This window comes from Clostridium fallax, assembly GCF_900129365.1.
Lineage (GTDB): Bacteria > Bacillota > Clostridia > Clostridiales > Clostridiaceae > Clostridium_AH > Clostridium_AH fallax.
In genome coordinates, this window is record NZ_FQVM01000003.1 from 57,672 (window position 1) to 173,014 (window position 115,343).

Consider the following 115,343-nt stretch of genomic DNA (forward strand, 5'->3'; position numbering starts at 1 on the left):
AGACAAGGAACTCAATCAGCTAAGACTAGATCAGAGGTTTCAGGTGGTGGAATAAAGCCATGGAGACAAAAAGGAACTGGTAGAGCTAGACAAGGTTCAATAAGAGCTCCACAATGGATACATGGAGGAGTTGTTTTTGCACCAAAGCCAAGAGAGTATAGAATGTCAATACCAAAGACAATGAGAAGAGTAGCTATGCTTTCAGCTTTAACAAGCAAAGTTGCTGACAATAACATGATCGTTTTAGAAAACTTAGAATTAGAAGCACCTAAGACTAAGGAAATAGTTAAAATGTTAAATGCTTTCGAAGCAAAGAAAACATTAATAATAACTGCTGAATCAAACGAAAATGTATTTAAATCAGCTAGAAATATAGAGGGAGTAACAGTACTTCCAGTAAACAACATCAACGTTTATGACTTATTAAAGTATGAGAAGCTAATCATCACTAAAGATGCAGTAGCTAAAGTTGAGGAGGTGTACGCATAATGAATCTAACTAGCCATGATATAATTAGAAAGCCTGTTGTAACTGAGAAAAGTATGGCAGCAATGGCAGAGAAGAAATACACCTTCATAGTTCATAATACAGCTAACAAAGTTCAAATAAAGAAAGCTGTTGAAGAAATTTTCGACGTTAAAGTTGAAGATGTTAAAACTATGAGAGTTGAAGGAAAAACTAAAAGAGTAGGCGTTCACGTAGGAAAAAGAGCAAGCTATAAGAAAGCTATTGTTAAATTAGCTGCTGATAGCAAGAATATAGAATTTTTCGAAGGAATGCAATAATATAGCAGGTATAGGCTGAGGCCTGATAAGCGTAAAGAAGGAGGGAATTTTAGATGGCAGTTAAAAAGTTTAGACCTACTACCCCATCAAGAAGACACATGACTGTTGCTTCATTTGAGGAAATAACTACAAATGAACCAGAAAGATCACTTCTTGTTTCTTTAAACAAAACTGGCGGTAGAAATGCTCAAGGTAAAATAACTGTTAGACATCACGGTGGTGGTGCTAAAAGAAAATATAGAATTATAGATTTCAAGAGAAATAAGGACGGAGTTCCAGCAAAAGTTGCTACTATAGAATATGATCCAAACAGATCAGCATACATTGCATTAGTTGTATATGCTGATGGTGAAAAGAGATACATAATCGCTCCAGTTGGATTAAAAGTTGGAGATGTTATAGTATCAGGAGCAGAGGCTGATATCAAGCCAGGTAATGCTCTTCAATTAAAGAATATACCAGTTGGTACTTTTGTACACAATATAGAATTACAAGCTGGTAAAGGTGGCCAAATGGTTAGATCAGCAGGTACTGCTGCTCAATTAATGGCTAAAGAAGGAAATTATGCTACTTTAAGATTACCTTCAGGTGAAATGAGATACGTTAGAATCGAATGTAGAGCTACAATCGGAACTGTTTCAAACTTAACTCATGAAATCATAAAAGTTGGTAAAGCTGGTAGAAAGAGACATATGGGATGGAGACCTACAGTTAGAGGTTCTGTTATGAACCCTTGCGATCACCCACACGGTGGTGGAGAAGGTAGATCACCAATCGGAAGACCTTCACCAGTTACTCCATGGGGTAAACCAGCTCTTGGATATAAAACTAGAAAGCATAAGAAGTATTCAGATAGATTTATTATTAAGAGAAGAAACGATAAGTAGTATGAAGAGAATGAAATTTCTCTTCATCGCTTAGACCATAAAGGTTTATGAAGGGAGGCAATTCTAGTGAGTAGATCAATTAAAAAAGGACCTTTTGTGCATGCAGGTCTTATGAAGAAAATAGAAGAAATGAACGCAGCTGGAGACAAGAAAGTTGTTAAGACTTGGTCAAGATCATCAACAATTTTCCCAGAAATGATAGGTCATACAATAGCTGTTCATGATGGAAGAAAACACGTTCCTGTATATATAAGCGAAGATATGGTTGGACACAAACTTGGAGAATTCGCTTTAACTAGAACATATAGAGGACACGTAGATACAGAAAAAACATCAAAGAGAAAGTAATCAGTCTGGAAAGGAGGAACATAATATGGAGGCTAAAGCTATAGCTAAATATGTAAGAATGTCTCCTATCAAAGTAGGAGTAGTTCTTGATTTAATAAGAGGAAAAAATGTAAATGAAGCTTTCGCTATATTACAATACACTCCAAAGGATGCAGCTGTTGTTATAAACAAAGTATTAAAATCAGCTGTTGCCAATGCGGAAAATAATAATAACTTAGATGCTAATGCATTATTTGTTGCTGAAGCTCATGTAGGTCAAGGACCAACATTAAAGAGATTCAGACCACATGCTCAAGGTAGAGCATTCAGAATAAACAAGAAAACAAGCCACATCACACTTGTAGTTAGAGAAAGAGCTTAATTAGAAGGAGGGAAATAGAGTGGGCCAAAAAGTAAATCCTCATGGATTAAGAGTCGGTGTTATCAAAGATTGGAACGCAAAGTGGTATGCTGATAAGAAAAACTTTGCAGATAATCTTGTAGAAGATGTAAAGATCAGAGAATTCGTTAAAAAAGAACTTTACTCAGCAGGAATCTCAAAGATAGAAATCGAAAGAGCTGCTAAAAGAGTAAAATTAAATATATATACTGCTAAGCCAGGTGTCGTAATAGGCAAAGGTGGATCAGGAATAGAAGCTTTAAAGAAGAAGTTAGCTAAAATAATAGCTCAAAAGAATGTAATGATAAATATAGTTGAGGTTAAAAATGCTGAAGCTGATGCTCAATTAATGGCTGAAAACATAGCTTCTCAATTAGAAAAGAGAATATCATTCAGAAGAGCAATGAAGCAAACAATTCAAAGAGCTATGAGATCTGGCGTTAAAGGTGTTAAAACTGCATGTGCCGGAAGATTAGGTGGAGCAGAAATCGCTAGAACTGAATTTTATCATGAAGGAACTATTCCACTACAAACTTTAAGAGCAGACATAAATTATGGTTTTGCTGAAGCTGATACTACTTATGGTAAGATCGGTGTTAAGGTTTGGGTATACAATGGAGAAGTACTTCCAACAAAGAAAGTCGAAAAAGTAGAAAAAGAAGAAGCTAACGCGTAGGAAAGGAGGAGTTAACCATGTTAATGCCTAAAAGAGTAAAACATCGTAAGGTTCAACGTGGTAGAATGAAAGGTAAGGCTACAAGAGGGAATTTCTTAGCTTACGGAGATTTTGGAATTCAAGCTACAACATGTGGATGGGTAACAAGCAACCAAATAGAATCTGCGAGAATAGCAATTAATAGATATATAAGAAGAGGCGGAAAACTTTGGATAAAGATATTCCCAGATAAGCCAGTTACTGAAAAACCAGCTGAAACAAGAATGGGTTCTGGTAAAGGATCACCAGAATACTGGGTAGCAGTAGTTAAACCAGGTAGAGTATTATTTGAATTATCAGGTGTTCAAGAGGAAGTAGCTAGAGAGGCTATGAGACTTGCATCACACAAACTACCTGTAAAAACTAAATTCGTTACAAGAAAAGATTTTGAGGAAATGGGTGGTGAAGAATAATGAAAGCTAGAGAGTTAAAAGAATTAAGAACAAGCAATCCTCAAGATTTAAAAGGCAAGCTAAATGATCTTAAGGCTGAATTATTCAACCTAAGATTCCAATTAGCTACTGGACAATTAGAAAACCCAATGAGAATCAGAGAAGTAAAGAAGTCAATCGCTCAAATAAAGACTATAATCAGAGAAGATGAATTAAAAGCTTTTGAGCAGTAATGCTGAAAGGAGGTAAGTCCTGTGGAAAGAGGATTAAGAAAAAAGAAAATAGGTAAAGTAGTTTCAGATAAGATGGATAAAACAATAGTTGTTGCTATAGAAACTAAGGTTAGACATCCACTATATGGAAAGACTGTTAACAGAACAACTAAATTCAAAGCTCATGATGAAAAGAATGAAGCAAGAATTGGCGATAGAGTATTAATAATGGAAACTAGACCATTATCAAAAGATAAAAGATGGAGACTAGTTGAGATAGTTGAAAAGGCTAAATAGTTAGCTTGGAAACTGAAAGGAGGTTAATTCTATGATACAACAACAATCCATACTAAAAGTTGCAGATAATTCTGGTGCTAAGGAAATAATGTGTATCAGAGTGTTAGGTGGATCAAAGAGAAAGTTCGGTAATATCGGCGATATAATAGTTGCTAGCGTTAAAAGTGCAACACCAGGCGGAGTTGTTAAAAAAGGTGACGTTATAAAAGCTGTTATAGTTAGATCAGTAAAAGGATTAAGAAGAGCAGATGGTTCATACATTAAGTTTGATGAAAATGCTGCAGTTATAATTAAAGATGATAAGCAACCAAGAGGAACTCGTATCTTCGGACCAGTTGCTAGGGAGCTAAGAGATAAAGAATTTAACAAAATCTTATCATTAGCACCAGAAGTTCTTTAGAATAGGAGGTGGCTAAGGTGAAGGTACATGTAAGAAAGAACGACACTGTAGTTGTCATATCAGGAAAAGACCAAGGAAAAATCGGTGAAGTTTTAGCTGTAATGCCAAAGAACGGTAAAGTACTTGTAAAGGGAGTTAACATAGTTAGCAGACATCAAAAACCAAGCAGAGCGAACATGCAAGGTGGTATAGTTAAGAGTGAAGCTCCAATTTACAGCTCAAAAGTAATGTTATACTGCACTAAGTGTAAAAAAGCAACAAGAATAAGCCATAAATTATTAGAAGATGGAACAAAAGTAAGAGTGTGCAAACATTGCAAGGAAACATTCTAATATTTGAAAGGAGGTAATTCATATGATGCCAAGACTACAAGAAAAGTTTGAAAAAGAAGTAGTTCAAGCAATGATGGATAAGTTTGGATATAAGAACGTGATGGAAGTTCCAAAGCTTGAAAAAATCGTAATAAATATGGGTGTAGGAGAAGCTAAAGAAAACCAAAAGGTTTTAGAATCAGCTGTAGCCGACCTAACTTTAATAACAGGACAAAAGCCGGTGTTAACTAGAGCGAAAAAGTCAGTTGCTAACTTTAAGATAAGAGAAAACATGCCATTAGGATGTAAAGTTACTTTAAGAAAGCAAATGATGTATGAATTCGCAGATAAGCTAGTATCAATAGCTTTACCAAGAGTTAGAGACTTCAGAGGAGTTTCAGATAAGTCATTTGATGGAAGAGGAAACTACTCACTAGGAATTAAAGAACAATTAATATTCCCAGAAATTGAATATGATAAAGTTGATAAAGTAAGAGGAATGGATATAATCTTCGTAACAACTGCTAAAACAGACGAAGAAGCAAGAGAATTATTAAGATTCTTAGGTATGCCATTTGCTCAATAATAAGGAGGGGATATCGTGGCACGTAAGGCAATGATCGAAAAATGGAAAAAGACACCTAAGTACAGCACAAGAGCCTATACAAGATGTAGATTATGTGGAAGACCACATTCAGTTTTAAAGAAATTCGGAATCTGCCGTATTTGCTTCAGAGAACTTGCTTACAAAGGAGAAATTCCTGGTTGTAAGAAGGCAAGCTGGTAATTTATTGATGTAATGAAAGGAGGCACAATATAATGGTTATGACAGATCCAATAGCAGATTTGCTAACACGTATAAGAAATGCAAATGCTGTTAAACACGAAGTAACAGAAATACCTTCTTCAAACGTAAAGAAGGCTATTGCAAATATATTATTACAAGAGGGTTATATTAAGAACATAGAAGAGTATAACGATGGTGTTGTACCAATGCTAAGATTAACTCTTAAGTACGGAGCAAACAAAGAGAGAGTAATAACTGGTCTTAAGAGAATATCAAAACCAGGTTTAAGAGTATATTGTAAGAGTGATGAAATTCCTAAGGTATTAAATGGATTAGGAATAGCTATAATATCAACTTCAAAAGGAATCGTTGTTGATAGAGAAGCTAGAAAATTAGGATTAGGTGGAGAAGTTATCTGCTACGTTTGGTAGTATGAAATTTTACCAAGATTGAAAATTAGCTAGATTGTAGATTGAAATAAATATTAACTATCGTAAGCCAAAAAACAGGAGGTGCAATTATGTCAAGAGTTGGTAGATTACCAATAGCTATCCCTGCTGGCGTAACTGTTACTGTAACACCAGACAACGTTGTTACAGTAAAGGGTGCTAAGGGTGAGCTAGTGAAAGCTATGCACAAAGACATAAATATAGCTGTGGAAGACAACCAAGTGGTTGTAACAAGACCAAGCGATGATAAGCAACACAGAGCTTTACATGGATTAACTAGAGCGTTAATAAACAACATGGTTATCGGTGTAAGTGCTGGTTATCAAAAAACATTAGAATTAATTGGAGTTGGTTACAGAGCTCAACTTCAAGGTAAAAAATTAGTTATGAACCTTGGATACTCACATCCAGTTGAAATAGAAGCAACTGAAGGCGTAACTTTTGAAGTTCCAGCTGCAACTAAAGTTGTAGTTAAAGGTATCGACAAAGAAAAAGTTGGTGCTGTAGCAGCTGACATCAGATCATGGAGAGAACCTGAACCATACAAGGGTAAAGGAATCAAATATGAAAATGAAGTTATAAGAAGAAAAGAAGGTAAAACTGGTAAGAAATAATAAGTGAGAATTCAGAAAGGAGTGAAAACTTATGTTCAAGAAGGTAGACAAAAAAGAGTCAAGACAAAGACGTCACCTTAGAGTTCGTAAGAAAATATTCGGTACTACTGAGAGACCAAGACTTTCAGTGTACAGAAGTGAAAAGAATATATACGCTCAAATAATAGATGACATTAATGCTGTTACTTTAGTAGCTGCTTCAAGCTTAGATAAAGATTTCAGCAATAAGGTTGGTAGCAACAAGGAAGCTGCAAGATTAGTTGGAGAACTAGTTGCTAAAAGAGCTTTAGATAAAGGAATAAGCGAAGTAGTATTCGACAGAGGTGGATACGTATATCACGGAAGAGTTCAAGAATTAGCTGAGGGTGCAAGAGAAGCAGGCCTTAAATTCTAATAAGGAGGGAAATAAATGAGAATCGATCCTAGCACACTAGACCTTAAAGAAAAGGTTGTTTATATAAACAGAGTAACTAAGGTTGTTAAGGGTGGTAGAAACTTCAGATTCAGTGCTCTAGTAGTTGTTGGAGATGAGAACGGACACGTTGGAGTAGGAATCGGTAAGTCTATCGAAGTTCCAGAAGCAATCAGAAAAGGAATTGAAGACGCTAAAAAGAACTTAATTGAAGTTTCAACTGTTGGAACAACAGTTCCTCACCAAGTAGAAGGTATATTTGGTAGAGGAAGAGTTCTTATAATGCCAGCAACAGAAGGTACAGGAGTTATAGCTGGAGGTCCAGCTAGATCAGTACTTGAATTAGCAGGTATTAAAGACGTTAGAGCTAAGTCTCTAGGTTCAAATAATCCAAGAAACATGGTTAATGCAACAATCAACGGATTAGCTAGCTTAAGAACAGCAGAAGATATAGCTAGATTAAGAGGCAAATCAGTTGAAGAGATTCTAGGTTAGGAGGGATAAGCGATGGCAAAGTTAAAAGTAACTTTAGTAAAAAGCTTAATCGGCAGAAAGAAAGACCATATCGCTACTGCTAATGCCCTTGGACTAAGAAAGATCGGTAAAACAGTAGAGCAAAACGATACTCCTCAAGTTAGAGGTATGATAAATAAAATAGACTACTTATTAAAAGTAGAAGAAATTTAATAACGAGGAGGTGTAAGGGAATGAAACTTCATGAGTTAAAACCAGCAGCAGGTAGCAAGAAGGCTCCAAAGAGAGTTGGTAGAGGTACAGGTTCAGGTTTAGGAAGAAACGCTGGTAAAGGAGAAAAAGGTCAAAACGCTAGATCAGGTGGCGGAGTAAGACCAGGATTCGAAGGCGGTCAAATGCCTTTATTCAGAAGACTTCCTAAAAGAGGATTCACTAATCCATTCACTAAGAACTTCGTAACAATAAACGTAGACAGATTAAACATATTTGAAAACGGAACAGAAGTTACTCCAGAATTATTACTTGAAAGAAGAGTAGTAAGTAAGCTAATGGATGGAGTTAAGATTCTTGGAAATGGTAACATAGAAAAGAACTTAACAGTTAGAGGATGCAAGTTCTCAAAGACTGCAATAGAAAAAATAGAAGCAGCTGGAGGAAAAGTTGAGGTGATCTAATAATGCTATCAACCCTACGTAATGCCTGGAAGGTTCCGGATCTAAGGAAGAAAATATTATGGACGTTTTTCCTAGTTGCAATTTTCAGGATGGGAAGTCATATTCCTGTTCCTGGAATTAATACTGGATATTTGAAAGAAATAACTCAACAAGTTGGTTTAGTCGGATTTTACGACTTAATTTCTGGAGGAGCCTTTAGTAGATTTAGTATATTCGCATTAGGTGTAGTGCCTTATATTAATGCATCCATTATAATGCAGCTTTTAACTATATCTATACCTTCGTTAGAACAGCTTTCTAAAGAAGGAGAAGAAGGAAGAAAGAAAATACAAAAGATTACAAGGTATGCTTCTATTGCATTAGGATTTATTACAGCTTATGGTACTTATATTATTATATATAACCAAGGTGCTATAAAGGATGTATCTTTTGGAATGACATTCTTAATTTTAATCACATTAGTTGTTGGTTCAACTTTCTGTATGTGGTTAGGTGATCAGATAACAGTTAAAGGAATTGGTAACGGAATATCATTATTAATTTTTGTTAATATAGTTTCAAGAATACCAATGACATTCTACTCAATAATGGGCTTAAAGAAAGCTGAAGAAATTAACATTGTTGATATATTCCTATTCATAGTATTTGCTCTAGCATTATTAGTAATTGTAATATTCCTTTCTTTAGCAGAAAGAAGAATAACTGTACAATATGCAGGTAAAGCAGTAGGAAGTAAAGTTTATAGAGGGCAATCAACTCATATTCCTCTAAGCATAATTGGATCAACTGTTATAGCAATAATCTTTGCTATGTCAGTAATGCAATTTCCAGAGGTAATAGCCCAGTTCTTCAAGAATAAATCTTGGGCACAGGCTATGCTTCAAAATCCATATAGTCCTTTTAACCATAATAGTTGGGTTTATATGGTAGTATATGCCTTATTGACAATTTTCTTTACATGGTTTTATACACAAATAACATTTAAACCAGATGAAATGGCAGAGAATATGCATAAATCAGCAGGTTTTATTCCAGGAATAAGACCGGGCCAACCAACAGCAAAGTATTTAGAACGAGTTTTAGATAGATTATCAGTATTTGGAGGATTATTTGCAGCAATCATAGCAGTAACTCCATTGATGATAGCTAATTATACTAAGTTTAAAGATATATCCTTTGGTGGAACATCATTATTAATACTTGTTAGTGTATCACTAGAAGTTATGAGACAATTAGAATCTCAATTAGTAATGCGACATTATCAAGGATTTCTTAAATAAGACTAAACAATGGAGATGATGCCCGTGAAAATAGTATTATTAGGTCCTCCTGGTGCAGGAAAAGGAACACAGGCAAAATCAATTAGTAATAGATACTCCATTCCACATATATCAACTGGTGATATTTTCAGAAAGAATATTTCTGAAAATACTCCTTTAGGTATTGAGGCTAAAAAGTATATTGATAACGGTCAGTTAGTTCCAGATGAAGTTACTATTAACATGGTTAAGGATAGACTTCAGCAGGAAGATTGCAAGAACGGATATCTATTAGATGGTTTTCCTAGAACTGTGCATCAAGCAGAGGCTTTACAGTCTTTCCTAACAGAAAGAAATGAGAATCTTGACACAGCACTTCTTATAGAAGTTCCAAAAGATTTTATCTTAGAAAGAATGACTGGAAGAAGAGTTTGTCCTTCTTGTGGAGCTAGCTACCATATCAAATTTAATCCACCTCAAGTAGATGGAAAATGTGATCTATGTGGTAGTGATGTGATTCAAAGAAAAGATGATACAGAAGTTACTGTAAAAGAAAGACTAGAAGTTTACGAGAAACAAACACAACCATTGATTGATTTCTATAAGAAGAAAGAGTTACTATCTATAGTAGATGGAACTCAAGCTATCAACGAGGTCTTTGAAAGTATCTGCAAGTTATTAGGGAGTAAAAATTAATGATTTTTCTTAAAAAGAATTCTGAAGTCGATCTAATGAGAAAGGCTGGAAGAATTGTTGGAGAAACATTACTTTTAATAGAAGAAAACATAAGACCTGGTGTAACTACAGCAGAATTAGATAAAATAGCAGAACAATTTATAACTAAGCATGGGGCCATACCTTCATTTAAAGGCTTATATGGATTCCCAGCTTCATTATGTATATCTGTTAATGAGCAGGTTGTTCATGGAATACCTAGTAAGCGTAAGCTTAACGAGGGAGACATTGTAAGTGTTGATTGCGGAGCATTGATAGATGGATTTCATGGTGATGCTGCTAGAACATTTTGCGTAGGAACAGTGTCTGAAGAAGCTAAAAAACTTGTAGAAGTTACTAAAGAATGTTTTTTTAAAGGTATTAAAAAAGCGGAAGTAGGTAACAGATTAACAGATATTTCTCATGAAATTCAACAATATGTTGAAGCAGCAGGGTTTTCTGTTGTTAGAGATTATGTTGGTCATGGAATAGGAAGGAGTCTTCATGAAGATCCTGAAGTTCCTAATTTCGGTAAACCAGGTAGAGGTCCAAAACTTCAAGAAGGTATGGTTTTAGCTATTGAACCAATGGTTAATGCTGGCACATTTCGTGTTAAAACTTTAGGAGATAAATGGACTGTTATTACTGAAGACAGTAAGCTTTCAGCTCATTATGAAAATACTGTTGCAATTTTACCGGATGGCCCTGAAATTTTAACACTTATCAAATAAGTTAGTGTTGCTTAGTTATAAATTACAAAGGCCTTAGCCTATGTAAATTTATGATTAAGGTAATCATTGAGGTGAAAACTTTGCAAAAAGAAGACTTAATTGGCAGAATGGTGATTTCTAAAGCTGGTAGAGATACTAATGATTTATATGTAGTTATAGATTTATTAGATGATAGATATGCTTTATTAGCTAATGGAAATTCTAAGAAAGTTCAAATGCCTAAAAAGAAAAAACTAAAGCATTTAGTTATCACTGATGTAATAGATCAAGAATTGAAAAATGCAATTCTTTTAAAGGATAAAAATGTTGATTTTAAAATAAAAAGATTTTTAAAATTTAAAGGTATTGGCAAGGAGGTTTGATTACCTTATGTCTAAAGATGATGTAATAGAAATGCAAGGTACAGTGCTAGAAGCACTACCAAATGCAATGTTCCAAGTTGAACTTGAAAGTGGTCATGTAATAATGGCACATATTTCAGGAAAATTAAGAATGAACTTCATAAGAATTCTACCAGGAGATAAAGTAACAGTGGAGCTTTCTCCATATGACTTAACAAGAGGTAGAATAACATGGAGAGCAAAATAAGAAACGGATATTCGTTTCTCTAAGGATAACAAGGAGGGTTAGCGATGAAAGTAAGACCATCAGTTAAGCCTATTTGCGAAAAGTGCAAAGTTATAAAAAGAAAAGGAAGAGTAATGGTAATCTGTGAAAATCCAAAGCACAAGCAAAAGCAAGGTTAATAGGCTGAAATAATTAGAATTATTGGAACCTAAAATTTATTGACTTTTTTGTAAAAGTCAAATATTATTATATAGGCATTTCATTAACGAAAATAAATTTTAGGAGCGGCTGACTGAGGAGAGATAACTCTTTAGGCCTAAGATTTTAATATAAACTTCTTACTATAAAGAAGATATAACTATAGAAAATATACATTTCAAATACCAGGAGGTGTAACATTTAATGGCAAGAATAGCAGGTATTGACCTACCAAGAGAAAAAAGAGTTGAAATAGGTCTAACTTATATATTTGGAATTGGACTTTCAACTTCAAAAGAAATTCTTTCAGCTACAGGTGTAAATCCTGATGTAAGAGTTAAAGATTTAAGTGAAGAAGAAGTTAACGCAATAAGAGATTACATCAACAAGAACATAGTTGTTGAAGGTGATTTAAGAAGAGATACTGCTCTTAACATCAAAAGATTAATAGAAATCGGATGCTACAGAGGAATTAGACATAGAAGAGGTCTTCCAGTAAGAGGACAAAAAACTAAGACTAATGCTAGAACTAGAAAAGGTCCTAAGAAGACTATAGCTAATAAGAAGAAATAGTGAGGAGGGAAGACAATGGCAGCTCAAAAAGTTAAGAAGACTAGAAGAAGAAAAGAAAGAAAAAATATTGAGCATGGTGCTGCACACATCAAGTCAACTTTCAATAACTCAATAGTTACATTAACTGATGTTACAGGTAATGCATTATCATGGTCAAGTGCAGGTGCTCTAGGATTTAGAGGATCAAGAAAGAGCACTCCATTTGCAGCTCAAATGGCAGCAGAAACTGCAGCAAAAGTAGCAATGGAACACGGATTAAAGAGTGTTGAAGTATATGTTAAGGGACCAGGAGCAGGTAGAGAAGCAGCTATAAGATCTTTACAAGCAGCTGGATTAGAGGTTACTTTAATAAAAGACGTTACTCCAATCCCACATAACGGATGTAGACCACCAAAAAGAAGAAGAGTATAGTTACAGGAGGTGTAATGAATGGCAAGATATACTGGAGCAACATGCAGATTATGCAGAAGAGAAGGTATGAAATTATTCCTTAAAGGGGATAGATGCTTTACAGATAAATGTGCGTTTGTTAGAAGAAGTTATGCACCAGGACAACATGGAGCAAGCAAAAAGAAACTTTCTAACTACGGAGTTCAATTAAGAGAAAAACAAAAAGCGAAGAGAATATACGGAGTTCTTGAAGGCCAATTCAGAAATTACTATGAAAAGGCTGAAAAAATGAGAGGAATTGCCGGTGAAAACTTATTAAAATTACTAGAAATGAGATTAGATAACGTAATTTACAGAGTAGGTTACGGTGCTTCAAGAACAGAAGCAAGACAATTAGTAACACATGGACACTTCTTAGTTAATGGTAAGAAGGTTGATATTCCATCATACAAAGTATCAATTAATGATGTTATAACTGTATGTGAAAAGAGCAGAGGAACTGAAAAGTTCAAAACTTTTGCTGAAAACCCAAAACCATTACCAAAATGGTTAACTACTAACCCAGAAAACTTTGAAGGTAAGGTTGTAGCTGAGCCAGCTAGAGAGGACATTGACGTTCCAGTTAACGAAACTCTTATCGTTGAGTTATACAGCAAGTAATAGGTGATATTTGTAAAAGGAAAATAATATTTTTCCTTTACAAATATAGGATCAGTTGCCCTCAAAATAAGTTGCCATTATAAAAATAAGGAGGGTTTATGTATGTTAGAAATCGAAAAGCCAGTAATAGAATGTGTAGAATCTAATGAAGATGGTACTTACGGCAAATTTGTTGTAGAACCGCTTGAAAGAGGATACGGAATAACTCTTGGAAATGCATTAAGAAGAATATTATTATCTTCTTTACCAGGAGTTGCGGCTACATCAATTAAGATTGATGGTGTTTTACATGAGTTTTCAACTGTAACAGGAGTAAAGGAAGATGTCACTGAATTAGTTCTAAATATAAAGTCTTTAGCTCTTAAGATGAATGGCGAAGGTCCAAAGACTATATATATAGATGCTAAAGGTCCAGGAGTTGTTACTGGAGCTGATATAAAAACAGATGGTGATGTTGAAGTTGTAAATAAGGATTTACACATAGCTACATTAGATGATAATGGTAGACTATATATGGAGATAACTGTTAACAGAGGAAGAGGATATGTTACTCAAAATAAAAATAAGAGTGAAAATCTTCCAATATCAGCTATCGCTGTAGATTCAATTTACACTCCAGTTAAAAGAGTTAACTTTACTGTAGAAAATACAAGAGTAGGCCAAATAACTGACTACGATAAATTGACTTTAGAAGTGTGGACTAATGGAACAATAAAGATTGAAGAGGCTATAAGCTTATCAGCTAAAATCCTTATAGAACACTTTAAATTATTCTTAACATTAACAGATAACGCTAATGACGTTGAAATAATGGTTGAGAAAGAAGAAGACAAAAAAGAAAAAGCATTAGAGATGACTATCGAAGAATTAGATTTATCAGTTAGATCATATAACTGCTTAAAGAGAGCCGGAATTAATACAGTTCAAGAACTTGCACAAAGATCTATGGATGATATGATGAAGGTTAGAAACCTTGGTAAGAAATCTCTAGAAGAAGTAGAAAAGAAATTAAAGGATTTGAACTTAAGTTTAAGACTAAACGATGAGTAGTTAAGGAGGTAAAGCCATGGCAGGATATCGTAAGTTAGGTCGTCCAACAGACCAAAGAAGAGCTATGCTAAGAAACCTTGTTACAAGTTTATTAAAGCATGGTAAGATAGAAACAACTGATACAAGAGCTAAGGAAACAAGAAGCATTGCAGAAAAAATGATCACTCTAGCTAAGAGAGGCGACTTACATGCAAGAAGACAAGTTTTAGCTTACGTAACAGAAGAAGAAGTTGTTAAAAATTTATTTGAGAACATAGCTCCAAAATATACTGAGAGAAACGGTGGATACACTAGAATGATCAAAGTAGGTCCAAGAAGAGGAGACGGAGCAGAAACAGTTATACTTGAATTAGTATAATACAGCGGGGATTAAGTATTACTTAGTCCCCATTTTACTATATTTTTTAATGTAAATATAGTAAATAAAAAAATAGTGAGGTATAATAAAAAATGTGTATAATTTAACATATTGTAAAGGTTATTTACATAATTACATAAGAAGTATTTTTTACAATGTGATAAATTATCAATGGAGGAATACCTATGAATAAAGATATGGTCAAATGTAATGAATTAGTACATAAGTATATAAATGCAGAAGGTGAAGAAAAGTTTGCAATAAATGGCATAGATTTAGAGGTTAAAAAGGGAGAATTTTTAGTAGTATTAGGTCATAATGGTTCTGGAAAATCTACCTTAGCTAAACACATAAATGCATTATTATTACCTTCAGGTGGAAAAGTTTATGTTGATGGATTAGATACAGAAGATGAAAAAAATTTATGGGAAATAAGAAGAAGAGCTGGTATGGTATTTCAAAATCCAGATAATCAATTAGTTGCGACTATTGTAGAGGAAGATGTAGCCTTTGGACCAGAAAATTTAGGAGTAGCTCCAGATGAAATAAGACAAAGAGTTGATGAAAGTTTAAAAAAGGTTGGAATGTATGAATATAGAAAGCATGCACCACATCTTTTATCAGGGGGACAAAAACAAAGAATAGCAATAGCTGGGGTATTAGCAATGAGACCTCAATGTATAGTTTTAGATGAACCTACTGCTATGCTTGATCCATCAGGAAGAAAAGAAGTAATGAATACTATAAAAGATATAAATAAAAATTATGGTATAACAATAATATTAATAACTCATTATATGGATGAAGCTGCAGAGGGAGATAGAATAGTTGTTATAGATGAAGGAAAATTACTTTTACAAGGAACACCTAAAAAAGTTTTTTCACAAGTTGAAACAATGAAAAAAATAGGTCTTGATGTTCCACAGGTAACTGAATTAGCTTATGAGTTAAAAAAATCAGGTATTAATATAAGCACTGAAATTTTAAATATAGATGAGATGGTGAATGCATTATGTCAATTAAGATAAACAATTTAACACACATATATATGCCAAAATCACCTTTTGAAAAGGTTGCTCTTGATGATGTATCATTAGAGATATCAGATGGAGAATTTGTAGCTTTAATAGGACATACAGGTTCAGGAAAGTCTACATTAATTCAGCATTTAAATGGTCTTTTAAAACCTTCATCAGGAAGTATAGTTGTAGATGAAGTAGATATAACAAGTAAAAAAGTTAATCTTTCCGATGTTAGAAAAAAGGTAGGATTAGTTTTTCAATATCCAGAATACCAATTATTTGAGGAGACCATAGAGAAGGATATAGAGTTTGGACCTAAAAATCTAGGATTAAGTGATGAGGAAATTAAAAGTAGAGTAAAAAAATCTATGAAAATGGTTGGACTTGAATATGAAGAATATAAAGATAAATCTCCATTTGAAATAAGTGGTGGTCAAAAAAGAAGAGTAGCTATTGCAGGAGTAGTAGCTATGGAACCTAAGGTTTTAATATTAGATGAACCAACAGCAGGGCTTGATCCTAAGGGTAGAGATGAGATATTAGGACAAATAAAAAAACTTCATGATGAGTATGGTATGACTATTATATTAGTAAGTCATAGTATGGAAGATGTAGCAAAAATAGCGAATAGAGTAATAGTTATGAATAAAGGCAAAGTAATTTTAGATGGAACGCCAGCTAATGTTTTTAAAGAGGTTGAGACTCTTGAAAAAGTAGGATTGGCAGTTCCACAAGTAACATATTTAATAAGAGCCTTAAGAGAAAAAGGATTCCAAATATCACAGGAAGTTTTTACTGTAGAGCAAGCTAGAAAAGCTTTATTAAAAGTTTTTAAAGACAATATTTAGGAAGGAAGAACAACAAAATGATTAAAGATATTACCATTGGACAATATATACCAGGAGATTCTTTAATTCATAGACTAGATCCAAGAACAAAAATATTAATATCAATATTATTTATAGTATCTTTATTTGTTATTAATAAGTTTGTAGGTTATATATTTATTGTTCTTTTTTTAGGAATGTCTGTGTATTTAGCAAAAATCCACCCAAGATTTTTGTATAAAGGATTAAAGCCTGTATTTGTTCTTATAATTATAACAGCAGCACTTAATTTGTTTATGATAAAGGGAACAGCTGATACATTATTATTTCATTGGAAGTTTATTAAAATATATAAAGAGGGTATTAGTGTAGCTGGATTTATGACTCTTAGATTAATATTTTTAATATTAGGAACTTCACTTTTAACACTAACAACATCACCAATAGAATTAACTGATGGTATAGAGAATCTATTAAATCCTTTTAAAAGGATAGGTGTACCGGCTCACGAATTAGCTATGATGATGACAATAGCATTAAGATTCATCCCAACATTAATAGATGAAACTGATAAAATAATGAAGGCTCAAAAAGCAAGAGGTGCTGATTTTGAGAGTGGAAATATAATTGAAAAAGCTAAAAGTTTAATACCACTTTTAGTTCCCCTATTTATTAGTTCTTTTAGAAGAGCTGATGAATTAGCTATGGCAATGGAAGCTAGATGCTATAGAGGGGGAGAAGGAAGAACTAGAATGAAAAAATTAAAATATAAAGGAATAGATTTTGGGGCATATTTTAGTATTTTTATATTACTAGTGATAAGTTTTTACATTAGATTTGGAATGAGGTAGTATAACTTTATGAAAAATATAAAGCTATTAATAGAATATGATGGGAAAAATTATCATGGATGGCAAAGGCAAAAGAATCAGATTACAATTCAAGAAAAAATAGAAGAAGCTATATATAAAGTTACTGGTGAAGAAATTGACTTATTAGGAAGTTCAAGAACAGACTCAGGAGTACATGCAAAAGGATTTGTTGCAAACTTTCATACTAATTCTTCAATACCACCAGAGAAATTCAGAGAAGCTATAAATTCTAAGCTTCCAGGAGATATAGTTATATTAAACTCAGAAGAGGTAAATAAAGATTTTCATGCTAGATATTCAAGTAAAGGTAAAACATATTGCTATACTTTACTAAACAGAGATGTTCCATCTGCTTTAAATAGACATTATGTACATCATATAAAAGTTAAATTAGATATAAATAAAATGAAAGAGGCATGTAAATATTTTATAGGAAAACATGACTTTACAGCCTTTAAAACCAATGGAAGTTCTGTTAAAACATCTATTAGGACTATAACTGATTTGCATATAGAAATAATAGATGATTATATAAAAATTTATATAACAGCAGATGGTTTTTTATATAATATGGTTAGAATAATAGTAGGTACATTAATTAATGTAGGTACAAATAAAATAGAACCTAAAGAAATTGAAAATATAATTAACGCGAAAGATAGACAAAAAGCTGGAAAGTGTGTATCAGCAGAAGGATTATCCTTAGAAAAAGTTTTTTATTAAAAAATCATAAAATACATTGACACGCCCGTAAGCGTGTATTATAATAAGTGAGTATGCGAGAGTAATGTGTAAAAGATCCACTAGCCCCGGATCTTGACATAGATGCTAAGAAATGAACGTTAAGTTAAGAATTTTCAGGGAGGGAAAAAGATGAAATCATACATTGCAAAACCACAAGAAGTTGAAAGAAAATGGTATGTTGTTGATGCTGCTGGTAAGCCACTAGGAAGAGTTGCTAGCCAAGTTGCTTCAATCTTAAGAGGTAAGAATAAGCCAACATTTACTCCAAATGTTGACTGTGGAGATTTCGTTATCGTTATAAACGCTGAGAAGGTTGTTTTAACTGGTAAGAAATTAGACCAAAAATTAATGAGAAAGCATAGCTTATATCCAGGCGGATTAAAGGAAACTCCATATAGAGTTGTTTTAGATAAGAAACCTGAATTTGCTTTCGAAGAAGCAGTTAGAAGAATGCTTCCAAAGGGAGTTTTAGGAAGAAAAATGCTAAAGAAATTAAATGTATATAGAGGTGCAGAGCACAAAAACGCAGCTCAAAATCCAGAAGTACTTGAGTTAAAGTACTAATTTGAGACTCGGGAGGAGGAATAGAAATGGCAAAAGTTCAATATATGGCAACTGGAAGAAGAAAGCAATCAGTAGCAAGAGTTAGACTTGTAGCTGGTGAAGGAAGAGTTGTTATCAATAAAAGAGAAATAGAAAACTACTTTGGTTTAGAAACTTTAAGAACAATAGTAAACCAACCATTAGTTTTAACTGCAACTAAAGAAAAATTCGACGTTTTAGTTAATGTACATGGTGGTGGACTATCAGGTCAAGCAGGAGCTATAAGACACGGAATAACAAGAGCTTTAGTTAAAGCTGACGAAACATTAAAGCCTGAATTAAAGAAGGCAGGATTCTTAACAAGAGATCCAAGAATGAAAGAAAGAAAGAAATACGGTCTTAAAAAAGCAAGAAGATCACCACAATTCTCAAAGAGATAATATTTGGGAAAGAGAAAATTCCACAAACTTTTGTTTGTGGAATTTTTTTATTTAAAATAGTAAGATGAATTAAGTAGTTAATTAAGTTATAACTTATAATAATGTAATAAATATTTATATGATTTATTTTTAAAATTAATAGAATTATGAGAAATTACTTTTTTTGTTTAAATTTTCATTATATAGTAATATTATTATAGAAGATTAATTTTAGGGGGAAATAATAATGAAGCAATTTAAAAAAGTAATTTGTATTGTGATGGTTTTAACATTAAGTTTGGGAATATGTGGATGTGGAGGCAAAACCCCGTCAGACACAGTAACAGATTATTTAGAGGAAATAAAGAAAGGTGAAAATGGTGATTTTTCTATAATGCTAAATGAGACTTTAGATAAAACTCAAAATAAACAGCAAATAGAAAAGGAAGATATAGAAAATGCTGAATCTACAAAGAAAATAATAAATTCTATGAAGAAACTAACTTATACTATAAATTCAGAAAATATAAATGGAGATTCTGCAACTGTTACTGTTAAAGTTAATGGACCAGATTTAGCTACTGTTATGGTAGAATTTATTACAAACGCCTTTGTAAATGTGTTTTCTCAAGCTTTTTCAGAAAATAAGATGACAGATGAAGAAACAAATAAAATGTATGATGATATGCTATCAAAATGTTTAGATAATGTTAAGTTAACAGAAAGAACAGGAGATATTTCTTTAACTAAAGTTGATGGAGTTTGGAAAATAGATAATAGTGATACTTTAAGTAAGCTTTTAATAAATATAGATCCTGCCAATTTTAACTTAGGAGAGGAAAAAGAAAATTAGAAATTACTTATGTAAAATAATTTTTTATGTAAGATTAAAAATAAATTATAAAAATAAATATAATTACTATTTCTATAATCTTTAAATAAATTATACTTAAAAATAAAAATAAACAAAAAGCAAAATTTATTTTCTTTTTTATAAATTTAGATTAAATATTCATTAGATTTAATGAATATTTTTTTACATTAAGTAAAAATTAATAGGAAATAATTAATAGATAGATAATTATAAAAGTTAGTGGATACAAATATTGGTTGCAATATTAAGTTTGGGTTAAGTTTTCTCAAAGAATATTAACAAAGATAATAAAGTGGTGTAAACTTTTATTATATGATTTTATTATAAAGAAAATATATGGAGGAGAATAACTTTGGACGCTACAAAGATAATTATTCAACTTATTGGTGGATTAGGTTTATTTTTATATGGAATGAAGCTTATGGGAGATGGATTGGAAAATTCAGCAGGTGATAAGCTAAAAGGAATCTTAGAAAAGGTCACAACAAATCCATTTTCAGCAGTAGCAGTTGGAGCTATTGTAACAGCTATAATCCAAAGTAGTAGTGCTACTACTGTAATGGTTGTAGGCTTTGTTAATGCAGGTCTTATGAATTTATTTCAAGCTGCTGGAATTATTATGGGAGCAAATATTGGAACAACAATTACTGCTCAATTAGTAGCTTTTAAATTAGATGATATAGCACCTATATTTGTTGGAGTAGGAACACTAATCGTTTTATTTGCAAAAGGAAAGAAAAGAAAAGATATAGGAAATATTGTTCTTGGATTTGGTATATTATTTATGGGAATGGGAGTTATGAGTGGTGCTATGAAGCCTATATCTCAAACTCCGCAGTTTAATAATTTAATATTAGCAGTTCAAGGGAATTGGATTTTAGGAATATTAACAGGGTTACTTTTAACTGCAGTATTTCAAAGTTCATCAGCAACTACAGCTATACTTATAGCATTAGCTTCTACAGGTCAAATTACATTAGATGTTGCAGTACCAATTTTATTTGGATGTAATATAGGTACATGTATAACAGCGTTAATAGCTAGTGTAGGAACTAATAAAACAGCTCATAAAGCAGCAGTAATTCACTTAATATTTAATACCTTTGGTACAATAATTTTTATTCCGTTCATACCAATATTATCAAGAATTGCTATAGACATTAGTCCTGGAGATGTTCAAAGGCAAGTAGCTAACGTGCATACAATATTTAATATAGCTAATACTTTAATTATGTTACCATTAATAAAATACTTAATAGCTCTTGTAAATAAATTAATACCAGGACAAGATGAAATAGAAAAAATGGGTCCTAAATATATTGATGATAGATTATTAGAAACGCCTGTAATAGCAGCAGGACAAGTTATAAAAGAGACTATAAGAATGGCTAATAAAGCTAAATCTAATTTGGAATTAGCAGTAAAATCTTTTAAAGAGAATGATGAGAAAATAGTAAATAAAGTATATGAAAATGAAAAATTAATAAATACTTTAGAAGAATGTATAACTAACTATTTAGTCAAGTTATCTAAATGTGAATTATCAGATAAAGAGCAGAGTATAGTAGCTTCTACATTTTATATAGTAAATGATATAGAACGTATAGGTGATCATGTAGAAAATATTGCAGATTTAACTACCCAAAAATTAGCTAAGAAGGTAGAATATACTGAAGATGCTATGGAAGAATTGAATAATATATATAACTACACATTAAAAGCTCTTGAGATTGCAATAGATAGCTATGAAAAAAGAGATGTAGAAGAGGCGCAAAGTATAAATTCAGTAGAGAAAAAAATTGATGAAGCTCAAAAAGAATATAGAGAAAATCATATTAAGAGATTGAATCAAGATAAATGTAGTGCATATGCAGGTGCTATATTTATGGATTTATTAAGTAACTTCGAAAGAATAGGAGATCATTCAACTAACATAGCCGAAAGTGTTGTTGGAAAACCTCACGCTTTCTAATATAAGAAAAAATTTACAAACATAAAAAGAGGACTATTAATTTGAATTATCAAATTAATAGTCCTCTTTTATAAAATAAATTAAATACATAGAAAGTTTCATATAATTAAGGATAAAGTATAATTTACATTAAATATTAAAGAACTATATTATTTTTAAAGGAGTAAAAATAATATGAAATAAGTATCACTAATGGATAAAATCAAATAACATAAAAATTTACTATTAGAGAATAATATCTTATATGGAAATATAGGAGGAAGATTATGAAGAAAACTAATATCTTAAAGTTTATTTTTTTATTTATGTTTATAATTAGTAGTTCCTTTATAAAGGTTTATGGAATTGAAGAAAATAACGATAGTAAAATCATATTAATAGATCCTGGTCATGGTGGATTTGATGGTGGAGCTGTTTCTAAAAGAGGTACTATAGAAAAAGATATAAATTTATCTATAAGCAAGAAAATAAATGATAGATTAAAAGAAAATGGATATAAAGTTTATATGACTAGAGAAGAAGATATATCTTTACATGAAAAGGGTAAATCTTTAAAGGAAAAAAAGGTTGAAGATTTAAAAAAAAGATGCAGCTTAAAAATTGAAACTAATTGTGATTTATTTATAAGTATTCACCAAAATATGTTTACTGATTCTAGATTTTTTGGAGCGCAAGTATGGTATTCTGATTATAAAGATAGCGAAGTATTTGCAAATATAATGCAGAAACATTTAAAAGATGAAGTCGATAATAATAATAAAAGATTGCCTAAAGCTGCTAAAGATAGTTATAGAATATTAAGAGATAAATATGAAAAACCTTGTATAATATTAGAATGTGGATTTTTATCAAATCCTAAAGAAGAAGAAAAATTAAAAGATGAAGAATATCAAAACAAAATAGCAGAAGCTGTAGTAAATTCAATAAATGAATATTTTAATAGGAACTAATTAAAAATAATTATATTTCCTAGGGAATTATAGAAAAATTAAAAGATAATAAGTTATAAAAATGAGTTTTTTATAGATGTTATAGTAATTATAAAAAGGGAGATGGTTAAATTTTATTAACCATACTCCTTTTATATTTATTAAGTTCTTTAAAATTATTTATATGAAATTAGGGTCTTCTTAATTAATCATATAAAAGTATTATTATTTAGAATAAATTATTTTATTTATTGGAGATATAAATGTCCATAAAGTTTTACCTTTTACTAAAGGTACTTGCTTAAGGGTCTTTTCACAAATTAAAGTATTATTCTTAAACAGTACATTCTTAACTTTACCATTTGTAAATATAAAACCTTCCCCTTCTAAGAAACCTTTGTTTTCAGGTAGAGATTTATAATTTTTATTAGATAATTTAATTACAACTATATTCATAAATGATATAGAATTATGAGTATTATCTATATAATCGATATCTTCTTTAGAATCAGTTTTGTGATAATAGAAGCCATTATTATAAGTTAATTTAGATGATAAGTTGTTTTTAAAGTTTATTGTAATATTATTAGCATCATTATCAAAATTAATATCTTCATCTTCTATAGAATCTATAAATTTAGTAGAAGGTACATCAGAAATATCTATATTTAGAATTCTATTTATTGAGTTATGGTGATTTATATCTTTATTGTAAAAAATACCGGAATACTTTAAGCTGTCTTCAATAGAATCATACCATTGATAAACTATATCGGCTTCAGTTATTTTACTTAATTTGAATATAAAGTCTTCATTATAATATACTTCTAAGATAGAATGAACTTCATTTTTATCAAATGATACTACATTGGCGCTGTTATTTTTGTAGGTTTTGTTTTTAAAAATATTATAAAAGTTTATTATTATTAGAATAAATAATGTAGCAATTAAAATATATATTAATATATTACTGAGGAGTTGATTTTTATATTTCATTGTATCTCCTAAAAAATTGATATATCAATAAATTATAATAATAAATATTTGATTTTATGCAATGTATAACAAGTTAATGTTTTAAAATAATAATTTATAGAAAATTTAAAATATTCCGTTGTTATAAGATAAAAATGGGAGTATTATTATAATTGAAGAAAGTTAAGATACATTAAAAGTAAAAATAATTAAATAATGGTGAAAAAAGTTTTAGGTTATATAAACTATAACTAACAAAAAAATATATATTCATATGCAAGTTTTCTGTCAGTACATGAATATTAGACGTTATTAGTGTGTTTTAAAAGAGAATTACTATATTGAATTTTGCAATCGTTATCAATGATTATAATATTTATTTAATATATAAAGGTATTATAAATTAAAAAATATAAATTTTGTGAATATGTTAAGGAGGAGAGTTGGATATGGAAAAAAAGACACTTGTATTAGGTGTAATAGGATCTGATTGTCACGCAGTAGGTAATAAAATATTAGATTATGCATTATCAGAAGCAGGATTTAACGTAGTAAATATTGGAGTATTATCCCCTCAAGAAGATTTTATCAATGCAGCAGTAGAAACTAAAGCAGATGCTATAATAGTATCTTCTTTATATGGACATGGTGAAATGGATTGTAGAGGTATGAGAGAGAAATGCGATGAGGCAGGTCTTGAAGGAATACTTTTGTATGTAGGAGGTAATATAGTTGTAGGTAAGCAAGATTGGGCAGATGTTTATAAGAGATTTAAGGAAATGGGATTTAATAGAGTTTATCCACCTGCAACAAGTGTAGATACAACAATTGCAGATTTAAAATATGACTTAGGAATTGATGATAATGAATAAATATAGTTAATAATTTAGTATAAATGGCTATTTTAATTTTTATAAATGGCTAGTAAAGGAGGAGCAAATGGATGCTTATCTTTTAATAGACTTTGGAAGTACCTATACTAAATTAACAGCAGTAGACATTGAAAATGAAGAAATTTTAGGAACAGCAAAGGATATAACTACAGTTGAAGAAGATATTATGATAGGGTTTAACAAAGCCTATGAAAAATTAATGAAAGAAATTAAAGTAAAAGATATTAATTTTGTAAAAAAATTAGCTTGTTCTTCAGCAGCTGGTGGATTAAAAATGATAGCTGTTGGTCTTGTACCTGAACTTACAGCAGAGGCTGCAAAAAGAGCTGCTTTGGGAGCTGGTGCTAGAGTTATAAAGGTTTATTCCTATGAACTTACAGAAGATGAGATAGAAGAGATAAAAAGATCTAATATAGATATGATACTTTTAGCTGGTGGAACAGACGGGGGAAATAATAAATGTATAATACATAATGGAAAGATGCTAGCAGAAAGTGGCATAAAAGTGCCTATTGTAATAGCTGGAAATAAAACTGCTAACACTACTTTAAGAAATGTATTTGATGATAAAGGAATTTATTATTCTATAACAGAAAATGTTATGCCTAAATTAAATGAATTAAATGTTGAACCAGCAAGAGAAGAAATTAGAAATATTTTTATGAATAGAATAGTTGAAGCAAAAGGATTAAATAATGCAGAAAGCTATATAAATGGAATATTAATGCCAACACCAGCAGCAGTATTAAAAGCAGCAAGATTCTTAGGTGAAGGAAGTGACCTAGAAGAAGGAATAGGTGAAATTATAGTAATTGATATAGGAGGAGCTACAACAGATGTTCATTCTATAGCAAAAGGAGATCCTACAAAACCTGGAGTTACTTTAAGAGGGCTTGAAGAACCTTTTGCAAAAAGAACGGTAGAAGGAGATTTAGGTATGAGATATTCAGCTCTTTCACTATGGGAAGCTGCTGGATCAAGAAGAATTAAAAAGTATTTAAAAGATAAAGAAATTAATATTGAAGAAAATTGTAGGTATAGAAGTGAGCATATAAAAATGATTCCTAAAGATGAAGGAGAAAAAGACTTTGATAGTGCAATGGCAAAATCAGCAGTAGAACTTTCAATGGATAGACATTGCGGGTATGTGGAGCCTTTATATTCACCAATGGGAGTAGTATTTAGCCAATATGGTAAGGATTTAATGGAAGCTAAATATTTAATAGGAACTGGTGGAGTTTTAGTTCATAGTGAAAATCCTAGAGAAATTTTAGAAGCTGGAGTTTTTAGTGTAGAAAATATAAATTCACTTAAACCAAGACATCCAAAATTCCTTATGGATAAGAGTTATATCTTATCAGCTATGGGACTATTAAGTGAAGAATTGCCAGATATGGCAGTTAGAATAATGAAAAAATATATTATTCAAATTTAGATATTTTAAAGGAGAGAATACTTATGACAGAACTTAGAAATATCAAAATGAGTGAAGAGGATTTTTTTAAACAAAGAGAAGAGGTACTATCCCAATGGAGAACAGGAAAAAGTGTTGATTTAAAAGAAGCTGTTGATTATTTAAAGAAAGTACCAGATCATAAAAACTTTGCAAAAAAAATGAGATGGGCTAGAGAGAATGGAATAACCTTAGCTCAACCAAGGGCAGGAGTTGCCCTAATTAATGAACATATAGAACTATTAACATATTTACAAGATAAAGGTGGAGCGGATTTATTGCCAAGCACAATAGATAGCTATACAAGACAAAATAGATATGATGAATGTGAGCGAGGAATAATAGAAAGTAGATCTGCTGGAAGATCTTTATTGAATGGATTTCCAGCAGTAAATCATGGTATTGAAGGTTGTAGAAAAGTATTTGAAGCAGTAAATTTACCTTTAGAAGCAAGACATGGTACACCAGATTCAAGACTTCTTTCAGAGATAATACATGCTTCAGGATGGACATCTAATGAAGGTGGAGCAATTTCATATAATGTTCCATATGCAAAAAGTGTTCCTATAGAAAAAAGTATAAAAGACTGGCAATACTGTGATAGATTAGTAGGATTCTATGAAGAACAAGGTATTGAAATAAATAGAGAGCCTTTTGGACCTTTAACAGGAACTTTAGTACCACCAAGTATGTCAAATGCTGTTGCTATAATAGAAGCTTTATTAGCAGCAGAGCAAGGAGTTAAAAATATAACTGTTGGTTATGGACAATGTGGAAACTTAATACAAGATGTTGCAGCTATTAGAGCCTTAGAAGAACAAATAGTAGAGTACCTAAGATATCATGGATATAACGATGTTAATATAAGTACAGTATTCCATCAATGGATGGGAGGATTCCCAGAGGATGAAGCCAAAGCATTTGGAGTAATATCTTTAGGATCAGTAGCTGCTGCTTTAGCTGGTGCAACTAAAGTAATAGTAAAAACTCCTCATGAAGCAATAGGTATTCCAACAAAGGAAGCTAATGCACAAGGAATAAGGGATACAAAGATGGTCCTTAACTTATTACAAGGTCAACAAATGACTATGTCTCAAGAACTTATAACAGAAATTTCAGTAATAAAAGCAGAAGTTAAATGTATGTTAGATAAAGTATATGAAATAGGTATGGGAGATTTAGCTAAAGGAACAGTTAAGGCTTTTGAAATGGGTGTAATAGATATACCATTTGCACCAAGTAAGTATAATGCTGGAAAGATGATGCCTGCAAGAGATAATGATGGTGCCGTTAGATATCTTAAATTTGGTAATGTTCCATTTAATAAAGAAATTGTAGAATTTAACCTAGAGAGATTAGATAAGAGGGGAAAAGTTGAACATAGAAAAGTAGGATTCCAAATGACTATAGATGATATATTTGCAGTTAGCAAAGGTGTACTTGTAGGAAGACCAGGAAAATAAACTATGAAAACGTTATTTATATAAATTCAAGAATTTAAGAAATGGAAGTGTTTTAAATGAAAATTGTTGATGTTGTTTGTTGTTCAGGAAGAACAGGATTTTATTTTGATGACCAAAGAGCTATAAAAAAGGGTGCGAAACATAATGGATTTACTTATGAAGGTAAACCTGTTACAGAAGGATTTAAAGCTATAAGACAAGCAGGAGAAGCTATATCAGTAATGTTCATATTAGAAGATGGACAAGTAGCTTATGGAGATTGTGCTGCAGTCCAATATTCAGGAGCAGGTGGAAGAGATCCTTTATTTTTAGCAGAGGATTTTATACCAGTAATAGAAAAAGAAATTGCTCCAAAGCTAATAGGAATAGAATTAAATTCATTTAAAGAATTAGCAGAAGAAATTGATAAACTTCATATAAATGGGAAAAGACTTCATACAGCTATAAGATATGGTGTAACTCAAGCGATTTTAGATGCTGTTGCAAAGAGTAGAAAGCTAACAATAGCTGAGGTAGTTAAGGATGAATATAATACTGGCGTAGAAATAAAAAGAGTTCCTATTTTTGCTCAATCAGGAGATGACAGATATATAAACGCAGATAAGATGATAATAAAAGGAGCAGATGTACTTCCTCATGCACTTATAAATAATGTTGAAGAAAAATTAGGAACAAAAGGTGAAAAGCTTTTAGATTATGTAATATGGCTTAGAAATAGAATTTTAGAATTAAGAGATTGTGATGAATATAATCCTGTATTTCATATAGATGTTTATGGAACAATTGGAGCTGCATTTGATTATGACACAGATAAAATGGCAGATTATTTAAAAGAATTAGAAGTAGCCGCAAAACCATTCCATTTAAGAATAGAAGGTCCTATGGATATGGAAGAAAGACAAAAGCAAATGGAAGCTTTAAGGGATTTAACTAAAAAGTTAAAGGAAAAGGATATAAATGTAGAACTAGTAGCTGATGAATGGTGTAATACTTATGATGATGTAGTTTATTTTGCAGATAATAATGCAGGACATATGCTACAAATAAAAACACCAGATCTTGGCGGAGTTAATAATATAATAGAATCTATACTTTATTGTAAGAAAAAGGGCTTAGGAGCATATTGTGGAGGAACTTGCAATGAAACAAATAGATCTGCAGAAATATGTACTCAAATAGGTATGGCATGTGGAGCAGCACAAGTTCTAGCTAAACCTGGTATGGGTGTTGATGAAGGATTTATGATTGTTAATAATGAAATGAATAGAACAGTCGCTTTAGTAAATAGAAGAAATAAAATAAAATAGTATATCTTTATAATTTAAGAATAACAAATAAAATAAAAATCTGTTAGAGACTGTCTAATTTAAACCCTCAAATATAAAATTTATAAAAATAGAATCAAAAGATTTTATTACCGATTAAACCCAATAAATAAAATCCTTAAAATAAGAATACGAAATGATTTTAAGACAGTCTCTATACTTAAATTTATAAAGTATGGAGGAGAACTTATGAGAGAAATTGACGTTTCAAAAATTATAGAAGGGGTAGAGGAATTATGTATATCCTCTAATTACTATTTAGGTGACGACATAAGAGAAAAATTAATAAATGCTAAGAATGATGAAACTTTTCCAATTGCGGAAGGAATAATAGAAAAAATACTAAAAAATGTTGATATAGCTAAAAATGAAAATATGCCAATGTGTCAAGATACTGGTATGGCATGTGTTTTTGTAGAAATAGGTCAAGAAGTACATATAAAAGGTGGCAGTCTTGAGGATGCTATAAATGAAGGAGTGAGAAGAGGATATAAAAATGGATATTTAAGAAAATCCGTGGTAAAAGATCCTTTAAATAGAGTAAATACAAAGGATAATACTCCAGCTGTAATAACTTATAATATAGTAGAGGGAGATAAGCTTAAAATAACAGTAGCACCTAAAGGATTTGGTTCAGAAAATATGAGTAGATTAAAAATGCTTAAACCTGCTGATGGTGTTGAAGGTGTAAAAGATTTCGTTTTAGAAACTGTTAAAATAGCAGGACCTAATCCATGTCCTCCAATTGTTGTTGGAGTAGGTATAGGTGGAACTTTTGATAGAGCTGCCTTATTGGCTAAAAAGGCATTACTTAGAAATGTAAAAGAAAAAAATAAAGATGAATACTATGCTAATTTAGAAGATGAACTTTTAGAGAAAATAAATAAATTAGGCATAGGACCTCAAGGTTTTGGAGGCAAAAATACAGCTCTTAAAGTTAATATAGAAACCTATCCAACTCATATAGCTGGATTACCGGTAGCAGTGAATATAAATTGTCATGTTACTAGACATTTAGAAAAAGAATTTTAGGAGGTATGGATATGGAGAAGAGAATAACAACACCTTTAACAAAGGAAAAAGTAAAAGACTTAAAAGCAGGAGATTCAGTTCTTATTTCAGGTGTTATATATACAGCAAGGGATGCTGCTCATAAAAGACTAGTCGATCTTTTAGATAAAGGAGAAAAATTGCCTTTTGATTTAAAAGATCAAATAATTTATTATGTAGGCCCAACTCCTGCCAAACCTGGAATGGCTATAGGTTCAGCAGGCCCTACTACAAGTTATAGAATGGATCCTTATGCTCCTAGGCTATTAGATGAAGGTTTAAAAGGAATGATAGGAAAAGGATTAAGAAATGAAGAGGTTATAGAGGCTATAAAAAGAAATACTGGTGTATATTTTGGAGCAATAGGAGGAGCAGCAGCACTTATAGGTAAATCTGTTAAAAGTGCAGAAATTATAGCTTATGAAGATTTAGGAGCAGAGGCAGTTAGAAGATTAGAAGTATGCGATTTACCAGTAGTTGTTGTTATAGATAGTGAAGGAAATAACTTATATGAGATAGGACAAAAAGAATATTTAGATTCTCTAAAATAAATTACAGTTAAAAGATATTTTAGTTGTAAGTAATTGATGGAGGAGGAAGCTATGGATATAAATGGTGTTGGAAAAGCAGGTACATTAGAATCAAATGATGTAATGATAATGGTTGGTCCTAATGATGAAGGAAAATTAGAAATTGATATTGATAGTATAGTTTATAAACAATTTGGAGAAGACATAAAAAAAACTATAGAAAAAAAGCTAAAAGAAATGAATATAACCTCAGGCATTATTAGATGTAATGATAAAGGAGCTTTAGATTACACAATAAGGGCAAGAATAGAAGTTGCTATTAAAAGAGCAATGAAATAAGGAGGGATATTTATGAAAAAGCTTAGAAGAACTATGTTGTTTTTACCAGGAAATAATCCAGGAATGGTTCAAACGTCAAGTATTTTAGGAGCAGATTCTGTAATACTTGATTTAGAAGATGCAGTTAGTATAAATGAAAAAGACAGTGCAAGGGTATTAGTTAAAGAAGGTATTAAAACCTTCGATTTTTCTAATGTTGAATTAGTTGTAAGGGTAAATCCTTTAGATTCACCTTTTGGAGAAGAAGATATAAAAACTATAGCCCCTTGTAGACCAGATACATTATTAATACCAAAGGCAGATGAAGAATCTATAATAAGAGCAGATGAGATTTTAACAGATATTGAGAAAAGAGAAGGATTCCAAGAGGGAATTATAAAGCTTATAGCTTTAATTGAAACTGCTTATGGACTTGAAAATGTATGTTCCATTATAAAATCATCTAAAAGAATAGATGGGGTACTTTTAGGAGGAGAAGATTTAACATCGGATCTTGAAGTTAAAAGGACTAAAGAGGGAGAAGAGATATTTTATGCAAGAACTAAAGTAGCTACTGCCTGTAAGGCCATGAGAATATCTTCAATAGATACTCCATTTACTGATACAGATGATATGGATGGACTTAAAAAGGATACATTAAAAGGTAAAAGTTTAGGTATGACAGGAAAGGCATCTATAAATCCAAGACAGATAGAGTATATACATGAAGTTCTATCACCAAATAAAAAAGATATAGATTATTCTTTAAGGGTGTTAAGGGCAAAAGAAGAAGCAGAGGCAAAGGGGCTTGGAGTATTTTCTTTAGATGGAAAAATGGTAGATGCACCAGTTATAAATAGGGCAAAAACTGTGGTTTCAACAGCTGAAATTTTAGGATTACTTTAAGAGGGAGTGAAGAATATGAAAAATATTTTAGGAGTTAAGTTACCAGAATACATAGATGGATATGGAACTATACTTCCTTTTGAAGGAGCAAAAAATGGAGGATTTATTAAAGGAAGACGTAGTACAGCACCTGCTTGTGTATTACCTGGTGAGAAAAAGGTTTATTATGATTTAGAAGGACTTTTTAATACATTAAATATAAAAGATGGAATGACCATTTCTTTTCATCATCATTTAAGGAATGGTGATTTTGTTTTAAATATGGTGATGAGAGAAATAGAAAGAAGAGGAATAAAGAATTTAACAATAGCAGCGAGTTCTATTTTCCCAGTTCATGCACCATTAGTAGAATTAATAGAAAAAGGTGTAGTTACTAGAATATATTCAGATTATATTTCAGGACCTGTAGGAAGAGCGATTTCAAAAGGAAAGCTTAAACATCCAGCAGTTATGCAAAGTCATGGAGGAAGAGCACGTGCTATAGAAAGTGGAGATTTAAAAATAGATATAGCTTTTGTAGCAGCACCAACTTGTGATACTTATGGAAATATAAATGGCGTTGAAGGAAAGTCTGCTTGTGGTGCATTAGGATATGCTGTTAGTGATTGCGAATATGCAGATAAAGTTGTAGCTATTACAGATAATTTAGTTGATTATCCAGTATATCCAATAGAAATTCCACAGCATTATATTGATTATGTTTTAGCTATAGAATCAATAGGGGATCCTAAAGGAATAGTATCAGGAACAACACAGATAACAAAAGATCCAATAGGACTTATGGTTGCAAAGAATGCTGCTAAATTTATAAAGGAAAGTGGACTTTTAAAGGATGGAATGTCATTTCAAACTGGAGCAGGCGGTATTTCTTTAGCTGTAGCTAAGGAAGTAAAGGAAATGATGGAAGATGGTGAGATAGAAGGAAGTTTTGCTTCAGGTGGAATAACAGGATATATTGTAGATATGCTTGAAGAGGGACTTTTTAAATCTCTTTTTGATGTACAATGCTTTGATTTAAAAGCTATAGAATCCTATAAAAATAATATAAATCATCAAGGAATGAGTGCATCTCTTTATGGAAATCCTCATAATAAAGGTCCTGTAGTTAATAATTTAGATGTAGTAATTCTTGGTGCTACAGAAATTGATACAAAATTCAATGTTAATGTAACTACTGGTTCAGATGGAGTAATTATGGGGGGCTCTGGAGGTCATTGTGATACTGCAGCTGGAGCTAAACTAACAATAATAGTATCTAATCTAATGAAAGCAAGACTTCCTATAATAAAAGATAAGGTTACTACAATAACAACACCAGGAGAATCTATAGATGTATTAGTAACAGAAAGAGGCATTGCTATAAATCCACAAAGAAGGGATTTAGTAGAAAAATTTAAAGATAGTAAACTGCCAATAAAAACTATTGAGGAATTAAAAGAGATAGCTGAAAGTTTTACAGGAAAACCTGAAGAAATTCAGTTTGATGATAAAATTGTAGCTTTAATTGAATATAGAGATGGAACAATAATAGATATAGTTAAAAAAGTTAAAGAATAAAGGTGGATTTATGGATTATTTTATAGACCCTTTAAATGAAGAATTAGATAAAAATAAAGTTTCTAAATTATTAAATGATTTAAATTTATCCTTTGAAGAAGAACTAGATTATACACTAGTTGCAAGAAAAGGACAGGAGATAATAGGTACCTGCTCAAAGTATAAAAATATAATGAAATGTTTTGGAGTAAAAGAGGAGTATAGAGGACAAGGAATTTCATCAGAACTAATAAATTCTTTAATAGATAAGGTGTTAGGGGAAGGGTATAAACATTATTTTATTTTTACTAAAGAGAAGAATGTAGATATATTTAAAGAGTTTGGAGCTAAAGAGTTATATAGAGCAGAAGGCGTTTCTCTTTTAGAAGGTGGAATATATTCTATAGAGAATTATTTAAAGGATTTAATTAAAGAGTTAGCTTTAGATTTAAATAAAAAAAGAGGCGCTATAGTTATGAATTGTAATCCTTTTACTTTGGGGCATAGATATATAATTGAATATGCATCTAAAAATTGTAACGAATTAATAGTATTTATATTAGAAGAAGATAAGTCATTTTTCCCTTTTGAGGATAGGTTGAATCTTGTAAAAAAATCAGTACAGGATTTAGAGAATGTTAAGGTTATATCTGGTGGAGAATATATAATATCGGAAGCTACATTTCCATCTTATTTTATTAAAGAAGAAAATGAAAGGCTTAAAGCTTATACTAAAATAGATAGTGGGTTGTTTGGGAAGTATATTGCTAAAGCTTTAAATATAAATAAAAGATTTGTTGGAGAAGAGCCTTTTTGTGAAGTAACCAAAACATATAATGATAGTTTAAAAGAAGAACTAAAAAAATTTAATATAAAGTTAGAGATTATAAAGAGAAGAGAATATAATGGTGAGGTTATAAGTGCTTCTAAGGTGAGAGAGCTATTAAAAGTTAAAGAATTTAATTTAATTAAAGAGATTGTACCTGAAGAAACATTTAAATATTTAATAAAAAAATATAAATAATACTTTAAGCTTATATTATACTGAAAATTGTATAAAGGGGTGTTTTTGGTGAGCGATATATTAGATTTTTTACTAGAAAGAGAAAAACGAGTAGAATGGATAAATAATCTAAAGGGTGAATATCAATCACCATGCGTTTTTATAAGAGCTAATTATCCTGGAATAAATAAATGTAATAATGTAACTAAAGGAATTGTAAATGAAATAATAAAGGAACTACATAAACATTTTCCGGAAGATAAAATAATGTTTTCTAAAAAGGGAGAAAGCAAAGAAGGGCCTTATGGAATATTTGTAATAAATGATAGAGGCGAGAATATAAAAAGGGCGACAATTAAAATAGAAGAAAATCACTTTTTGGGGAGATTAGTTGATATTGATGTTTATGATATAGATAAAGTTGAATCTATAAGTAGAAAAGATCTTAATAAAGAAGCGAGAAAATGTTATCTTTGTGATAAATCAGCACATATTTGTTCAAGAAATAGATCACATCCAATAGAAGATATAGAAACATATATAGAAGATAGGTGGAGAACTTTTAATGAAAAATATATTAAAAATAGATGATAGGGTATTTAACTTAGTAGAATTTGCAGTAAAAGCTATGCTTTATGAAGTTTCTTCATATCCTTCACCTGGATTAGTTTCCCCTGTATCCAATGGAGCTCATAAGGATATGGATTATTATACTTTTTTAAAATCAACAGCATCACTTATAAAACCTATGGTTATATGTGCAAATGAAGGATTTAAAGCTAAAAATGAAAATGAGTTATTTTTACAAATAAGAAATTGTGGTAAAGAAGCAGAAGAGTATATGATGATAAGAACAAAAGGAGTTAATACTCATAGGGGAATGTTATTTTTAATGGGAATAACAATATCAGCAGTAGCCTTTTCCATGAAAAATAACCTAGGATTTCAAAATATATCCACAGTTATAAAGAATATGTGTGATGGAATTGTGGAAAAAGAGCTTAAAAATAGTAATCTTTGTGGAGAATTAACTCATGGTGAAACTCTTTACAAAAAGTATGGCTTTAAAGGTATAAGAGGAGAAGTAGAGAATGGATTAAGTATAATTTTTAACTATAGTCTTCCATTTTATGAAGGGTTAAAAAATAATTCTAATGATAATTTAGAAGAAAATCAATTACTAATTAAAACTTTAATAAAGATTATGTGTAAATGTGATGATTCAACTATAATTTATAGACATGATTTTAAAAAATTAGATTATGTAAAGAAAAAGGCTAATAATATTTTAGATGAACTTAATGAATCTAATACATTTAAGGAAAGAATAGAAGAGTTAAATAAAGAATTTATAAGAGAAAATATAAGTCCTGGGGGAAGTGCTGATTTATTAGCAATAACTATTTTTTTATATGATATTAAAAATAAATTTTTTAAATAATATATAAAGAGGCTCTTAAAAAAAGCCTCTTTTATATATACTAAAATAAATACATAAAAATAAGAGTATCCCTTAAATTACAAAAGATTTGAGATACTCTTTTGGGATTTATATATTTTTAAAGCCCTTTCCTTTAACTTCTGATGTATCCATAATTGTTATGAAGGCTTTAGGATCTATATAATGTATTGTACTTTTAAGCTCTATCATTTCACGGGCAGTTACAATACAATAAAGCATTTTTTTAGAATCGTGAGTATATTCACCTTCAGCACGAAGAGAAGTAACACCTCTATGTAGGTCTTTTATTATATAGTCGATAACTTCATCCTCTTTATCTGTAATGATGAATAATAAATTTTTACTACTTACACCTTTAATAACTATATCTAATACATAACCTTGAATAAACATAGATATTAAAGTATAAAGTCCTTTTGAAACTCCAAAAAATATTATACCTATTAATATGATTATTAAATTAAGAGCAAATCCTACAGAACCTATATTAAAGTTTGAGAATTTTTTCCTTATAACCATAGTGATTATATCAGTACCTCCAGTAGAACCATTTCTACTGAATACTAGTCCATAACCTATTCCACAAAGTGCACCACCATAAATACAATGAAGTAAGATATCATCTATTTGAACAAAAGATGATAATGGTTCAGTTATTAAAAGAGCTATGGAAAGTGCAACCATACCTATAGCAGAGTAAACAGTAAATTTCTTATCAAGTTTAAAGTAAGATAATACAAATAAAGGTAAGTTAAGTATAAATACTGTAAAACCTGCTTTGAAGCCAGTTAGGTATTGGATTATAAGTGCAACACCAGTTGCTCCTCCGCTTAGTAATTTAGCATGGCATAAAAATAAGTTTACGCCTAATGAAGCTATAAAGCATCCTAGAATTATTATTAGTATATCTAGGATATAGGATTTTTTACTTTTAATGTAACCCATTTTTTAAAATCTCCTTAAAATTTAATACCACATTAATAATATAATAATTATATGAAAAATAGAAACAAAGTAAGTAGACAGAATTGGATGAATATAGGTGATACAAGTTTTTATTCATTATTAGAAAAGTTTTGCTTACTAATTCATCATATTACTTCAATTAGCAATACAAGTTGATTTATGTAAAATTATCAAAAATATAAATATATATTTATTGATATCTATTAGATCATTGATTAAAATTGAATTATTATATATTTTTAAGGATAAAAGGAGAAAAATATGAGAATAAAATTGCCAGGAAGTACTAAGGTAAAAGCTATAATTTTAGTGATTTTGATAGCAGTTTCATTAGGAATTTTACTAAAAGAAAGAAAGTATAATAAAGAGATGTTAAAATCACAACAAGCTGTAGAGGAAAGAATAATTAATGAGAATAAAGAAAATAAAACCTTTTTAAAACAAGAATCTAACTTAGAAAAATTAGATGAAGAATATAATAAAGCTTATGAAACATTTTTCAAAAAAAATTATGATGAAACAATAAAAATAGCTGATAATATAATAAATAAAAATGAAGATTATTATAAAGCTTACAATATAAGGGGTATTGCAAAGGTTTATGATGGCAGATTTGAAGAGGGAATGAAAGATATTGATAAATCTTTAGAAATAAAAGGTGATTATGGATATGGTAGATTTAATAAGGCTTTAAGCTATGAATTGAAAGGGAAATATGATGAGGCTCTTAAGTGGTATGATAAAGCTTTAGAAGTTGAAGATTATGTATGGACCTATTATGGTATTGCAAGTATTTATGGAAGAAGAGGAGATATAGACAATACTATTAAGTATTTAAAAAAGGCTATTGAGTTAGATTCAGGAGTGAAAAATACTGCTAAAGAGGAAGAAGATTTTAATCCAGTAAGAAATAATATTAAATTTAAAGAGTTAATTTCTTAATTTTATGAATAATTTTATTCATAAAATTAAGAAATAAAAAAGAAAAGAGACTGTAGCTCCTAAAAATATTTCTAGGTGTTACAGTCCATTTTTTATTCTGTATGTTGTTCCATATTATCTAAAATACTTCTACAGCCTAAAGTTAAAAGGAAAGATACTAAAACTGTATATAATAAAAATAAGATATAGAATATAAAGGATAAATTAAATATATTTGATGTAATTAAAAGAGCTATTATTGGTATAAATAATATAATTTGAAGTATTATTAATAATAAACCAGATATAGTGCTATTATTTAACCCTATAAATTCTAAAATTTTAAATGTAAATAAACCATTTAAAGATAGCATATAAGCCAAAGTTACATAGCAAACTATACATAATATTACAAATAAAAAATTCTGCTTTAAAATTATTCCTGAAGGAATAAATAAAAGTAAGGCATCTACTAAAGATTTTATCAATGATGATGAAATACTATAAAATAATTTTTTTGCTGTTGAGTCTGGTAATAAATAAATATAATGAAAATTTATTTCATTATATATTTTACTATTTAGAGAAGCAAAAATCATTAATGCACAGCTGCCTATTAGTATATCTCTTATAGAACCTTCCTTGCATACTATTGCAAATCCTAAAGAACCTCCTAAAAGAAATATAGAATATAGGTTTATAAAGAAGAAAAAACTCTTTTTAAAATATTCATTTATATGTTTATAAAAAATAGTTTTAGCTCCATAAACTCCATCTAGTTTTAGTTTAATATTTTTAATTTTAAAAGTTAAATTTTGATTATTATGTTCATTTATTTCATTAGCAGATAATTTCCCATTTTTAGCCTTATTAGCAAATTCATTATCTGCAGCAGAAGAAAGAACATCTTCATAATAATCTAATTTTATAAAATAAGTTATACGCAATAAAATTACAGATATTATAAGAATTAATACTAAAAATATAAGGGATAAAGGATTTATACTTGTCATACTTTTAAGAACTATAAATTTTATCCATCCTATAATAGGTATGTAATCTATTATTTTTGAGTTACATATATAATTATTAATATTTAAAAGTCTTAATTGTATGTCACCTAAGAATATATATAATCCTAGTAAAGCAAATAATATAAGTAAAAATATTTTCAGTGTATTTTTTATTATATTAGGTAAATTAGAATACTTTGCACATAATGCAAAAATAAATATTTTTAAACAGTTACAAAATATAAATTGAAATATAATAAAAGTTATAATAATAATAATTTGATTTGCAATTTTAACATTTAAAGAAGTCAATATTCTTGGAATTTGATATAAAAAATATACACTAATAAAAATATCAGCAACCATCTTTTTTAATACACCAAAAACTAAAATAGTTTGAGGTTTTATAGGTGATGTAAATATGAGATTAACATCACTTAGTAAAAATTGAGAGTTTACTTTTTTAGACCCACTATATAATGAATATAAAAAATAAAGAGTTGTAATTATAAAAAATATAGTAACAAAAATAGAAGATGTAAGGAATTTTGTATCATTACTACTGCTACTTTTACCGTTAGGAATTAAAATCATTACAAGCCAAAATATAAACACTATAGGGCCTATTGCTTTTTTGGGGTTTTTCTTTAATCTTTTAAAATAATTAATAAACGTTCTTTTTTGTAAGTAAAATAAAGCTTCCAAACCTTAATCCTCCGTAACTTCAAAGAATATTTCCTCTAGAGATTTATGATGATTCTCCATTTCCTCTTTGGTTTTAGCAAAAACTACTTCACCATTTTTCATTATTAGAACTTTGTCCCATAATCCTTCAACAGAATCAAGTAAATGAGTACTTATTAAAATACTAGTTCCATTATTTCTAAGTTCATTTAGAAGCATTTTTGTTGTTTTTATTGCTTTAGGATCAAGTCCTATCATAGGCTCGTCTATTAATAAAATTTTAGGATTAGTTATTAAAGCACAGCAAATACTTACCTTTTGCATCATACCTTTTGAAAGTTCACTTCCGAATTTATCTTTTTTATCCCAAAGATCATAAAGCTTAAGAAGATCCTCTGCATATTGGTTGTACTCTTTTATTCCGTAACTATGAGCCATAAATTCTAAATGTTCATAGATAGTTAACAAAGGAAATAAGGCAGGCATTTCTGGAATATATCCCAGTAATCGTTTCCCTTCTATAGACTTATTGTTAAAACCTGATAGCTCTATAATACCATCATATCTTAATAAACCAGCAATTGATTTTATTGTAGTAGATTTACCAGCTCCGTTTGGTCCTGCTAAAACGGCTATTTCTCCATCTCCAATTGAAAAGCATATGTTTTTTAAAACTACATCTTTTCCATATTTTTTGGTAATATTTTCTACTTTAAGCATAGTATACCTCCTAAGTATTGTTAGTATTTATTATAGAATAGATTGAAAGAAAATATTAGAATTGTATACATATTTAAGTATATTTTTATATGTATTTAATGTAAATTTAAGGTTGGTTTCATTATTCAAAATAAGTATATTTAAAAATCTTAATATATTCTTAATATATTTGTTTGTTTTTTTGTAATTTTAAACATTTAATATAAAATTATAGGAGGAGAAAATTTTTAAGGAGATAAAATTATGAAGGAATTTAAAGTGCTTATAGTAGATGATGAGAAGGAAATAAGGGATGCCATTGAAATTTATTTAAGAGGTGAAAGTAATATAAAACCTATAAAAGCAGTGGATGGAATTGAAGCTTTAGAAATTTTAGAAAGAGAGGAGATACATTTAATAATTTTAGATGTTATGATGCCTAATTTGGATGGTATAAGAACTTGTATGAAAATAAGAGAAAAGAAAAATATACCTATAATAATGCTTTCTGCAAAATCTGAAGATAATGATAAAATATTGGGATTAAATATAGGAGCTGATGATTATATAACTAAGCCGTTTAATCATTTAGAGCTTATTGCAAGGGTTAAATCACAGTTAAGAAGGTATGAAAAGCCTTTAGAAAGGAAGGTTGAAGAACATAAAATTATAGTTAAGGATTTAGAGATAAATAAAAATTTAAAATCTATAATATTAAGAGGAGAAAAGGTACATTTAACAGCTACAGAATATAAAATATTAATTTTATTAGCATCAAATTTAGGAAGAATATTTTCAATAAAAGAAATATATGAAAGGGTATGGGATGAACCTTTTTATAAAAGTGATAATACAGTAACTGTTCATATAAGAAGGATAAGAGAAAAGATAGAGATAAATCCGAAGGAACCGGAATATATAAAGGTGGTGTGGGGAATTGGATATAAGATGGAAAAATAAGTTAAAAAGACTGGTATTTAAATTTAGTGTATTAGATTTATTTTTAATAATTATAGCAATTTATGCAACATTTTTGTGTAGTATAAATATTAAGCATTATATAAATTATGCATCTTATGATATAGGACAAACTAGTTCTTTAAAAATAATAAAAACAATTTTAACTAGTGATGATGAAAAATATGCTTCTTTAGCAAAACAAAATAGTATAAATAGATATAAGGAATTGTTTGATAAAACAGATGAGTTTGTTAAGAATACTTTAGAAGAGTATAAAGATTTAGATAATCAAGAAGAGTTTAATAATTTTACAAAAAAAATAATAGAAAATTATAACGATATGACAGGAATAGTTCTGATAAATAATACTAAAAATTTTATGCTAACTAATGAGCCAGGAATAGGTATAGAAAACCATGTAATTAATGGAGAAGATCAGGAACAAGCAAAAAGTGAAGTAATAAATCAAACAAAGGATAATATTGATGATACTCAATATAAAATTTCCTATATAAAATTTAAAAAGCTTAATATGAATAGTTTATATAATTATCTTAACAAACATGAAAGTTATTTTACAAAAGAAGATGAATTTACAATTAATAATGAAAATTATACTTTGTTAATGTTTAAAAATACTTATTATAATGATACACCTATTTTCTATATGGGATTAGAATCAATAAGAAAAAATATATTTAAACTATTCATATTGATATTAATAAACATAATTTATATCATAAAATTAATTTATAATATAAAAAAATATAAAGGAAATATTATAAAAGAAACTATAAAGGACGAGCCTTTAATACAGTGGTATGGAAATAAACCTGTAGAAGGTAAAATAAAATTTAATTATGGATTTATAATTGTATTAATATTACTTAGCATTATGAGTATATTAGGTATCTTAAGAACATCTATATTTTTTATTTTGTTCAATGGCTCTATAATATGTATTTTAATATTCTTTAATATGTATAGATCTTTTGGAATTATAAGACTAAAAAAGCAATTAAAGAATATTATTAGTGGAGAAAATAATAATAATAATTTTAATTTATTAGGACTTAAAGACATTGGGATGCTTTTAAATGATGTTACAAATGGATATAACAAAGCAGTTAGTGAAAATATAAAAAATGAGAAACTAAAAACGGAACTTATAACAAATGTATCTCATGATTTAAAAACTCCTTTAACATCAATAATAAATTATGTAGATATTTTAAATAGAGAAGATTTATCAGAAGAAGAAAGGAAAGAATACTTAAGTATTTTAGATAGAAAAGCTAATAAACTTAAATCTTTAATAAATGATTTATTTGAAATATCTAAGCTTTCTTCTGGAAAAATAGATTTAGAAATCAAAAGGATAGATTTAATAGAACTTTTACATCAAAGTTTGGGGGAGTGTACTCCAGTATATTCTAATAAAAACATAGATTTTAAAATAAATAGTGATGAAGATATTTTAATGGAGTATGTTGACCCACAAAAGTTTTCAAGGGTTTTTGAGAATCTAATAGTAAATGCTTATAAATATTCTTTAGAAGGAACAAGAGTGTATATTGATATTAATAGCCTAGACAATAAAGTTATTATAGCTTTTAAAAATATATCATCTTATGAATTGAATTTTGATGGAAAAGAATTATTTGAAAGATTTACAAGAGGCGATTTAGCAAGAAGTTCAAAGATAGATGGAGCTGGACTTGGACTAGCTATAGCTAAATCTATTGTAGAACTTCATGGAGGAGAGATGAAAATAGATATAGAAGGAGATATGTTTAAGGTTTATATAATATTAGATAAATACAGGTAAATATAAAATAATAAATCATAAAAAATTCAAGTTCAGAAAGAAAGAATAAATTTTATGTAATTATAAAAAGGTATTAAAATTTAGATGTTTTATCTAATTTTAATACCTTTTTCTGTAAGGAACTAATAATTATTTAAATCAATATTTTTATAATTAAATTATAGAACTCTTCTAGCTCTACCAATTCTATGCCAAGGTACATCAGCAATTTTAACAAAGCTTCTTGAGTTTGGAGATTCTATCCATTGACCATTACCTAAATACATACCTACATGTTGTAAATTACTATAGAATAATAAGTCTCCAGGTTTTAAACTATTTAAAGAAACTTCAAATCCGTTATTTATTTGATCCCAAGTTGTTCTTCCGATTCTTATACCAGCTTGTCTAAATCCCCATTGCATTAGACCGGAACAGTCAAAGGCTCTGTATCCTTGATCTGTATAATTTGAACAGTGATCATACATTCCTCTTGCCGTTTCAGAAGGGAATCTTTGTTTTAGTGTATTTAAAAGGGAAGAAGTGAAATATTCACCAGCCCCACCCCAAACATAAGGACTACCTATTTGAGCTTTCATAGCACTTAAAACAGCTTCGTAAGTTTGTTGAGTAGAACCATTACTTGATCCGTTGCTATTTGAATTATTGTTTGAATTATTAGGTGAATCTACTTTTTTTACATAGTTACTATGAACATAACCTATTTTATTTTTATAATTTATATTGTACCATTCTCCAGAAACTCCTAGTATCTTAAAGGTTTCTCCTGGAAGTAAATAAGCTATAGTTGAACTATTGGTACTTGGATTACTTCTAAGTCTTAAGTTAGTTGATACATTATATACCATACCATATTCATTTTTAGTTGGTTTACTAGTTTCTGGTAAAGATGGTTTATTACTTTCCGTATTAGATCCAATAAGTTGAACATAATCTTCATGAACATGTCCAGTTTTATTTTGATGACTTATATAGTACCAGTTTCCTTTTTTGCTTATTATATCGAAAGTATCTCCATTTACTAAATATCCTACAATAGAACTATTAGTATTAGGTTCTTTTCTAATTCTTAAGTTTGTAGATACATTAATAACTTTTCCTTTTGAATTAACAGTTTCACTTGAGCTATTTCCACTTCCAGAGTTAGAGTTATTACTAATTATTTTAACATAGTCTTTGTGTACATATCCTTTAATATTTCCTGAAGTTATATAGTACCAATCTCCACTTTTCCCATTAATATCAAAGGTTTGATTAGCATATAAAGTACCTATAATAGGTGTATTAGTACCAGCACCTTCTCTAATTCTTAAAGAGGAAGATACATTAACTACTTGGCCTTTTTGACCTTCAACAGAACTATCACTATTTGAAGGTGGAGTCACAGTATTGCCTGAATTAGATCCATTAAGGTCTACTATTTTTACATAGTCCTTGTGAACGTATCCAGTAGTACCACCGGATTTAATATAATACCAGTCGCCTTCTTTACCATTAATATCAAAGGTTTGACCATTGTATAGAGTTCCAACGACAGCGGTATTAGTGCCAGCTCCTTTTCTAATTCTAAGAGAAGAAGATACATTAACTACTTGACCAATTTTTCCTTTTACAGAATTATCAGTTGAAGGTTTAGAATTTGTTGAATCTGAATTAGTACTTCCTGAAGAATTACTAATTACTTTAACATAATCTTCATGAACATATCCAACAACATTACCAGATTTTATATGATACCAGTTACCTTCTTTACCATTAATTTCGAAAGTTTGATTTGCATATAAATATCCAACAGTTTTAGTATTAGTACTAGCTCCTTCTCTGATTCTTAAAGAAGAAGATACATTAATAACTTGACCTTGACCTTTTACTGATGTATTAGTATTTGTAGAAGTGGAATTTGAATTATTATTTTGTTGAGAACTATTAATTTCTTTAACATAATCTTTATGAACATATCCAGTGGTATTTCCAGACTTTATATAATACCAATCTCCACTTTTGCCAGTAATATCAAAAGTTTGTCCATTATTTAAATAACCAACAATTTTAGTATTAGTACCAGCGCCTTCTCTCACTCTTAAAGAAGAAGATACATTAATAACTTGTCCCTTACTTATATAAGAAGAGTAGTTACTTACAGTCATTAAAGCAGTAGCTGGAGATTTGGTGTTGTTTGGTGCTTCTTCCGTAACATATTTATAATTATTAGTTTTATCGGAGGAATTATTTTTATTATCTTCTAAGTTATTTTTGTTACTATTAGTTTCTTTTGAAGAATCAGAACTTTTATTAGAATTCTCTTTATCAGTAGATTTATTAACTTCTAAATTATTTTGATTATTTAAAGGTTTAGATGTAATATTTTCCTTTGATAAATTAGTATTCATATCTTTAGAAATTTCTTTATTGTTATTTTGTTTAACTTCTGTATTTTCCTTCTTATCATTATTAGGTAATTCTACCTTTTTGTTTTCAGTTAATTTATTATTGGAATCAACTGAGGAAACCTTATTATCCTTATCTTTTATATCAATTTTATCAGAAGTTTCTTTTTTATTTGTAGTTACTTTATTTTCATCAATTTTTTCTACATAATCTTTATGGATATAACCTGATTTATCGTCTAAGGAGATATTATACCAATCTCCATCTTTATTATTAATATCAAAAGTTTGTCCATTTATAACATATCCTACTACATCACTATTATAGTTAGCAGCTTTTCTAAGTCTTAAATTAGTTGATACATTAATAACTTTTCCTTTTGATTTTTTTACGTTTTCTGTTTTATCAGAAGTTTCTTTAGAATCTTTATTAAAAGTTCCTGTATTTAATTCTTTTACATATTCTTTAGGTATATATCCTTCTTTTTCACCGCTTTTTATATGATATAAACCATTACTTTGATCAAGAATTTCGAAAATATCTCCATTCATTAGGTAACCAATAGTCTTACTATCTTTATTAATATCCTCTCTAATTCTTAAATTAGTAGTTATATTAATAACTTGACCTTTTTGTACTTTAACAGAATCCACTGTAGAAGAATAATTGGTTTTTTTAGATGAATGGGTATTGTTTTCAGTAGCGTAAGCATATTCCGTAGCTATTGCAGTAGTTCCAACTACTGTAGATGCGACTACAAGCAATTGGGATATTTTTTTCTTATTCACCTTGGACTCCTCCTAATTAAAATAATTATAAATTTTAGTTATTATATAAAATAATTATAACTTATATTAATGGAGTTTTGCACCTTTTTTTATAAGGTTTAACAAAACTCTTAAAATTAATAATTATTGAAATTAGTATTGTATATATCTTAGGAATCCTTATTAATGCCATATTTTTTACATTTTAGGCTTATGGTTCTATGGGTTAGCCCAAGTGCTTTTCCAGCTTTATTAAAACTACCATATTTATTAATAGCAAGTTCTATGATTTGTTTTTCATATTCTTCAAAGGGAAGGATTTCATCATTTATTACATTTATAAGATTTGTAGATGATGAATAATTACCTATTATATAAGTAGGTAAATCTCTTGATGTTATGTGATTACCTTCACATAAATTAATAGCGCGTTCTATTATATTTTCTAATTCTCTTATGTTACCTGGCCAAGAATAGTTTTGAAGGAGATTCATGCAATCACTATCAATAGACTTTATATTTTTATTTAGCTTTTTATTTAGTTTAGCAATAAAGTGCTCTACCAATAAGGGAATATCTGCTTTTCTTTCTTTTAGGGTAGGTAAATTTATTGATAATACATTTAATCTATAATATAAATCTTCTCTAAAATCTCCACTTTTCATAAGGCTTTCAAGATCTCTATTAGTAGCTGCAATAACTCTTACATCAATTTTATGAGGTTCTAATCCTCCTAAGGATTCTATTTCTTTTTCTTGAAGAACTCTTAAAAGTTTTACTTGCATATATACTGGCATATCACCAATTTCATCTAAAAATATAGTTCCGCCATCTGCTATAGTAAATTTACCTGGTTTACTTTTTATAGCTCCTGTAAAGGCTCCTTTTTCAAAACCAAATAATTCACTTTCTAATAAATTTTCAGGAATGGCAGCGCAGTTTACTCTTACAAAAGGTTTATCTTTTCTTAAGCTATTATTATGTATAGCTTTTGCGATAAGTTCTTTACCTGTACCACTTTCCCCTCTTATAAGAACTGTAGAGGTGCTTTTTGAGGCTTTTTCACATATATAAAGTATATCTTTTAAAACTCCAGAAGCACCTATAATATCTTGAAAAGATGATATTGATGTATGACGTAAAAGTTCTTCTTTATAATAATTTAATTCTTCTTCAGATTTTCTAAGTTTTTTCATGATTTCTTTTATTTCATTAACAGGTTTAGAAGTTGATATTACTCCTTTAAAAATATTATCAATAAATATAGGTTCTATAGTGCTTATTAAATCTATACCATCTTTAGTATGCCTTATATTTTGAAGTGTGATTTTATCTTTAAATGATTTATATCTTAATCCATTAGGAGATACTATATTTATATCTTTTCCTATAATATTTTTAGAACAGCTTTTTAAAGTGTTTTCGTAGCCTGGATTTATATAACTTACCTTACCAAATTCATCTACAAAACAAATCATATCATGAGAACATTCAAGAATTTTCTTGAATTTTTCATTTAATTCTTTTATTCCTATAATATCAGAAACATCTTGAAGAACACCTATAGCACCTATTACTTTTTCATTATTAAAAATAGGTGTCCTATTAACCATTGTTATTTTGTTATTTATATGTTGAATATGACCAAAGTGTTTACTTTTAGTCTTTATTATATTTGGAAGCTCTGTAGTAGGAATTATATCGGAAATTTTTTTACCTAAAACATCCTCATGGTTTTTATCTATTAAAGAAAGTGCATATTCATTTATATTTGTTATATTTGAGTTAGAATCAATAACTAAAACTCCTATAGGTAAAGATTCTAAAATTTGTTCATTAGCTATTTTACTTTCTTCTATAAAAGCATCTATTTGATTCATTACAGAAGGAGTATTATTTATAGTACTATTTATGTAATCTATAAGTTCTTTTACGGCAATTTTACAGTTAGGATTATTAATATCTGCCCCTATAAATACATTTTCATTTTGCTGTACCTTTAAAGAAAGTAATGCAAGCATACTTATGCCTAGCCAGTCAGTATAAGGAGGTTTTTTTATATATAGGTTTATATTGTATTTACTTTTTATATTAGAGGCTTTATTTACAAGCATTGCTGAAAATCTAGTGTGAAGCCCATTAGTATCTTTTATATAAATTTCTTTAGAATACATAGAATTTTATCCTTTCGTTATTAAAATTATTAAATTAGTTTTATAAGTATTAATAAAAAGTGAATATTAAATGTATAATATAAAAACTGACTAAAGAGAAAGGTTGATAAAATTTATCGATATATTCAATATGCATGATAAAAAATATCAAATTGATTATATCAGTAAAAGATAGTATAATCAACGTTATAGTGGAATATTGGAAAAAATATGGTGATAAAAAATATCAATAATAATATATTTTCATACATGCAAATAATTTTTACATAAATAATAAAATATTAATTAAAATAAGCTAATATGGGAATTATAAGCTTAAATAATTTTTTTATTTAGGTATTATAAATTTTTGGCATAGTAATTGCTATGAATATATAGAGTAATTTTAGAATTTAACTTTAATATTTAAATAGATACTTTTTAAGGAGGATATTTATTATGATGAAAGGTATTGCAGCTTCAAAGGGATATGCAATAGGTAAGGTATTTTTACAGGAGACTGAAGAGATAATAATAAGTGATGAAAAGATAACAGATGTTCAAGCTGAAAAAGAAAAATTAAAAAAAGCTTTAGAACTTTCTAAAACTCAATTAGAAAACGTAAAGGCTAAAGCAGCAAAATCAATGGGAGAAGAGAAAGCAGCAGTTTTTGAAGCTCATTTAACTTTACTAGATGATCCAGAATTTACTGGTGCTATGGAGCTTGAAATAGAAAACAATAATTCAAATGCAATGAAAGCTGTTAATGATGTTACAAATACATTTGTTGCAATTTTTGACTCAATGGAAGATCCATATATGAGAGAAAGAGCAGCAGATATAAAGGACGTATCAAAAAGAATAATAACTAATTTAGCTGGTAAAGTAGTTGGATTTGAAATAAGCGAGGAAAATACCATAGTTGTTGCTAATGATTTAACTCCTTCAGATACTGCTCAATTAGATAGAAGTAAAGTGGTAGGGTTCTTAACAAATATTGGAGGAAGAACTTCTCACTCAGCTATAATGGCTAGAACTTTAGAAATTCCTGCAATTGTTGGATTAAAGGATATAACTTCATCAGTTAAATCAGGAGATACTGTAATAGTTGATGGAATAGAAGGAAATGCAATAATAAATCCAGATGAAAAAACAATAGAAGAATATAAAGCTAAAAGAGATGAATTTATAAAAGAACAAGAGGAATTAAAAGCTTTAATCAATGTTAAAACAGTTACTAAAGAAGGAAAAAGAATAGAAGTTTGCGGAAATATAGGTAAGCCTCAAGATGCTGATCAAGTATTAGCTAATGGTGGAGACGGAGTAGGTTTATTTAGAACAGAGTTTTTATATATGGATAGAACAGAGGCTCCAACAGAAGAAGAACAATATGAATCATACAAATACGTTTTAGAAAAAATGGCTGGTAAGCAAGTTGTTATAAGAACTCTAGATATCGGTGGAGATAAAACTCTTCCATACTTACCATTACCAGAAGAAATGAACCCATTTTTAGGATATAGAGCTATAAGATTATGTTTAGATAGAAAAGAATTATTTAAAGTTCAGTTAAGAGCATTATTAAGAGCTTCTATTTATGGAGATTTAAGAGTAATGTTCCCAATGATATCAGGACTTGAAGAATTCCTTCAAGCAAAAGAAGTAGTTGAAGAATGTAAGGCTGAATTAAAGTCAGAGGGAAAAGAATTCTCAGAAACTATACAATGGGGTATTATGGTTGAAATACCAGCAGCAGCAGTTTATGCTGATGAATTAGCTAAGTATGTTGACTTTTTCTCAATAGGAACTAACGATTTAATTCAATATACTTTAGCTGCAGATAGAATGAGTGAAAAAGTATCATATCTTTATAACCCAATGCATCCGGCTGTATTAAGATTAATAAAGATGACAATAGATGGTGCTCATAAGCATGGTAAATGGGTAGGAATGTGTGGAGAAATGGCTGGAGATGAGGCAGCTATACCAACATTAGTAGAATATGGATTAGATGAGTTCTCAATGAGTGCTACATCAATTCTTAATGCTAAAAAGGTAATAATGGAACAATAATTAAAGCAATTAAATTAAAAATTTAATAATACTCAAAAACTAAAATACATTAAAAGCAAGAAAAGATGTGATTATTCATATCTTTTTTTGTTTTATATTATAAAAAATTATTTAATTATAAAAAATATATTATAATTAAATAGACAATAATAAAATACATAGATATAAAATAAATATTATTAGAATTAGGAGAAGAACCTTGAATAAGTCAGTAAAAATGTTTTTATCTTTTTTAAAAATAGGTGCTTTTACGTTTGGTGGTGGATATGCAATGATACCACTTATAGAGGCGGAAGTAGTAAATAAAAATAATTGGATAACTAAAGAAGAATTTATGGATATTCTTGTAATGTCACAAAGTTTACCAGGAGCTTTGGCTATAAATTCAGCTATATTTATAGGATATAAAATTGGTGGATTTTTAGGAGCAATTTTAGGGCTATTAGGAGTGGTCCTTCCATCTTTTTTAATAATACTAATTGTAGCTACTGCTTTTATGCAATTTAGAGACAACTATTATGTTAATCTAGCCTTTAAGGGCATAAGTGCTGCAGTACCTATGCTTGTATTAATTGCAGTTGTAAGTTTATCTAAATCAGTTCCAAAAACTAAAGTTAATTACGTACTTATTGTTTTAGCAGTAATATTATTAACTGTTTTTAAAGTAAATCCTGTTTTTGTAATAATTGCTGCTGCTATATTTGGAATAATATTTTACAAGGGAAAGGTTAGTTAAAAATGATATACTTAAAATTATTATGGGCTTTTTTTAAGATAGGAGCATTTAGCTTTGGTGGTGGATATGCAATGCTACCTTTTATAGAAAGAGAAATAGTTAATAATAATAATTGGATTACAAATAATCAATTTGTAGATATAATAGGTATTTCTCAAATGACTCCAGGACCTGTTGCTATAAACTCAGCAACCTTTGTTGGATATAAAGTATCAGGTGTTTTAGGAAGTATAAGTGCAACTACTGGAGTAGTTTTAATGTCTTTTATATTGGTGTCTATACTTCAAAAAACAATGGAAAAATTTAAAGAATCAAAAGTTGTAAAAAATGGTTTAATGGGAATGAGACCTATACTTATAGCACTTATAATAAATGCATTTTTATCTTTAGCTAAAACATCTTATGTAGATTGGCAATCAATAATTATTACTTTAATAACAGGAGCTGTTTTATTATCGAAGAAAATTCATCCTATATTAACTATTGTTTTAGCAGCTATATTAGGCATTATTTTTTATAAATAAGTAATTGTATTAAAATTACATAATGATATTTAATACTTTATAGAAAGAGATATTTTGAAATTAATTTCAAAATATCTCTTTTTTTATAATTGTCATAAAACATAAAAATAGATAGTTAAAATATTTTATTATAATGTTAATATATATTTTAAAATCAATAAAACAATATTAAAAGTTTTACATTTATAATAGAAGAATAAGGAGTATTTATAATAAAAATATTAGGAGGTGATAATATGAATTGCAATACCTTCAAAAAGTATATTTTAAAAATGATTAATGGTAAACTTCCAAAGGACTTAGAAAAGGCTATGAAAAATCATATGAATCGTTGTAATAGCTGCAAAGAAGTTTATTATGAAAAGTTAAATAATGAAGAGATACTAAAAAAGTTGATTAAAGATGAAAAAATCTCATCTAAAGATAAATTTATAGATGATTATAAGAATGAGTATAAGTTTTATAAAAAAGAAAAGAAGTATAATTTCTTTATAATTTCTATAGTTATTTTAATATTTATTATATGTGGAATTATAGTAGAAAAAAATAAAAAATACATATTTAAAGTAAATGGAAATAATAATTTCTTAGAAAATGGTGAAAAAGTAGACCAAAGCTTAGAAAAACAAATAGATAAGATAAAACATAATTATAAAATAAATGGTAGTGAGGTTATGCCTAAAATAAGATATAAAATTTTAAATAATTATTATAATACCAATTGGAAGGTTTATACTTATAATAATGAAAAATATGAGGCTGTAATAGATAATAATAAGGAGAGCAAATTAATAGTTAAGTTTAATGGAAAAAATTCTTTTATAAAAGAGTATTATATATGCAATAATGCTAATGATAATATATATTTTAAAGATATATCATGGACTAATGAGGGTAAACTACTAATTGCTATAAATAAAAGTTATGGTAATGAAAAATATGGGGAGATATATTTATTAGATGTAAATAAAAATAAACTTAGTTTAATATATAATACTAAAGAAAATAATCAATTAATAAAAAGTATTAGTGTATCAAAAGATAAGGAGCAAATTCAAATAATATTAAGTGAAGATTCTAATAAAAGAGGTAATAATTTAAATAGTAATGAAAAAATTATAAAATATTCTAAAGAAGATATTTTAAATAGAGAAGGATATGGATATGGAATAATATTAAATGATATATTTATGGCTTTAAGAAATAAAAATATAAATTATATTTCAAATGAATTTTTATTTGGGTTCGATAAAAAAGAGAATGCAAAAATAGTAAATATATATAATAGGAATAGTAAAATATCAGATGAATATTTAAATATAACTGATTTCCCTAAAAAGGAATATTTTAAAGAATTAGGATTTGATGATTTTAAAGTATTGCTTTTAAAAGGAGATGAGGATTATATATCAGTAGTTTTAGGAAAAGTAAAAAAAGATAGTGAGTGGAAAATAATAAGTATAAATTGCTTAAATAATGAAAACATACAAGATTAAATAATTTAAGGAAATCACTTTTTTAAGCGACTATATATAGTAGCTTTATAAAAAGTGATTTATTTTTTGGAGGATTAGTATAAATTATGTCAAAGACTAAGTATGAAAAAGCTTTAAGATTTTATAACAAAGGAGAATTTGATAAAAGTTTAAGTATATGTGATGAAATTATTTGTGAAAATCTAAAAAATTCATCTGCATTAAATCTTAAAGGGATAATATGGTATATAAAAGGAAACTTAAAAGAAGCGGAATATTGCTGGAACATTAATGTAGAATATAATAATGATTTAATGGCAAAGGGGTATTTAAAAGACTTAAAGATAGATAGAAATAGATTAAAGGCTTATGATGATACCTTACCACTTATCAAAGAAGGAAAATTTAGTGAAGCCATAGAAAACTTAATATTTTGCTCAGAAACTGATTTTAATGGAATAAATGTAGGAAATGGATTAGCTTTTTGTTATATGAAAAAAGGTGAATTAATAAAGGCTAAGGAATGTATAGAAAAGGTTCTTTCATTAAATCCTAAAGATGATGTAGCATTAAAAACATTAAAAGAAATTAATCATTTAGGAAATTCTAATAAAATAAACTATAAAAAAATTATGAAATTTTCATCTATAGGATTAGGAATAATAATATCTGCTGGAATTATATATTTTTCAGTAAATATCTATAAAAATAAAATTCATAATATAAAAGCTAAAGAACAAATAGCTGAAGAGGAAAAATTAGTTACTGAAGAAAATAATAATGAAAATAAAGAAGATATATCTACTAAAGAGGAGAGCAAAAAAGAAGATACAAAAACTTTAAATATAAACAAACTATTAGAATACATAAACAATAAAAATTATGATGAAATAAATAATATATTATTAGAGTTTAAAGATAAAGAAACTTCTGTTGATGATAAAATTGTTTTAGATCAAGCAAAAAAATTAATGGATGATACAGGAGTAGAAGCTATATATAAAAAAGGTGTAGATAACCTAAAAGAAAAAAATTATAAAAATGCTATAGATAATTTTAGTACTGCTCTTTTATATAGTGATAATAGTTATTTAAAGGGACATATAATATATATGCTTGGAAATTGCTATGAGAATAGTGATAACTTTAAAGAAGCATTAAAATATTATGAAAGATATATAAAAGAATATCCAGGGAAAGAGTATTATTCAGAAGTTCTTTATAAATTAGCTGTACTATATGAGAATGTTGATATTAATAAAAGTAAAGATTATGGGGAAAAAATAAAAGATAAGTATAGAAACAGTATGTATTATAATGATGTGATTAGAAGCATATTAAAAAAATAATATTTAGGAAGTGATTCAATGATAACAATAATAAAGAATGTTAGAGTTTTATCACCAGAGGATTTAGGCATAAAGGATATAGTTTTATTAGGATATAAAATAGAAGGGATATATGATAGTATAGCTATTCCAAAAGATTTTCTAAATATAGAAGTTATTGATGGAAAAGATAAAATAGCAGTACCTGGATTTGTGGATTCCCATGTTCATATAATTGGTGGTGGTGGTGAGGGAGGATTTAAAACCAGAACTCCAGAAATAGGATTAAGTGAATTTATAAAAGCTGGTATAACTACTGCTGTAGGATGTATAGGAACTGATGGAGTATGTAGAAATATTAGGGATTTAATAGCTAAAGCAAGGGCTTTAGAAGAAGAAGGTATAACTACTTACTGCTATACTGGTTCTTATGATATTCCGGTAAAATCTTTAACAGAAAGTGTTAAGTCTGATATTATGCTTATTGATAAGATTATAGGAATTGGGGAAATAGCTTTATCAGATCATAGAAGTTCACAAGCCACTTATGAACAATTTGCAAATATAGTAGCACAGGGAAGAGTTGGTGGACTTCTTTCTGGTAAAAGTGGAGTAGTTAATGTGCATTTAGGTGATGGTGCAAGAAAGATGGAGTTTTTATTTAATCTTATTGAAAATACTGAAATACCACCTAAGCAATTGTTACCTACTCATGTAAATAGAAGTAGAAAATTATTTAATGTAGGAGTTGAATACACAAAAAAAGGTGGATTTATTGATTTTACTACTAGTTCTGATCCAGACTTTTTAGAGGAAGAAGAACTATTAGCCAGTGAAGCTTTAAAATTGAGCTTAGAGAAAGGTGTACCATTAGAAAATATTACTTTTTCCTCCGATGGAAATGGAAGTATGCCAATCTTTAACAAAAATAGAGAGTTTGTAGGACTTGGTATATGCTCTGTTTCTTCCTTATATAGAGAAGTAAAAAGAAGTGTTTTAGAATATAAAATACCATTAGAAGGAGCAATTAAAGTTATAACTTCTAATGTAGCAGATGTATTAAAGCTTAATTCTAAAGGAAGAATATCACAAGGTAAGGATGGAGATATTATTCTTTTAGATAAAGAAACTTTAGAAATAAATACTGTAATTGCAAAGGGAAAAACAATGCTTTTAAATTGTGAACTCTTAGTAAAAGGAACCTTTGAGAAAATTTAAATATTTGTAAAAATCATTGACCTTTTTCTTTCAAAAGAATATAATACTATTAAAGAAAATACCCAACAGGGGTATTTAAGGAGGAAATGAGTATGGTTAAACAAGTTAGTGACAATGAATTTAAAGGCGAAGTTTTAGAACATGAAGGTGTTGTATTAGTAGATTTTTGGGCTACTTGGTGTGGACCTTGTAAAATGATTGGACCAGTAATTGATCAGTTATCAAATGAAGTAAAAGATGTTAAATTTGTAAAAGTTGATGTTGATAAGAATCCAGTAGTTTCAAATACTTTACAAATAGCTAGTATACCAACACTTATGATGTTTAGAGATGGTAAATTAGTTGATAAGGTAGTAGGATTTAGACCTAAAGCTGAATTAGAAACTATGATAAATAAACATCTATAGAATAAATGGTGAAAATGATGGAAAGATATGATATTGCCATAGTAGGAAGTGGTCCAGCGGGGTTATCTGCTGCAATTAACAGTAAAATTAGAAATAAAAATATAATAATATTTGGGAATAATGATTTAAGCTTTAAACTTATAAAAGCTCCTAAAATCAATAATTATTTAGGATTTTTTAATGTTTCCGGAAATGATTTGAAAAATCACTTTAAAGAGCATATTGATTCTATGGGCATATCAATAACAGAAGAAAGAATAAACAATATATACGCAATGGGAGATTACTTTGCTTTAATGGTAAATGAGAAAATTTATGAATCAAAATCTGTAATATTAGCAACAGGAATAGAGTATACAAGGCCTATTGAAGGTGAAGAGGAGTTTATTGGTAAAGGTGTGGGATATTGCGCTACATGTGATGCTCCACTTTATAAAAATAAGGTTGTTACCATAGTAGGGTATAATAAAGAGGGAGAGGAAGATGCAAATTACGTTAGTGAATTAGCGTCAAAAGTTTATTATATACCGATGTATAAAGGGGAACTTTCTTTAAATAATAACGTAGAAGTTATTAAAGATGTACCCTTTAGAGTAGAGGGCAACTCTAAAGTTGAAAAGCTTATTTTAAAAAATAGAGAAATAGAAACAGATGGACTATTCTTTTTAAGAAATAGTTTATCACCAGCACAACTAGTACCAGGATTATTAGTTGAAAATGGTCATATATCAGTAGATAGATTGATGAATACTAATATTTTAGGATGTTTTGCTGCAGGAGATTGTATTGGTAAACCATATCAATATATAAAAGCTGCTGGCGAAGGGCAAATTGCGGCTCTAAGTGCAGTAAGTTATTTAGATTCTAAGTAAAAAATAAGAACACAGATTTTTCTGTGTTCTTATTTTTTGTATAGAATTTAGATTTGGAAAAATACATGTCTTCCTATAGTTTTAATATTTTTCTTTTCTATTTGTTTCATCCAATTACAAGTTGAACTTTTAGGATTATAAAAATATAAGGCCCTATTTGATGGGTCATATCCTTTAATAGCTTCCATAACTGCGTCATAACATTCTTTAGTAGGCGTTACGGATATTTTGCCATTAACAACACAAGAAAATGCATTTTTTTGTTTTATAACCTTTTCTATTGTTGAAGGAAAACCAGGGGATACGGCTCTGTTTAAGATAACAGAAGCTACAGCTACTTTTCCTTCATAAGGTTCACCTTTGCTTTCTGCAAAAACTATTTGAGACATAAGATTTATATCTTTATCTGTTAGATATAAAGTTCTATTTTCATGGTTAAAAACTTCTACAACAGTTTCTTTTTCATGATAAAGCTGAGATATGTTGTTGTTTAAATCGCCATCTAATGGTGTTTTATAACTAGGATCATAATCTTCAGCTATTGTTAACTGAGGCTTATTAGTAGAAATTTCTGTAGCCTCTACCTTAATAGGTAATGATGTAATTGATAAAACAAAGAGGAAGAATATAAAAGTTTTAAATTTAATCATAAAAAACCTCCTTTAGATTAAACCTCTTCCAAAGTAGTTTAACCAAAAGAAGGGTTTTAATACAAAAATTATTGAGAATTTATAAATTCATTATAAAATGTTTTAAATGAATCAAGACTAGAATTAGTTTTCTCATAATCTGTATTTACATTTGAGTAATCTATCTTATTAAAAGCTTCTTCTTCTTTTAAAGATTCCATTAAAGAATCTAAATAAACTTTAGCATTATCTAATACTATTTGAAATTTTTCAAAGCATTCCATTCCTTGGGAAGGAACAGACATAGAATTAAAATCATTTATTAATAAATTGAGAGATGATTTTTTTTCTTTTACATTATCTATTATTACACCAATATCCCTTTTATCTTCTCTAACTTTTTCTATTGCAGGTATTAAATCTTCTATTATAGGATTTAATTTGCTAATGCTATCATCTAAAGAACGAATAAACTCATTATTTTTAGATGAATTTATTTTAGAATCTCTATTTATTTTTATAATTTCATTTATATATGTTTGTACAGCATTATAAAAATCTTCACCAGAAGAAGTTAAAGAAGGATTTAAACCATATTTTGAGCAATATAAATAATTTTTATTAGTTTCATCTAATAATGAATATAAAGAATCTAAAGAAACTTCAATATCATTTGAGGATGGATTTTGGAGTAAAAGAGAAGTTTGATTACATAGTCTTAAATTAGAATCTAAGGATGCATCTAAAGAATTAAATACATCTTTATATTTATCTGAAATTTTAAGATTCTTTAAATTATTTTTTAAAGATGAAAGATTATTTATATTGTCAGATAAAATACTTACTGCTACAGAAGTATCTAAAGAAGAATTTTTTATTGCTAGTTTTAAATTATCGTTGATAGAATTAATATTTTTTGAAACTTTCTTAGCATTTTGAAAATCTTTATTTAACCTACCATTAGAAAATAAATAAATTGGTATTATGAAAGTTAAAATGGCAATAATCCATAATGGATATTTTTTGAAATAGTTTATTAAATTTTCTTTCATAAGTATTCCTCCTTTTCTATTTAATTTATATTCGTATAAAATCAGATTATTACATGGTAATATTATTTTTAAATTTACATTTTATATTTTATAAATATATGTTAAGAAATCTATCAATGGTGTATAATTTTAATAAAGCAGATAGATGTTAGGGGTGAAATAATTGCACGATGTATTTATAATGTTAACTAACTCAATAAAGAATATATCTATATGGTCCATATTAGATATAATAGTGGTTTCTTTAATATTTTATAAAGGTTATGTACTAATAAAAGAAACAAGAGCTGAACAACTTTTAAAAGGAATTGTACTAATATTGATATTAATACCTGTCAGTTATTTATTAAGACTTGATATGCTTTATTTTATATTAAGTAAAACTATAACTATAGGTGTTTTAACTATTATAATCATATTCCAGCCAGAAATAAGAAGAGCTTTAGAGCATATAGGTCGAAGTGCTTTTGAAGATATACATGTTTTTCAAGATGATGAGGCCTTAGATAAAGTAGTTACAGAAATAGTAACAGCAGTAGAAAATATGGCATCAACTAAAACAGGAGCATTAATAGCAATAGAACAAAGCACTAGATTAGGAGATGTTATTCAAAACGGAACAATATTAGATGCGAAAGTATCGTCTGCTTTATTAGAAAATATATTTGTAGTTAATACACCACTTCATGATGGCGCTACCATAATAAGAAATGATAGAATAATTGCATCAGGATGTGTTCTTCCTTTAACAAGCAATACAAATATAAATAAGAAATTAGGAACAAGGCATAGAGCAGCAATAGGGCTTTCAGAAAACTCAGATGCTTTAGTTATAGTGGTTTCAGAAGAAACGGGAACTATTTCTTTAGCGGTTAATGGAAGATTAACTAGGAATTATGATAAAGAAAAATTAAAAAATATACTTACAAAAATAGTTAAAAATAGAAGAGATAAAAAGGTTAAGACTTTAGGAGAAAGGGTGAAAACATGGATATTACAAGTAAAAAGAAAGATTTGATAGTTAGATTAATATGTCTTATTCTATCTTTTGGTCTTTGGCTTTATATAACAAATGTTGAGAACCCTGTTAAGGATTATAAATTGAACAAGGTACCAGTTCAAATATTAAATGCAGATTCTTTAAAAGAACATAAATTAGTTTTGGCTCCTAATCAAAGTTTTTATGTTAGTTTAAATGTAGAAGGACCAGCAACTGATGTTTATAAAATAACTCCAGATCAGTTTAAAATAAATGCCAATCTTGCAGGATATGCCTTGAAAAAAGGTGAAAATCAAGTGCCAGTAGAAATAGTTAATTATCCTTCTAATATAAGTATAAAAAACAATAATTATCTAAGAGTAACTATAATATTAGATGAATATATAGAAAAGAGTGTTCCGGTAAAAAGTAATGTAAAAATAAATACAAAACAAGGATATTATGCAGGAGAGGCTCAGATAAATCCAACTACCGCTACTGTGTCTGGTCCATCTGAATATGTAAATAAGGTTAAAAATTTAGTAGTAGATGGAGATATAAAAAATGCAGATAATAATATTACTATAAATGTACCATTGAAGCCTGTGGACGAAGATGGAAAGGAAGTACAATATGTGACTATAGATCCTAAAAGCGCAGAAGTTACAGTTCCATTATCTAAAGGTAAACTAGTAGCAGTGAATGTTCCAGTTCAAGGAAATCTTCCAGAAGGTTTAGTCCTAAAGGAAATAGTGCCATTAGAAAGTAAAATAGAACTTTTAGGAGACGAATCAACTTTATCTAGTATAAATACAATAGATACCGAACCTTTAGATTTATCTAAGATAAATTCTTCTACAGAAGTTAATCTACCTCTTAAAATTCCTAATAACTTAAAGGTAGCTAATAATTCTAAGACAGTTAAGGTGAAAGTATCTGTAAATAAAATTATAACTAAGGATATATTGAAAGATATAGTAGCAAGTGGACTTTCAGAAGATCTTACAGCAAAATTAGATCCATCTAAAATTACAGTTACTGTAAGTGGACTTGAGGATGATATAAATAATTTAAAAGGTGATGATATATCAGTTACTTTAGATTTAGCTAATCAAAAAGAAGGAACAGTTTCCTTAAGTCCTAATATAGAAAACAAAAATAATAAAATAAAAATAGTGAAATCTAACCCAGAATCAGTAAATGTTATAATAGAGAAAAAACAACAACAGCAAAATCCATCAGAAAAACAATAAATAAAATTTTAATATTATAATAAAAATATTACTTAAGAAGTATATATAAATTATATGCTTTTTAAGTAATTTTTTTTATGAAAATATATAAAATTTTAATATAAAAGAAATAGTTTTTTAATTAGAAGCATGAAAATTATTGTAATAAAATCTATTGTTTTTATAGATTTAAGGAGGAGTTTTTATGAATAATAATTTAAGAGGAAGGGTTACAATTCCTACAGACTCTAATATTACAGATGACATAAAAAGAGCTATAAACCTTTGGGGAGCAGATGCTATAAGAGACTGTGATGGAACTAAATTAGATGAATCTATATTAAATTTAGGAGTTAAAGTTTATTCAACATACTTAACAACAAGAAGTGATCAAATTTGGGCTAATAATAACAAAGATGAACTTCAAGAGCTTTATTTAATGTCAGAACCTTCTATAGCAAAAAGTGAATTACTAGAAATAGATATAATGAAAGGATATTACAAAGAACAATTTAAAGTTGATACTATTCATGATGAGAAAAAATGGTGGCAAGTTATAGATAGGACTACTGGTAAAACTATAGAAAATAACAAATGGATATTAGATAAGAAAAATATGAAAGTGATAATAAAGGATGCTACCTTATGGCATGAATATACAGTGAATTTTTTAGTATATATGATTTGGGATCCTACTCAAATGTACAATCATATAACTAATAATTGGGGAGATAAACCTCACGAACTTCCTTACGATTGTAGGCAACCTAAAACTCAAAAACATATTTTAAATTTATTAGATAATTGGTTAGAAAATAATAAGGATGTAGATGTAGTAAGATTTACAACATTCTTTTATCACTTCACTTTATGTTTTAATGAAGAGGCTAAAGAAAAATTTGTAGATTGGTTTGGATATAGTTCTTCAGTTAGTCCATTAGCTCTTGAGGAATTTAAAAAAGAAAAGGGATATGAATTAAAGTCAGAGGATATAGTAGATGAAGGGTATTATAATTCACCATTTAGAATACCTACCAAGGCTTTTAAAGACTATATAGATTATCAATCTAAGTGGGTAGCAGCTCTTGCTAAAGAGATGGTTGATAAGGTTCATTATGCTAATAAAGAAGCTATGATGTTTTTAGGTGATAATTGGATTGGAACTGAACCTTATGGTAAATACTTTGAAAGTATAGGTATAGATGCAGTAGTAGGATCTGTTGGTAATGGTACAACCTTAAGAATGATTTCTGATATACCAGGAGTAAAATATACAGAGGGAAGATTTTTACCATATTTCTTTCCAGATGTTTTTAAAGAAGGAGGAAAACCTGAAGAAGAAGCTTTAGAAAATTGGATACAAGCGAGAAGAGCTATTTTAAGAAAACCATTAGATAGGATAGGATATGGAGGATATTTAGGTTTGGCGATGAAGTTTCCTAAATTTTTAAAAACAGTAGAGAAAATATGTGATGAATTTAGAGAGATTCATGAAAATATAAAAGGTGATAAAGCTTATACCCCTAAATTTAAGGTAGCCATATTAAACTGTTGGGGCAAACTTAGAAAATGGCAAACAAACCAAGTAGCTCATGCCTTATGGTATAAAGAAATATATTCTTATGTGGGAGTAATTGAATCTTTAAGTGGAATGGCTTTAGATATTGAATTTATAAGTTTTGATGAAATTAAAAAAAATGGAATTCCAGAAGATATAGGTGTAATTATAAATTCTGGTGATGCCTATACTGCTTGGAGTGGCGGAGAATACTGGAAGGATAGTGAAATACTTGAGAAGCTAAGAAAATGGGTAAATGATGGTGGTGGATTTATAGGAATTGGAGAACCAACTGCATATCAATATGAAGGAAAATATTTTCAGCTAAGTGACGTTTTGGGAGTAGATAAAGAAATCGGATTTAGCCTAAGTACTAGAAAATATAATAAGCTAGAACAAAATCATTTTATTATAGAAGATTTAAAAACTAAAATAGATTTTGGAGAAAGTATGAAATCTATATATACAAAAGGAGATAACAGTAGAATATTAGCTATGGAAAAAGGAGATGTAGCTCTTAGTATTAATACTTATGGAAATGGAAGAGCAGTTTATATAGCAGGACTTCCATATAATGATGAAAATTGTAGATTACTTTTAAGAGCTATTTATTGGGCATTTAATAAAGAAAATGATATGAAAAAATATTATGTTTCTAATGAAAAAACAGAATGTGCTGTTTATGAAAAAGTAAATAAAATGGCAATAATAAATAATAGCAAGGAAGAACAAGAAACGGAAGTTTACATTAATGGTAAAGTAGATAGAAAAATTAAATTAAATCCAACGGAAATAAAATGGATTAATATAAAATAAAATATATTTTATAGATTTTATTTTTTTTAATTTCTACACTTAAATAAGTGTAGTTTTTTTTTGTTTAAAAATAATTATTGATAAAGCTAAAAATAATTTAGTTATGAATTATAAAAAACTATCATAATATATAGCAATATACCATAAAAAAGGGGAGAATGATATGAAAAGGAGTTTTTTAAAGGTTTTAACTGCTACTGCATTAGTAGCTATTTTAGGATCTGCTTTTATAGGTTGCGGTAATACTCAATCAGAACCAAAGGAACAGGAAGGAGAAAAGAAAGAGCTAAATATAGCAATTTTTGAAGGTGGCTATGGAAAAGACTATTGGGAAGAGATAGTTAAAAAGTTTGAAGGTGATAATCCGGATGTAAAAGTTAATATGGAGATTAACCCTAAGATAGGTGATATTATAAGACCTAAAATTACATCAGGAAATCCACCAGATTTTATTTATCTAGGGTCTAATAATGAATCAGGAATAGCTCAAGCTCTTATTAAGGACAAAGCTTTAGAAGATTTATCAGATTTATTTGAAAGTGATGATCCTGATGGAGGAGGAAAGCTTAAAGATAAAATACTTCCAGGATTTTTAGATAATAATTTAACATCACCATATGGAGATGGAAAAGTATACTTAGCACCACTTTATTATGGAGTAACAGGACTTTGGTATAATTCAGAGTATTTTAAAGAAAAAGGTTATGAGGCTCCAGAAACTTGGGAAGAATTTTTTGCATTAGGAGATAAAGCAAAGGCAGATGGAAAAGCTTTATATACTTATCAAGGATTAAATCCTGGTTATAATGAAGCTGTTATGATATCTTCATTAGCATCAGTTGGAGGACAAAAATTAGTTGATAATGTTCTTTCATATGAAGAGGGAACATGGAAAACTGAAGAAGCACAAAAAGTTCTAGGTGTTTTTAATGATATAGCTCAAAAAGGATACTTATTAGATGGAACAGTAGCTATGAATCATACACAAGCTCAAACAGAGTTTTTACAAGGAAAAGCTTTATTTATACCAAATGGAAACTGGTTTGAAGGTGAAATGAAAGATGCTATTCCAGAAAGTGGATTTAAATTTGGTTTTATGCCAGCACCAGCATTTAATAAAGGAGACCAACGCTATGCAATGTCTATGATAGAAGAAATGTATATTCCAAAAGCAGCTAAAAATAAAGATTTAGCAAAAGAGTTTTTAAAATATCAATATAAAAATGAAAATGTAAAATTAAATGCAGAAAAATCTGGCGGAGTAGTTCCAATTAAAGGTGGTATAGAGTTAGCAAAACCATATTTACCAGAATCAAATTATAATTGTTTTATGGTATTTGAAAATGGAATAAAACCTGTATTCCAAGATTTTAAACCAACACCAAATGTTGAAGTAAAGGTTTATGATGAAATTTACAATCCTATTGGAAGTTTAATGAATAAAGAAATTACAGTATATCAATGGACAGAAAGAATAGAAAGTGCTACAGCTAAGGTAAGAGAAGCTCAAAAATAATAAATTTAATTGTTAGGAAGGTATAAAAACCTTCCTAACTTAATAATTAAGGGGTTGATAATGCAATGAAAGACAAAAAGTTTAAAATATTTTTAGCTGTATGCGTATTACCTGCATTTTTATTATTCTGCTTCTTTGCAGTTTATCCTGTAATAAAAGCCTTTAAAATGTCTATGTATAATTGGAGTGGATTATCATCAAGTGCAGAATTTATAGGATTTGATAATTTTAAAACGCTTTTTAGTGATGGAGCCTTTTGGACTTCATTTAAAAATAATATATTTTTTCTAGTATTTTTTCCTTTGATAACAATTATTTTCTCAATGATTTTTGCAATAATATTAACTCAAAGTAAGCTTCGTGAGAAAAGTTTATATAGAGTAATTTTCTTTTTTCCTAATGTTTTATCTATGGTTGTAATAGGAGTATTATTTACCTATATATATGATCCATCTCTTGGAATTTTAAATTCCTTTTTAGATTTTATTGGACTTAGTACATTAAAACATGCTTGGCTTGGTGAAAGTAATACAGTTCTATGGGCCTTAGTATTTACTATGGTTTGGCAAGCTGTAGGATACTATATGGTGATTTATATGGCGGGATTAGATTCTATTTCACCTGACCTTTATGAGGTTGCAGATTTAGAGGGAGCTACACAAGTTCAAAAGTTTAAATTTGTAACATTACCATTACTTTGGGAGGTTGTAAGAGTAACATTAGTATTTTTTATTACTAATGCATTGAATTTAAGTTTTATATTTGTAAAAATTATGACTAATGGTGGACCAGATGGAAAATCAGAGGTTCTTTTGACTTATATGTTTAAACAGGCCTTTAGTAATACAAATTATGGGTATGCTATGGCTATAGGTGTTGTAGTATTTATATTTGCCTTAGGACTTGCTGCCATTGTAAATAAAGTTACAGAAAAAGAAAACATTCAGTACTAAGTAATAGGATGTGATTATATAATGAAAGTTAAAAAAAATAGAGATAGTTTTAAAACATGGATATTAAGAATGATAATGCTATTTTTTACCTTAATAGTAGCAGTACCTTTAATTTGGAATATATCCTCTTCTTTAAAAACAAGCAAAGAATTTTTAAAGAATCCTTGGGCATTACCAAATAGTTTTTTTGTGGAGAATTATTTAAATGCTATTACAAAGGCTAATATGGGAGAATACTTTTTAAATTCCATATATGTTACAGTATTAGGACTAATAATTTTAGTGGCTTTAGCAGTACCTTCTGCTTATGCGTTAGCAAGACATAAATTTTTTGGCAAAAAAATAATAAAAACAGTTTATATGGCAGGACTATTTATTCAATCTGTTTATATAATAGTTCCATTATTTTTGATAATGAATGGATTAAAATTAACGGACAACCTTACTGCTTTAGCGTTAGTTTATGCTGTTCTTAGTTTACCATTTTCAATTTATATTCTAATAAGTTTTATGAAAACTCTGCCTAAAGATTATGAAGAAGCTGCATATATAGACGGCTGTAGTAATTTTCAGATGCTTTTTAAAATAATAGTTCCATTAGCTAAACCAGGCATAATAACAGTGATTATATTTAATTTTATGGGATATTGGAATGAATATGCTTTAGCTACCACATTAATATTTTCAGAGAAAAAAAGAACATTATCAGTAGGGCTTCAATATTTAATGGAGCAGCAAAAATTTGCTACTGATTGGGGAGCTATGTTTGCAGGGCTTGTTATAGTTATGGTCCCAACTATTATTATATATTGTTTAGTTCATAAAAAGCTAACAGAAGGAGTTAGTATAGGGGGAGTTAAAGGATAGGTTACTATTAAATTATGATTTACATGATATAAACTAATAAAACTTTTATATGGAGAAATTTTTTAGTCTAAACAAAAATAATAAAAAAACATCTTAAGTGAAAATTCACTTAATGATGTTTTTTATTTGTTTGTTCACAAAGAGAGATTAATATGATAAAATCTTTAGACATTAAGAGTATGGAGGGATTTTTATGCCTATTAGAATAAATAATATAACTTTGGATATAGAAGAAGATATTTCTTTGATAAAAAAGAAAGTTTCTAAAAAATTAAAGATATCTGAAAAAGAAATAAAAGATTTAAAGATAATAAAAGAGTCTTTAGATGCGAGAAAAAAGAATACTATAAAGTTTAATTATTGCGTAGACATTGAAGTTGATAATAAGGATGAAGTAAAAATAGTATCAAAACTTAATGATAATAACGTGAGAATAGAAGATAATAGTAGTCTTGAAAAAATTTCTTTTGGAGAAAAAAAGTTAAGTAGTAGACCAATAGTTATAGGGTTAGGGCCAGCAGGATTATTTTCTGCCCTTATGTTAGCTAAAAATGGTTATAAGCCTATTGTCTTTGAAAGAGGAGAGGATGTAGATAAAAGAACTATTACTGTTGAGAAATTTTGGAGTAATGGAATTCTAGATAAGAATAGTAATGTGCAATTTGGGGAAGGTGGAGCAGGTGCATTTTCAGATGGAAAGTTGACTACAAGAATAAAAGACCGTAGATGTGATTTTATATTAGAAGAGCTTGTAAAGGCTGGAGCGCCAGAGGAAATTATTTATAAAGGTAAACCTCATGTTGGAACTGATATTTTAAAAGGCGTAGTTAAAAATATAAGAGAGAGAATAAAAAAATTAGGTGGAGATATATATTTTTCATCAAAGTTAGAGAATATAATACATAAAGACGGTAAGATAGTTGGAATAGTTGTAAATGGTAATGAAATACCTTGTGAAAGTTTAGTATTAGCAATAGGACATAGTTCAAGAGATACCTATGAAATGCTTCATAAATCAGGAATATATATGGAGCCAAAGTCTTTTGCAATAGGGGTTAGAGTAGAGCATCCTAGAGAACTTATTGATGTGAATCAATATGGAAAATATGCTAATCACCCAAAACTAAAAGCTGCAGAATATAGATTAACACATACTTGTAAAAATTCGGGAAGAGGAGTTTATTCATTTTGTATGTGCCCAGGTGGCGTAGTTGTTGGAGCTTCCTCAGAAGAAAATAGATTAGTTGTAAATGGAATGAGTTATCATGCAAGGGATAAGGAAAATTCAAATTCTGCTTTAGTAGTAACTGTTGATCCTAATGATTTTACAGGCACATCAGCTTTATCTGGTATGGAATTTCAAAGGCATTATGAAAAATTAGCTTTTGATTTAGGTGGAGGAGGATATAAAGCTCCACTTCAAAGAATAGATGATTTTATAAAAGACAGAAAAACTAAAATGCTAGGAAACGTAAATCCTTCTATTAAGCCTGGATATGAATTTGCAGAGCTTAAAAACTGTTTACCATCATATGTTTCAGAATCATTACTTGAAGGATTTTGTGCCTTTGATAAAAAAATAAAAGGATTTGGCAGTGGTGATGGAATTATGACAGGAATAGAGACAAGAACATCTGCACCAGTTAGAATGAGTAGAAATGAAATATTAGAAAGCATTTCTTTAGGGGGATTATATCCAACTGGAGAAGGAGCAGGTTTTGCAGGGGGGATAGTTTCAGCGGCAGTAGATGGAATAAAGGTATCAGAAAGGATAATGGAAAAGTATTCACCTTTAGAAAGATAATTGAATAAAATTTTTTAAAATGGTGGAGAATTAAATAAGAGAATTATTAATTTAGCCTATTTAAAAATTTCATAAAAAGCTGTATATATGCAAAAAAAATTATAAATATATACGGCTTTTTACAAAAATAATTATCAAAATATAAAAAAAATTCAATAAGCTTTAATAAATTAATATAATAAGTTGTTAATAATTTTCTGAAAATTTAGGATTTCAGATTTTTTTTTGTTAAAATATAAAAGAGGGTATAAATTGGTAATAGAATCTTGAAATCGCTTAAAAATGATAATAATTTAACGGTTGTAGGAGGAATTTATTATGGTCAAAAACTTAATATTAGCTATCAATCCAGGTTCAACTTCAACAAAGCTAGCTATTTTTTCAGGAGAAAAGATGTTAGAGGTTGAGAACGTATCTCACAAACCAGAGGAATTAAGTAAGTTTAAAAATATTTATGATCAAAAGGATATGAGAATATCAGTAGTTGAAAAGTGGCTTAAAAGTAAGATTGACCCAAAAGATATTGTTGCAATTGTAGGTAGAGGTGGCCTTTTAAGACCTATGCCAGGTGGTACTTATGAAGTATCAGATCAAATGATTGAAGACTTAAAAATTGGATATCAAGGAGATCATGCTTCAAACCTTGGCGGAATAATTGCTAAAGAGTTATCACAGAAATTTGATGTACCTGCTTATATAGTAGATCCTGTATCTGTAGATGAAATGGACGATTTAGCTAGATTTTCTGGCACTCCATTAATCAAGAGAAGATCTTTAGTGCATGCTTTAAACATAAAGGCGGTTTGTAGAAAAGTTTGTGATAAAATTAACAAAAATGTCAAAGATTCATCCTTTGTAATAGCTCATTTAGGTGGAGGTATTTCTGTAGTACCAATGAAAAATGGAAAAATAATAGATTGTAGTAATGCTATTCAACAAGGCCCTTTTTCACCAGAAAGAGCAGGCTGCATTCCTAATGGAGATTTTGCAAAATTGTGTTACAGCGGTAAATATACTTATGATGAAATGAAAAAGAATTTAATAGGACGTGGTGGATTAGTTGCTTATCTAGGAACTAATGATGCAAGAGAAGTAGATAAAATGATAGAAGATGGTAATGAGGAAGCAAAATTGGTATTTCATGCTATGGCATACCAAATAGCTAAAGAAATAGGAGCCATGGCAACAGTACTTAAAGGAAAAGTAGATAGAATTGTTTTAACTGGAGGATTAGCATATGATCCATACTTAGTTGAATGGATAAAAGAAATGGTTAGTTTTATCGCTCCAATGGAAATTGTGCCAGGGGAAAATGAAATGTTGGCACTTGCTCAAGGAGCATTGAGGGTAATAAATGGAGAAGAAAAAGCTAAAGTATACGAAGATGAGGTGCAATTAGAATGAGTAAAAATTTTGAAGAACTATTCAGTAAATTATCAACATTAAAAATGAAAAAAGTTGCTGTTGCAGTAGCACAAGATGAACCAGTCTTAGAAGCTGTAATGGCAGCTAAGAAAAAGGGAATAGCAGATGCCATATTAGTTGGAAATAAGGAAATGATTAAAGAAGTAGCTAAAAAAATAGATATGGATTTAAGTGGGTTTGAAATTATAGATGAACCTAATAATAAAAAGGCTGCATTAAAGGCAGTTGAATGCGTATCTAGCGGAAAAGCTGATATGGTTATGAAAGGTCTTGTTGATACAGCTACATTTTTAAGAAGTGTTTTAGACAAAGAAATAGGGTTAAGATCAGGAAAACTTATGTCTCATGTTGGAGTTTTTGAGATAGAAGGAATAGATAGACTTATATTTATGACAGATGCTGCATTTAATATTGAACCAGATTTAAAGGCTAAAGTAGATATTATAAATAGTGCAGTAAAGGTTGCTCATGGATGTGGTATAAAAACTCCAAAGGTAGCACCAATATGTGCTGTAGAAGTTGTAAATCCTGATATGCAAGCTACTCTTGATGCAGCAGCTTTATCAAAGATGAATGATAGAGGACAAATAAAAGGATGTATAGTAGATGGACCTCTAGCCTTTGATAATGCATTATCATTAGAAGCAGCTCGTCATAAAAATATTTCAGGAGAAGTTGCTGGACAAGCTGATGTATTTGTATTACCTAATATAGAAGCAGCAAATGTAATGTATAAATGTTTAACATTAACATCAAAAAGTAAAAATGGTGGAATATTAATGGGAGCAGCAGCGCCAGTAATATTAACATCAAGATCAGATAGTTTTGAAACAAAAGTTAATTCAATAGCACTTGCAGCGCTTGCAGCAGAAACAGCTAGATAATGCACTTAGGAGGAAAATATAATGTCATATAAATTATTAATAATAAATCCAGGCTCAACTTCAACAAAAATTGGTGTTTATGAAGATGAAAAACCTATTATAGTAGAAACTTTAAGACATTCAGCTGAAGAGATAGGAAGATATAATACAATATATGATCAATTTGAATTTAGAAAAGATGTTATATTATCAGTTTTAAAAGAGAAAAATTTTGATATCAAAACATTAAATGCAGTAGTTGGTAGAGGTGGTATGCTAAAACCAATGGCTAGTGGAACTTATTTTGTTAATAAATCCATGCTTGAGGATTTAAAAAATGGAGTTCAAGGACAACATGCCTCAAATTTAGGTGGAATTATATCTAATGAAATAGGTAAAGAATTAAATATACCTGCATTTATTGTAGATCCTGTAGTTGTAGATGAAATGGATGATATTGCTAGATTATCAGGAGTTCCAGAAATTCCAAGAAAGAGTAAATTTCATGCGTTAAATCAAAAAGCAGTAGCAAAAAGATATGCAAAAGAAATAGGAAAAGATTATGAAGATTTAAACTTAATAGTAGTACACATGGGTGGAGGAGTATCTGTAGGAGCTCACTTTAAGGGCAGAGTTATAGATGTTAATAATGCATTAGATGGAGAAGGCCCATTCTCACCAGAAAGAGCAGGTGGAGTACCTTCTGGTGATTTGGTAAAATTATGCTTTAGTGGTAAGTATAATGAGAATGAGGTTTACAAAAAAATTAATGGTAGAGGTGGTATGGTAGCATATGCTAATACTAATGATGCTAGAGTTATAATAAATAAATCTCAAGAAGGAGATAAAGAGGCTCAATTAATCTATAATTCTTTTATATATCAAATATGTAAAGCTGTTGGTGAATTTTCAGTAGCATTAGAAGGAAAAGTTGATGCCATATTATTAACAGGTGGAATAGCTTATAGTGATATTGTTACAGGAGATATTAAACGTAAAGTATCATGGATATCAAAAATAGCTGTATTTCCTGGTGAAGATGAATTACTAGCTTTAGCTCAAGGTGCTATTAGAGTATTAAGTGGAGAAGAAAGTGCTAAGGAATATAAATAGTAATTTATAATATAAACTTACTTATATAAAAATACCTATTACATTTTTGTAATAGGTATTTTTATATAAATAATAATTCTTAATTTAAAGGATTATCTAAAATAACAGATTATTAATTATGATAAAGTTTTATTTAATACTGATTTAGGAGTTTTATCAGGTATTAATTTATTATTTTTAACATAACCTTCCTCTCTGTCTTTTAACTCATATATTAAATAATTCCTAAGAATGGTTAAAATATTATTATATTTAGGGACATTTGATAAATTATAAAGTTCTTTTTCATCATCTTTTAAATTAAATAATTGTTCTTTCCCTGTTTTAGAAAACCATATATATTTATAATCTTTAGTAACTATAAATTGATTAGAAAGATCTCCTAAGGAATGTTCACCATGAATATAATCATGAATTTTTCCTTTATTAAACATAATTTTTTTTACACTTTTACCTTCTACAGTACTAGGAATACTTAAATCACATAAATCTAAAAGAGTTGGCATTATATCTCTAAGTTCTACTAATTCGTTAAATATTTTATTAGTCTTTATATTTAATATGTTAGAGGGGTCATAAATTATAAAAGGTACTTTCGATGAGCCTTCATAAGGAAGACCTTTTCTGAAAAAATTATGATCTCCTAATAAGTCGCCGTGATCTGAAAGAAAAACAATTAAAGTATTATCTAAGCAATTATGCTCTGTAAGAGCCTGCAAAAATCTACCTATTTGGCTATCTATGTGAGTTATACTTCCATAATAAGCGGCCTTAGCTCTTTTTAACGCTTTTTCTGAAATTTTTCCTTGAATGCAATTAATATCAAGTCCATCATCATTAGAATAATTTATATCTTCCCAATCTCCAATGTATGGATTTTCAATCTCTGAATCTTTATACATATCAAAATAATATTTTGGAGGATCTAAAGGAGAGTGAGGACGAACAAAAGATAATGTTAAAAAGAAAGGTTTTGTAGGATCTTTTTTTCTTAGGAAATTAATACCCTCAGCAACTACCCAGTTAGTTGGATGAAGATTTTCTTCATACATCCAAGGTCTTGCAACCCAAGAATTACATTCTAAGCCATTATCATTTATATCAAAATCAATGCCCTTTTTCTCCTTTAACCAATATAAATAATCATCTGTACAATAAAATTGACTTTTAAAAGGTTTTTCAAAGTTTCTGCTATTATGTAGATATCCATCATGAAGAAGTATATTATGAAATCCACAAAGGCTCCTTTCTGGATAAACATGCATTTTACCGATACATTGGGTGTGATAACCGTTGTTTGAGAATACTTCAGCTAGATAATTTTTATAGTTCCAAGGAATAGAATCCATATAACCAACTCTACCATGGGTTTTAGGTGATAAACCTGTTAAAATAGATGCTCTTGCAGCAATGCAACTAGGCACTGCTGAGTATGTTTTATCAAATAAAAAACCATGTTTAACCATCATATCAAGGATAGGTGTTTCTATAGATGAATTTTTTATTCCTAGGCAATCTGATCTCATTTGATCAACCATAATAAATACAATATTTTTCTTCATAAATTTCACCTCAGAAAAATTATAATTTTATTATTAAAATTTTGTATTATATAAATTAATATTTTAATAAAAAATATCTTATATTTAATAATTTGCAATCTTAATACTATATTATTAAATAATATAAATTTCTATAACAATTATAAGTCTAATATATAAAAAGTGATATGAAAAATAGTATATTATCCTTCATACCACTAAAAGTTTTATAATATTTTATATTTACTAAAAATCTTAAATTTATAGATTTTTAAACTTTAAATCATTAAAATTATTTATATAATAGATAAGATTCTCTTTCTTTTTTAAACTTTTCTAAAGAGTATAAATAACTATTTATAATATCATTAGGACTTTTCTTATTTATAAGAAGTTTTGAAATTTTATCTGTTCCCATAATTTTATCAAAAATAGGTATTTGACCATTATCTTTAGGTATATTTAAATCCATAGTTCTATTTGCGTTAGCCAATATATAAATACCGGTTAAAAGAGGATTAAAGGTTTTATAATCATCAATTATAATTCTAAAACCACTTTTATTTTCTTTATTTGATATAGCAAAAGAAACTCCAGGTAAAGAACTATCATGAAGAGTTTTAACTAGTTCTTTTGAATTTAAGTTTTTTCCACCAAACCATGTAAAATAATCATCCATACCAATACCACTAATTCCTTCACTAATTCCTGTAGTTGCATATGAAAAGCAACTTTCAATAGTTGGTATGTTAGGAGAAGTAGGGATCCATTCTAAGCCTGTATCCATCCATAACATGTCTCTACTATAACCTTTCATAGGTATAGTAGTTAATTTGCAATTTATATTTCTATTAAAAAATGATGCTAATTCTGCTATAGTCATTCCGTGAATAATAGGAATATTATCCACTCCTAAGAAGGATTTAAATTTATCTTCTAAAATAGGTCCTTCTATTAAATATCCTCCTAAGGGATTAGGCCTATCTAAAACAATTACTTCTTTATTATATTTTTTAGCAGTTTCCATTACATAATACATTGTAGAAATATATGTATAATATCTAACACCTATATCCTGAATATCTATTATAAAAGTATCTATATTTTCTATCATATCTTCAGATGGTCTTCTAGTTTCTCCATATAAACTATAAACTGGAACATTATATTTAGGATGTATGTATGATTTTACATATTCTCCAGCTGGGGCAAGTCCATTTAATCCATGCTCAGGAGCAAATAAAGCTGTTACATTATAATCTTTTTGTAATACATCTATAATATGCTTACCATTACTATTAACGCCAGTTTGATTAGTTAAAATTCCTAGTTTCTTATCTTTTATAAGATTATTATATTTATCTGTAGTTATTAAATCATCACCTAGCAAAACTTTATTTATAGTTATACTATTATCAGATTTTTCTACATTAAGATAATTTTTACTTTTAGAATTTATAATGTATGTTAATAATATTCCTAAAACTAATATAGAGATTAATGATATAACAAAAAATTTGCTTTTTAGTAAATTAGAATTCACTTAAACGAGCCCTCCTTTATAGTATAAATGTTAATTTAATTTATAAAAAGTTAACAAAATATTTATTAATTCCTATTATAACATCTTTTTTAATTAAAAAATTAAAAAACTATTAAATAATATCTAATTTTTTCAAGATAATTTACAGATAACTGTCATTAAATAACTATAATTATTAATGAATTATGAAAAATTATGTTTTAAATCAATTGTTATGATAAAATAATATAGATGGTTAATAATGGTTAGTAGGTGAGGAAAATGATAACATCTTTAAATATAACAAATAAATTAACTGTATTATCAGAAATGAAGGGAGATTCTACTTTTCAAGTGCTTCAATTTGATGAGCTTAAAGGTGGAAAGGATATAGATAATTCGATAAAGTTAAAATTTATGAGTGATGCAGGAATAAGATTAAAACAAGTAAGGGTAATTTTAGATAATAGCTCTGTAAGGTTAGAGCCAGGTGCTTTAAGTTATCTTAGAGGAGATATTCAAATAAAGAATAAATTAGGTGGAGTTGTTGGAATTGGTAAAAAAATATTTTCATCTAAGGTAACTGGAGAAAGCATTTTTAATCCCTTATATAAGGGTACAGGAGAATTATATCTAGAGCCATCATTTGGACATTTTGCATTAATAGAATTAGACGATGAGGAAATAATTATTGATGATGGATTATTTTATGCATGTGAAGACACAATAGAAATTGGTGCAACTATGCAAAAAAGTATTTCATCTATGTTTTTAGGAGATGAAGGAGTTTTTCAATGTAAATTAAGTGGAAGTGGTATAGCTGTTTTAAATATACCTATTCCAGAAAATGAAATATTTAAATGTAAACTCTTTGAAGATACATTAAAAGTTGATGGTAATTTTGCTTTATTAAGAACTGGAGATATAGAGTTTACTGTTGAAAAAGCTGCAAGATCTATTACAACATCTGCAACTAGTGGAGAGGGATTTTTAAATGTATATAGAGGAACTGGAGAAGTGTGGCTTGCGCCAACTCAAGCTATATATAAAACTTTAAAAAATAAAGGCTTAAAAACAATGGCAGATCCTAAAGGTAAATCTCATACAGAAGTTTAAAGAGGTATAATTGTGATAAAAAAACAATTTAAAAGATTACTTTTGTTATTACTTATAATAATGATAATTGGTAAAGCCTTTAGTTTAAATTATAATTTAAAAGAAAAAGTAAAAGATTCTTCTATAGAGAAAATATATGTACTTAATAATAATTTTAATGATGAAGTTATAACTAATTTTAAGGAAATAATTAATTATGGTATATTAGATTATTTAATTCCTATATTAGATATCTTAATAATAGCTTTAATAGATTTACTATTAATTAAAGTAATAAAATATTACTTTAAAATTTTAGATAAACGGCAAAAGATAAGAAACAATTTAATTTCTTATTATAATGGGAGCAAATTTAAAAGAATAGCTTACCTTAAATAGATTATAAATAATCTGGAGGTGAGCTAAATGGAAGCAGAAAATATAACAGTTATTGTATTTATAGCGTTTTTTATAGTTGTAAGTATTTATGGTATTTATAAAAGTGAACAATTTAAAAAACAACAAAGTAGAAAAAATAAATAATTAATTTAAAAGTTAAAAACTATGAGATTTTTATAATTTATATTTAAATCTCATAGTTTTATTTTTATGAAAAGTTAAGAATGTTTTATTATATTGAGCTAGAAAAGAGGGAATTACATGAAGAAAAACTTAATATCAAAAAAGAATTATTAGATAAAATAGAAATATCATATAGGTTTAGAATTCATATTTACAATTTTAATTAATATTATTAATGTAGATATTAAATATATTAATTAAAATCATATAAAAAATTAAAATAATTAATATTTATGTTTACAATAAGAGGTTGTTGGAATACAATGTTAATTAAGGAGGGGAAAAAATGTTTAAAGTATTAAGTAAATGCCCAGTATGTGATGGAGATTTAATTGTAACTAAACTTAAATGTGGAAATTGCAATACAATAATAGAAAATGAATTTATTTTTTCAAAGTTTGAAGGCTTATCTAATGAGCAATTAAAGTTTATAGAAGTATTTTTAAAGTGTAGAGGGAATATAAAGGATGTAGAAAGAGAACTTGGAGTTTCTTATCCTACAGTAAGAGCAAAGCTTGATGATGTAATAAGTGCTCTAAACTTAGGGCGTACTGAAAAGTCTAAAGAAACTTCAAAAAATAATAATAAAATTTTAGATATGTTAGAAAAAGGTGAAATAAATGCAGAAGAAGCAATGAATATGCTTAAATAAATTTTAGTTGTATAAATAATTCTATAGCTAATAAAAATAAATTTTCTGTATAGAAAGGAATTGGAGGAGTAATTTATGAAATCAGAGGTTTTAAGAATATTAAAAATGGTAGAGGAAGGAAAAATAGATTCAGGGGTAGCTTCAAAGCTAATAGATTCCCTTGAGGATAAAACAGAGGAAAATAATAACCAAAGTAAAATATCAAATAAAGAAAATGTAGAAAAGGTCTACAATGAATTTGTGTCTAATCCAAAATTAGAGGGAGAAAAGATGCTTTATGTTTTTGTATATGGCAACGGAGATAATAAAGTTAAAGTAAAATTGCCAATTAAATTTATAAAAGCAGTATTAGGAGCAACTAATAGCGAAAATATACCGGGACTAAAAAATACAGGAGTAGATATTGAGGTTATAAAAAATGCAATAGACAATGGATTAGAAGGAAGAATAGTTGAAATAGAAAGTGAAGAAGGGGATACAGTTATTATTGAAATAAAATAAGGTGATTTATTATGAGAATTATAGTTAAGAGTAAAGGAAACAAAGATATAAAGGTAATGTGTCCTATGTGTTTTATCCGATTTTTTATAAGATTTGGATTTTTATTTAGTAAATGTTCTGCAAAATATAACAAATATGAAAAATATTTAAATATAGTAAATCCTAGAATATTAAATAAAGAATTAAGACAATTAAATAGAAAATATAAAGGGCTAACAATAGTAGATATTGAAGATAACGATGGTGATGGTGTTAAGATTATTCTTTGAAATTAATTAAAGGGGGTAATTTGAGGGTATGGAGAAAATGGTTCAAGTAAATAATGTAAGAAAGGTCTTTATAAATAAAAAGAAAAGGTTTTTTCGCACTATAGAAACTAACGAATTTGTAGCGGTAGATGGAGTAAGTTTTTATATAAATAAAGGAGAAATATTTGGACTTTTAGGGCCAAATGGAGCAGGAAAAACTACAGTTATAAAAATGATAATTGGTCTTTTAAGACCATCATCAGGTAATGTTTTAATTAACAATATTGATACAGAAAAAGAACATCTTAAAGCTTTAAAACAAATAGGAAGTGTACTAGCAGGAGATAGGAGTATTTATTGGAAACTTACAGCAAGGGAAAATTTAGAATACTTTGCAAGTCTTTATGGATATTCCGCCAAAGAGGGGAAAAAGAGAACTGAAGATATTTTAAATAAATTAGATTTAATGGAAAAAGCAGATATAACAGTAGAGAAGTTTTCTACTGGAATGAAACAAAAAGTGGCTTTGGGGAAGGCATTAATTCCAGATTCTCCTATTCTTCTTTTAGATGAGCCTACCTTAGGATTAGATCCTCAATCAGCACTTAATTTAAGAGAAATAATTATAAGCTTAAAAAATGAGGGAAAGACAATACTTTTGACCACTCATTATATGGAAGAAGCAGATTTCTTATGCGACAGAATTGCTATTGTAGATAATGGCAAAATCATTTCTTTAGACACACCAGAAAAATTAAAAGAATCTATAAGTGATTTAAAATCAATACAAATAGAATTAGATCATATAAATGATGAATTTATAAATAATCTGAAAAATATGGAGTATGTTACTAATATCATCAAAGAATATAGCTCAGAAAAAAATTGCTATAAGATTACTATTCAATACAATACAGAAGAAGAAATTATACAAGAAGTCATAAATATACTAGGAGAAAGTAAGACTAATATAAAGAATGTAAATGTTTTAAGACCTTCTTTAGAAGATGTATTTATAAAATTAACTGGTAAAAAGTTAAGAGAGTAGGTGAAATCTATGACTGGAACTTTAAAAACCATTTATGCTATAGGAAAAAAAGAAGTAACAGAAATGATTAGATATCGTGATTGGATTATATCTTTAATCATATGGCCTTTGATTTTTCCTCTTATGTATATATTAAGTGCACTAGGTCTTTCTGGTCCAGATAAAAGTGGATTAAAAGAATTTACTGAGATTACTGGTATAAGTGATTATATAGGATTTATAGTTATTGGAGCTATGGTTTATATGATAGTTAATTTAACTATGTGGAATTTTGGAACATTTTTAAGAATGGAACAACAAAGGGGAACTTTAGAATCTCTTTGGATTTGCCCAATAAAAAGATTTAATATTTTATTAGGTGGAGGAGTATTTAATATGCTGCTTTCATTACTTTATGTAGCTGTTAGTATGATTGAATATTCCCTAATATACAATATAAATTTTACAGGTAATATATTTCAATGGGTTATACTGTTTTTAGTATTGATTCCAGGAATATTAGGCTTTGGAGCAGCCTTTGCAAGTTTAGTTTTATGGCTTAAAGAGGCTAATGTAGCTGTAATGTTTGCAAGGGGATTAGTTATGATATTTTGTGGACTATCTTTTCCTATAGTCGTAATGCCTCAATGGATGCAATATATATCTAAAATATTTCCTTTTACCTTCGGAATTAATGCAGCTAGGGAAGTTATGCTAAATAATAGAAGTCTATTTGATGTTAGAGAGGATATATTATGGTGTTTAATAAGTGGATTTATATATTTTCTAATAGGAAGAATATTATTTTACTTTGTTGAAAAAAAGGTTAAAACAGAAGGATCTTTAGAAAGATTTTAGGGGGGCAAATAATATGAGATTTATCGATATTTTAAGGGTTTTAAAAGCTAAGATGATATTAAAAACTAAAATATTTTTTAGATATCCATTAAATATTTTTTACTTTATAGTAGATCCTATAATATGGATTAGTCCATTTTATTTTATGTCTAAATCCTTTACTACTAATGGAGTATCTAAAGGATTTGAAGCCTATACAGGAAGTGGTAATTATATAGGATTTTTAGTAATTGGATTTATGATTACAGCATATTCTTCTGCTGCTTTATGGAGCTTAGGCTTTAGTTTAAAAAATGAAATGATGGAGGGAGTTTTAGAATCAAATTGGTCTACACCTGTTAGTAAACCTGTATTAATGTTTTCAAGTACTATTTTTGAATTTACTAAAGCTACAATAGAAGTAATTTGTACAGGTTTAGTTTGTCACTTTATTTTTGGATTTACTATAAATGGAGAAATTTTAAAAGCTATATTATTTTTAATTCCAGGCATTATAGCTCTTATGGGTCTTGGTCTTATTGTTGCAAGTGAAGTTTTAATAATAAAAAATGCAAATGTAATAGTAGATGTTTCAAATGCATTACTTAACGGATTCTCCGGGGGATACTTTCCTGTTCAAGTATTTCCTAAATATCTTTTACCAATAGCATTTGCAATACCATTAACATTTATGAATGATAGTTTAAGAGCAATATTAATAGATCAAACTCCTATTATTCCATTAAAATTTCAATTTATATTTCTAATAGTATTTATGATCATTTTAGTTTTTTTAGGAAATATTATCTTTAGAAGAATAGAAAAAAGATGTAGAGATAATGGAGTTTCTGGTTACTAAAAAATATAATAAAAGTATATATATAACATGTTACCTCAAAATGTTATTGTTATCAGTGCTAAAATTTAATATAATAAACAAGTAAGAGTTAAAATCTAAAGTTAAATAAAGTGAGGTAATGACCTATGGCAAGAATGTTCGGAACTGATGGAGTTAGAGGAATTGCAAATAAGGAGTTAACAGCACAACTAGCTTATAATTTAGGAAGAGCAGGTGCTTATGTTTTAACAGAAGGAACACATAAGCCTAAAATATTAGTTGGTATGGATACGAGAATATCAGGAGATATGTTAGAATCTGCTTTAGTTGCAGGTATATTATCAGTAGGAGCAGAAGCTGTAACAGTAGGAGTTGTACCAACACCAGCAATTGCATATCTTACAAGAAAGTATGGAGCGGATGCTGGAGTTATGATTTCTGCATCACATAATCCTGTGGAATATAATGGAATAAAGTTTTTTAATGATAAAGGTTTAAAACTTTCAGATGATTTAGAAGATGAAATACAAAGAGTAATTGAAAATGATTTTGAAGGAGTTCCAAGTCCTGTAGGAGAGCACTTAGGCAAAAGAATAGAGGAAGTTGGAGCTTTGGAAGATTATATAGAATTTGCAAAAGAAACTATAGGAATAGATTTTGAAGGAATGAAAGTAGCATTAGATTGTGCTAATGGAGCATCATATAAAGCAGCAGTTAAAGCTTTTAGAGAACTAGGAGCAGATGTATTTGTAATAAATGATAGTCCAGATGGAACTAACATTAATGAAAATTGTGGATCTACTCATCCGGAAGAATTAATGGATTATGTTATTAAGAAAAAATGTGATATTGGATTTGCTTTTGATGGAGATGCAGATAGATGTTTAGCTGTAGATGAAAAGGGAACCCTAGTTAATGGTGATTTCATAATGACATTATGTGCAAAATATCTAAAAGATATTGGAAGATTAAAAAATGATACTTTAGTTGTTACTGTAATGAGCAATTTAGGATTAAAAATGGCTTGTGAAAAAGAAGGAATAAAACTTTCAGTAACTAAAGTAGGAGATAGATATGTTTTAGAAGAAATGTTAAAGTGTGGATTTGTTCTTGGTGGAGAACAGTCAGGTCACATAATCTTCTCTGATTTTAATACAACTGGAGATGGATTAGTTACAGCTCTACAAGTTGCTTCAATAGTTAAAAGAAGCAACAAAACTTTAAGTGAACTTGCAGGTATAATGAAGGAACTACCACAGGTTTTAGCTAATGCTAAAGTACCAAATGATAAAAAAGATATTCATGAAATAGATGAAGAAATAAAAAATGAAATTAAAAAGATTGAAGAGGCTCTTCATGGAGTAGGAAGAGTTCTTATAAGACCTTCAGGTACAGAACCTTTAGTTAGAGTTATGCTTGAAGGAGAAAATCAAGAAGAAATAGATACAATGGCTCATAATTTAGCCAAATTAATTGAAGAAAAGGCTAATAATTAAATCAGTGTAAATACAAAAAAGTCATTAATTAAATTAGTTTTAATTAGTGACTTTTGTATATATAAAACTTTTTAAATATGTTAGAAATCTTAGATAAAATTCCCTTTTAAAGAAAAAATGCATAGAGAATATATATTTTTTAAAACATTAATTACATTTGATTATTATAATTAAATGTAATTAATGTTTTATTTTTTCAATGATTTTAAAATGTTATATTGAAATGAGATTTTTATGTTACTTAATATAACTGAATCCAATATGATTAAAATATATTATTAAATAATACATTTTAAGAAAGTATTTTATCGTTAGTATGACTATATAAAAAACAAAAAATAAATTCATATTTAAAAAATATATATAATTAATTAGTATAAATAAATATATATAAGATAAAATTATTATAGGTATAAAATAAGAGAATTTTAAGGAGGAGATAATGTGAAAAAGTACAAGAGACCATCACAGGAAGAGATAAAAATGAAGTTAACTGATATTCAGTATAAGGTAACTCAAGAAAATGGAACAGAAAGACCTTTTTTAAATGAATATGATAAAAATTTTGAAAAAGGAATATATGTTGATATAGTTTCAGGAGAGCCTTTATTTTTATCTAGTGATAAATTTAATTCAGGATGTGGATGGCCAGCGTTTTCAAAACCTATTAAAAGAGAGTACATAAAGGAAAAAGCTGATTTTAGCCATAATATGCATAGAGTGGAAGTAAGAAGCAAAGAGGGAGATTCTCATTTAGGTCATGTTTTTACAGATGGTCCAAAAGATTTAGGGGGACTTAGGTATTGTATAAATTCTGCATCTTTAAGATTTATACCATTAGATAAAATGGACGAAGAGGGATATGGAGAATATATACATTTATTAGACAAATAGTATACCTAAATTTGGTAAAGTTATATAGTGGTCTATACCTCTATAGATGATAATAAAAGAAAATAATAGAAATATAGAGGTATAGACAGGTAAGAAAACATAAAATCTTTAAATAGTCTATTTTAACTTAAAATACTTGAAAATAATGTTTTAATAGGTTAAAATGTAATAGAAAAAAGGACAATTTAGAAAGTTCAGCATATATTAATATTAAGTAAGAAGATTAATATAAAACTAAATATTAGCGCCAGAACTTAAGAGGAGCGTTTATCTTAAGTTGACGAGGATGGGGTTTATCGAAGATTCGGCGGGTTCCCCACGGTATCGCACTACCGTTAACGATTAGCAAAACTATAAAGTGATTTATGGCACAAATCTAATCCGGTGTTAAGACCTTTTTCTAGGGTTTTTGATGCCCTAGATTTTTTATGCCCTTTTTTCAAAAATATTTTAAATTTGAAAGGACAAGAATTTTATGTGTGGAATAGTAGGATACGTAGGAAATAGAAAAGCAGCACCTTTATTAGTTGAAGGATTATCAAAACTAGAATATAGAGGATATGATTCAGCAGGAGTTGCTATAATAAACGAAAATGGAGTAAGTGTAAGAAAGTTTAAAGGAAGATTAGTAAACTTAGCAGATAGTTTAAATGAAAAACCTATAAATGGGGTTATAGGGATAGGCCATACTAGATGGGCAACTCATGGAGAACCATCAGATGTTAACTCACATCCTCATACAAATGAAGAAGGAACAATATCTGTAGTTCATAATGGAATAATAGAAAATTATTTAGAATTAAGAGAATTCTTAACAGAAAAAGGATATAGTTTTGTTTCTCAAACAGATACAGAAGTTATACCAAAGCTTGTAGATTTTTATTATAATGGAAATCTTTTAGATGCTGTTAAGAAGGCAACTAATAAACTTGAAGGAAGCTATGCATTAGGAGTTATCTGTAAAGATGAGCCTAATAAATTAATAGCAGTAAGAAAAGATAGTCCATTAATAGTTGGTCTTGGACAAGATGAATACTTTATAGCATCAGATATTCCAGCAGTATTAAATCATACAAGAGAAGTTTATCTTTTAGAAGATAAAGAATTTGTTACCTTAACTAATGATGGAATAGAAATAACTACAGAAGCAGGAGAAAAAGTAGAGAAGGATATATTCCATGTTACTTGGAATGCAGATGCAGCTGAAAAAGGTGGATTCGATGATTTCATGTTAAAAGAAATCTTTGAACAACCAAAGGCTATAAAAGATACTTTATCTTCAAGAATAGATGAAAATGGTAAGGTTACTTTAGATGATGTAACTCTAACTAAAGAAGAATTAAATAATATTGATAGAATTTTTATAGTTGCTTGTGGTACTGCATATCATGCAGGAGTAGTTGGAAAAGCTGCTATAGAAAAATTAGCTAGAATACCAGTTGAAGTAGAAGTTGCTTCAGAATTTAGATATAAAGATCCATTAGTAACAGAAAAGAGTTTAATAATTGTGGTTTCACAATCAGGTGAAACAGCAGATACTTTAGCTGTTTTAAGAGATGGAAAGAAAAAAGGCGCTAGAGTTTTAGCTGTTACTAATGTTGTAGGAAGTTCTGTTTCAAGAGAAGCTGATGACGTAATATATACATGGGCAGGTCCTGAAATAGCAGTTGCTTCAACAAAAGCATATGTAACTCAATTAATAGCAATGTATATGATAGCTCTATACTTTGCTGAAATTAAGGAAACATTAAATACTGAAGATATAAAGGCGTTAAAAAAGGAACTATTAAAGCTTCCTGTAAAAGCAGAAGAGTGTTTAAAAGATATAGAAGATATCAAAGAATTTGCTAAAAAAGTAGCAAAAGAAAGAGACATGTTCTTCTTAGGAAGAGGCTTAGATTATGCTGTTTCAATGGAAGGATCATTAAAGCTTAAAGAAATAACTTATATTCACTCAGAAGCATATGCTGGAGGAGAATTAAAGCATGGTCCTATAGCTCTAATAGAGAATGGAACAGTAGTAGTGGCTACTATAACTCAACAGAGTCTTAGAGATAAAATGATTAGTAATGTTAAGGAAGTTGTTACTAGAGGTGCTAAAGTTATGGCAGTAGCTTTTGAAGGTGATGAAGAAGTTCATAAATCAGTAGATTCAGTTATATATATACCAAGTACTTTAGAAGTGTTAGCACCAGTATTAGCAGTAATGCCACTTCAATTATTATCATACTATGTTGCTAAGGAGAAAGGCTTTGATGTAGATAAGCCAAGAAACCTAGCAAAATCAGTTACTGTAGAATAATATAATTGGTATGAGGGAGACTGAATATTATGAAAGAGGAATTGAAAAAATTATTAGAAGAGTATAAAGAAGCTGAAAGATCTATGGAAATCGGATTAGATTGGTTAACTGAAAAAGACTACGCAAAGGGTAAATTAGAAGTAGTTAAAATGATCATTCAAGACTTAGAAAAATTATATATAGAATAAATAAAAAGGCATCTAAATTGATTTTTAGATGCCTTAATTTATTGATAGATTATAAAGTTTTAAGATTTAAAAATAGATTATTAAATTTAATTTTAAAATAAACTTAATAAAAATTTATTAATTTTTACACAATATAATTACATATATGGACTAAAATAAAAATAAAGATAATTTATTTTTATAAATTTATAAAAAAGTTAAAGTATGGATTTATTTATAAAACTTTAGGATGAAAAAGTTTTTTAATTTAATTTAAAAAATACTTATAAATAAAATATAAATACTATAAAAGTTTAATATTAATTAAAAAAAGACTTTATTATTAAATATATAATTTAAAATCTTTATCATTAAAAAGTAGTCAAAAAATGTATATTAAATTTCTTATAATGATAAAAAATAATAGAAAAATATAAATTGACCTTTAATTTGAATATTAGTGATTTACATGTGATTAGGTTATTATAATAATCTTATTATAATTTTAATATAAAACAAATTTTAATAAAAAATATTTGTCAAAAAAGCATAGAAATAATATGGTTAAATGCTGTTGATTTTATCAGAATATTATGAAATAATTCAATTGTAAATAAAATAAGTGGAGGTGTGACAAAATGTCTAATGATTCTAATAAAAATAAAAAATTAACATTAGTATCATTAATATTAATGATCTTTACATCAGTTTTTGGATTCACTAATATGCCAAGGTCATTCTATTTAATGGGATATGGAGCAATTCCATGGTTTATCTTATCGGCATTATTCTTCTTTATACCATATGCTTTTATGATGGCAGAATATGGTGCTGCCTTTAAAACTGAAAAAGGTGGTATTTACTCATGGATGGCAAAATCCGTTGGTCCTAAATATGCTTTTATAGGAACATTTATGTGGTATGCATCTTATATAGTTTGGATGGTAAACGTATCAAATGGTATATGGATTCCTCTTTCCAATGCTATATTTGGATCAGATGAAACAAAAAGTTGGGCACTAAATTTAGGCCCTATCCATTTAGGAAGTGTACAAATAATAGGAATTTTAGCAATATTATGGATAATTTTTGTAAGTTACATATCCTCACATGGATTAGAGAAAATAAAGAAAATTACATCTGTTGGTGGTACTGCAGTTGCAGCTTTAAATGTTGTATTATTAATTGGTGCAGTAATCGTTTTAATAGGTAACAAAGGCCAATTAGCTCAACCAATTGATTCAATGAGAGCATTTATTGATTCACCACATCCAGATTATCAATCAACAATAGGTATGTTTGCATTTTTAGTTTTTGCAATATTCTCTTTTGGTGGAATAGAAGTTGTTGGTGGATTAGTTGATGAAACAGAAAATGCAGAAGTAACATTCCCTAAAGGTGTTGCAATATCTGCAATAGTAATTTCTGTTGGATATGCAATAGGTATTTTCTTATGTGGTATATTTACTAACTGGTCTGGAGTTTTAAGTAGTAGTGATGTTCACATGGCTAATGTTGCATATGTTATGATGCAAAACTTAGGAGTTCAAGTTGGACTAGCATTTGGTGCTACAGAAGCAACTTCATTAATAATTGGTGCTTGGGTAGCTAGATTTGTTGGATTATCAATGTTCCTTGCTTTAACTGGTGCTTTCTTCACTTTAACTTATGCACCATTAAAACAATTGATAGAAGGAACTCCAAGAGAATTATGGCCAGGTAAAATTGGAAAAATAGATAATGGAATGCCAAAATTTGCAATGAAAGTACAAGCTGTGATAGTAATTGTTATGATTGCTGTAATATCTTTTGGTGGAGATGGTGCTTCAGAATTCTTTAATAAATTAGTTTTAATGACTAACGTTGCAATGACAATACCATATTTATTTTTATCAATTGCATTCATATCATTTAAGAAAAATGATAATATAGAAAAACCTTTTGAGGTATATAAGAGTAAATCTGGTGCTATAATAGCAACAGTAGTTGTTAGTATAACAGTTTTATTTGCTAATGTATTTACTATAATAAAACCAGCATTAATGGATAATAATTGGTCAGAGACAATATGGATGATAGCAGGTCCTATAATTTTTACAGCAATAGCATTGCTTTTATATAGCAGATATGAAAGAAATTATTTAAATAAATAATAAAAATTAAATTTCATTGTTATAGTTTAAAAAAAGAGTCTTCCAATGTTTAAGGAAGGCTCTTTTTAGTATAGTATATATTAAAAAATATTTTATTTTAAATTTGATTAATCTATTAAAGTAAAAGTTTTTTAAATAAAAATATTATAAATAAAAGTAGTTAAAAAACATACTACGATACCTATTACAGTAGGTATTAAAAATGATAATATAGTCCATTTAAGACTACCAGTTTCTTCTTTTATGGTTAAAAGTGTTGTTGAACAAGGCCAATGAAGCAATGAAAAAAGCATAGTATTTAAAGCTGTAAGAGCAGTCCAACCTTGGGATAGCAATATTTGAGAAAGAGAATTTATGCTATCAAATTCTAATAGTGTTCCTGAAGCTAAATAACTCATTAATATTATAGGAAGAACAATTTCATTAGCAGGAAGACCTAAAATAAATGCTAGTAATATAACCCCGTCAAGGCCTATTAATACAGCAAAAGGATTTAAGAATGAAGATATATGACCTATTATATTTAAATCTCCTATATAAATATTAGCTAAGATCCAAATAATTATTCCAGCAGGGGCTGCTATTTTAACTGCTCTCCATAAAACAAAAAGAGTTCTATCTATTAAAGACGTGTAAAGAATTCTAAGTACTTTAGGTTTTCTATATGGAGGAAGTTCTAATGTAAATGTTGATGGTACCCCTTTTAATAAGGTTTTAGATAATAAATAAGAAGTACCTAATGTAATAATAACTCCTAAAACCACTATTAAAGTTACTGCTAAGGGAGGAAAGAAGGAAGGCACATTCTCATATCCTAAAGCTATAACAAATATAGAGGATAAAGCTATTATGGTTGGAAATCTTCCATTACAAGGTACAAAGTTATTTGTTAATATTGCTACAATTCTTTCTCTAGGAGATTCTATTATTCTACAGCCAACTACTCCGGCAGCGTTACACCCAAATCCCATACACATAGTTAAGCATTGTTTTCCGTGAGCACAGGATTTTTTAAATAGATGATCCAGGTTAAAAGCTATCCTAGGAAGGTATCCTAAGTCCTCTAACAGAGTAAATAAAGGGAAGAAAATAGCCATAGGAGGGAGCATTACAGCAATTACCCATCCTAATGTTTTAAAAAGTCCACTTATCAAAACACCACTTAGCCAAGTAGGTGCATTAAGGTTATTAAATAATATCAAAAGTTTATCTTCTAAAAATATAAAGAATTCACTTAGCATTTGAGATGGATAGTTAGCACCTTCTATTGTTATCCAAAAAATTAATGCCAATAATAGTATCATTATTGGAATTCCAAATTTTTTTGAAGTAAGTATATTATCTATTTTCATATCCTTTTTTAACGTAGAGGAGCCTTCAATTACAGAGATACTTTTTATTTCCTCAGCTTTTTTAAAATATTTTTTTGTTAAATTTTCTTTCATATTATTATTTTCTTTTTCATCTAAATAAAAGTTTTTATTATTTATAAAGTTATCGTAATTAACTTTTTTATTAACAATATCTAAAATTTTATTTTTTAAATCTGAAATACCAGTATTATGTCTAGCAGAGGTTAGAACTACAGGAATACCTAACTCTTTTTCTAAAAGTTCTTTATTTATTTTAATATTCTTTTTTTCTGCTTCATCTATAAGATTTACACATAAAATTATTTCCTTTTTTACATCTTTAATTTGAAGTACTAGGTTTAAATTTCGTTCTAGACAAGTACCATCAACAATAACAATAATTAAATCGCTATTTCCTTTTAAAATAAAATCTCTAGAAACCTCTTCTTCTAAAGAGCAAGGAAATAGTGAATAACAACCAGGCAAATCTACTAGTATAAAATTTTTATCATCTAACTTAAATTCTCCTCTTGCACTAGTAACGGTTTTACCTGGCCAATTCCCTGTATGCTGATTTAAACCTGTTAGTAAATTAAATAGGGTACTTTTACCTGTATTAGGGTTTCCAACTAATCCTATTATATAATCATCTGGTTTCTTATTGATTATATAATCATTTTGTCCTGCGTTAAGATTAGTGTTATAATCTGTCTTATTCAATAATTTAAACCTCCCTTGCAAAAATAGTAGAAGCCTCCTCCTTTCTTAAAGCAATCATAGTTCCTCTAATAAGATAAACTGTTAGATTATTAGAAGGACCTTTTCTTATAATCTCAACAATAGTATTTTCAGTAAATCCTAAAGAGAGTAGTCTATCCTTAAGCAGTGAAGAAGCAGATAAATCAGTTATTATAACTTTAGAGTTTAAGTCAAAATTATCTAAAGTTTTCAGAAAGATCATCTCCTAGTATTAATATTTTTTTATTAGATAATAATATTATATTATGAAAGTTTACAAATAATGGTGATAAATTACATTAAGGTTAAAAATATGTTAATTTAAATGAAAAGGCTTACATATTTTTGTGAAATGGTATACAATGAAATAGGAGGTGTGTAATTATGAAGTTTTTTATAGATACTGCAAATGTTAACGAAATTAAAGAATTAAATGATATGGGTGTTATATGTGGTGTTACTACCAATCCTTCATTAATCGCTAAAGAGGGAAGAGATTTTGTTCAAACAATAAAAGAGATTGCTTCAATAGTAGATGGCCCAATAAGTGGAGAAGTTATAAGTGAAGAGCATGAAGGAATGATTGAAGAAGGTAGAAAAATAGCAGCAATACATCCTAATATGGTTGTAAAAATTCCAATGACAGTTGAAGGATTAAAAGCTGTAAAAGTTTTATCTAAAGAAGGAATTAAAACTAATGTAACTTTAATTTTCTCAGCTGGACAAGCGCTTTTAGCAGCAAATGCAGGTGCAACCTATGTTAGCCCTTTCCTAGGAAGACTAGATGATATATCAATGGATGGAATGGATCTTGTAAAATCCATAGCTTCAATCTTTAAAACCCACAATATAAAAACAGAGATTATAGGAGCTAGTGTTAGAAATCCTATTCATGCCATCAAAGCAGCTGAATGTGGCTGCAATATAGCTACTGTACCTTATAAAATACTAATGCAAATGGTTCATCATCCATTAACAGATCAAGGATTAGAAAAGTTTAAAAAGGATTGGGAAGCTGTATTTAATAAATAATAAAAAATATAGTCAAAACTCATAACATAATTGTTATGAGTTTTTTTGTTATTAAAACTTTTATATAAATATTAAATTATAATTTTCACATAAACACTAAAAATAATAATTTTGACAAATTATATGTTATCTATATAATTAATTTAAAATATTAATTAAGGTGATAAATTATGGAAAAAAATACATTAAGAAAAGTATATAAGGAAAAAAGAGAGAAATTAGATTCTATACATAAAAAACGAATGGACAGTGAAATAGAAAATAAATTTTTAAATACTAATATATATAAAAATTCAAAAGTAGTTTTTATATATGTTGGTATGGAGAATGAAATAAATACGAAAAATATTATAGAAAAAGTTTTAAATGATAATAAAGAAGTAATAGTTCCTAAGGTAGAGATAAAAAATAAAATAATGAAAGCAATAAAAATAAATAGTATAGATGAATTAAAGCCTTGTGGATATTATGGAATATTAGAACCTTTAGATTTTAGCAAAGAGATAGATATAAATAAAATAGATTTAGTTATAGTTCCAGGATTAGCTTTTGATAAATATGGTGGAAGGTTAGGTTATGGTGGAGGATATTATGATAAATTTCTTCAAAAAATAAACTATATATATAAATTAGCATTAGCTTATGATTTTCAAATAATAGATTTTGTACCTATGGAAAAGCATGATATAAAAGTTGATTTATTAATAACAAATAAAGAAATAATCAATACTATTAAATAAAATAAATATTATATTATTTTTCCAAAGGCTCTAATAGGTGATCCGTCTCCATTAGTAATTTTTAATGGAACACCATAAAAATAGAAATCCTTATTTATAAAAAAATCTAAATTATTTAGACACTCATAAATTAATTTATTATTTGTAAATAAAATTTTATGCTTATAAAAGCTTTCACTAGTTGATGGATCAATAGATATTCCATCTATACCAATTCCTTTTATATTAGATAAAGCTAATACATCTATTAAATCTTTAGATGGAGCTAAGTAATTAGTTAAAAAGCTTTTTTTATTCCAACGGTTACTTGCTCCAGTATAAAAAAAGATAAAATCATAGTTAGATATATTAATATTATCTAAAACAGATAGGGGAATGGGAGTATTTACATATTTTGTACAATCTAAAACAATAGCTTTTCCCATAAATTTATCTAAAGGAATTTTATCAATCGAGTAGCAGTTTTCTATCATATGATTTGGAGCATCTACATGGGTAGATGAGTGGGTAGTTAAACTTAATCTTTTTACTTCATACCCATCATAGTTAATTGAAGATAATTTTTTTATATAAATTTTTTCCAAATCATCGTAAGTTATTATGTTTTCATCTAGGGTGTGAGATAAATCTATTATTTTCATTTCAAATTTAAACCTCCTAAAATATTTTTAAACTATTTTTATAAGATTAATATAAAAGAAATAGGATTTATGGTAAAATTTTTTATAATAAATATTATAAATTATATAAGCAATAAATATCAAAAAATTATTTAGGTAAGGGGGATATTAATATGAAATTTTGTGATTTCAAATATGAAAGACCTAATTATGAGGAAGTAAAAGAAAAATTATCAAAATTAATAAAAGAATTAGATGGGGCAAATTCTTCAAAAGAACAGATAGAAACTATAGAAAAAATAAATAAAATAAGAAATAACATAGAAACCGAAAGCACAATTGTTAGTATAAGACATTCAATTGATACAACAGATAAATTTTATGAGGAAGAAGTTGGTTATTGGGATGAGAATGGTCCTCTTTATGAAGAATTAACATCTTCATTTTATAAGTCTTTAGTTAATTCAAAATTTAAAGAGGATTTAAAGAAAGAATATGGAAAGCAACTTTTTAATATTGCAGAATATTCTTTAAGGGCATTTTCAAAGGATATTATAGAAGATTTACAAAATGAAAATAAACTAACTACTGAATATGTTAAGTTAATAGCTTCTGCAAAAATAGATTTTGAAGGAGAAGAGAGAAATCTTTCAGGATTAACTCCTTTTATGCAATCAACAGATAGAGAAGTTAGAAAGAAAGCTTTAAAAGCTAAATGGGATTTCTTTAAAGATAATGAAAAAGAAATAGATAGGATATATGATGCTTTAGTAAAGGTTAGAGATAAAATTGCTAAAAAACTTGGATTTAAAAATTTTGTTGAGCTTGGTTATATTAGAATGATGAGAAGTGATTATAATCCACAGATGGTAAGTAATTTTAGAAATCAAGTTCTTAAATATATAGTGCCAGAAGCAATGAAGCTATATAATCGTCAAAGTAAAAGGTTAGGATTAGATAAACTATATTTTTATGATGAAGCTTTAGAATATTTAACAGGAAATGCTTTGCCTAAAGGAAATTCACAGTGGATAGTTGATAATGGTAAGAAAATGTATTCTGAACTTTCAAAGGAGACTAAAGAGTTTTTTGATTTTATGACAAAAGAAGAACTTATGGACTTAGTAACTAAAAAGGGAAAAGCTGGTGGAGGATACTGTACTTATATGCCAGACTATAAGGCTCCATTTATTTTTTCAAATTTTAATGGAACATCAGGAGATATAGATGTATTAACTCATGAGGCCGGTCATGCCTTTCAAATTTACAATAGTTCATGGATAAAATTCCCTGAACTTAATTTTCCAACATATGAAAGTTGCGAAATTCATTCAATGAGTATGGAATTTTTTACTTGGCCATGGATGAATTTATTCTTCAAAGAAGATACTGATAAATATAAATTTACTCATTTATCATCTGCTATAAAATTTATTCCGTATGGTGTATCAGTAGATGAATTTCAGCATTTTGTTTATGAAAATCCAAAAGCTACTGCTGAAGAGAGAAAAAATGTATGGAGAAAAATTGAGAAAAAATATTTATCAAATAGAGATTATGAAGGAATAGATATATTAGAAAGAGGATGTTTCTGGTTCCAACAAAGCCATATTTTCTGTTCACCATTTTATTATATAGATTATACACTAGCTCAAATATGTGCTTTACAATTTTGGAAAAAAGATAGGGAAAATCATAAAAAAGCATGGGAAGACTATTTAAGCATATGTAAGGTTGGAGGTACAAAATCCTTCTTAGAATTAGTTAATTTAGGTGGATTAAAGTCACCTTTTGATAGTGATTGCATAGAATCAATTATAGGAACAATAACTGACTATTTAAAGGAGATAGATGATAAAGAGTTATAAAAACTTATAGTAATAAATATATTATTAAATAATGCTATAAAAACAATTATTATAAAAGTAATTATTATTTAAAAGTTTATAAGAATTTAAGGATAAAAAAATATAGGATTTAGATTAAATCTAAATCCTATATTTTTATTTTTAGTTATTTTCTTTATTTTTTATTTCAGATACGATTCTATTTATAAAATCATTAAGAGCGATAGGACCTTCTTCGCCATTTTTTCTGCTTCTTACAGCAACTTCTTTATTTGCAGCTTCTTTTTCACCTACAATTAAGATATAAGGAGCTCTTTCTAATCTAGCTTCTCTTATTTTGTATCCTATTTTTTCAGCTCTATAGTCAGCTTCAACTCTAACACCATTATTTCTTAAGCTTCTAACAACTTCATCAGCATAATCATTATATTTATCTGATATTGGAAGTACTTTAGCTTGAACTGGTGATAACCAAGTTGGAAGTGCACCAGCATATTTTTCTATTAGCATTGCTAAAGTTCTTTCATAACAACCTAATGATGATCTGTGAATTATAAACGGAGTTTTCTTTTCTCCATTTTTATCAACATAAGTCATTCCAAATCTTTCAGCTAGAGCAAAGTCTATTTGTATAGTTATTATAGTATCTTCTTTTCCATGAACGTTTTTACATTGAATATCTAATTTAGGTCCATAGAAAGCAGCTTCTCCATCTGCTTCAGTATAGTTTATTTCTAAATGATCAAGTATTTGTTTCATTGTAGCTTGAGTTTCTTCCCAAGCTTTAGGATTATCTATATATTTGTGTTTATCAGTTGGATCCCATTTTGAAAATCTATAACTTATATCTTCACTAATTCCTAAAGTAGCCATTACATATTTAACTAAGTCAAGAACACCTTTAAATTCTTCTTCTAATTGTTCTGGTGTACAAACTATATGACCATCAGCTAAAGTAAATTGTCTAACTCTTATAAGACCATGCATTTCACCAGATGATTCATTTCTGAATAGTGGTGAAGTTTCTGAATATCTTACAGGAAGATCTCTATAGCTGTGTTGCTCTTTATTATAAATAGTGAATTGGAATGGACAAGTCATAGGTCTTAAAGCAAGAACCTCATCATCCTTTTCTTCATCTCCTAATACGAACATACCATCTTTATAGTGATCCCAGTGACCTGATATTTTATATAAATCACTTTTAGCCATGTAAGGAGTTTTTGTTAGTACATAGCCTCTTCTTTCTTCTTCATCTTCTATCCATCTCTGAAGAACTTGAACTATTTTAGCTCCTTTTGGCATTAATAGAGGAAGACCTTGACCTACATTTTCATCAGTAGTAAATAATTTTAATTCTCTACCTAATTTATTGTGGTCTCTTTTTTTAGCTTCTTCTAAAGCTTCTATATGAGCATCTAAATCGCTCTTTTTAGTAAATGCTGTTCCGTATACTCTTGTAAGCATTTTATTTTTTTCATTGCCTTTCCAATAAGCACCAGCAGTTTTTAATAGCTTAAAGGCTTTTATAGGTTTCAAATTAATTAGATGAGGACCAGCACATAGATCAACGAAATCACCTAATTTATAGAATGAAATAATCTCATCTTCACCAAGATCATTTATAAGTTCTACTTTATAAGGTTCATTTTCCATAAGCTTTAAAGCTTCATCTCTTGGCAATTCAAATCTTTCTATTACTGGATTTTCTTTGATTATTTTTTTCATTTCAGCTTCTATTTTTTCAAGGTCTTCTTGTGAAAAAGCCTCTTCAACATCAAAATCATAATAGAATCCATTTTCTATTGAAGGTCCTATAGCTAACTTAGCTTCAGGGAAAAGTCTTTTTACAGCAGCTGCTAATATATGAGATGTAGTATGTCTGAAAGCATCTTTACCTTCTTGTGAGTCAAATGTGCAGATACTTAATTCACAATCATCATTTACAATATGTCTTAAATCAACAACCTCATTATTAATTATTCCACAGTAAGCATTTCTTGCTAATCCTTCACTTATACTTTTTGCTATATCTAAAACTGATAAACCAGCTTCAAATTCTTTTACTGAACCATCTTTTAAAGTAATTTTTATCATTTTAAGTTCTCCCTTCATTAAATAATTTATCTTTTAAGTTTATTTTTAAAATTAAAAAACTCCCATCCCTTTCTAATAAAAGAAAGGGACGAGAGTATAACATTCCCGTGGTTCCACCCAATTTGTATAAAATATAAAAGCCATATTTTATACCACTTTTTAATCGTAACGAGATTAACGGACTTTATTAGAGTCACTCAGAGGTGGTCTTCAGTTAATTCCATTTAAAAATACTTACACCAAATGTATTCTCTCTCTGAAAATGTACCATAACTTACTCTTCTCTTCATAGTATTATAAATTTTTTATTTTTAACTTATTATAGATTTATTTTTTGTATATGTCAACATAATATATTTATAATAATCCTATAATTTATTTATATAATTAACTATAATTTTTTCATAATATTAAAATAAAAAATAAACTTATAGGTTTATTTAATTATAAAAATTTTAATTTAATGAATATAATTTATAGTATTACTTAAATATTAAAAATTATTTGATGAAATAAAAAATTACTGAAAGATTTAAAATTATTGTTTGATTAAGAAATATATAAATTAACATTTATAGTTTTAACTTATTATATAAAAAAGTATTATTATATGTGACTAAAAAATATATATTTATAAATTAATTTGTTAAAAAATATTTAGAATAATATATAAATATATATGATAAATTAATAAAATAAAAAAACTCTTGACTTAATTATAAAATTTTTGTAATATATAAATGCAAACAGCAATGAAATGCGGGTGTAGCTCAATGGTAGAGCCCTAGCCTTCCAAGCTAGTTACGTGGGTTCGATTCCCATCACCCGCTCCAAGTTTAAAGTTTGCATTTGTGCAGGTGTGGCGGAATTGGCAGACGCACTAGACTTAGGATCTAGCGCCTACGGCGTGGGGGTTCGACTCCCTTCACCTGCACCAATTAAATAATTATGCGGAAGTGACTCAATGGTAGAGTGTCACCTTGCCAAGGTGAAAGTTGCGGGTTCGAGTCCCGTCTTCCGCTCCAAAAAAAGCAACTCAATTTTGAGTTGCTTTTTATATATATATATTTTTAAATTATATTTCGCTCTAAAAGTATATCTTCTAACTCTTCAATAGAATAATATTTATTGCCCATAATTTTACAAATAATATCTTTTGATTTATATCCTTCTTTATAAACTTTTAAGTCTTTAGTTAATCTTTTTAATGAATTTTTATTTAATGAAAGTATATTTTTTAATTCATTAATTTTATAATAAGGATTTTTTAATATGTTTTCTAAAGAATACTGCATTTCTAATTTATATTTTAAATCTATTTCTCTATTTCTATGAGGACCATTTTTACCTCTATGATGAATAGGACATAAATATTTATAATTTAATTTAAAATCTAGTCCACCTTCACTTTTATGAATAATATGGTGAATATCTGCTATTTTATTACAAACTTCACAATAGTACAAAAACAATTCCTCCTTAAAGATTTTCATAATTATAAAATATCATGAAAAAACATAACTATCAATATTATAAAGGAATTTAAAACATTGATAAATAAGGAAATATATACTAAAATTAAGGTGTAATAATTCTGAAAATTAAAAATATTGCAGTATAAAAGGATGTGTTGAAATGAGAACTAAGTATAATGTATTTGACTTTTGGGAAAGATATATATCAAAAAACAGAACTATTAGAAGTAGAATGTTTAGTAAAGAAAAAATAACAAAACAAACAACTTATTTTCACACAGTAATATTTAGCAAAAAATATGGAATAGAGAGTATGTGGGGAATAGCTCCAAATGAAAGAATGCTATTAGGATATATACAACATAGTTTTCTACCAGAAGCTTTTTACAAATGGATATATAGTAAAAATAAAAAGGCAGGATTTGTGCCTATAAAAACAGCTAAAGATATTGTAAAAGATGCAGAAAAACATAAAGATGTAAATAAAGATGATGCAAAATCTATGAAAGAGCAAATAACTATACTTAATAGATTGTGGGATGTACCTACAGATAGATTAATGTTAGAGCTTAAAAAATTTGCTAGGGTATTTAATAAAAAATGGTTTGGGAGTAGTTCAGAATTTTTATATATAAATGTATTTAAAAATTCTAAAGAATTAGGGGAGTTTGTACTAAAAACAAATTTATTAACAGATTTTGAAAAGAACTTTGAAGAGACTATAGGATGTACAGAAGAACAGTGGTTAAGCCTTTGTGATAATGTTGTAAATGATGATACTGCAGAAGAAAAATTTAAGGAAATATTAGAAAAACATTTAAATGAAGTAGTTTAATAAAAAAATATAAAAAAAGATGTTGACACTTCTCGACAATATGTGTATAATAATCATTGTTGTTGAGAAATGCGTTTTTAGCTCAGTTGGATAGAGCAACGGCCTTCTAAGCCGTGGGCCAGGGGTTCGAATCCCTTAAAACGCACCATCGATGGGATATCGCCAAGCGGTAAGGCAATGGACTTTGACTCCATTATGCGTAGGTTCGAATCCTGCTATCCCAGCCAAAAGCACGATGTTAAATCGTGCTTTTTTATTATATATTAAATTTAACTTAATATATAATAATTAATTGGATATACAGTTACTAAATTAAAAAAGATAAAATTAAATTTTAGATTTTAACCTTAATATAATATTATATTAAGATTTATAATTAATATAATTTAATATTCCCCTAAATTATATTTGTAAATTTAATATTAAATAAATTTTATTAATTAATATTTATCAAAATTAAAACTTTAATTCATAAGAGAGTTTAAAAAAATAAAAATATTTTTGACAAATATATATAAATCATGTATAATAATAAATGTTGTAAGAAAAATTAAAAAATATGTTAAATTATGCGGGTGTAGCTCAATGGTAGAGCCCTAGCCTTCCAAGCTAGTTACGTGGGTTCGATTCCCATCACCCGCTCCATTTTTATTATAAATTAATTTTATAGAGATATTATTTAAATGAATATTAGAAGTTTTAGGTTATACAAAGTTTGTATAATCTTTTTTTATTATTAAAAAGGCATTATAAAAAAAGTAAGTTTAAAAATTTTTTTAAAAGTATCAAAAAGAAAAAATATTATTTTATAGATTATCATAAAAAAATAAAAAAAATTAACTAATTGACAAAATTAATTTAAACTGATAAAATACAAAATAAATAAAATCAAATAGTTCTTATCAAGAGTGGTGGAGGGACTGGCCCTATGAAACCCGGCAACCAGAAGTTTGATTAACTTCAAGGTGCTAAATCCTGCAGGTGAACCTGATAGATAAGTGAGTTATGAATTTCGACCTTCTGTCTATTAGGCAGAAGGTTTTTTTATGCCATCTTGATAGATATTTGAAAATGGTAAATAAATATTTTAAAAGAAGGGATGATACTTATGGAATTAAGTAAGGGAAGTGCAAAAGGATTGATTCCTTTAGCGGTATTTGTGGTAACTTATCTCACTATAGCAATTATAGCAAGGAACTTTTATGCTGTATCTGTAATAATACCATTTTTAATAGCAGCTTTAAGTGGAATTATAATAAATAGAGGAAGATCTTTAGAAGATAAGGTAGAGAGTTTTTGTAAGGGGGCTGGTGAAAGTAATATAATTCTTATGTGTTTAATTTTTGTTTTAGCTGGAGCTTTTGCAGAAGTAGCAAAAGCAGCTGGAGCTGTTGAATCTACAGTAAATTTGGGAATAACTTTATTACCAGAAAACTTATTAGTAACAGGGATATTTATAATAGCATGTTTTATATCAATTTCAATAGGAACATCAATGGGTACTATTGCAGCGTTGACTCCTATAGCTACAGGGGTTTCAGATAAAACAGGAATAGCATTAACTATTATTGTTGGGGCTGTAGTTGGAGGCGCTATGTTTGGAGATAATTTATCTATGATTTCAGATACAACTATTGCAGCAACTAGAACTCAAGGTTGTAAGTTAAAAGATAAATTTAAGATGAATTTTAAGATAGTATTGCCAGCAGCTATAGTTACAGCAATACTATTTACAATTTTAACCTCAGGACAAGGTATGAAATTAGATGGAACTTATAAATATAATATAATAAAGATAATACCATATATAGGAGTTTTAATAGCTGCTATAGCTGGAATGAATGTTTTAACTGTTTTAAGTGGAGGAATAGTTTTAGCTGGTGGAATAGGAATATTTACTGGAAGTTTTGGAATTATAGGTTTATTTGAAAGTATGGCAAAGGGAATAGCTGGAATGAGTGAGCTTATAATTATTTCACTTATAATAGGGGGAATAGTAGAACTTATAAAAGATAATGGAGGAATTGATTATATTTTATATGTTATATCAACAAAAATAAAATCTAAAAGAGGGGCTGAAATAGGAATTGCAGCTTTAGTAAGCTTAGTAGATATATGTACTGCAAATAATACAATAGCAATAATAACAGTAGGACCAATTGCAAAAAATATATCAGATAAATTTAATTTAGAGCCTAAAAGAGTTGCAGGAATTTTAGATATGTTTTCTTGTGTATTTCAAGGATTAATTCCATATGGAGCACAACTATTATTAGCTTCTTCTTTAGCAATGATATCACCATTTCAAATTATGGGATCACTATTTTATCCATATTTAATGGGAATTAGTGCATTAATTTATATAATGGTATTTCCTATAAAAGAAGTGGAGTAGGGAAAAGCACATAAAAATAGAGTAATTATGAATTTTAGTATATAATATAAATATATTATCAAAAATATAAAGGTTTTTATTCATCAGGAGGTGAAAATGCAGCTGAATAAATGTTGCTGGAAATTACTTTTGATTTTTGAATTTATAATATTTCTAATAATTATTCTATTACTTATTTTTTCAATTAATGATGAAAACTTTAAATTTATAATATCAATAATGTGTTATGTAGTTATTGTAAATATAATTTTAATTTATAAAATAAAAGAAAAACTAGATACTAATAAAAAAGAAGATAAAGAATTTAAATTAAATGAAAATGAAGATAATATATTGAAAGATAATAAAGTAATAGTAAATAGCTTTTCAACAGTTTCTCATGAACTTAGAACACCTTTAACTTCTATAGTGGGGTTTTCAAAGCTAATAAAAAAAAGATTAAATGAAATTGCAAAAATATATTTAGATAAAGATGTTTTAGAAATTCATTTTTCAAAAGAAGATAATTACCATACAAAATACAAAAAATTTACTAAGAGTATGAAAAAAATAGAAGAGAATATTGATATTATAATATCTGAAGGTGACAGATTAACATCAATAATAAATAACTTTTTAGACTTTTCTAAATTGGAAAGCGGCTATGTAGAACTACATAAAGAAAACGTAGATATACAAGAGCTCACTAGTAAAGCAATGCTGATGTTTTATTCCTTAGTTCAAGCCAAAAATATTTATTTATCTGATGAGGTGGAAGAAGATTTACCAGAAATTTATTGTGATAAAGATAAAATATTTCAGGTAATATTAAATTTAATTGCTAATTCAATTAAGTTTACAGAAGAAGGATTTATTTATTGTAGAGTAAAGAAGTATGATGAAAATTATATTATAGTGGAAGTTGAAGATAGCGGAATTGGTATAGATAAAGAGCATCATGAGAAAATTTTTGAAAGTTTTACTCAGATTAAAAATAACTCTTTTGGAAGCAATGGTACAGGCTTGGGCTTAGCCATATGTAAAAGAATTATAGAGGCTCATAAAGGAACCATATGGGTTGAAAGTGATGAAGGAGAAGGAAGTAAGTTCTTTTTCAAAATACCAATAAACTAATGACTCAATTAAATATAATTGTATAAAAGGTGATAATATGAGAATTTTAGTTGTAATAGAAGATGATATAAATATTAGAAACTTAGTATGTGAGATATTTGAGGATGTAGATGAAATAAAAACTATAGGATATTCAAGTAAAGAGGCTAATAAAGTTATATATGGAAACATTCCGGACCTTTTACTTATAGATGAATACTTACATTTTTCAGAGATGGAGTATATAGTAAACAATATAAAGAATAAAGAGGAATCCGCAAAAATATTTGTAATATCATCTAAAACAGGTAATGAAGCAGTTCATGCTAAAAAAGATTTAGGAGTAGATCTATTTATAACTAAACCTTTTAATCCGGAATTTTTGTTTATAAAAGCTCATGAAATATTGGATATAATGATAGCTGATTAAGAATATAAATTAAGATATTAATAACTAAGTTAAAAAAGAACATATAAGATAGAGATTTAAAATAATCTATCTTATATGTTCTTTTTATATACTTAAATAATTTTATTTTGTTAAAAGACAGATACTTTGAGATGAAATTCCTTCACCGGTTCCAGTAAAGCCTAATCCTTCTTCAGTAGTAGCTTTTATATTTACTTGATCTTTAGAAATAGATAATGCAGTAGCTATATTTTCTATCATAGAAGAAATATGAGGAGCCATTTTTGGCTTTTGAGCTATAATTGTAGCATCTATGTTGGAAATTTTATATCCTTTTTCATTTATTAAATTTCCTACTTCTTTTAATAATTTTATACTTGATATACCTTCATATTTATTATCATTATCAGGAAAATGCTTTCCTATATCACCTAAAGCTGCGGCTCCTAATAAGGAATCCATTATGGAGTGTAAAAGAACATCAGCGTCAGAATGACCTAAAAGACCCTTAGCATAAGGAATTGTAACTCCACCAATTATTAAATCTCTTCCTTCAATTAATCTATGGACATCATAACCTAATCCGATTCTCATATTTATCACCTCAATAAAACTATTAGTTTATTGTATTTTATCATAAATTAAAATAAGTTAATAGTTTAAACATTTACATAAGGTGAAGTGATGAATGATCTTTATATTTATTAGAATTATCAGATGATTTTTTTATCGGTAAGTGATTTTTTATATTAATCATAAGTGCTTTTAATACATTTATATTTTTGCCTTTACCGGGTGAAGTTTTAATTATTTTTCTTGAGTGAAAATCCACATAAATAATATTACTTTTTTTCACTTAGAACACCTCTCATCCCCAACATTTTCTACCTTTATTATAACATAAAAAATTTTTTATTTTAATATTAATAGGAGAATATCCATATAATATTAACTTTAATTAAAATAATTAAGTATGGTATAATTAATTAGTATTTTAAGAGTTTTATGGGGGAATCTTTATGAAAAAAAAGGTCTTTAATACTATTGGTATTTTACTTATAATAATAGGGGTAGTTATATTGGCATCAACAATATATATGAAATATACTGCTTATAAAAGGCAGGCGCAATTAAGGCAAGCCTTTGAAAATAGTTTAAATATAGAAGATAATAATGACAAAAGTGAAAATCAGAATAAAGAGAGTGATTTAAAATCTAAAAATGATAGCGTAAAAGCTATAGGAATTTTAATTATTCCTAAAATTGATTTAAATGTTGCTATTGGAGAAGGTGTAGATGATGAAATACTAAAATATGCAGTAGCTCATTTTCCAGAAACAGCTATGCCTGGTCAAGCCGGTAATTGTTGTATTGCAGGACATAGAAATTTTACTTATGCAGAGTACTTTAAAAATTTAGATAAGCTTTCTAAGGGCGATGAAATTATAATTAAAACTAAGGATAAGGAATATACTTATTTAGTTACTGAGAGTTTTATAGTAGACCCTGAACAAATAGAAGTTTTAGAACCTACAAAAGAGCCAACAATAACATTAGTAACTTGTACAATAGGTGCTAAACAAAGACTTATAGTAAAAGGAATTTTAAAACAGTAGGCTAAGAGAAATCTTAGTCTATTTTTTAACCGAGTAGTAAGATGGTGGTGAATATTATATGGCACAAATTTTTATAAAGGATAAATATATTTTTTCTGTAAAGCCTAAAATGAGGCTTATAAATAAAGATAAAGAGGGAGCGAAAAAACAGATATCATTATTTTTAAAGGAAGTAAGACTTTACAATGTTAATTTAGAAAAGCTTTCTAAAAAGAGTCCTACTTATGAATGTAGAAATTTAATGCTTAATATAGCTTATTATATAATGCAAAATAGTGATATATATGATAATTTTAATAAAAACCGAGAAATACCTTATAAGGATATAATTAAGAATTCACTTGTTACGAAATCCTTTTTAGAAAAATGGAGAGATTATATTTGTTTATATACAATAATAATTTCTAATCCTAACTATAAAGATTTACAAGAGTATTTAAATATTGATTTAAAAGAAAATGAAAAAGATGTGGTCACTTTAGTAAGTAAAGATGATAAAGATCCTATTTATAGAGGAATAGTTTTAAGAGATTTTAAAAAGAGTTCAATAATTATAACTATGTTAGGAGAAATAATTAATATTAAAAGTATAGAGATTAATTCTTGGGGAGAAGAAATAAGTGGTAGAGAGAAAAAAGGATTAAAGCATTATAAAAAACAAATATGTATAGGAGTAGTTATATTAATTACTACAATATCTGTATTTACATATTTATATATGAACATTAATAGAACTGTTATGATAAAAGGGACTTCTGAAATAAGACTTCAATTAAATATATTCAACAGAGTAATGAAGATAATCTCCCCAACATCTAAGGGGAAGGAGTTAATATTTTCAATTGATGGGGTCAATAAGAAGTTAGATACTGTTGCAGAAGATATAATAATTTATATGAAGCAAAATAAAATGATTGAAAATAATAAAATTATAATATTTATTAATGGTAAAAAAATTACAGATAAGGATTTATTAAATACAGAAAAATATATATTAAATAATCATATAAAGGTTCTTATAAATAACTGTGGAGAAGAAAAGAAAATAAATCCAATGCTTATTGAAGAAAAGAAAAATGATGATAATAAGACAAAGGAGAAAAATATAGATGAAAAAAAATCAACTGAATCAAAAGGTGAGCAAAAAACAGAAGAACAAAAACCCAAAATTGAAATCATTGATAACAGCAAAGAAGAAAAAGGTAAAAACTAATAATATAGATAATAAAAAAGAGATTACAATTATACATCATGATAGAGGAGAGGAAACTAGGCTTAATAAATATTTGAGTGAAACAGGAATTTGTTCAAGAAGAGAAGCTGACAAATTTATAGAAGAAGGACGTGTAACTATAAATGGAGTTAAAGCTACTATGGGTACAAAGGTACTAAAAGGACAAAAGGTTTATTTAAATGGTAAATTAGTAAAAAGAGAAGAAGAACTAGTATATATTGCTCTTAATAAACCAGTAGGTATAACTTGTACTACAGAAAAGAAGGTAAAAGGAAATATAGTTGATTTTGTAAATCATAAAAAAAGGATTTTCCCAATAGGAAGATTAGATAAAGATTCTCAAGGGCTTATATTTCTTACAAATGATGGAGATATAGTTAATAAGATATTAAGAGCAGGAAATAATCATGAAAAAGAATATATAGTTACAGTAGATAAACCTATAACCAATGACTTTATAAAAAGAATGGGAAATGGTATTCCTATTTTAGGAACAATAACAAATAAATGTTTCGTTAAACAAGAAGGGAAATATATATTTAGAATAATATTAACTCAAGGATTAAATAGACAAATAAGAAGGATGTGTGAGTACTTAGGATACACTGTTAAAAAGCTTGAGAGAATAAGAATTATGAATGTAAGTATAGACCATTTAAAGATTGGTCAATGGAGAAACCTAACTTCTTATGAATTAAAAGAAATTGATAAACTAATAACATCATCTTCAAAAACAGAAGAGGCCTCAAAATAGGCCTCTTAATTTTTTGGTGATTTATTTAATCTATTTTCAAATTTTTCAATAGAATCATTGTTACTAATGTAAACTCTATCTATATTATAACTATTATCTTTTTTATCAGCTAAAGATCCATTTAAATTGAATCCTAATTTATAACCTGCTTTTTCAGCAGCGATTCTTGTAGCTTTATTATGTCTTCCAAAAGGATATGCCACATAATAAACAGGATCATCAATTATATTTTCTAATGTGTTTTTAGAGTTTTTTAAGGTTTCAATTTGTTTTGCTTCATTTAATTTTGATAAATCATCATGTTTAGCAGTATGACTTTCAACTTTAAATCCATTTTTAGAGATTTCTTTTAGCTCTGCTTTTGACATATAAAGGTCATTATCAACAAAATTAGAAACTACAAATACTGTAGCAGGAAAGTTAAATTCTTTTAATATTGGATAAGCATATTTATAGTTCCCTTTATATCCATCATCAAAAGTTATAACTACTGATTTTTCTGGAATAGCTTTATTATCTTTTAAATATCCATAAAGTTCATCTAAGGTTATTGGACAGTAGCCATTATCCTTTAAATATTTTAATTGTTCTCTAAATTTATCAGGATTAAGAAGTAGTTCATTATTATCAGGGTTATTTGGAGTTACATCATGATAACATAATATAGGGATACCTCTATCTTCTGAACTTAATTTTAATCCAGAGAATCTATCTTTTTTTTTAGTAGGTGTATTATCTTTATTATCTTCTTTTGAAACGGTTTCAGTAATTTTCTCGGTGTTATTTGTTTTATTATCTTTAAAAATATTTATTACTCCAATAGTTGCTACTACGGCTAATAAAATAAAAACACAGGTTAAAGTTAATATAAAACTTTTATTTTTTTTCATTAAATATTATCTCCTGACTTTTAAATTATTTATTTAATTTTTAATTGATATTCTAAAAAAATTGTTAAAAATATTATAGCATAGTAAATAATTCATCTCAAATGAAAATTATTCTAAGTGCAATTATATGGAAGATATTAACATATTCCACAATCTATTGTGGACAACTAAAAATATATGTATAAATAAGCAATTTTTATTTAAAAATATTTAATATATATAAAAATAAAAAGGAGGATAATATATGACAAAGAAAGGGATTTTTTTATTATTTTCTTTTTTTTTATTAGGAAGTAATATGTTAAATATAGTAGAAAAATCTATTAATGAAAACAATTCTAATATTGAAATTAATGTAGTATATCCTTATTTTGAAAGTAACAATAATTTGAAAGCTGTGGATAAAATAAATAAAATAGTGGATGACGATTTGAAGTTGTGGATAAGTGATTTAAAAGATTTATCCAATAATGAGCAATTCAATTATAATAACCCAAAGGACAATATTATAAAATTTGAATTAGATACTGATTATAAAATAGGATTAAATAAAGAGAATCTATTAAGTTTTTATATAGACTATTACCAATATACAGGAGGAAATCATGGAATTACAACAAGGAGAAGTTATAATTTTGATTTAAAATCTGGGAAACAATTTAAACTGAAACATATGTTTAAAAAGGGGTATGACTATAAAAGCATTATAAATTCAGAAATAAAGAAACAGATAAATGAAAATCCACAATATTATTTTAATAATGGTAATGAATTTAAAGGTATAAGTAAAAATCAAGATTTTTATTTAACGGATGATTCAATAGTTATATATTTTCAGCTTTATGAAATAGCTCCATATTCTTCAGGAATAAGGGAGTTTAAAATACCTTTATCCTTATTAAAAGATGGAATGTAAAATTTAGTTGTCTTATAATTAATTTATAGATATGATTTTATTATTTTATAATTTAAATTTACAGAATAATTTAGGCAAGAAGTTTTTACATTTAATATAAGGAGGAGTGTGAAAATGATTGATTTAGATAATATATTAAAAATACAAAAGGATTTTTATAATTTAGGCATAACAAAAAATTTAGATTGGAGAATAGAAAGATTAAAGGTTTTAAAAGAAATTATAAAAAAATATGAAGAAGAAATATTAAATGCATTAAAAGAAGATTTACATAAATCATCTTTTGAAGGGTATGCTACTGAAGTTGGTATAGTATATGAAGAAATAAATACAGCTATAAAACATTTAAAAAAGTGGGCAAAACCAGAGAAAAAAAGAACATCAATATCATATTTCCCAGCTAAAAGCTTAATTTTAAAAGAGCCCTATGGAGTAGTACTTATAATAGGGCCTTTTAATTATCCATTCCAATTATGTATGGCCCCTTTAGTTGGAGCAATAGCTGCTGGAAACTGTGTGGTTTTAAAATCTTCTGAGCATTCACAATCAACAGGTAAGATAATTGATAAAATAATAAAAGAAGCTTTTTCTGAGGAGCATGTTTCTGCTGTAGATTATAGAGGTGGTAAGGAGTCGGTACAAAAATTAATAAATCAACCTTTTAATTATATATTTTTTACAGGAAGTGTTAAGGTAGGAAAGATAATAATGTCTGCAGCAGCAAAAAATTTAATTCCTGTTACATTAGAGCTTGGAGGTAAAAGTCCTTGCATTGTAGACTATGACTCTAAGGTTCAACTTGCTGCAAAAAGAATAGTATGGGGTAAGTTTTTAAATGCTGGACAAACTTGCGTAGCTCCAGATTATATATATGTTCAAAAAAATATAAAGGATAAATTTTTAGTTGCTTTAAAAGAGGAGATAAATAAACAATTTGGAGATAATATAAAAAATAGTGAAGACTATCCAAGAATAATAAATGAAGATGCTTTTAATAGATTAATTAATTTAATACAAAAAGATAAAGTATATTTTGGAGGGGACTATAGTAAAAATGATTTATATATAGAACCTACAATTTTAAACAATATAACATGGGAAGATCCTATAATGGAGGATGAAATATTTGGCCCTATAATTCCTGTAATAGAGTTTGAAGATTTAAATGAAGTAATAAATGAGGTAAATAATAGGCCAAGCCCTTTAGCGCTATATTATTTTTCAGAGAGCGTAAAAAAGATAAATAGAATATTAAGTAGTATATCTTCTGGCGGAGCAACAATAAATGATACAGTAGTACATGTAGCATCAACAGAAATTCCTTTTGGAGGAGTAGGAAATAGTGGTATGGGTAACTATCATGGAAAATATAGCTTTGATACATTTACTCATAAAAAAGGAATTATGAAAAGAGGTACATGGTTAGATATAAATATACGTTATGCACCATTTAAAGACAAATTATCTATTGTAAAAAGGATTATGAAGTAGATTTTATGGTTTTAAATTAAAAAATATAGAAAAAAGTCATTTTAAACCTTTACAAAAGGTGAAGATTTTTTTAATATAATATTAACAGCGTGTATATATCACTACATGTTAAAGAACCTTATTAATTCGAAAGGTTAAAATATGTATTATGGAGTGAGAAGTATATGAATACTGTAGAAAAAATTATAAAAGATGGAAGCTTAACTTATGAGCAAAAGGTTATAGCTTTAGCAAGAGAAGCAGAGAATAGTTTAAAGGTATTAAAAATATCTGATAAGTGTGAAAAACTTAGGCAATCAGGAGTTATATGTGATTTATTTGAAGGAAACGCACCTTATAGACCAAGATATATAGTACCAGATTATGAAAAGTTTATGAGAGAAGGAAGTGCTTTTTTAGAATTAGATCCGCCAAAGGATATATGGGAAGCAACTAATAGTTTATTAATTTTATATAAGCATGTACCATCAATTACTACAATGCCTGTATATATAGGAAATATAGACTATCTTTTAGAACCTTTCATAAATGATGAAGAGGAAGCTTATAAAGCTATAAAACTATTTTTAAAACATATTGATAGAACAATTACAGATTCATTTTGTCATGGAAATATAGGACCTAAGGCTACAAAGGCTGGAAGACTTATATTAAAGGCAGAAAGAGAACTTCAAGATGCCATTCCTAATATAACATTAAAATATAGTAAAAGTACTCCAAGAGATTTTGCAAAAGATGCAGTAAGAACTGCTTTAAGCACAGCAAAGCCAAGTTTTGCAAATGATGAAATTTTTAGAAAAGATTTTAATGGAGATTATGCTATAGCAAGTTGTTATAATGGATTATATATAGGTGGAGGAAGTTATACTCTTGTTAGAATGAATCTTAAAGCATTAGCAGAAAGTGCAAATTCTATAGATGATTTCTTTAATGATAAGCTACCTAGTGCTATGAAAGAAATGGCAGGATATATAGATGAAAGAATTAAGTATGTAGTAGAAGAAAGTGGATTCTTTGAAAATTCATTCTTAATAAAAGAAGGTTTAATATATAGAGACAGGTTTACTGCTATGTTTGGTATGTTTGGCCTTGCAGAATGTGTAAATACTTTATTAAAAGCAGATAAGCTAGAAGAAAGATTTGGACATTGTGATAAAGCTGATAAATTAGGTGTTAAGGTAATTAAAGCAATGGATGAATTTGTAAAAAATCACAAAAATAAATATTGTCAAATAACAAATGGTTCATTTTTACTTCATGCACAGGTTGGAATATCAGATGATATAAATGTAAGTCCTGGATGTAGAATTCCTATAGGAGAAGAAATAGAATTATGGGATCATCTAAAAAATGCAGCATTATTCCATAAATACTTTCCTTCAGGAATTGGAGATATATTCCCATTTGAAAAGAACTCAAATAATAATTTAGATTATATATTAGATATAATAAATGGAGCATTTAAAGAAGGTATGAGATATTTCTCACTATATTCATCTGATAGTGATGTTATAAGAATAACAGGATATCTAGTAAAGAGAAGTGAGATAGAAAAATTAGATAGGGGAGAAGCAGCTATTCAAGATACTGTAGCCTTAGGTTTAGGTGCAGTAAAAAATGGACATGTATTACAAAGAAAGGTTAGATAATATGGTACAAGGAGCCATTAATAAAATCGTACCTTTTAGTTCAGTAGATGGTCCAGGGAATAGAACTGCAATTTTTCTTCAAGGGTGTAATTTTAATTGCCTTTATTGTCATAATCCAGAAACTATAAATAGGTGTATAAATTGTGGAAAATGTGTTGTAGAATGTCCCTCCAATGCATTAAAGGTTATAGATGGAACTGTTTATTGGGATTCAGACTTATGTATACAATGTGATAATTGTATTAAAAGTTGTCCTAATTGTAGTTCACCTAAGGTTAAATTATATTCTAGTGAAGATTTAATTAATGAAATAAAAAAATATAAAAGTTTTATACAAGGTATAACTTTTTCTGGAGGAGAATGTACCCTTCAAGAAGATTTCCTAGTAGAAGTTTTTAAAAAAGCTAAAAAATTAGGATTAACTTGTTTTGTTGATTCTAATGGAAATAAAGATTTTTCAAAGATGAATAATTTAACTAATATAATGGATATGGTAATGTTAGATGTTAAGTCTTGGGATAATAGATATCATAAGTCTATTATAGGAACAAATAATAATATTGTTTTAAAGAATTTAGAGTTTTTAACTAGGATAGGTAAACTCTATGAGGTTAGAACTGTAGTAGTACCACAATTATTAAATAATGAGGAAACTATAGAAGAGGTTTCAAAATTTTTAGGAAAAAATAATCCCAATATAAGATATAAACTTATAAAATATAGACCTATGGGAGTTAGAAAAGAGCTTATAAATAAAAAAGTTCCAACCAATGAATATATGGAAAATCTAAAGTTTATTGCAGAAAAAAATGGATGTAAAAATATATTAATTGTATAAGAAAAAAAGCAGGAATTAAAAGTCAACTTTTATAAAAGTTGACTTTTTTTAGTTTTTATTGCTTTTTTCTAGATTAATGGCAAAAAAATTACATAAAATGTGAATATTAATTAAGTATTTCCTTATTAAAACGATTTCTAATAGGGGAAGGGGAGTTTATATGCTAAGTAAATTTAAAAGTAAATTTTTAAAAAGTAAAGAAGCAAAAAAAAATATGAAAGAAGAAAAGATAAAAAATGATGGAAAACCTAAAAAAATAAATAATATTTTTGAAAGATTTAAAAAAGTTAAATTAGATAAAAAACTTTTTAAAAGTAATTTTTCATTCCATGATTTTTTTGGAAAAAGAACTTTAGCTAAAAAGTTAGTAATAACAATTCTTTTTATAGTGATTTTTTCCATGTCAATTTTGGCTGGATTAAGTATGATTTTTACAAAGAGAAATATAAGCAAGGACTATAAAGAAAGTACAACCAATACTCTTTTGCAAAATCAACATTATATAGAATTATTAAGTAAAAATACTCAACAAATAGCTTATGAAATATATAATAATAAAACTATTTTAGACAATTTAAAAAAAGAAAATACTGAATCATTAGAATTCATAAAAAGCCAAAGTTTAGTAAGGGAAGAATTAATGGGACTTGTTAGTGTTAATATTACTAAAGTATTAAAAAATATTTATATATACTCTAATGATAGATGTATATGTACAACTAAAGAAGAAAATATAAATGGAAATAAAGAATTATTAGAAGAAGCAAAGAAACAAAGCTGGTATGAAAAGGCTCAAAAGTCATCAATAAAACCATTTTGGTGTTTTACAGAAACTAATGGTAAAAAGGCTTTAAGTTATATAAAGGGAATTAGTAACTTAGATGATTTTAAAGCAACTTCAGTTTTAAGAATAGATATAGATCCTAGCATATTTAAAAATGCTATGGATGATTTGGAATTAGGTAATGATGGAATAGTTGCTATGGTAGACGAAGATGGCTATATATTAAGTGGAAATAAAGATTTTAAAATGGGAGAATTATTTAAATATGATTTTTATGAAAAAATCAAAGATAGTAAAGGAGGAACCTTAAGTACTAATATATATGGTAAAAAATATGAAGTTATATATAAAGATATAAATAATTATGGTTGGAAATATATAACTGCAATACCTTATAGCCAAATAAATAAAACCTCTAAAATTTTAGGAAAAATAACTCTTATAATAACTTTAATAGTAGTAATGATAGCATTTTTAATAGCTATAATTACTTCATTACAAATAACAAAACCTATAAAAAACATTATAGAAGTAACAAAAAAATTAGCTACCTGTGATTTTACAGTTTCTTGTGATGAAAACACTAGAATAAATGAGATAGATAGTTTAAGTAAAAACTTTAATAATATGGTATTGATTTTAAATGATGCTTTAAAGAATACTTCCGAATTGATACAAAGCACTGCAGAAACTTCAGTGAACTTATTATCAGTTTCTGGAAGCTTAGGTAAAAAAGCAGAAGATATAGTACAAAATGTTGAGGAGATATCAAAAGGTTCAACTAATCAAACAGAAGAAACTATGAATTGTGCTGAAATATCTTTAGCATTAAATGAGGAAATAGGAAAGACAATTAAAAAGTTAGATAAATTAGGACAAAATAAAGATGAGGCACTGAAAGCTATAGAAATAAGTTCTAAGCAAATTGATGATCTTAACAAAACTTCATCATTAAATGCTAAATCAATGAATGATGTATCTATAACAATAGGCGATCTAAAGGAGAAAACTAAACTTATATTAAATATTTTAACAAGAATAAATGAGATAACAGACCAAACTAATTTATTATCATTAAATGCGTCAATAGAGGCTGCAAGGGCAGGAGATGCAGGAAAGGGATTTGCAGTAGTTGCAAATGAGATAAGACTATTGGCAGAACAATCACAGAATGCTTCTTTAGAAATTCAAGGTATAGTAAAGGAAGTTAATAAGGCTATTAATAATTCATTAAATATAGCTTATGATGCAAAGGATGCCTTTAAAGTAGAGGAAGAACAAGTAGAAAATACTAAGAATTCTTTCAATAAGTTAAGAGATAGTTTCGATTTAGTTACAGAATCTATTGAAGAATCATTAAAATCAGTTAATATTATAGATAAAAGTAAAGATGTTTTAAGTGATGCAATAGATAATATAGCATCAATATCACAGGAAAATACAGCCGCAACAGAAGCAGTAACATCTGTTATACAAGAACATGTTAATGAAAACAAAAAGATTAATGAAATGGCAGAAGGATTAAATCAAAAATCCAAAAACTTAGAAGCTTTAGTTAATAAGTTTAAGTTTACAGAATAAATAATATTTAAAACATTTATAAAAATTAAAAATAGGCAGTTATATAAAACTTTAGCTTATAAAAAATGGGTTGTGGCACTAATTAATTTGCATACAATATATTAATTTGCAAATTTAAAATTATCATAAGGTATTGTATTAGTTATTTTTAATGCTACACCCATTTTTATAATTTAATTACCTTTAGGTGAATTTTTATTTCCTCTAAATCCATACCCGTCAGATATTATTCTTCCAATTCCATGAATTTTTGATGAAATACAACTTCTGCAATGAGCAGGAGTATCGCCTGTACATATTTTCCCAGGATAAAGAGCATATAATTTTCTATATTCTCCTTCAGTTACATTTGGCATAACAACATTTGCACCACTTTGAAGTGCGATTATTCTACCATTTTTATTTAAAGTTTCCATAGCAGTTGTTGCAGGAATATTTATGTCTACTAAAAGTAATCTTATAATAGCCATAACCTTTAATGCCAAAGTGAAATCGCCACCTTTAGCATCCTTTAAAGGCGTATCTTCATTAGGAATAAAAGGACCAATTCCAAGCATGTCTACATTTATTTTCTTAAAAAATAATATATCATCAGCTAAAGAGCTTAATGTTTGTCCAGGTAATCCTACTAAAGAACCGCTACCAACTTCATAGCCAAGAGTTTTTAAATCTCTTAAGCATCTTTTTCTTTCCTCATGGCTCATACCAGGATCCATATCTTCATAAAGTTTTTTATCAGTAGTTTCTATTCTTATAAGATACCTGTCTGCACCAGCCTCCTTAAATTTTTTGTAGTCTTCAAAGCTTCTTTCTCCTATGCTTAAAGTAATTGCTACATTTAATGCTTTAAGCTTTTTTATAATACTTACCATTCTGTCAGCAGTGAAATAATCATCTTCTCCACCTTGAAGTACTAATGTTTTATATCCATATTCAACAGCTTTTTTTCCAAAGTCTAAAATTTCTTCTTCTGAGAGTCTGTATCTTTTTAAATTTTTATTATCTCTCCTTAAGCCGCAATATAAACAATTTCTTTTACATATATTTGTAAATTCTATTAATCCTCTTAGATGAACATAAGAACCTAAATTTTCTTCACGAACTTCATCAGCAGCTTTAAATAGCTCTTCATTTATTGAGTTATCTTCTAAAAGAGAGATTATTTCATCTTTAGTTAATGAATGAGTTTCTTTAGCTTTTTTTATTAGTGAATTCATAGTTCCTCCCTTTGAAAAAGTATATAATTAATGATTATACACTTTAAAGTATTTATTTTAAAGATAATAAAAATAATAATTAATTTAACAAATACTTAACACTAAGTCAGTTGACCATTGCATAAAGTAAACATATAATAAATATATAATTTAATATAAATAGATAAAGGGAGTAACTACCTTAATTAAGGTGATATAGCCAACACTCGGTATAATTTACCTGGTTTTATCATAGTGATAATTTAATTGCTAATGTGAGACTTTTCTATAATCAAATTTGATTATGGGATAAGTCTCTTTTTTATTTTTAATAAA

At 27.9% G+C, this 115,343-nt stretch carries 119 protein-coding genes, 6 tRNA genes, 1 riboswitch and 1 other annotated feature (1 of these 127 only partly in view); of the genes, 106 read left to right on the top strand and 19 right to left on the bottom strand.

Features of this window, described 5'->3' with window-relative positions; translation table 11 throughout:
* From rplD to cwlD, 39 genes are all read left to right on the top strand, one after another.
* On the top strand, positions 1-489 hold the 3' portion of the coding sequence (gene rplD, locus BUA70_RS02435) for a 50S ribosomal protein L4 (protein ID WP_072892653.1). 132 nt of this gene lie to the left of the window's left edge; 489 of the gene's 621 nt are visible here — the last part of the coding sequence; its start codon lies off the left edge, out of view; its stop codon occupies positions 487-489.
* Positions 489-785 (top strand): 50S ribosomal protein L23, encoded by a 297-nt coding sequence (gene rplW, locus BUA70_RS02440; protein WP_072892654.1) that lies wholly within the window; start codon positions 489-491, stop codon positions 783-785. Before rplD ends, rplW begins: the two co-directional genes overlap by 1 nt.
* Positions 786-838: 53 nt before the next feature.
* Positions 839-1,672 carry a 50S ribosomal protein L2 gene (gene rplB, locus BUA70_RS02445; protein ID WP_072892655.1) on the top strand — a complete coding sequence of 278 codons (834 nt, stop codon included), beginning with the start codon at positions 839-841 and terminating at the stop codon, positions 1,670-1,672.
* A 66-nt stretch (positions 1,673-1,738) separates the two neighbouring features.
* Positions 1,739-2,020, top strand: a complete 282-nt coding sequence (gene rpsS, locus BUA70_RS02450; protein ID WP_072892656.1) for a 30S ribosomal protein S19 — start codon at positions 1,739-1,741, stop codon at positions 2,018-2,020.
* Positions 2,021-2,045: 25 nt separating this feature from the next.
* Complete coding sequence (rplV, locus tag BUA70_RS02455; RefSeq protein WP_072892657.1) at positions 2,046-2,381, top strand: 50S ribosomal protein L22; 336 nt, start codon at positions 2,046-2,048, stop codon at positions 2,379-2,381.
* Between the two features lie 19 nt (positions 2,382-2,400).
* On the top strand, positions 2,401-3,075 hold the full coding sequence (gene rpsC, locus BUA70_RS02460; RefSeq protein ID WP_072892658.1) for a 30S ribosomal protein S3: 675 nt from the start codon (positions 2,401-2,403) through the stop codon (positions 3,073-3,075).
* 17 nt (positions 3,076-3,092) lie between these two features.
* On the top strand, positions 3,093-3,527 hold the full coding sequence (gene rplP / locus BUA70_RS02465) for a 50S ribosomal protein L16 (protein ID WP_072892659.1): 435 nt from the start codon (positions 3,093-3,095) through the stop codon (positions 3,525-3,527).
* The gene (gene rpmC, locus BUA70_RS02470) at positions 3,527-3,739 is read left to right on the top strand and encodes a 50S ribosomal protein L29 (protein ID WP_072892662.1); all 213 of its coding nucleotides are present in this window, start codon (positions 3,527-3,529) and stop codon (positions 3,737-3,739) included. The genes rplP and rpmC overlap by 1 nt, the downstream gene beginning before the upstream one ends.
* Before the next feature lie 21 nt (positions 3,740-3,760).
* Positions 3,761-4,015 carry a 30S ribosomal protein S17 gene (rpsQ, locus tag BUA70_RS02475; RefSeq protein ID WP_072892665.1) on the top strand — a complete coding sequence of 85 codons (255 nt, stop codon included), beginning with the start codon at positions 3,761-3,763 and terminating at the stop codon, positions 4,013-4,015.
* Positions 4,016-4,046: 31 nt separating this feature from the next.
* Positions 4,047-4,415 carry a 50S ribosomal protein L14 gene (gene rplN / locus BUA70_RS02480; protein ID WP_072892668.1) on the top strand — a complete coding sequence of 123 codons (369 nt, stop codon included), beginning with the start codon at positions 4,047-4,049 and terminating at the stop codon, positions 4,413-4,415.
* A gap of 17 nt (positions 4,416-4,432) precedes the next feature.
* Positions 4,433-4,747: a 50S ribosomal protein L24 gene (rplX, locus tag BUA70_RS02485; RefSeq protein WP_072892670.1), complete on the top strand. Its 315-nt coding sequence runs from the start codon at positions 4,433-4,435 to the stop codon at positions 4,745-4,747.
* Between the two features lie 22 nt (positions 4,748-4,769).
* A complete protein-coding gene (gene rplE / locus BUA70_RS02490; protein ID WP_111944866.1) occupies positions 4,770-5,312 on the top strand; it encodes a 50S ribosomal protein L5 in 543 nt (180 codons plus the stop codon).
* Between the two features lie 15 nt (positions 5,313-5,327).
* On the top strand, positions 5,328-5,513 hold the full coding sequence (locus tag BUA70_RS02495) for a type Z 30S ribosomal protein S14 (RefSeq protein WP_072892672.1): 186 nt from the start codon (positions 5,328-5,330) through the stop codon (positions 5,511-5,513).
* A gap of 32 nt (positions 5,514-5,545) precedes the next feature.
* Entirely contained in the window at positions 5,546-5,944 is a 399-nt protein-coding gene (rpsH, locus tag BUA70_RS02500) for a 30S ribosomal protein S8 (protein ID WP_072892674.1), read from the top strand.
* An 89-nt stretch (positions 5,945-6,033) separates the two neighbouring features.
* Positions 6,034-6,576, top strand: a complete 543-nt coding sequence (gene rplF, locus BUA70_RS02505) for a 50S ribosomal protein L6 (RefSeq protein ID WP_072892677.1) — start codon at positions 6,034-6,036, stop codon at positions 6,574-6,576.
* Positions 6,577-6,607: 31 nt separating this feature from the next.
* Positions 6,608-6,970, top strand: coding sequence for a 50S ribosomal protein L18 (gene rplR, locus BUA70_RS02510; protein WP_072892680.1), 363 nt, complete (start codon positions 6,608-6,610; stop codon positions 6,968-6,970).
* Positions 6,971-6,985: 15 nt separating this feature from the next.
* Positions 6,986-7,483 (top strand): 30S ribosomal protein S5, encoded by a 498-nt coding sequence (gene rpsE / locus BUA70_RS02515; protein WP_072892682.1) that lies wholly within the window; start codon positions 6,986-6,988, stop codon positions 7,481-7,483.
* Positions 7,484-7,495: 12 nt separating this feature from the next.
* Positions 7,496-7,675 (top strand): 50S ribosomal protein L30, encoded by a 180-nt coding sequence (gene rpmD, locus BUA70_RS02520; protein WP_072892685.1) that lies wholly within the window; start codon positions 7,496-7,498, stop codon positions 7,673-7,675.
* A 20-nt stretch (positions 7,676-7,695) separates the two neighbouring features.
* Positions 7,696-8,136: a 50S ribosomal protein L15 gene (gene rplO, locus BUA70_RS02525; RefSeq protein WP_072892687.1), complete on the top strand. Its 441-nt coding sequence runs from the start codon at positions 7,696-7,698 to the stop codon at positions 8,134-8,136.
* A gap of 2 nt (positions 8,137-8,138) precedes the next feature.
* Positions 8,139-9,416 carry a preprotein translocase subunit SecY gene (secY, locus tag BUA70_RS02530; RefSeq protein ID WP_072892706.1) on the top strand — a complete coding sequence of 426 codons (1,278 nt, stop codon included), beginning with the start codon at positions 8,139-8,141 and terminating at the stop codon, positions 9,414-9,416.
* Positions 9,417-9,440: 24 nt separating this feature from the next.
* On the top strand, positions 9,441-10,091 hold the full coding sequence (locus tag BUA70_RS02535) for an adenylate kinase (RefSeq protein ID WP_072892708.1): 651 nt from the start codon (positions 9,441-9,443) through the stop codon (positions 10,089-10,091).
* Positions 10,091-10,840 (top strand): type I methionyl aminopeptidase, encoded by a 750-nt coding sequence (gene map / locus BUA70_RS02540; RefSeq protein WP_072892710.1) that lies wholly within the window; start codon positions 10,091-10,093, stop codon positions 10,838-10,840. The genes BUA70_RS02535 and map overlap by 1 nt, the downstream gene beginning before the upstream one ends.
* A gap of 50 nt (positions 10,841-10,890) precedes the next feature.
* The gene (locus BUA70_RS02545; protein ID WP_083573434.1) at positions 10,891-11,202 is read left to right on the top strand and encodes an RNA-binding protein; all 312 of its coding nucleotides are present in this window, start codon (positions 10,891-10,893) and stop codon (positions 11,200-11,202) included.
* A 7-nt stretch (positions 11,203-11,209) separates the two neighbouring features.
* A complete protein-coding gene (infA, locus tag BUA70_RS02550) occupies positions 11,210-11,428 on the top strand; it encodes a translation initiation factor IF-1 (RefSeq protein WP_072892714.1) in 219 nt (72 codons plus the stop codon).
* A 44-nt stretch (positions 11,429-11,472) separates the two neighbouring features.
* Entirely contained in the window at positions 11,473-11,586 is a 114-nt protein-coding gene (gene rpmJ, locus BUA70_RS02555) for a 50S ribosomal protein L36 (protein WP_003373491.1), read from the top strand.
* A 223-nt stretch (positions 11,587-11,809) separates the two neighbouring features.
* Positions 11,810-12,178, top strand: coding sequence for a 30S ribosomal protein S13 (rpsM, locus tag BUA70_RS02560; protein ID WP_072892716.1), 369 nt, complete (start codon positions 11,810-11,812; stop codon positions 12,176-12,178).
* 15 nt (positions 12,179-12,193) lie between these two features.
* Positions 12,194-12,589 carry a 30S ribosomal protein S11 gene (gene rpsK, locus BUA70_RS02565; RefSeq protein ID WP_072892717.1) on the top strand — a complete coding sequence of 132 codons (396 nt, stop codon included), beginning with the start codon at positions 12,194-12,196 and terminating at the stop codon, positions 12,587-12,589.
* Positions 12,590-12,607: 18 nt separating this feature from the next.
* On the top strand, positions 12,608-13,228 hold the full coding sequence (gene rpsD / locus BUA70_RS02570) for a 30S ribosomal protein S4 (protein WP_072892718.1): 621 nt from the start codon (positions 12,608-12,610) through the stop codon (positions 13,226-13,228).
* 102 nt (positions 13,229-13,330) lie between these two features.
* On the top strand, positions 13,331-14,278 hold the full coding sequence (locus BUA70_RS02575; RefSeq protein ID WP_072892719.1) for a DNA-directed RNA polymerase subunit alpha: 948 nt from the start codon (positions 13,331-13,333) through the stop codon (positions 14,276-14,278).
* A 16-nt stretch (positions 14,279-14,294) separates the two neighbouring features.
* Positions 14,295-14,636 carry a 50S ribosomal protein L17 gene (gene rplQ, locus BUA70_RS02580; RefSeq protein WP_072892720.1) on the top strand — a complete coding sequence of 114 codons (342 nt, stop codon included), beginning with the start codon at positions 14,295-14,297 and terminating at the stop codon, positions 14,634-14,636.
* A 185-nt stretch (positions 14,637-14,821) separates the two neighbouring features.
* On the top strand, positions 14,822-15,664 hold the full coding sequence (locus BUA70_RS02585; RefSeq protein ID WP_072892721.1) for an energy-coupling factor transporter ATPase: 843 nt from the start codon (positions 14,822-14,824) through the stop codon (positions 15,662-15,664).
* Positions 15,649-16,506, top strand: a complete 858-nt coding sequence (locus BUA70_RS02590; protein WP_072892723.1) for an energy-coupling factor transporter ATPase — start codon at positions 15,649-15,651, stop codon at positions 16,504-16,506. Before BUA70_RS02585 ends, BUA70_RS02590 begins: the two co-directional genes overlap by 16 nt.
* A gap of 17 nt (positions 16,507-16,523) precedes the next feature.
* Positions 16,524-17,336 (top strand): energy-coupling factor transporter transmembrane component T family protein, encoded by an 813-nt coding sequence (locus BUA70_RS02595; protein WP_072892724.1) that lies wholly within the window; start codon positions 16,524-16,526, stop codon positions 17,334-17,336.
* A 9-nt stretch (positions 17,337-17,345) separates the two neighbouring features.
* Positions 17,346-18,080 (top strand): tRNA pseudouridine(38-40) synthase TruA, encoded by a 735-nt coding sequence (truA, locus tag BUA70_RS02600; RefSeq protein ID WP_072892725.1) that lies wholly within the window; start codon positions 17,346-17,348, stop codon positions 18,078-18,080.
* A gap of 150 nt (positions 18,081-18,230) precedes the next feature.
* Positions 18,231-18,665, top strand: a complete 435-nt coding sequence (gene rplM, locus BUA70_RS02605) for a 50S ribosomal protein L13 (RefSeq protein WP_072892726.1) — start codon at positions 18,231-18,233, stop codon at positions 18,663-18,665.
* Between the two features lie 26 nt (positions 18,666-18,691).
* Entirely contained in the window at positions 18,692-19,084 is a 393-nt protein-coding gene (rpsI, locus tag BUA70_RS02610) for a 30S ribosomal protein S9 (RefSeq protein ID WP_072892727.1), read from the top strand.
* 226 nt (positions 19,085-19,310) lie between these two features.
* The gene (locus BUA70_RS02615; RefSeq protein WP_072892728.1) at positions 19,311-19,916 is read left to right on the top strand and encodes a DUF4878 domain-containing protein; all 606 of its coding nucleotides are present in this window, start codon (positions 19,311-19,313) and stop codon (positions 19,914-19,916) included.
* A 373-nt stretch (positions 19,917-20,289) separates the two neighbouring features.
* Positions 20,290-21,909, top strand: a complete 1,620-nt coding sequence (locus tag BUA70_RS02620; RefSeq protein ID WP_072892729.1) for a Na/Pi cotransporter family protein — start codon at positions 20,290-20,292, stop codon at positions 21,907-21,909.
* A gap of 266 nt (positions 21,910-22,175) precedes the next feature.
* Complete coding sequence (gene cwlD, locus BUA70_RS02625) at positions 22,176-22,859, top strand: N-acetylmuramoyl-L-alanine amidase CwlD (protein ID WP_072892730.1); 684 nt, start codon at positions 22,176-22,178, stop codon at positions 22,857-22,859.
* A 204-nt stretch (positions 22,860-23,063) separates the two neighbouring features.
* Here cwlD and BUA70_RS02630 read toward each other — a convergent pair whose 3' ends face one another.
* Positions 23,064-23,834: a DUF3048 C-terminal domain-containing protein gene (locus BUA70_RS02630; protein ID WP_072892732.1), complete on the bottom strand. Its 771-nt coding sequence runs from the start codon at positions 23,832-23,834 to the stop codon at positions 23,064-23,066.
* A 428-nt stretch (positions 23,835-24,262) separates the two neighbouring features.
* On the opposite strand from BUA70_RS02630, the gene glmS (BUA70_RS02635) reads away from it, so the two are divergent.
* The 12 genes from glmS (BUA70_RS02635) to citG all read left to right on the top strand — a co-directional run bounded on the left by glmS (BUA70_RS02635) (position 24,263) and on the right by citG (position 35,731).
* Positions 24,263-24,685: a methylaspartate mutase subunit S gene (glmS, locus tag BUA70_RS02635; RefSeq protein WP_072892733.1), complete on the top strand. Its 423-nt coding sequence runs from the start codon at positions 24,263-24,265 to the stop codon at positions 24,683-24,685.
* Positions 24,686-24,752: 67 nt separating this feature from the next.
* Entirely contained in the window at positions 24,753-26,141 is a 1,389-nt protein-coding gene (gene glmL / locus BUA70_RS02640; protein ID WP_072892735.1) for a methylaspartate mutase accessory protein GlmL, read from the top strand.
* A gap of 23 nt (positions 26,142-26,164) precedes the next feature.
* Positions 26,165-27,622, top strand: a complete 1,458-nt coding sequence (locus BUA70_RS02645) for a methylaspartate mutase subunit E (RefSeq protein ID WP_072892744.1) — start codon at positions 26,165-26,167, stop codon at positions 27,620-27,622.
* Positions 27,623-27,678: 56 nt separating this feature from the next.
* Positions 27,679-28,929, top strand: a complete 1,251-nt coding sequence (locus BUA70_RS02650) for a methylaspartate ammonia-lyase (RefSeq protein WP_072892746.1) — start codon at positions 27,679-27,681, stop codon at positions 28,927-28,929.
* 207 nt (positions 28,930-29,136) lie between these two features.
* Complete coding sequence (locus BUA70_RS02655; RefSeq protein ID WP_072892755.1) at positions 29,137-29,979, top strand: fumarate hydratase; 843 nt, start codon at positions 29,137-29,139, stop codon at positions 29,977-29,979.
* Positions 29,980-29,990: 11 nt separating this feature from the next.
* Positions 29,991-30,548, top strand: a complete 558-nt coding sequence (locus BUA70_RS02660) for a Fe-S-containing hydro-lyase (protein WP_072892756.1) — start codon at positions 29,991-29,993, stop codon at positions 30,546-30,548.
* Between the two features lie 51 nt (positions 30,549-30,599).
* A complete protein-coding gene (citD, locus tag BUA70_RS02665; RefSeq protein ID WP_072892757.1) occupies positions 30,600-30,866 on the top strand; it encodes a citrate lyase acyl carrier protein in 267 nt (88 codons plus the stop codon).
* 12 nt (positions 30,867-30,878) lie between these two features.
* The gene (locus tag BUA70_RS02670) at positions 30,879-31,751 is read left to right on the top strand and encodes an HpcH/HpaI aldolase/citrate lyase family protein (RefSeq protein WP_072892758.1); all 873 of its coding nucleotides are present in this window, start codon (positions 30,879-30,881) and stop codon (positions 31,749-31,751) included.
* A gap of 15 nt (positions 31,752-31,766) precedes the next feature.
* Positions 31,767-33,308 (top strand): citrate lyase subunit alpha, encoded by a 1,542-nt coding sequence (gene citF, locus BUA70_RS02675; protein WP_072892759.1) that lies wholly within the window; start codon positions 31,767-31,769, stop codon positions 33,306-33,308.
* Positions 33,309-33,318: 10 nt separating this feature from the next.
* Positions 33,319-34,311 (top strand): [citrate (pro-3S)-lyase] ligase, encoded by a 993-nt coding sequence (gene citC, locus BUA70_RS02680; protein ID WP_072892760.1) that lies wholly within the window; start codon positions 33,319-33,321, stop codon positions 34,309-34,311.
* Positions 34,312-34,359: 48 nt separating this feature from the next.
* On the top strand, positions 34,360-34,881 hold the full coding sequence (gene citX / locus BUA70_RS02685; RefSeq protein ID WP_159429632.1) for a citrate lyase holo-[acyl-carrier protein] synthase: 522 nt from the start codon (positions 34,360-34,362) through the stop codon (positions 34,879-34,881).
* Positions 34,856-35,731: a triphosphoribosyl-dephospho-CoA synthase CitG gene (gene citG, locus BUA70_RS02690; RefSeq protein WP_072892763.1), complete on the top strand. Its 876-nt coding sequence runs from the start codon at positions 34,856-34,858 to the stop codon at positions 35,729-35,731. Before citX ends, citG begins: the two co-directional genes overlap by 26 nt.
* A gap of 108 nt (positions 35,732-35,839) precedes the next feature.
* Here the strand turns inward: citG and BUA70_RS02695 are convergent, their stop codons facing one another.
* Positions 35,840-36,697 carry a YitT family protein gene (locus tag BUA70_RS02695; RefSeq protein ID WP_072892765.1) on the bottom strand — a complete coding sequence of 286 codons (858 nt, stop codon included), beginning with the start codon at positions 36,695-36,697 and terminating at the stop codon, positions 35,840-35,842.
* Positions 36,698-36,979: 282 nt separating this feature from the next.
* Between BUA70_RS02695 and BUA70_RS02700 the strand changes: the two genes are divergently transcribed.
* Complete coding sequence (locus BUA70_RS02700) at positions 36,980-37,660, top strand: tetratricopeptide repeat protein (protein ID WP_072892766.1); 681 nt, start codon at positions 36,980-36,982, stop codon at positions 37,658-37,660.
* A 92-nt stretch (positions 37,661-37,752) separates the two neighbouring features.
* Here BUA70_RS02700 and BUA70_RS02705 read toward each other — a convergent pair whose 3' ends face one another.
* Together BUA70_RS02705 and BUA70_RS02710 are read right to left on the bottom strand one after the other, a co-directional pair.
* Positions 37,753-39,357, bottom strand: coding sequence for a putative ABC exporter domain-containing protein (locus BUA70_RS02705; RefSeq protein ID WP_072892769.1), 1,605 nt, complete (start codon positions 39,355-39,357; stop codon positions 37,753-37,755).
* Between the two features lie 3 nt (positions 39,358-39,360).
* Positions 39,361-40,056: an ABC transporter ATP-binding protein gene (locus tag BUA70_RS02710; protein ID WP_072892772.1), complete on the bottom strand. Its 696-nt coding sequence runs from the start codon at positions 40,054-40,056 to the stop codon at positions 39,361-39,363.
* Between the two features lie 243 nt (positions 40,057-40,299).
* Here BUA70_RS02710 and BUA70_RS02715 point away from each other — a divergent pair, with 243 nt between their 5' ends.
* On the top strand, positions 40,300-40,995 hold the full coding sequence (locus BUA70_RS02715; RefSeq protein WP_072892774.1) for a response regulator transcription factor: 696 nt from the start codon (positions 40,300-40,302) through the stop codon (positions 40,993-40,995).
* Positions 40,973-42,823, top strand: a complete 1,851-nt coding sequence (locus tag BUA70_RS02720) for a sensor histidine kinase (RefSeq protein ID WP_072892777.1) — start codon at positions 40,973-40,975, stop codon at positions 42,821-42,823. The genes BUA70_RS02715 and BUA70_RS02720 overlap by 23 nt, the downstream gene beginning before the upstream one ends.
* A 158-nt stretch (positions 42,824-42,981) precedes the next feature.
* On the opposite strand, the gene BUA70_RS12900 is transcribed toward BUA70_RS02720, so the two are convergent.
* Together BUA70_RS12900 and BUA70_RS02745 are read right to left on the bottom strand one after the other, a co-directional pair.
* Complete coding sequence (locus BUA70_RS12900; protein WP_083573436.1) at positions 42,982-45,999, bottom strand: SH3 domain-containing protein; 3,018 nt, start codon at positions 45,997-45,999, stop codon at positions 42,982-42,984.
* Positions 46,000-46,148: 149 nt separating this feature from the next.
* Positions 46,149-48,152 (bottom strand): sigma 54-interacting transcriptional regulator, encoded by a 2,004-nt coding sequence (locus BUA70_RS02745; protein WP_072892779.1) that lies wholly within the window; start codon positions 48,150-48,152, stop codon positions 46,149-46,151.
* Positions 48,153-48,590: 438 nt separating this feature from the next.
* Here BUA70_RS02745 and ptsP point away from each other — a divergent pair, with 438 nt between their 5' ends.
* The 8 genes from ptsP to BUA70_RS02785 all read left to right on the top strand — a co-directional run bounded on the left by ptsP (position 48,591) and on the right by BUA70_RS02785 (position 56,764).
* Positions 48,591-50,204, top strand: coding sequence for a phosphoenolpyruvate--protein phosphotransferase (gene ptsP, locus BUA70_RS02750; protein ID WP_072892780.1), 1,614 nt, complete (start codon positions 48,591-48,593; stop codon positions 50,202-50,204).
* Between the two features lie 199 nt (positions 50,205-50,403).
* Entirely contained in the window at positions 50,404-50,940 is a 537-nt protein-coding gene (locus BUA70_RS02755) for a chromate transporter (RefSeq protein ID WP_072892781.1), read from the top strand.
* A 2-nt stretch (positions 50,941-50,942) separates the two neighbouring features.
* Positions 50,943-51,464, top strand: coding sequence for a chromate transporter (locus tag BUA70_RS02760; RefSeq protein WP_072892782.1), 522 nt, complete (start codon positions 50,943-50,945; stop codon positions 51,462-51,464).
* Between the two features lie 236 nt (positions 51,465-51,700).
* Positions 51,701-52,960 (top strand): DUF4652 domain-containing protein, encoded by a 1,260-nt coding sequence (locus tag BUA70_RS02765; protein ID WP_072892783.1) that lies wholly within the window; start codon positions 51,701-51,703, stop codon positions 52,958-52,960.
* An 86-nt stretch (positions 52,961-53,046) separates the two neighbouring features.
* Positions 53,047-54,288 (top strand): tetratricopeptide repeat protein, encoded by a 1,242-nt coding sequence (locus tag BUA70_RS02770; RefSeq protein ID WP_072892785.1) that lies wholly within the window; start codon positions 53,047-53,049, stop codon positions 54,286-54,288.
* An 18-nt stretch (positions 54,289-54,306) separates the two neighbouring features.
* On the top strand, positions 54,307-55,485 hold the full coding sequence (gene iadA, locus BUA70_RS02775; RefSeq protein ID WP_072892786.1) for a beta-aspartyl-peptidase: 1,179 nt from the start codon (positions 54,307-54,309) through the stop codon (positions 55,483-55,485).
* A gap of 92 nt (positions 55,486-55,577) precedes the next feature.
* Positions 55,578-55,892, top strand: coding sequence for a thioredoxin (trxA, locus tag BUA70_RS02780; protein ID WP_072892788.1), 315 nt, complete (start codon positions 55,578-55,580; stop codon positions 55,890-55,892).
* 14 nt (positions 55,893-55,906) lie between these two features.
* Entirely contained in the window at positions 55,907-56,764 is an 858-nt protein-coding gene (locus tag BUA70_RS02785; RefSeq protein ID WP_072892791.1) for an NAD(P)/FAD-dependent oxidoreductase, read from the top strand.
* A 47-nt stretch (positions 56,765-56,811) separates the two neighbouring features.
* Here the strand turns inward: BUA70_RS02785 and BUA70_RS02790 are convergent, their stop codons facing one another.
* Both BUA70_RS02790 and BUA70_RS02795 read right to left on the bottom strand, forming a co-directional pair.
* Positions 56,812-57,414, bottom strand: a complete 603-nt coding sequence (locus tag BUA70_RS02790) for a cell wall hydrolase (RefSeq protein ID WP_083573437.1) — start codon at positions 57,412-57,414, stop codon at positions 56,812-56,814.
* A gap of 68 nt (positions 57,415-57,482) precedes the next feature.
* Entirely contained in the window at positions 57,483-58,445 is a 963-nt protein-coding gene (locus BUA70_RS02795; protein WP_072892793.1) for a hypothetical protein, read from the bottom strand.
* Positions 58,446-58,608: 163 nt separating this feature from the next.
* On the opposite strand from BUA70_RS02795, the gene cdaA reads away from it, so the two are divergent.
* From cdaA to buk (BUA70_RS02845), 10 genes are all read left to right on the top strand, one after another.
* The gene (gene cdaA, locus BUA70_RS02800) at positions 58,609-59,463 is read left to right on the top strand and encodes a diadenylate cyclase CdaA (protein ID WP_072892796.1); all 855 of its coding nucleotides are present in this window, start codon (positions 58,609-58,611) and stop codon (positions 59,461-59,463) included.
* Positions 59,433-60,677 (top strand): CdaR family protein, encoded by a 1,245-nt coding sequence (locus BUA70_RS02805; RefSeq protein ID WP_072892802.1) that lies wholly within the window; start codon positions 59,433-59,435, stop codon positions 60,675-60,677. Before cdaA ends, BUA70_RS02805 begins: the two co-directional genes overlap by 31 nt.
* A gap of 184 nt (positions 60,678-60,861) precedes the next feature.
* Entirely contained in the window at positions 60,862-63,030 is a 2,169-nt protein-coding gene (gnpA, locus tag BUA70_RS02810; RefSeq protein ID WP_072892804.1) for a 1,3-beta-galactosyl-N-acetylhexosamine phosphorylase, read from the top strand.
* A 163-nt stretch (positions 63,031-63,193) separates the two neighbouring features.
* Complete coding sequence (locus tag BUA70_RS02815) at positions 63,194-64,546, top strand: carbohydrate ABC transporter substrate-binding protein (protein ID WP_072892806.1); 1,353 nt, start codon at positions 63,194-63,196, stop codon at positions 64,544-64,546.
* Between the two features lie 65 nt (positions 64,547-64,611).
* Complete coding sequence (locus tag BUA70_RS02820; RefSeq protein WP_072892809.1) at positions 64,612-65,499, top strand: carbohydrate ABC transporter permease; 888 nt, start codon at positions 64,612-64,614, stop codon at positions 65,497-65,499.
* A 21-nt stretch (positions 65,500-65,520) separates the two neighbouring features.
* Positions 65,521-66,366: a carbohydrate ABC transporter permease gene (locus tag BUA70_RS02825; protein WP_072892811.1), complete on the top strand. Its 846-nt coding sequence runs from the start codon at positions 65,521-65,523 to the stop codon at positions 66,364-66,366.
* 193 nt (positions 66,367-66,559) lie between these two features.
* Positions 66,560-68,170, top strand: a complete 1,611-nt coding sequence (locus tag BUA70_RS02830; protein ID WP_072892814.1) for an NAD(P)/FAD-dependent oxidoreductase — start codon at positions 66,560-66,562, stop codon at positions 68,168-68,170.
* 318 nt (positions 68,171-68,488) lie between these two features.
* A complete protein-coding gene (gene buk / locus BUA70_RS02835) occupies positions 68,489-69,574 on the top strand; it encodes a butyrate kinase (protein ID WP_072892817.1) in 1,086 nt (361 codons plus the stop codon).
* The gene (gene ptb / locus BUA70_RS02840; protein ID WP_072892819.1) at positions 69,571-70,479 is read left to right on the top strand and encodes a phosphate butyryltransferase; all 909 of its coding nucleotides are present in this window, start codon (positions 69,571-69,573) and stop codon (positions 70,477-70,479) included. The genes buk (BUA70_RS02835) and ptb overlap by 4 nt, the downstream gene beginning before the upstream one ends.
* Positions 70,480-70,500: 21 nt before the next feature.
* Positions 70,501-71,571 carry a butyrate kinase gene (gene buk, locus BUA70_RS02845; protein WP_072892821.1) on the top strand — a complete coding sequence of 357 codons (1,071 nt, stop codon included), beginning with the start codon at positions 70,501-70,503 and terminating at the stop codon, positions 71,569-71,571.
* Positions 71,572-71,687: 116 nt separating this feature from the next.
* On the opposite strand, the gene BUA70_RS02850 is transcribed toward buk (BUA70_RS02845), so the two are convergent.
* Together BUA70_RS02850 and BUA70_RS02855 are read right to left on the bottom strand one after the other, a co-directional pair.
* Positions 71,688-73,133, bottom strand: coding sequence for an arylsulfatase (locus tag BUA70_RS02850; RefSeq protein ID WP_072892824.1), 1,446 nt, complete (start codon positions 73,131-73,133; stop codon positions 71,688-71,690).
* A 271-nt stretch (positions 73,134-73,404) separates the two neighbouring features.
* Entirely contained in the window at positions 73,405-74,655 is a 1,251-nt protein-coding gene (locus BUA70_RS02855; RefSeq protein ID WP_072892826.1) for an exo-beta-N-acetylmuramidase NamZ family protein, read from the bottom strand.
* Between the two features lie 261 nt (positions 74,656-74,916).
* Here BUA70_RS02855 and BUA70_RS02860 point away from each other — a divergent pair, with 261 nt between their 5' ends.
* From BUA70_RS02860 to yjeM, 13 genes are all read left to right on the top strand, one after another.
* The gene (locus tag BUA70_RS02860; protein WP_072892828.1) at positions 74,917-75,750 is read left to right on the top strand and encodes an AIM24 family protein; all 834 of its coding nucleotides are present in this window, start codon (positions 74,917-74,919) and stop codon (positions 75,748-75,750) included.
* 12 nt (positions 75,751-75,762) lie between these two features.
* Positions 75,763-76,128 (top strand): hypothetical protein, encoded by a 366-nt coding sequence (locus BUA70_RS02865; RefSeq protein WP_072892830.1) that lies wholly within the window; start codon positions 75,763-75,765, stop codon positions 76,126-76,128.
* Between the two features lie 469 nt (positions 76,129-76,597).
* Entirely contained in the window at positions 76,598-76,963 is a 366-nt protein-coding gene (locus BUA70_RS02870) for a DUF2089 domain-containing protein (RefSeq protein WP_072892832.1), read from the top strand.
* Between the two features lie 75 nt (positions 76,964-77,038).
* Complete coding sequence (locus BUA70_RS02875; RefSeq protein WP_072892834.1) at positions 77,039-77,464, top strand: SHOCT-like domain-containing protein; 426 nt, start codon at positions 77,039-77,041, stop codon at positions 77,462-77,464.
* An 11-nt stretch (positions 77,465-77,475) separates the two neighbouring features.
* Complete coding sequence (locus BUA70_RS02880; protein ID WP_072892836.1) at positions 77,476-77,733, top strand: hypothetical protein; 258 nt, start codon at positions 77,476-77,478, stop codon at positions 77,731-77,733.
* Positions 77,734-77,761: 28 nt separating this feature from the next.
* Entirely contained in the window at positions 77,762-78,760 is a 999-nt protein-coding gene (locus BUA70_RS02885) for an ABC transporter ATP-binding protein (protein ID WP_072892838.1), read from the top strand.
* 9 nt (positions 78,761-78,769) lie between these two features.
* Positions 78,770-79,597, top strand: a complete 828-nt coding sequence (locus tag BUA70_RS02890) for an ABC transporter permease (RefSeq protein ID WP_072892841.1) — start codon at positions 78,770-78,772, stop codon at positions 79,595-79,597.
* Positions 79,598-79,610: 13 nt separating this feature from the next.
* On the top strand, positions 79,611-80,435 hold the full coding sequence (locus BUA70_RS02895) for an ABC transporter permease (protein ID WP_072892843.1): 825 nt from the start codon (positions 79,611-79,613) through the stop codon (positions 80,433-80,435).
* A 125-nt stretch (positions 80,436-80,560) separates the two neighbouring features.
* On the top strand, positions 80,561-81,910 hold the full coding sequence (gene glmM, locus BUA70_RS02900; protein ID WP_072892846.1) for a phosphoglucosamine mutase: 1,350 nt from the start codon (positions 80,561-80,563) through the stop codon (positions 81,908-81,910).
* Positions 81,911-82,354: 444 nt separating this feature from the next.
* A complete protein-coding gene (gene msrB / locus BUA70_RS02905) occupies positions 82,355-82,804 on the top strand; it encodes a peptide-methionine (R)-S-oxide reductase MsrB (protein ID WP_200789762.1) in 450 nt (149 codons plus the stop codon).
* A 475-nt stretch (positions 82,805-83,279) separates the two neighbouring features.
* The gene (gene glmS / locus BUA70_RS02910; RefSeq protein WP_072892848.1) at positions 83,280-85,106 is read left to right on the top strand and encodes a glutamine--fructose-6-phosphate transaminase (isomerizing); all 1,827 of its coding nucleotides are present in this window, start codon (positions 83,280-83,282) and stop codon (positions 85,104-85,106) included.
* A gap of 29 nt (positions 85,107-85,135) precedes the next feature.
* Entirely contained in the window at positions 85,136-85,294 is a 159-nt protein-coding gene (locus tag BUA70_RS13020) for a hypothetical protein (RefSeq protein ID WP_159429633.1), read from the top strand.
* A 617-nt stretch (positions 85,295-85,911) separates the two neighbouring features.
* A complete protein-coding gene (gene yjeM / locus BUA70_RS02915) occupies positions 85,912-87,426 on the top strand; it encodes a glutamate/gamma-aminobutyrate family transporter YjeM (RefSeq protein WP_072892850.1) in 1,515 nt (504 codons plus the stop codon).
* A gap of 131 nt (positions 87,427-87,557) precedes the next feature.
* Here yjeM and feoB read toward each other — a convergent pair whose 3' ends face one another.
* A complete protein-coding gene (feoB, locus tag BUA70_RS02920; RefSeq protein ID WP_072892852.1) occupies positions 87,558-89,498 on the bottom strand; it encodes a ferrous iron transport protein B in 1,941 nt (646 codons plus the stop codon).
* Positions 89,499-89,502: 4 nt separating this feature from the next.
* Positions 89,503-89,739: a FeoA family protein gene (locus BUA70_RS02925; protein WP_072892855.1), complete on the bottom strand. Its 237-nt coding sequence runs from the start codon at positions 89,737-89,739 to the stop codon at positions 89,503-89,505.
* A 161-nt stretch (positions 89,740-89,900) separates the two neighbouring features.
* On the opposite strand from BUA70_RS02925, the gene fsa reads away from it, so the two are divergent.
* Positions 89,901-90,548 (top strand): fructose-6-phosphate aldolase, encoded by a 648-nt coding sequence (fsa, locus tag BUA70_RS02930; protein WP_072892857.1) that lies wholly within the window; start codon positions 89,901-89,903, stop codon positions 90,546-90,548.
* 170 nt (positions 90,549-90,718) lie between these two features.
* Entirely contained in the window at positions 90,719-91,288 is a 570-nt protein-coding gene (locus BUA70_RS02935) for a 5-formyltetrahydrofolate cyclo-ligase (protein ID WP_072892860.1), read from the top strand.
* Positions 91,289-91,296: 8 nt separating this feature from the next.
* On the opposite strand, the gene BUA70_RS02940 is transcribed toward BUA70_RS02935, so the two are convergent.
* On the bottom strand, positions 91,297-91,929 hold the full coding sequence (locus BUA70_RS02940; RefSeq protein ID WP_072892862.1) for a cyclase family protein: 633 nt from the start codon (positions 91,927-91,929) through the stop codon (positions 91,297-91,299).
* 152 nt (positions 91,930-92,081) lie between these two features.
* On the opposite strand from BUA70_RS02940, the gene BUA70_RS02945 reads away from it, so the two are divergent.
* Positions 92,082-93,776 (top strand): M3 family oligoendopeptidase, encoded by a 1,695-nt coding sequence (locus BUA70_RS02945; RefSeq protein ID WP_072892864.1) that lies wholly within the window; start codon positions 92,082-92,084, stop codon positions 93,774-93,776.
* Positions 93,777-93,917: 141 nt separating this feature from the next.
* Here the strand turns inward: BUA70_RS02945 and thrS are convergent, their stop codons facing one another.
* Positions 93,918-95,852, bottom strand: coding sequence for a threonine--tRNA ligase (thrS, locus tag BUA70_RS02950; protein ID WP_072892866.1), 1,935 nt, complete (start codon positions 95,850-95,852; stop codon positions 93,918-93,920).
* Between the two features lie 81 nt (positions 95,853-95,933).
* Positions 95,934-96,151 (bottom strand) — a binding site (T-box leader).
* A 460-nt stretch (positions 96,152-96,611) separates the two neighbouring features.
* Here thrS and BUA70_RS02955 point away from each other — a divergent pair.
* From BUA70_RS02955 to BUA70_RS02965, 3 genes are all read left to right on the top strand, one after another.
* Positions 96,612-96,685: transfer RNA gene (locus tag BUA70_RS02955), tRNA-Gly, on the top strand.
* Positions 96,686-96,705: 20 nt separating this feature from the next.
* Positions 96,706-96,789: transfer RNA gene (locus BUA70_RS02960), tRNA-Leu, on the top strand.
* A 13-nt stretch (positions 96,790-96,802) separates the two neighbouring features.
* Positions 96,803-96,877: transfer RNA gene (locus BUA70_RS02965), tRNA-Gly, on the top strand.
* Between the two features lie 45 nt (positions 96,878-96,922).
* Here the strand turns inward: BUA70_RS02965 and BUA70_RS02970 are convergent.
* On the bottom strand, positions 96,923-97,318 hold the full coding sequence (locus BUA70_RS02970) for an HNH endonuclease signature motif containing protein (protein ID WP_111944864.1): 396 nt from the start codon (positions 97,316-97,318) through the stop codon (positions 96,923-96,925).
* A 169-nt stretch (positions 97,319-97,487) separates the two neighbouring features.
* On the opposite strand from BUA70_RS02970, the gene BUA70_RS02975 reads away from it, so the two are divergent.
* The 7 genes from BUA70_RS02975 (at position 97,488) to BUA70_RS03005 (ending at position 102,079) form a co-directional block, all read left to right on the top strand.
* The gene (locus BUA70_RS02975) at positions 97,488-98,162 is read left to right on the top strand and encodes a hypothetical protein (RefSeq protein ID WP_072892870.1); all 675 of its coding nucleotides are present in this window, start codon (positions 97,488-97,490) and stop codon (positions 98,160-98,162) included.
* 71 nt (positions 98,163-98,233) lie between these two features.
* Positions 98,234-98,310: transfer RNA gene (locus BUA70_RS02980), tRNA-Arg, on the top strand.
* A gap of 4 nt (positions 98,311-98,314) precedes the next feature.
* Positions 98,315-98,389 (top strand) — tRNA-Gln (locus tag BUA70_RS02985).
* Between the two features lie 344 nt (positions 98,390-98,733).
* Positions 98,734-98,807 (top strand) — tRNA-Gly (locus BUA70_RS02990).
* Positions 98,808-99,058: 251 nt separating this feature from the next.
* A riboswitch (SAM riboswitch) is annotated at positions 99,059-99,163 on the top strand.
* A 107-nt stretch (positions 99,164-99,270) separates the two neighbouring features.
* Positions 99,271-100,557 (top strand): Na+/H+ antiporter NhaC family protein, encoded by a 1,287-nt coding sequence (locus BUA70_RS02995; protein WP_423236775.1) that lies wholly within the window; start codon positions 99,271-99,273, stop codon positions 100,555-100,557.
* Positions 100,558-100,653: 96 nt separating this feature from the next.
* Positions 100,654-101,670: a sensor histidine kinase gene (locus BUA70_RS03000; RefSeq protein WP_072892876.1), complete on the top strand. Its 1,017-nt coding sequence runs from the start codon at positions 100,654-100,656 to the stop codon at positions 101,668-101,670.
* A gap of 37 nt (positions 101,671-101,707) precedes the next feature.
* Positions 101,708-102,079, top strand: a complete 372-nt coding sequence (locus BUA70_RS03005) for a response regulator (protein ID WP_072892879.1) — start codon at positions 101,708-101,710, stop codon at positions 102,077-102,079.
* Between the two features lie 102 nt (positions 102,080-102,181).
* On the opposite strand, the gene ispF is transcribed toward BUA70_RS03005, so the two are convergent.
* Both ispF and BUA70_RS03015 read right to left on the bottom strand, forming a co-directional pair.
* Complete coding sequence (gene ispF, locus BUA70_RS03010) at positions 102,182-102,652, bottom strand: 2-C-methyl-D-erythritol 2,4-cyclodiphosphate synthase (protein ID WP_072892881.1); 471 nt, start codon at positions 102,650-102,652, stop codon at positions 102,182-102,184.
* A 73-nt stretch (positions 102,653-102,725) separates the two neighbouring features.
* Positions 102,726-102,914 (bottom strand): hypothetical protein, encoded by a 189-nt coding sequence (locus tag BUA70_RS03015; RefSeq protein WP_072892883.1) that lies wholly within the window; start codon positions 102,912-102,914, stop codon positions 102,726-102,728.
* 163 nt (positions 102,915-103,077) lie between these two features.
* Here BUA70_RS03015 and BUA70_RS03020 point away from each other — a divergent pair, with 163 nt between their 5' ends.
* Genes BUA70_RS03020 through rluF form a run of 3 tightly spaced genes read left to right on the top strand, consistent with a single transcriptional unit; the run spans position 103,078 to position 105,662 of the window.
* The gene (locus BUA70_RS03020; RefSeq protein WP_072892886.1) at positions 103,078-103,674 is read left to right on the top strand and encodes a class D sortase; all 597 of its coding nucleotides are present in this window, start codon (positions 103,078-103,080) and stop codon (positions 103,672-103,674) included.
* A 58-nt stretch (positions 103,675-103,732) separates the two neighbouring features.
* A complete protein-coding gene (locus BUA70_RS12960; protein WP_072892888.1) occupies positions 103,733-104,887 on the top strand; it encodes an anti-sigma-I factor RsgI family protein in 1,155 nt (384 codons plus the stop codon).
* Positions 104,811-105,662 carry a 23S rRNA pseudouridine(2604) synthase RluF gene (rluF, locus tag BUA70_RS03030; RefSeq protein ID WP_423236777.1) on the top strand — a complete coding sequence of 284 codons (852 nt, stop codon included), beginning with the start codon at positions 104,811-104,813 and terminating at the stop codon, positions 105,660-105,662. Before BUA70_RS12960 ends, rluF begins: the two co-directional genes overlap by 77 nt.
* Before the next feature lie 5 nt (positions 105,663-105,667).
* Here rluF and BUA70_RS03035 read toward each other — a convergent pair whose 3' ends face one another.
* The gene (locus BUA70_RS03035) at positions 105,668-106,552 is read right to left on the bottom strand and encodes a polysaccharide deacetylase family protein (protein ID WP_072892891.1); all 885 of its coding nucleotides are present in this window, start codon (positions 106,550-106,552) and stop codon (positions 105,668-105,670) included.
* Between the two features lie 244 nt (positions 106,553-106,796).
* On the opposite strand from BUA70_RS03035, the gene BUA70_RS03040 reads away from it, so the two are divergent.
* From BUA70_RS03040 to BUA70_RS03060, 5 genes are all read left to right on the top strand, one after another.
* A complete protein-coding gene (locus BUA70_RS03040) occupies positions 106,797-107,468 on the top strand; it encodes a DUF3298 and DUF4163 domain-containing protein (protein WP_072892893.1) in 672 nt (223 codons plus the stop codon).
* Between the two features lie 114 nt (positions 107,469-107,582).
* Positions 107,583-108,959 carry an aldehyde dehydrogenase gene (locus BUA70_RS03045; RefSeq protein ID WP_072892896.1) on the top strand — a complete coding sequence of 459 codons (1,377 nt, stop codon included), beginning with the start codon at positions 107,583-107,585 and terminating at the stop codon, positions 108,957-108,959.
* A gap of 164 nt (positions 108,960-109,123) precedes the next feature.
* Entirely contained in the window at positions 109,124-110,608 is a 1,485-nt protein-coding gene (locus tag BUA70_RS03050; protein WP_072892898.1) for a YjjI family glycine radical enzyme, read from the top strand.
* A gap of 1 nt (position 110,609) precedes the next feature.
* A complete protein-coding gene (locus BUA70_RS03055) occupies positions 110,610-111,446 on the top strand; it encodes a YjjW family glycine radical enzyme activase (protein ID WP_072892926.1) in 837 nt (278 codons plus the stop codon).
* Positions 111,447-111,606: 160 nt separating this feature from the next.
* Positions 111,607-113,811, top strand: a complete 2,205-nt coding sequence (locus BUA70_RS03060; protein ID WP_072892901.1) for a methyl-accepting chemotaxis protein — start codon at positions 111,607-111,609, stop codon at positions 113,809-113,811.
* Between the two features lie 173 nt (positions 113,812-113,984).
* Here the strand turns inward: BUA70_RS03060 and hydE are convergent, their stop codons facing one another.
* Positions 113,985-115,028 (bottom strand): [FeFe] hydrogenase H-cluster radical SAM maturase HydE, encoded by a 1,044-nt coding sequence (gene hydE / locus BUA70_RS03065; protein ID WP_072892903.1) that lies wholly within the window; start codon positions 115,026-115,028, stop codon positions 113,985-113,987.
* Between the last annotated feature and the right edge of the window lie 315 nt (positions 115,029-115,343).

Bases quoted from the DNA above. Each gene is read 5' to 3' on its own strand.
- rplW (WP_072892654.1), top strand. From the start codon at position 489: ATGAATCTAACTAGCCATGATATAATTAGAAAGCCTGTTGTAACTGAG.
- rplB (WP_072892655.1), top strand. From the start codon at position 839: ATGGCAGTTAAAAAGTTTAGACCTACTACCCCATCAAGAAGACACATG.
- rplV (WP_072892657.1), top strand. From the start codon at position 2,046: ATGGAGGCTAAAGCTATAGCTAAATATGTAAGAATGTCTCCTATCAAA.
- rplP (WP_072892659.1), top strand. From the start codon at position 3,093: ATGTTAATGCCTAAAAGAGTAAAACATCGTAAGGTTCAACGTGGTAGA.
- rpmC (WP_072892662.1), top strand. From the start codon at position 3,527: ATGAAAGCTAGAGAGTTAAAAGAATTAAGAACAAGCAATCCTCAAGAT.
- rplN (WP_072892668.1), top strand. From the start codon at position 4,047: ATGATACAACAACAATCCATACTAAAAGTTGCAGATAATTCTGGTGCT.
- rplE (WP_111944866.1), top strand. From the start codon at position 4,770: ATGATGCCAAGACTACAAGAAAAGTTTGAAAAAGAAGTAGTTCAAGCA.
- rpsH (WP_072892674.1), top strand. From the start codon at position 5,546: ATGGTTATGACAGATCCAATAGCAGATTTGCTAACACGTATAAGAAAT.
- rplF (WP_072892677.1), top strand. From the start codon at position 6,034: ATGTCAAGAGTTGGTAGATTACCAATAGCTATCCCTGCTGGCGTAACT.
- rplR (WP_072892680.1), top strand. From the start codon at position 6,608: ATGTTCAAGAAGGTAGACAAAAAAGAGTCAAGACAAAGACGTCACCTT.
- rpsE (WP_072892682.1), top strand. From the start codon at position 6,986: ATGAGAATCGATCCTAGCACACTAGACCTTAAAGAAAAGGTTGTTTAT.
- rpmD (WP_072892685.1), top strand. From the start codon at position 7,496: ATGGCAAAGTTAAAAGTAACTTTAGTAAAAAGCTTAATCGGCAGAAAG.
- rplO (WP_072892687.1), top strand. From the start codon at position 7,696: ATGAAACTTCATGAGTTAAAACCAGCAGCAGGTAGCAAGAAGGCTCCA.
- secY (WP_072892706.1), top strand. From the start codon at position 8,139: ATGCTATCAACCCTACGTAATGCCTGGAAGGTTCCGGATCTAAGGAAG.
- map (WP_072892710.1), top strand. From the start codon at position 10,091: ATGATTTTTCTTAAAAAGAATTCTGAAGTCGATCTAATGAGAAAGGCT.
- BUA70_RS02545 (WP_083573434.1), top strand. From the start codon at position 10,891: ATGATTAAGGTAATCATTGAGGTGAAAACTTTGCAAAAAGAAGACTTA.
- infA (WP_072892714.1), top strand. From the start codon at position 11,210: ATGTCTAAAGATGATGTAATAGAAATGCAAGGTACAGTGCTAGAAGCA.
- rpmJ (WP_003373491.1), top strand. From the start codon at position 11,473: ATGAAAGTAAGACCATCAGTTAAGCCTATTTGCGAAAAGTGCAAAGTT.
- rpsM (WP_072892716.1), top strand. From the start codon at position 11,810: ATGGCAAGAATAGCAGGTATTGACCTACCAAGAGAAAAAAGAGTTGAA.
- rpsK (WP_072892717.1), top strand. From the start codon at position 12,194: ATGGCAGCTCAAAAAGTTAAGAAGACTAGAAGAAGAAAAGAAAGAAAA.
- rpsD (WP_072892718.1), top strand. From the start codon at position 12,608: ATGGCAAGATATACTGGAGCAACATGCAGATTATGCAGAAGAGAAGGT.
- BUA70_RS02575 (WP_072892719.1), top strand. From the start codon at position 13,331: ATGTTAGAAATCGAAAAGCCAGTAATAGAATGTGTAGAATCTAATGAA.
- rplQ (WP_072892720.1), top strand. From the start codon at position 14,295: ATGGCAGGATATCGTAAGTTAGGTCGTCCAACAGACCAAAGAAGAGCT.
- BUA70_RS02585 (WP_072892721.1), top strand. From the start codon at position 14,822: ATGAATAAAGATATGGTCAAATGTAATGAATTAGTACATAAGTATATA.
- BUA70_RS02590 (WP_072892723.1), top strand. From the start codon at position 15,649: ATGTCAATTAAGATAAACAATTTAACACACATATATATGCCAAAATCA.
- BUA70_RS02595 (WP_072892724.1), top strand. From the start codon at position 16,524: ATGATTAAAGATATTACCATTGGACAATATATACCAGGAGATTCTTTA.
- truA (WP_072892725.1), top strand. From the start codon at position 17,346: ATGAAAAATATAAAGCTATTAATAGAATATGATGGGAAAAATTATCAT.
- rplM (WP_072892726.1), top strand. From the start codon at position 18,231: ATGAAATCATACATTGCAAAACCACAAGAAGTTGAAAGAAAATGGTAT.
- rpsI (WP_072892727.1), top strand. From the start codon at position 18,692: ATGGCAAAAGTTCAATATATGGCAACTGGAAGAAGAAAGCAATCAGTA.
- BUA70_RS02615 (WP_072892728.1), top strand. From the start codon at position 19,311: ATGAAGCAATTTAAAAAAGTAATTTGTATTGTGATGGTTTTAACATTA.
- cwlD (WP_072892730.1), top strand. From the start codon at position 22,176: ATGAAGAAAACTAATATCTTAAAGTTTATTTTTTTATTTATGTTTATA.
- BUA70_RS02630 (WP_072892732.1), bottom strand. From the start codon at position 23,834: ATGAAATATAAAAATCAACTCCTCAGTAATATATTAATATATATTTTA.
- glmS (WP_072892733.1), top strand. From the start codon at position 24,263: ATGGAAAAAAAGACACTTGTATTAGGTGTAATAGGATCTGATTGTCAC.
- glmL (WP_072892735.1), top strand. From the start codon at position 24,753: ATGGATGCTTATCTTTTAATAGACTTTGGAAGTACCTATACTAAATTA.
- BUA70_RS02645 (WP_072892744.1), top strand. From the start codon at position 26,165: ATGACAGAACTTAGAAATATCAAAATGAGTGAAGAGGATTTTTTTAAA.
- BUA70_RS02650 (WP_072892746.1), top strand. From the start codon at position 27,679: ATGAAAATTGTTGATGTTGTTTGTTGTTCAGGAAGAACAGGATTTTAT.
- BUA70_RS02655 (WP_072892755.1), top strand. From the start codon at position 29,137: ATGAGAGAAATTGACGTTTCAAAAATTATAGAAGGGGTAGAGGAATTA.
- BUA70_RS02660 (WP_072892756.1), top strand. From the start codon at position 29,991: ATGGAGAAGAGAATAACAACACCTTTAACAAAGGAAAAAGTAAAAGAC.
- citD (WP_072892757.1), top strand. From the start codon at position 30,600: ATGGATATAAATGGTGTTGGAAAAGCAGGTACATTAGAATCAAATGAT.
- BUA70_RS02670 (WP_072892758.1), top strand. From the start codon at position 30,879: ATGAAAAAGCTTAGAAGAACTATGTTGTTTTTACCAGGAAATAATCCA.
- citF (WP_072892759.1), top strand. From the start codon at position 31,767: ATGAAAAATATTTTAGGAGTTAAGTTACCAGAATACATAGATGGATAT.
- citC (WP_072892760.1), top strand. From the start codon at position 33,319: ATGGATTATTTTATAGACCCTTTAAATGAAGAATTAGATAAAAATAAA.
- citG (WP_072892763.1), top strand. From the start codon at position 34,856: ATGAAAAATATATTAAAAATAGATGATAGGGTATTTAACTTAGTAGAA.
- BUA70_RS02695 (WP_072892765.1), bottom strand. From the start codon at position 36,697: ATGGGTTACATTAAAAGTAAAAAATCCTATATCCTAGATATACTAATA.
- BUA70_RS02700 (WP_072892766.1), top strand. From the start codon at position 36,980: ATGAGAATAAAATTGCCAGGAAGTACTAAGGTAAAAGCTATAATTTTA.
- BUA70_RS02710 (WP_072892772.1), bottom strand. From the start codon at position 40,056: ATGCTTAAAGTAGAAAATATTACCAAAAAATATGGAAAAGATGTAGTT.
- BUA70_RS02715 (WP_072892774.1), top strand. From the start codon at position 40,300: ATGAAGGAATTTAAAGTGCTTATAGTAGATGATGAGAAGGAAATAAGG.
- BUA70_RS02745 (WP_072892779.1), bottom strand. From the start codon at position 48,152: ATGTATTCTAAAGAAATTTATATAAAAGATACTAATGGGCTTCACACT.
- ptsP (WP_072892780.1), top strand. From the start codon at position 48,591: ATGATGAAAGGTATTGCAGCTTCAAAGGGATATGCAATAGGTAAGGTA.
- BUA70_RS02760 (WP_072892782.1), top strand. From the start codon at position 50,943: ATGATATACTTAAAATTATTATGGGCTTTTTTTAAGATAGGAGCATTT.
- BUA70_RS02765 (WP_072892783.1), top strand. From the start codon at position 51,701: ATGAATTGCAATACCTTCAAAAAGTATATTTTAAAAATGATTAATGGT.
- BUA70_RS02770 (WP_072892785.1), top strand. From the start codon at position 53,047: ATGTCAAAGACTAAGTATGAAAAAGCTTTAAGATTTTATAACAAAGGA.
- iadA (WP_072892786.1), top strand. From the start codon at position 54,307: ATGATAACAATAATAAAGAATGTTAGAGTTTTATCACCAGAGGATTTA.
- trxA (WP_072892788.1), top strand. From the start codon at position 55,578: ATGGTTAAACAAGTTAGTGACAATGAATTTAAAGGCGAAGTTTTAGAA.
- BUA70_RS02785 (WP_072892791.1), top strand. From the start codon at position 55,907: ATGATGGAAAGATATGATATTGCCATAGTAGGAAGTGGTCCAGCGGGG.
- BUA70_RS02790 (WP_083573437.1), bottom strand. From the start codon at position 57,414: ATGATTAAATTTAAAACTTTTATATTCTTCCTCTTTGTTTTATCAATT.
- BUA70_RS02795 (WP_072892793.1), bottom strand. From the start codon at position 58,445: ATGAAAGAAAATTTAATAAACTATTTCAAAAAATATCCATTATGGATT.
- BUA70_RS02805 (WP_072892802.1), top strand. From the start codon at position 59,433: ATGGATATTACAAGTAAAAAGAAAGATTTGATAGTTAGATTAATATGT.
- gnpA (WP_072892804.1), top strand. From the start codon at position 60,862: ATGAATAATAATTTAAGAGGAAGGGTTACAATTCCTACAGACTCTAAT.
- BUA70_RS02815 (WP_072892806.1), top strand. From the start codon at position 63,194: ATGAAAAGGAGTTTTTTAAAGGTTTTAACTGCTACTGCATTAGTAGCT.
- BUA70_RS02820 (WP_072892809.1), top strand. From the start codon at position 64,612: ATGAAAGACAAAAAGTTTAAAATATTTTTAGCTGTATGCGTATTACCT.
- BUA70_RS02825 (WP_072892811.1), top strand. From the start codon at position 65,521: ATGAAAGTTAAAAAAAATAGAGATAGTTTTAAAACATGGATATTAAGA.
- BUA70_RS02830 (WP_072892814.1), top strand. From the start codon at position 66,560: ATGCCTATTAGAATAAATAATATAACTTTGGATATAGAAGAAGATATT.
- buk (WP_072892817.1), top strand. From the start codon at position 68,489: ATGGTCAAAAACTTAATATTAGCTATCAATCCAGGTTCAACTTCAACA.
- ptb (WP_072892819.1), top strand. From the start codon at position 69,571: ATGAGTAAAAATTTTGAAGAACTATTCAGTAAATTATCAACATTAAAA.
- buk (WP_072892821.1), top strand. From the start codon at position 70,501: ATGTCATATAAATTATTAATAATAAATCCAGGCTCAACTTCAACAAAA.
- BUA70_RS02850 (WP_072892824.1), bottom strand. From the start codon at position 73,133: ATGAAGAAAAATATTGTATTTATTATGGTTGATCAAATGAGATCAGAT.
- BUA70_RS02860 (WP_072892828.1), top strand. From the start codon at position 74,917: ATGATAACATCTTTAAATATAACAAATAAATTAACTGTATTATCAGAA.
- BUA70_RS02870 (WP_072892832.1), top strand. From the start codon at position 76,598: ATGTTTAAAGTATTAAGTAAATGCCCAGTATGTGATGGAGATTTAATT.
- BUA70_RS02875 (WP_072892834.1), top strand. From the start codon at position 77,039: ATGAAATCAGAGGTTTTAAGAATATTAAAAATGGTAGAGGAAGGAAAA.
- BUA70_RS02880 (WP_072892836.1), top strand. From the start codon at position 77,476: ATGAGAATTATAGTTAAGAGTAAAGGAAACAAAGATATAAAGGTAATG.
- BUA70_RS02885 (WP_072892838.1), top strand. From the start codon at position 77,762: ATGGAGAAAATGGTTCAAGTAAATAATGTAAGAAAGGTCTTTATAAAT.
- BUA70_RS02890 (WP_072892841.1), top strand. From the start codon at position 78,770: ATGACTGGAACTTTAAAAACCATTTATGCTATAGGAAAAAAAGAAGTA.
- BUA70_RS02895 (WP_072892843.1), top strand. From the start codon at position 79,611: ATGAGATTTATCGATATTTTAAGGGTTTTAAAAGCTAAGATGATATTA.
- glmM (WP_072892846.1), top strand. From the start codon at position 80,561: ATGGCAAGAATGTTCGGAACTGATGGAGTTAGAGGAATTGCAAATAAG.
- glmS (WP_072892848.1), top strand. From the start codon at position 83,280: ATGTGTGGAATAGTAGGATACGTAGGAAATAGAAAAGCAGCACCTTTA.
- BUA70_RS13020 (WP_159429633.1), top strand. From the start codon at position 85,136: ATGAAAGAGGAATTGAAAAAATTATTAGAAGAGTATAAAGAAGCTGAA.
- yjeM (WP_072892850.1), top strand. From the start codon at position 85,912: ATGTCTAATGATTCTAATAAAAATAAAAAATTAACATTAGTATCATTA.
- BUA70_RS02925 (WP_072892855.1), bottom strand. From the start codon at position 89,739: ATGATCTTTCTGAAAACTTTAGATAATTTTGACTTAAACTCTAAAGTT.
- fsa (WP_072892857.1), top strand. From the start codon at position 89,901: ATGAAGTTTTTTATAGATACTGCAAATGTTAACGAAATTAAAGAATTA.
- BUA70_RS02935 (WP_072892860.1), top strand. From the start codon at position 90,719: ATGGAAAAAAATACATTAAGAAAAGTATATAAGGAAAAAAGAGAGAAA.
- BUA70_RS02940 (WP_072892862.1), bottom strand. From the start codon at position 91,929: ATGAAAATAATAGATTTATCTCACACCCTAGATGAAAACATAATAACT.
- BUA70_RS02945 (WP_072892864.1), top strand. From the start codon at position 92,082: ATGAAATTTTGTGATTTCAAATATGAAAGACCTAATTATGAGGAAGTA.
- thrS (WP_072892866.1), bottom strand. From the start codon at position 95,852: ATGATAAAAATTACTTTAAAAGATGGTTCAGTAAAAGAATTTGAAGCT.
- BUA70_RS02975 (WP_072892870.1), top strand. From the start codon at position 97,488: ATGAGAACTAAGTATAATGTATTTGACTTTTGGGAAAGATATATATCA.
- BUA70_RS02995 (WP_423236775.1), top strand. From the start codon at position 99,271: ATGGAATTAAGTAAGGGAAGTGCAAAAGGATTGATTCCTTTAGCGGTA.
- BUA70_RS03000 (WP_072892876.1), top strand. From the start codon at position 100,654: ATGCAGCTGAATAAATGTTGCTGGAAATTACTTTTGATTTTTGAATTT.
- BUA70_RS03005 (WP_072892879.1), top strand. From the start codon at position 101,708: ATGAGAATTTTAGTTGTAATAGAAGATGATATAAATATTAGAAACTTA.
- ispF (WP_072892881.1), bottom strand. From the start codon at position 102,652: ATGAGAATCGGATTAGGTTATGATGTCCATAGATTAATTGAAGGAAGA.
- BUA70_RS03020 (WP_072892886.1), top strand. From the start codon at position 103,078: ATGAAAAAAAAGGTCTTTAATACTATTGGTATTTTACTTATAATAATA.
- BUA70_RS12960 (WP_072892888.1), top strand. From the start codon at position 103,733: ATGGCACAAATTTTTATAAAGGATAAATATATTTTTTCTGTAAAGCCT.
- BUA70_RS03035 (WP_072892891.1), bottom strand. From the start codon at position 106,552: ATGAAAAAAAATAAAAGTTTTATATTAACTTTAACCTGTGTTTTTATT.
- BUA70_RS03040 (WP_072892893.1), top strand. From the start codon at position 106,797: ATGACAAAGAAAGGGATTTTTTTATTATTTTCTTTTTTTTTATTAGGA.
- BUA70_RS03045 (WP_072892896.1), top strand. From the start codon at position 107,583: ATGATTGATTTAGATAATATATTAAAAATACAAAAGGATTTTTATAAT.
- BUA70_RS03050 (WP_072892898.1), top strand. From the start codon at position 109,124: ATGAATACTGTAGAAAAAATTATAAAAGATGGAAGCTTAACTTATGAG.
- BUA70_RS03055 (WP_072892926.1), top strand. From the start codon at position 110,610: ATGGTACAAGGAGCCATTAATAAAATCGTACCTTTTAGTTCAGTAGAT.
- BUA70_RS03060 (WP_072892901.1), top strand. From the start codon at position 111,607: ATGCTAAGTAAATTTAAAAGTAAATTTTTAAAAAGTAAAGAAGCAAAA.
- hydE (WP_072892903.1), bottom strand. From the start codon at position 115,028: ATGAATTCACTAATAAAAAAAGCTAAAGAAACTCATTCATTAACTAAA.